102 protein-coding genes, 1 pseudogene and 2 riboswitches (2 of these 105 cut by a window edge) are annotated in these 113830 nt (G+C 70.6%); of the genes and pseudogenes, 49 read left to right on the top strand and 54 right to left on the bottom strand.

From position 1 onward, the window contains the following. Positions 1–612: the 3' portion of a DNA repair protein RadA gene (gene radA, locus GEV27_RS02460; RefSeq protein ID WP_153654553.1), read on the top strand. Its footprint begins 765 nt before the window's first position; the window shows 612 of its 1377 coding nt (coding positions 766–1377); the start codon falls outside the window, past its left edge; it ends in the stop codon at positions 610–612. Between the two features lie 45 nt (positions 613–657). After that, a complete protein-coding gene (gene disA, locus GEV27_RS02455) occupies positions 658–1758 on the top strand; it encodes a DNA integrity scanning diadenylate cyclase DisA (RefSeq protein WP_153654554.1) in 1101 nt (366 codons plus the stop codon). A 28-nt stretch (positions 1759–1786) separates the two neighbouring features. On the opposite strand, the gene GEV27_RS02450 is transcribed toward disA, so the two are convergent. After that, the gene (locus GEV27_RS02450; protein WP_153933386.1) at positions 1787–2527 is read right to left on the bottom strand and encodes a hypothetical protein; all 741 of its coding nucleotides are present in this window, start codon (positions 2525–2527) and stop codon (positions 1787–1789) included. A gap of 46 nt (positions 2528–2573) precedes the next feature. Here GEV27_RS02450 and GEV27_RS02445 point away from each other — a divergent pair, with 46 nt between their 5' ends. Beyond that, positions 2574–3476, top strand: a complete 903-nt coding sequence (locus GEV27_RS02445; protein WP_153933385.1) for an A/G-specific adenine glycosylase — start codon at positions 2574–2576, stop codon at positions 3474–3476. 89 nt (positions 3477–3565) lie between these two features. On the opposite strand, the gene GEV27_RS02440 is transcribed toward GEV27_RS02445, so the two are convergent. Further along, positions 3566–6076, bottom strand: a complete 2511-nt coding sequence (locus tag GEV27_RS02440; RefSeq protein WP_153654557.1) for an ATP-dependent Clp protease ATP-binding subunit — start codon at positions 6074–6076, stop codon at positions 3566–3568. Between the two features lie 216 nt (positions 6077–6292). Here GEV27_RS02440 and nhaA point away from each other — a divergent pair, with 216 nt between their 5' ends. Beyond that, positions 6293–8119, top strand: a complete 1827-nt coding sequence (gene nhaA, locus GEV27_RS02435; protein WP_153654558.1) for a Na+/H+ antiporter NhaA — start codon at positions 6293–6295, stop codon at positions 8117–8119. Positions 8120–8126: 7 nt separating this feature from the next. Here the strand turns inward: nhaA and lysS are convergent, their stop codons facing one another. The 6 genes from lysS to GEV27_RS02405 form a co-directional block, all read right to left on the bottom strand. After that, positions 8127–9620 (bottom strand): lysine--tRNA ligase, encoded by a 1494-nt coding sequence (lysS, locus tag GEV27_RS02430; RefSeq protein ID WP_153933933.1) that lies wholly within the window; start codon positions 9618–9620, stop codon positions 8127–8129. A 62-nt stretch (positions 9621–9682) separates the two neighbouring features. Then, positions 9683–10477 (bottom strand): type III pantothenate kinase, encoded by a 795-nt coding sequence (locus tag GEV27_RS02425; RefSeq protein ID WP_153933384.1) that lies wholly within the window; start codon positions 10475–10477, stop codon positions 9683–9685. 10 nt (positions 10478–10487) lie between these two features. Continuing rightward, positions 10488–10922, bottom strand: coding sequence for an aspartate 1-decarboxylase (gene panD, locus GEV27_RS02420; protein WP_153654559.1), 435 nt, complete (start codon positions 10920–10922; stop codon positions 10488–10490). Between the two features lie 2 nt (positions 10923–10924). Next, positions 10925–11764: a pantoate--beta-alanine ligase gene (panC, locus tag GEV27_RS02415; protein WP_153933383.1), complete on the bottom strand. Its 840-nt coding sequence runs from the start codon at positions 11762–11764 to the stop codon at positions 10925–10927. A 2-nt stretch (positions 11765–11766) separates the two neighbouring features. After that, positions 11767–12669 carry a Rossmann-like and DUF2520 domain-containing protein gene (locus GEV27_RS02410; protein ID WP_228764911.1) on the bottom strand — a complete coding sequence of 301 codons (903 nt, stop codon included), beginning with the start codon at positions 12667–12669 and terminating at the stop codon, positions 11767–11769. A gap of 123 nt (positions 12670–12792) precedes the next feature. After that, positions 12793–14259: a glycosyltransferase family A protein gene (locus tag GEV27_RS02405; RefSeq protein WP_153933382.1), complete on the bottom strand. Its 1467-nt coding sequence runs from the start codon at positions 14257–14259 to the stop codon at positions 12793–12795. Between the two features lie 35 nt (positions 14260–14294). Here GEV27_RS02405 and GEV27_RS02400 point away from each other — a divergent pair, with 35 nt between their 5' ends. The 4 genes from GEV27_RS02400 (at position 14295) to GEV27_RS02385 (ending at position 19634) form a co-directional block, all read left to right on the top strand. Next, positions 14295–15224, top strand: a complete 930-nt coding sequence (locus GEV27_RS02400; protein WP_153933381.1) for an SAM-dependent methyltransferase — start codon at positions 14295–14297, stop codon at positions 15222–15224. Further along, a complete protein-coding gene (locus GEV27_RS02395; RefSeq protein ID WP_153933380.1) occupies positions 15221–16696 on the top strand; it encodes a polysaccharide pyruvyl transferase family protein in 1476 nt (491 codons plus the stop codon). The genes GEV27_RS02400 and GEV27_RS02395 overlap by 4 nt, the downstream gene beginning before the upstream one ends. Continuing rightward, complete coding sequence (locus GEV27_RS02390) at positions 16693–17835, top strand: NADH-quinone oxidoreductase subunit D (protein WP_153654564.1); 1143 nt, start codon at positions 16693–16695, stop codon at positions 17833–17835. Before GEV27_RS02395 ends, GEV27_RS02390 begins: the two co-directional genes overlap by 4 nt. Positions 17836–17972: 137 nt before the next feature. Beyond that, positions 17973–19634 (top strand): DUF885 domain-containing protein, encoded by a 1662-nt coding sequence (locus GEV27_RS02385; RefSeq protein ID WP_153909942.1) that lies wholly within the window; start codon positions 17973–17975, stop codon positions 19632–19634. A 133-nt stretch (positions 19635–19767) separates the two neighbouring features. On the opposite strand, the gene GEV27_RS02380 is transcribed toward GEV27_RS02385, so the two are convergent. The 11 genes from GEV27_RS02380 to dacB all read right to left on the bottom strand — a co-directional run bounded on the left by GEV27_RS02380 (position 19768) and on the right by dacB (position 29488). Next, positions 19768–20277, bottom strand: a complete 510-nt coding sequence (locus tag GEV27_RS02380) for a DUF3180 domain-containing protein (RefSeq protein WP_153654566.1) — start codon at positions 20275–20277, stop codon at positions 19768–19770. Between the two features lie 25 nt (positions 20278–20302). Continuing rightward, on the bottom strand, positions 20303–20866 hold the full coding sequence (gene folK, locus GEV27_RS02375; protein WP_153654567.1) for a 2-amino-4-hydroxy-6-hydroxymethyldihydropteridine diphosphokinase: 564 nt from the start codon (positions 20864–20866) through the stop codon (positions 20303–20305). After that, positions 20863–21240 (bottom strand): dihydroneopterin aldolase, encoded by a 378-nt coding sequence (gene folB, locus GEV27_RS02370; RefSeq protein WP_153654568.1) that lies wholly within the window; start codon positions 21238–21240, stop codon positions 20863–20865. Before folB ends, folK begins: the two co-directional genes overlap by 4 nt. Then, on the bottom strand, positions 21241–21687 hold the full coding sequence (locus tag GEV27_RS02365; protein WP_153654569.1) for a nuclear transport factor 2 family protein: 447 nt from the start codon (positions 21685–21687) through the stop codon (positions 21241–21243). It abuts the gene before it with no gap. Continuing rightward, the gene (gene folP, locus GEV27_RS02360) at positions 21684–22484 is read right to left on the bottom strand and encodes a dihydropteroate synthase (RefSeq protein WP_153911015.1); all 801 of its coding nucleotides are present in this window, start codon (positions 22482–22484) and stop codon (positions 21684–21686) included. Before folP ends, GEV27_RS02365 begins: the two co-directional genes overlap by 4 nt. A 43-nt stretch (positions 22485–22527) precedes the next feature. Then, positions 22528–23094: a GTP cyclohydrolase I FolE gene (folE, locus tag GEV27_RS02355; protein ID WP_153654570.1), complete on the bottom strand. Its 567-nt coding sequence runs from the start codon at positions 23092–23094 to the stop codon at positions 22528–22530. Next, positions 23091–25100: an ATP-dependent zinc metalloprotease FtsH gene (gene ftsH, locus GEV27_RS02350; RefSeq protein ID WP_153654571.1), complete on the bottom strand. Its 2010-nt coding sequence runs from the start codon at positions 25098–25100 to the stop codon at positions 23091–23093. Before ftsH ends, folE begins: the two co-directional genes overlap by 4 nt. A gap of 172 nt (positions 25101–25272) precedes the next feature. After that, the gene (gene hpt / locus GEV27_RS02345; protein WP_153654572.1) at positions 25273–25830 is read right to left on the bottom strand and encodes a hypoxanthine phosphoribosyltransferase; all 558 of its coding nucleotides are present in this window, start codon (positions 25828–25830) and stop codon (positions 25273–25275) included. 4 nt (positions 25831–25834) lie between these two features. Next, positions 25835–26800: a tRNA lysidine(34) synthetase TilS gene (tilS, locus tag GEV27_RS02340; RefSeq protein ID WP_309221985.1), complete on the bottom strand. Its 966-nt coding sequence runs from the start codon at positions 26798–26800 to the stop codon at positions 25835–25837. A 7-nt stretch (positions 26801–26807) separates the two neighbouring features. Next, complete coding sequence (locus GEV27_RS02335) at positions 26808–27854, bottom strand: zinc-dependent metalloprotease (protein WP_153909941.1); 1047 nt, start codon at positions 27852–27854, stop codon at positions 26808–26810. Between the two features lie 215 nt (positions 27855–28069). After that, positions 28070–29488: a D-alanyl-D-alanine carboxypeptidase/D-alanyl-D-alanine-endopeptidase gene (gene dacB / locus GEV27_RS02330; RefSeq protein WP_153909940.1), complete on the bottom strand. Its 1419-nt coding sequence runs from the start codon at positions 29486–29488 to the stop codon at positions 28070–28072. Positions 29489–29565: 77 nt separating this feature from the next. Here dacB and GEV27_RS02325 point away from each other — a divergent pair, with 77 nt between their 5' ends. From GEV27_RS02325 to GEV27_RS02310, 4 genes and pseudogenes are all read left to right on the top strand, one after another. Beyond that, positions 29566–30057 (top strand): inorganic diphosphatase, encoded by a 492-nt coding sequence (locus GEV27_RS02325; protein ID WP_153654576.1) that lies wholly within the window; start codon positions 29566–29568, stop codon positions 30055–30057. 89 nt (positions 30058–30146) lie between these two features. Continuing rightward, a pseudogene (locus tag GEV27_RS18300) lies at positions 30147–30395 on the top strand (hypothetical protein); the annotation flags it as partial. Positions 30396–30423: 28 nt separating this feature from the next. Continuing rightward, complete coding sequence (locus tag GEV27_RS02315) at positions 30424–31446, top strand: endonuclease/exonuclease/phosphatase family protein (RefSeq protein WP_153933379.1); 1023 nt, start codon at positions 30424–30426, stop codon at positions 31444–31446. Positions 31447–31485: 39 nt separating this feature from the next. Next, complete coding sequence (locus GEV27_RS02310) at positions 31486–32643, top strand: PQQ-dependent sugar dehydrogenase (RefSeq protein ID WP_153933378.1); 1158 nt, start codon at positions 31486–31488, stop codon at positions 32641–32643. A gap of 3 nt (positions 32644–32646) precedes the next feature. Here GEV27_RS02310 and GEV27_RS02305 read toward each other — a convergent pair whose 3' ends face one another. After that, positions 32647–33255, bottom strand: a complete 609-nt coding sequence (locus tag GEV27_RS02305) for a TetR/AcrR family transcriptional regulator (RefSeq protein ID WP_243838791.1) — start codon at positions 33253–33255, stop codon at positions 32647–32649. Between the two features lie 66 nt (positions 33256–33321). Here GEV27_RS02305 and GEV27_RS02300 point away from each other — a divergent pair, with 66 nt between their 5' ends. Next, positions 33322–34788 carry an NAD(P)/FAD-dependent oxidoreductase gene (locus tag GEV27_RS02300; RefSeq protein WP_309221984.1) on the top strand — a complete coding sequence of 489 codons (1467 nt, stop codon included), beginning with the start codon at positions 33322–33324 and terminating at the stop codon, positions 34786–34788. Positions 34789–34944: 156 nt separating this feature from the next. Here the strand turns inward: GEV27_RS02300 and GEV27_RS02295 are convergent, their stop codons facing one another. The 3 genes from GEV27_RS02295 to eccCa all read right to left on the bottom strand — a co-directional run bounded on the left by GEV27_RS02295 (position 34945) and on the right by eccCa (position 42747). Next, complete coding sequence (locus GEV27_RS02295) at positions 34945–35817, bottom strand: hypothetical protein (RefSeq protein ID WP_153909937.1); 873 nt, start codon at positions 35815–35817, stop codon at positions 34945–34947. A 215-nt stretch (positions 35818–36032) separates the two neighbouring features. Continuing rightward, the gene (locus GEV27_RS02290) at positions 36033–38573 is read right to left on the bottom strand and encodes an RNA helicase (RefSeq protein ID WP_153909936.1); all 2541 of its coding nucleotides are present in this window, start codon (positions 38571–38573) and stop codon (positions 36033–36035) included. A gap of 208 nt (positions 38574–38781) precedes the next feature. Further along, on the bottom strand, positions 38782–42747 hold the full coding sequence (gene eccCa / locus GEV27_RS02285) for a type VII secretion protein EccCa (protein ID WP_309221983.1): 3966 nt from the start codon (positions 42745–42747) through the stop codon (positions 38782–38784). A 175-nt stretch (positions 42748–42922) separates the two neighbouring features. Between eccCa and GEV27_RS02280 the strand changes: the two genes are divergently transcribed. The 11 genes from GEV27_RS02280 to GEV27_RS02230 all read left to right on the top strand — a co-directional run bounded on the left by GEV27_RS02280 (position 42923) and on the right by GEV27_RS02230 (position 53996). Further along, entirely contained in the window at positions 42923–44311 is a 1389-nt protein-coding gene (locus GEV27_RS02280) for a hypothetical protein (protein WP_153933377.1), read from the top strand. A gap of 117 nt (positions 44312–44428) precedes the next feature. Then, complete coding sequence (locus GEV27_RS02275) at positions 44429–44743, top strand: WXG100 family type VII secretion target (protein ID WP_153654583.1); 315 nt, start codon at positions 44429–44431, stop codon at positions 44741–44743. Positions 44744–44757: 14 nt separating this feature from the next. Then, positions 44758–45060, top strand: coding sequence for a WXG100 family type VII secretion target (locus tag GEV27_RS02270; RefSeq protein ID WP_153654584.1), 303 nt, complete (start codon positions 44758–44760; stop codon positions 45058–45060). A 6-nt stretch (positions 45061–45066) separates the two neighbouring features. Next, positions 45067–45675, top strand: coding sequence for a hypothetical protein (locus GEV27_RS02265; RefSeq protein ID WP_153933376.1), 609 nt, complete (start codon positions 45067–45069; stop codon positions 45673–45675). A 113-nt stretch (positions 45676–45788) separates the two neighbouring features. Next, entirely contained in the window at positions 45789–46949 is a 1161-nt protein-coding gene (locus GEV27_RS02260) for a S8/S53 family peptidase (protein ID WP_194944107.1), read from the top strand. Further along, entirely contained in the window at positions 46936–48327 is a 1392-nt protein-coding gene (locus GEV27_RS02255) for a hypothetical protein (protein WP_153933374.1), read from the top strand. The genes GEV27_RS02260 and GEV27_RS02255 overlap by 14 nt, the downstream gene beginning before the upstream one ends. Next, positions 48324–49679, top strand: coding sequence for a type VII secretion integral membrane protein EccD (gene eccD, locus GEV27_RS02250; protein ID WP_153909930.1), 1356 nt, complete (start codon positions 48324–48326; stop codon positions 49677–49679). The genes GEV27_RS02255 and eccD overlap by 4 nt, the downstream gene beginning before the upstream one ends. 13 nt (positions 49680–49692) lie before the next feature. After that, positions 49693–50430, top strand: coding sequence for a hypothetical protein (locus GEV27_RS02245; RefSeq protein ID WP_153933373.1), 738 nt, complete (start codon positions 49693–49695; stop codon positions 50428–50430). Between the two features lie 3 nt (positions 50431–50433). After that, positions 50434–51795: a type VII secretion protein EccB gene (eccB, locus tag GEV27_RS02240; RefSeq protein ID WP_153654589.1), complete on the top strand. Its 1362-nt coding sequence runs from the start codon at positions 50434–50436 to the stop codon at positions 51793–51795. Then, positions 51792–53003 (top strand): S8 family serine peptidase, encoded by a 1212-nt coding sequence (locus GEV27_RS02235; RefSeq protein WP_153933372.1) that lies wholly within the window; start codon positions 51792–51794, stop codon positions 53001–53003. The genes eccB and GEV27_RS02235 overlap by 4 nt, the downstream gene beginning before the upstream one ends. A 33-nt stretch (positions 53004–53036) precedes the next feature. Further along, positions 53037–53996 (top strand): NADPH:quinone oxidoreductase family protein, encoded by a 960-nt coding sequence (locus GEV27_RS02230; RefSeq protein WP_153933371.1) that lies wholly within the window; start codon positions 53037–53039, stop codon positions 53994–53996. 91 nt (positions 53997–54087) lie between these two features. Here GEV27_RS02230 and GEV27_RS02225 read toward each other — a convergent pair whose 3' ends face one another. Then, positions 54088–55092, bottom strand: a complete 1005-nt coding sequence (locus tag GEV27_RS02225) for an aldo/keto reductase (protein ID WP_153933370.1) — start codon at positions 55090–55092, stop codon at positions 54088–54090. A gap of 101 nt (positions 55093–55193) precedes the next feature. On the opposite strand from GEV27_RS02225, the gene GEV27_RS02220 reads away from it, so the two are divergent. Together GEV27_RS02220 and GEV27_RS02215 are read left to right on the top strand one after the other, a co-directional pair. Continuing rightward, positions 55194–56033: a helix-turn-helix transcriptional regulator gene (locus GEV27_RS02220; protein ID WP_153909926.1), complete on the top strand. Its 840-nt coding sequence runs from the start codon at positions 55194–55196 to the stop codon at positions 56031–56033. Between the two features lie 9 nt (positions 56034–56042). Beyond that, on the top strand, positions 56043–56693 hold the full coding sequence (locus GEV27_RS02215) for a DUF2461 domain-containing protein (RefSeq protein ID WP_309221982.1): 651 nt from the start codon (positions 56043–56045) through the stop codon (positions 56691–56693). A 1-nt stretch (position 56694) separates the two neighbouring features. Here the strand turns inward: GEV27_RS02215 and GEV27_RS02210 are convergent, their stop codons facing one another. Then, positions 56695–57681, bottom strand: coding sequence for an aldo/keto reductase (locus tag GEV27_RS02210; RefSeq protein WP_153933369.1), 987 nt, complete (start codon positions 57679–57681; stop codon positions 56695–56697). Positions 57682–57688: 7 nt separating this feature from the next. After that, positions 57689–58081 carry a MerR family transcriptional regulator gene (locus tag GEV27_RS02205; RefSeq protein ID WP_153933368.1) on the bottom strand — a complete coding sequence of 131 codons (393 nt, stop codon included), beginning with the start codon at positions 58079–58081 and terminating at the stop codon, positions 57689–57691. Positions 58082–58195: 114 nt separating this feature from the next. Here GEV27_RS02205 and GEV27_RS02200 point away from each other — a divergent pair, with 114 nt between their 5' ends. Continuing rightward, positions 58196–60010, top strand: coding sequence for a glycosyltransferase (locus GEV27_RS02200; protein ID WP_153933367.1), 1815 nt, complete (start codon positions 58196–58198; stop codon positions 60008–60010). 9 nt (positions 60011–60019) lie between these two features. Here GEV27_RS02200 and GEV27_RS02195 read toward each other — a convergent pair whose 3' ends face one another. After that, positions 60020–60739 carry a TetR/AcrR family transcriptional regulator gene (locus tag GEV27_RS02195; protein WP_208430983.1) on the bottom strand — a complete coding sequence of 240 codons (720 nt, stop codon included), beginning with the start codon at positions 60737–60739 and terminating at the stop codon, positions 60020–60022. Positions 60740–60831: 92 nt separating this feature from the next. On the opposite strand from GEV27_RS02195, the gene GEV27_RS02190 reads away from it, so the two are divergent. From GEV27_RS02190 to GEV27_RS02180, 3 genes are all read left to right on the top strand, one after another. After that, positions 60832–62277: an MFS transporter gene (locus tag GEV27_RS02190; RefSeq protein WP_153933366.1), complete on the top strand. Its 1446-nt coding sequence runs from the start codon at positions 60832–60834 to the stop codon at positions 62275–62277. A gap of 83 nt (positions 62278–62360) precedes the next feature. Next, positions 62361–63740, top strand: coding sequence for an APC family permease (locus GEV27_RS02185; protein ID WP_153654598.1), 1380 nt, complete (start codon positions 62361–62363; stop codon positions 63738–63740). A gap of 28 nt (positions 63741–63768) precedes the next feature. After that, positions 63769–64221, top strand: coding sequence for a universal stress protein (locus GEV27_RS02180; protein ID WP_153654599.1), 453 nt, complete (start codon positions 63769–63771; stop codon positions 64219–64221). An 87-nt stretch (positions 64222–64308) separates the two neighbouring features. On the opposite strand, the gene GEV27_RS02175 is transcribed toward GEV27_RS02180, so the two are convergent. Further along, positions 64309–65346, bottom strand: a complete 1038-nt coding sequence (locus tag GEV27_RS02175; RefSeq protein WP_153933365.1) for an NADP-dependent oxidoreductase — start codon at positions 65344–65346, stop codon at positions 64309–64311. Between the two features lie 57 nt (positions 65347–65403). Between GEV27_RS02175 and GEV27_RS02170 the strand changes: the two genes are divergently transcribed. The 3 genes from GEV27_RS02170 to ligD are packed head-to-tail and all read left to right on the top strand — an operon-like array spanning position 65404 to position 68032. Further along, entirely contained in the window at positions 65404–66240 is an 837-nt protein-coding gene (locus GEV27_RS02170) for a hypothetical protein (RefSeq protein ID WP_153933364.1), read from the top strand. 20 nt (positions 66241–66260) lie between these two features. Next, entirely contained in the window at positions 66261–67076 is an 816-nt protein-coding gene (locus GEV27_RS02165) for a hypothetical protein (protein ID WP_153933363.1), read from the top strand. Positions 67077–67078: 2 nt separating this feature from the next. Then, positions 67079–68032 (top strand): non-homologous end-joining DNA ligase, encoded by a 954-nt coding sequence (ligD, locus tag GEV27_RS02160; RefSeq protein WP_153933362.1) that lies wholly within the window; start codon positions 67079–67081, stop codon positions 68030–68032. Between the two features lie 30 nt (positions 68033–68062). Here the strand turns inward: ligD and GEV27_RS02155 are convergent, their stop codons facing one another. Beyond that, complete coding sequence (locus GEV27_RS02155; protein ID WP_153909916.1) at positions 68063–68494, bottom strand: organic hydroperoxide resistance protein; 432 nt, start codon at positions 68492–68494, stop codon at positions 68063–68065. 84 nt (positions 68495–68578) lie between these two features. Here GEV27_RS02155 and GEV27_RS02150 point away from each other — a divergent pair, with 84 nt between their 5' ends. The 4 genes from GEV27_RS02150 to GEV27_RS02135 are packed head-to-tail and all read left to right on the top strand — an operon-like array spanning position 68579 to position 71841. Then, positions 68579–69148: a TetR/AcrR family transcriptional regulator gene (locus tag GEV27_RS02150; protein WP_153654605.1), complete on the top strand. Its 570-nt coding sequence runs from the start codon at positions 68579–68581 to the stop codon at positions 69146–69148. 37 nt (positions 69149–69185) lie between these two features. Next, positions 69186–69698 (top strand): mismatch-specific DNA-glycosylase, encoded by a 513-nt coding sequence (locus tag GEV27_RS02145; protein WP_153933361.1) that lies wholly within the window; start codon positions 69186–69188, stop codon positions 69696–69698. A 38-nt stretch (positions 69699–69736) separates the two neighbouring features. Then, positions 69737–70828 carry a nicotinate-nucleotide--dimethylbenzimidazole phosphoribosyltransferase gene (cobT, locus tag GEV27_RS02140; RefSeq protein WP_309221981.1) on the top strand — a complete coding sequence of 364 codons (1092 nt, stop codon included), beginning with the start codon at positions 69737–69739 and terminating at the stop codon, positions 70826–70828. Continuing rightward, a complete protein-coding gene (locus GEV27_RS02135; RefSeq protein ID WP_153933360.1) occupies positions 70828–71841 on the top strand; it encodes an enoyl-CoA hydratase/isomerase family protein in 1014 nt (337 codons plus the stop codon). Before cobT ends, GEV27_RS02135 begins: the two co-directional genes overlap by 1 nt. A gap of 138 nt (positions 71842–71979) precedes the next feature. Here the strand turns inward: GEV27_RS02135 and cobU are convergent, their stop codons facing one another. The 11 genes from cobU to GEV27_RS02080 form a co-directional block, all read right to left on the bottom strand. After that, positions 71980–72510, bottom strand: a complete 531-nt coding sequence (gene cobU, locus GEV27_RS02130; RefSeq protein ID WP_153654608.1) for a bifunctional adenosylcobinamide kinase/adenosylcobinamide-phosphate guanylyltransferase — start codon at positions 72508–72510, stop codon at positions 71980–71982. Positions 72511–72584: 74 nt separating this feature from the next. After that, on the bottom strand, positions 72585–73148 hold the full coding sequence (locus GEV27_RS02125; protein WP_153654609.1) for an antibiotic biosynthesis monooxygenase: 564 nt from the start codon (positions 73146–73148) through the stop codon (positions 72585–72587). An 89-nt stretch (positions 73149–73237) separates the two neighbouring features. Next, positions 73238–73441, bottom strand: a complete 204-nt coding sequence (locus tag GEV27_RS02120; RefSeq protein ID WP_056208020.1) for a cold-shock protein — start codon at positions 73439–73441, stop codon at positions 73238–73240. A gap of 143 nt (positions 73442–73584) precedes the next feature. After that, complete coding sequence (locus GEV27_RS02115) at positions 73585–74415, bottom strand: ECF transporter S component (protein ID WP_153654610.1); 831 nt, start codon at positions 74413–74415, stop codon at positions 73585–73587. Further along, positions 74412–75995, bottom strand: a complete 1584-nt coding sequence (locus tag GEV27_RS02110; RefSeq protein ID WP_153933359.1) for an ABC transporter ATP-binding protein — start codon at positions 75993–75995, stop codon at positions 74412–74414. The genes GEV27_RS02115 and GEV27_RS02110 overlap by 4 nt, the downstream gene beginning before the upstream one ends. Further along, positions 75992–77092: a CbiQ family ECF transporter T component gene (locus tag GEV27_RS02105; protein ID WP_153933358.1), complete on the bottom strand. Its 1101-nt coding sequence runs from the start codon at positions 77090–77092 to the stop codon at positions 75992–75994. The genes GEV27_RS02110 and GEV27_RS02105 overlap by 4 nt, the downstream gene beginning before the upstream one ends. Positions 77093–77100: 8 nt before the next feature. Next, entirely contained in the window at positions 77101–77961 is an 861-nt protein-coding gene (locus GEV27_RS02100) for a hypothetical protein (RefSeq protein ID WP_153933357.1), read from the bottom strand. Beyond that, a complete protein-coding gene (locus tag GEV27_RS02095) occupies positions 77958–79514 on the bottom strand; it encodes a prenyltransferase/squalene oxidase repeat-containing protein (protein WP_194944106.1) in 1557 nt (518 codons plus the stop codon). The genes GEV27_RS02100 and GEV27_RS02095 overlap by 4 nt, the downstream gene beginning before the upstream one ends. Positions 79515–79578: 64 nt before the next feature. After that, positions 79579–79714, bottom strand: a riboswitch (cobalamin riboswitch). A 56-nt stretch (positions 79715–79770) separates the two neighbouring features. Then, on the bottom strand, positions 79771–80382 hold the full coding sequence (locus tag GEV27_RS02090) for a hypothetical protein (protein ID WP_153933355.1): 612 nt from the start codon (positions 80380–80382) through the stop codon (positions 79771–79773). Positions 80383–80386: 4 nt separating this feature from the next. After that, positions 80387–81472 carry a prenyltransferase/squalene oxidase repeat-containing protein gene (locus GEV27_RS18195; protein ID WP_153933354.1) on the bottom strand — a complete coding sequence of 362 codons (1086 nt, stop codon included), beginning with the start codon at positions 81470–81472 and terminating at the stop codon, positions 80387–80389. 63 nt (positions 81473–81535) lie between these two features. Then, positions 81536–81670: riboswitch (cobalamin riboswitch) on the bottom strand. A gap of 62 nt (positions 81671–81732) precedes the next feature. Further along, entirely contained in the window at positions 81733–83073 is a 1341-nt protein-coding gene (locus GEV27_RS02080) for an HNH endonuclease signature motif containing protein (protein ID WP_153933353.1), read from the bottom strand. Between the two features lie 261 nt (positions 83074–83334). Between GEV27_RS02080 and GEV27_RS02075 the strand changes: the two genes are divergently transcribed. The 3 genes from GEV27_RS02075 (at position 83335) to GEV27_RS02065 (ending at position 87099) form a co-directional block, all read left to right on the top strand. Further along, complete coding sequence (locus GEV27_RS02075; protein ID WP_153933352.1) at positions 83335–85239, top strand: acyl-CoA dehydrogenase; 1905 nt, start codon at positions 83335–83337, stop codon at positions 85237–85239. 104 nt (positions 85240–85343) lie between these two features. Further along, positions 85344–86159 carry a hypothetical protein gene (locus GEV27_RS02070; RefSeq protein ID WP_153654619.1) on the top strand — a complete coding sequence of 272 codons (816 nt, stop codon included), beginning with the start codon at positions 85344–85346 and terminating at the stop codon, positions 86157–86159. A 169-nt stretch (positions 86160–86328) separates the two neighbouring features. Then, positions 86329–87099 (top strand): hypothetical protein, encoded by a 771-nt coding sequence (locus GEV27_RS02065; protein ID WP_153933351.1) that lies wholly within the window; start codon positions 86329–86331, stop codon positions 87097–87099. 75 nt (positions 87100–87174) lie between these two features. Here the strand turns inward: GEV27_RS02065 and GEV27_RS02060 are convergent, their stop codons facing one another. After that, on the bottom strand, positions 87175–87675 hold the full coding sequence (locus GEV27_RS02060) for a MarR family winged helix-turn-helix transcriptional regulator (protein ID WP_153933350.1): 501 nt from the start codon (positions 87673–87675) through the stop codon (positions 87175–87177). 73 nt (positions 87676–87748) lie between these two features. Between GEV27_RS02060 and GEV27_RS02055 the strand changes: the two genes are divergently transcribed. From GEV27_RS02055 to icmF, 6 genes are all read left to right on the top strand, one after another. Further along, on the top strand, positions 87749–88078 hold the full coding sequence (locus GEV27_RS02055) for a type VII secretion target (RefSeq protein ID WP_153933349.1): 330 nt from the start codon (positions 87749–87751) through the stop codon (positions 88076–88078). Continuing rightward, entirely contained in the window at positions 88078–88383 is a 306-nt protein-coding gene (locus GEV27_RS02050; protein ID WP_153933348.1) for a hypothetical protein, read from the top strand. Before GEV27_RS02055 ends, GEV27_RS02050 begins: the two co-directional genes overlap by 1 nt. Further along, positions 88380–88823, top strand: a complete 444-nt coding sequence (locus GEV27_RS02045; RefSeq protein WP_153933347.1) for a hypothetical protein — start codon at positions 88380–88382, stop codon at positions 88821–88823. The genes GEV27_RS02050 and GEV27_RS02045 overlap by 4 nt, the downstream gene beginning before the upstream one ends. A gap of 274 nt (positions 88824–89097) precedes the next feature. Next, entirely contained in the window at positions 89098–89298 is a 201-nt protein-coding gene (locus GEV27_RS02040) for a hypothetical protein (protein WP_153933346.1), read from the top strand. Between the two features lie 221 nt (positions 89299–89519). Further along, a complete protein-coding gene (locus GEV27_RS02035) occupies positions 89520–89924 on the top strand; it encodes a hypothetical protein (RefSeq protein WP_153933345.1) in 405 nt (134 codons plus the stop codon). Positions 89925–90019: 95 nt separating this feature from the next. After that, on the top strand, positions 90020–93250 hold the full coding sequence (gene icmF / locus GEV27_RS02030; protein WP_153933344.1) for a fused isobutyryl-CoA mutase/GTPase IcmF: 3231 nt from the start codon (positions 90020–90022) through the stop codon (positions 93248–93250). 2 nt (positions 93251–93252) lie between these two features. Here the strand turns inward: icmF and araA are convergent, their stop codons facing one another. The 8 genes from araA to GEV27_RS01990 all read right to left on the bottom strand — a co-directional run bounded on the left by araA (position 93253) and on the right by GEV27_RS01990 (position 102803). Continuing rightward, entirely contained in the window at positions 93253–94755 is a 1503-nt protein-coding gene (gene araA / locus GEV27_RS02025; protein ID WP_153933343.1) for an L-arabinose isomerase, read from the bottom strand. A 31-nt stretch (positions 94756–94786) separates the two neighbouring features. Further along, on the bottom strand, positions 94787–95461 hold the full coding sequence (locus GEV27_RS02020; protein ID WP_153933342.1) for an L-ribulose-5-phosphate 4-epimerase: 675 nt from the start codon (positions 95459–95461) through the stop codon (positions 94787–94789). Next, a complete protein-coding gene (gene araB / locus GEV27_RS02015) occupies positions 95458–97128 on the bottom strand; it encodes a ribulokinase (protein ID WP_153933341.1) in 1671 nt (556 codons plus the stop codon). The genes GEV27_RS02020 and araB overlap by 4 nt, the downstream gene beginning before the upstream one ends. Beyond that, on the bottom strand, positions 97125–98150 hold the full coding sequence (locus GEV27_RS02010) for a LacI family DNA-binding transcriptional regulator (protein ID WP_208430984.1): 1026 nt from the start codon (positions 98148–98150) through the stop codon (positions 97125–97127). The genes araB and GEV27_RS02010 overlap by 4 nt, the downstream gene beginning before the upstream one ends. Next, positions 98147–99163, bottom strand: a complete 1017-nt coding sequence (yjfF, locus tag GEV27_RS02005; protein WP_153909896.1) for a galactofuranose ABC transporter, permease protein YjfF — start codon at positions 99161–99163, stop codon at positions 98147–98149. The genes GEV27_RS02010 and yjfF overlap by 4 nt, the downstream gene beginning before the upstream one ends. Then, positions 99160–100185, bottom strand: coding sequence for an ABC transporter permease (locus GEV27_RS02000; RefSeq protein WP_153909895.1), 1026 nt, complete (start codon positions 100183–100185; stop codon positions 99160–99162). Before GEV27_RS02000 ends, yjfF begins: the two co-directional genes overlap by 4 nt. Next, the gene (locus GEV27_RS01995; protein WP_228764910.1) at positions 100178–101734 is read right to left on the bottom strand and encodes a sugar ABC transporter ATP-binding protein; all 1557 of its coding nucleotides are present in this window, start codon (positions 101732–101734) and stop codon (positions 100178–100180) included. Before GEV27_RS01995 ends, GEV27_RS02000 begins: the two co-directional genes overlap by 8 nt. A 73-nt stretch (positions 101735–101807) precedes the next feature. Then, positions 101808–102803 (bottom strand): ABC transporter substrate-binding protein, encoded by a 996-nt coding sequence (locus GEV27_RS01990; RefSeq protein WP_153933340.1) that lies wholly within the window; start codon positions 102801–102803, stop codon positions 101808–101810. A 409-nt stretch (positions 102804–103212) separates the two neighbouring features. Between GEV27_RS01990 and GEV27_RS18190 the strand changes: the two genes are divergently transcribed. Genes GEV27_RS18190 through GEV27_RS01975 form a run of 3 tightly spaced genes read left to right on the top strand, consistent with a single transcriptional unit; the run spans position 103213 to position 106519 of the window. After that, on the top strand, positions 103213–105231 hold the full coding sequence (locus tag GEV27_RS18190; protein WP_153933339.1) for an acyltransferase family protein: 2019 nt from the start codon (positions 103213–103215) through the stop codon (positions 105229–105231). Between the two features lie 26 nt (positions 105232–105257). After that, positions 105258–105767 carry a thioesterase family protein gene (locus GEV27_RS01980; RefSeq protein WP_153933338.1) on the top strand — a complete coding sequence of 170 codons (510 nt, stop codon included), beginning with the start codon at positions 105258–105260 and terminating at the stop codon, positions 105765–105767. Then, positions 105764–106519, top strand: coding sequence for a helical backbone metal receptor (locus GEV27_RS01975; protein WP_153933337.1), 756 nt, complete (start codon positions 105764–105766; stop codon positions 106517–106519). Before GEV27_RS01980 ends, GEV27_RS01975 begins: the two co-directional genes overlap by 4 nt. Here GEV27_RS01975 and GEV27_RS01970 read toward each other — a convergent pair. The 5 genes from GEV27_RS01970 to GEV27_RS01950 all read right to left on the bottom strand — a co-directional run. Beyond that, positions 106506–107258: an enoyl-CoA hydratase/isomerase family protein gene (locus GEV27_RS01970; protein WP_153933336.1), complete on the bottom strand. Its 753-nt coding sequence runs from the start codon at positions 107256–107258 to the stop codon at positions 106506–106508. The two genes, GEV27_RS01975 and GEV27_RS01970, sit on opposite strands and share 14 nt — an antisense overlap. Positions 107259–107319: 61 nt before the next feature. Next, a complete protein-coding gene (locus GEV27_RS01965) occupies positions 107320–108678 on the bottom strand; it encodes an NAD(P)/FAD-dependent oxidoreductase (protein WP_153933335.1) in 1359 nt (452 codons plus the stop codon). Positions 108679–108740: 62 nt separating this feature from the next. Then, on the bottom strand, positions 108741–109817 hold the full coding sequence (locus GEV27_RS01960) for a hypothetical protein (RefSeq protein ID WP_153933334.1): 1077 nt from the start codon (positions 109815–109817) through the stop codon (positions 108741–108743). Between the two features lie 49 nt (positions 109818–109866). Beyond that, positions 109867–112452 carry an ATP-dependent chaperone ClpB gene (gene clpB / locus GEV27_RS01955; protein WP_153654636.1) on the bottom strand — a complete coding sequence of 862 codons (2586 nt, stop codon included), beginning with the start codon at positions 112450–112452 and terminating at the stop codon, positions 109867–109869. A 112-nt stretch (positions 112453–112564) separates the two neighbouring features. Continuing rightward, positions 112565–113830 carry the 3' portion of an FAD-dependent oxidoreductase gene (locus GEV27_RS01950; protein WP_153933333.1) on the bottom strand. It continues 294 nt past the right edge of the window, so only the last 1266 of its 1560 coding nucleotides appear in the window; its start codon lies beyond the right edge, outside the window; it ends in the stop codon at positions 112565–112567.

The following is a 113830-nucleotide window of genomic DNA, read 5'->3' as shown; positions in this document are numbered from 1 at the left end:
GGTCCCGTCGACGAGATCGGCTGCTTCGACCTGGTCGACGACGGCATCGTCGAGGTGCCCGATCCCACCGGGCTGTTCGTGTCCCGCCACGACCAGCCCGTCGCGGGCACGTGCGTGACCGTCACGATGGAGGGCCGCCGCCCGCTGCTCGCCGAGGTGCAGGCGCTCAGCGTCACCTCGTCGACGCCGTCCCCGCGACGTACGTCCAGCGGTCTGGACTCCTCCCGGGTCGCGATGATCCTGGCCGTGCTCACCAAGCACTGCGGGGTCAACCTGGGCCAGCACGACGTCTACACCGCGTCCGTGGGCGGCGCGCGGCTGATCGAGCCGTCAGTCGATCTCGCGGTGGCGATGGCGACCTTCTCGGCGGTCCTGGAGATCGTGGCGCCGCCCGATCTCGTGGCGATCGGCGAGGTCGGGCTCGCGGGCGAGGTGCGCAAGGTCAGCAACCTCGCGGCCCGTCTGCGCGAGGCCGAGCGCATCGGCTTCAAGCGCGCGGTCGTCCCTGCCGGCTCCGAGGGACTCGACACGATCTCGTCCACGATGTCGATCCGCGCAGTGCACACGATCCGCGAGGCCATGAGCTGTCTGGATGGGTCCGCGGCCTCCTGACGACCCGTAGACTGTCACCCACACGAGACTGAGAAGGGACGGGCGATGGCGACTGCTGCGGAACGCCTGGCGGCGTCCCTCGACGCCTCCGCACGCATGCGCGCGACCCTGTCCTCCGTGGCCCCCGGCACGGCCCTGCGCGAGGGCCTCGAGCGCATCCTGCGCGGCCGCACCGGCGCGCTGATCGTCGTCGGTCACGACAAGAGCGTCGAGGCGATCTCGACCGGAGGGTTCGCGCTCGACGTGCCCTTCACCGCGACCGGGCTGCGCGAGCTGGCCAAGATGGACGGCGCGATCATCCTCGACAAGGACGCCAGCCGCATCGTGATGGCGGGCGTCCACCTGATGCCCGATCCGTCGATCAGGACCGAGGAGACCGGCACCCGCCACCGCACCGCCGACCGGGTCGCCCGTCAGACCGGCGTGCCCGTCATCTCGGTGTCCGCCTCGATGCACATCATCGCCCTGTACCTGGAGGACCGCCGCCACGTCCTGGAGGACACCGGCGCGGTGCTCGGCCGCGCCAACCAGGCCCTCCAGACGCTGGAGCGCTACCGCAACCGCCTCGACGAGGTCTCCGATGCGTTGTCGGCACTCGAGATCGAGGACCTCGTCACGGTCCGCGACGTCTCGGCCGTGGCCCAGCGCCTCGAGATGGTCAGCCGCATCGCCGGCGAGATCGACACCTACGTCCTCGAGCTCGGCACCGACGGCCGTCTGCTGGCCCTGCAGCTCGAGGAGCTCATCGCCGGCGTGGACGCCGAGCGCGAGCTCATCATCCGCGACTACATGCCGACAGGTCGCCGCGGCCGGCCGCTCGAGGCCGTGCTGGCCGAGCTGGCAGCGATCGAGTCCACCCACCTGGTCGACCTCGGCGCAGTCGCCCGCGCCCTGCGCATCGGCACCGAGGAGACCCTCGACGGGCCGCTCGCTCCCCGGGGCTATCGACTGCTGGCGCGCATCCCGCGCCTGCCGATCTCGGTCGTCGAAGGACTCATCCAGCACTTCGGCTCCCTGCAGAAGCTGCTCGCCGCGAGCATCGAGGACCTGCAGAACGTCGACGGGGTCGGCGACCTGCGGGCCCGTGGCGTCCGCGAGGGGCTGTCCCGCCTCGCCGAGTCCAGCATCCTCGAGCGGTACGTCTAGACCGAGCGGCGCCTACGCGGTCGACGCCTCAGTCGTCGGCGGGCCTCGTCGTGCCCTTGGGCGGCTTCGGGGTGGCCTTCGAGGGGGTCGCTGAGCTCTTCTTGGGCGTCGGGGTGCTCTTGGTGGCCTTCGGCGCAGGCTTCGGGGTGGACCGCGCCTCGAGCGTGAACGTCGTCTTGCCGGGCTCGCCCCCGAGGGTGCCGATCTGCACCGTGTACTTGCCCGGCGTCGCGTAGCCCTCGTTCTGGGTGCACCGCGAGCCCGAACCGCGTCCGGTCCAGGTCACGGAGGTCATGGTCGCCCACCCCGGGGAGAGCGCGACGGGCTTGGTCAACGGTGAGACCTTGCAGACCGTGGAGTCCCACACCGCGGTGCCGTTGGCGGTGATGACCGCGATCGCGTCGGCGTCGGCGGGCTTGAGCGTGCAGGCCGTGGTCGCGGTCGAGCTCACGACCAGCCCGATCTCGACGGGTTCCCCGGCACGCTGGTCGGGGCGCACGGTGGGCGTGATGCGCACGAGCTCGGGATCGCACGGCGCAGTCGCCGTCACCAGGGCCACGTCGACGAGGCCGTTGGTCTTCTTCTCCTGGGTCGGCGCGGCGGTGGGCGACGTCGTGGCCGCCGCCTTCGCCTTCGGCTGCGGCGCGGCCTTGTCCTCGTCGTCTCCCCCCACGAGCTGGAGGACGACCCACACGAGGGCGATCAGCGCCGCCAGCACCATGAGTCGTCGACGCCAATAGACCTCGGCGGGCAACCTGCGCTGGCTCACGGTCCCACGATAGGCGGCCGGGACCCCGTGCGAAGATCGACGCGCCATGACGACATCGAACGCTCCCCTGCCGCTGCCCGACCTGGCCCGGTTCCACGAGGACGTGCTGGCGTGGTTCGACGACACCGCACGCGATCTGCCGTGGCGGCGGGACGCCTCCCCGTGGTCGGTCATGGTCTCGGAGTTCATGCTGCAGCAGACGCCCGTGTCGCGGGTCCTGCCCGTGTACACGGCCTGGATGGAGCGCTGGCCGACCCCTGCGGACCTCGCCGCCGAGCCGACCGGGGAGGCCGTGCGGGCGTGGGGGCGGCTCGGCTACCCGCGTCGCGCGCTGCGCCTGCACGCCGCGGCCACGGCCATCGTGGAGCGGCACGGCGGCGAGGTGCCGCGCACCCGCGACGAGCTGCTCGCGCTGCCGGGGGTCGGCGACTACACCGCCGCCGCGATCGAGTCCTTCGCCTTCGGCGGTCGGGCGGTCGTCCTGGACACCAACGTGCGACGGGTCTTCGCGCGCGTCGTGTCGGGTGACCAGCTCCCCGCGAACGCCGTCACGGCCGCCGAGCGGCAGGTCGCCACCGCCCTGGTGCCGATCCAGGACGCGCACCGCTGGGCCGCCGCGACCATGGAGCTCGGCGCGCTCGTCTGCACCGCGCGCTCACCTCGCTGCGAGCAGTGCCCCGTCGCCGAGATCTGCCGATGGCGTGCAGCCGGCTTCCCCGCGTACGACGGGCCCGCGCGGCGCGCACAGTCCTGGGAGGGCACCGACCGGCAGTGCCGCGGCCGGCTCATGGGGGTGCTGCGCGACGCGCCCGGCCCCGTGCCCCGGACGGTCCTCGACGCCGTGTGGCCCGATGCCGCGCAGCGGGAGCGGTGCCTCGACGGGCTCGTCGCGGACCGGCTGGTCGAGCCGGTCGGCGAGGACGAGCTCGCCCTTCCGGGCCACGCCTGACCGATCTGCGCCGAGCACGAACGAGCCCCCGCAGCCACTGGCTGCGGGGGCTCGTTCGATCGTGCAGGTGCTGCTCGTGCAGGTGGTGCCTACTCGGCTCCGGCCTCGACGGCCGGGGGGACCTCGGGCATCTCCAGCTCGAGCTCAGCCTTGTTGCGGCCCTCGAACGTGAAGACCGCCTCGGGGCCCTCGCCCTCGACACCGACCAGGACGATCTGTCCCGGACGCAGCTCCCCGTAGAGGAGCTTCTCGGCCATGACGTCCTCGATCTCGCGCTGCACCGTGCGGCGCAGCGGACGAGCACCCAGGACCGGATCGAAGCCACGCCTCGACAACAGCTCCTTGGCCTCCATCGTGAGCTCGATGTTCATGTCCTTCTCGGCAAGACGCTTCTCCAGCGACGCGATCATCATGTCGACCATCTGGAAGATCTCTTCCTGCGTCAACGGCGGGAACACGATGATCTCGTCGACACGGTTGAGGAACTCAGGCCGGAAGTGCTGCTTGAGCTCGATCGACACGCGCTCCTTCATCTTCGCGTAGGAGCCCGCGGTGTCGCCGGCCTGGCTGAAGCCCAGGTTGACGCCCTTGGAGATCTCCCGCGCACCGAGGTTGGTGGTCATGATGACGACCGCGTTCTTGAAGTTGACGACACGACCCTGACCGTCGGTCAGGTGGCCCTCCTCGAGAATCTGCAACAGCGAGTTGAAGATGTCGGGGTGGGCCTTCTCGATCTCGTCGAACAGGACCACGGAGAACGGCTTGCGACGCACCTTCTCGGTGAGCTGACCGCCCTCCTCGTAGCCGACGTAGCCCGGAGGCGAGCCGAAGAGGCGCGAGACGGTGTGCTTCTCGCTGTACTCCGACATGTCGAGCTGGATGAGGGAGTCCTCGTCGCCGAACAGGAAGTTGGCCAGCGCCTTGGACAGCCAGGTCTTGCCGACGCCCGAGGGCCCGGCGAAGATGAACGATCCACCGGGGCGCTTGGGGTCCTTCAGACCCGCACGCGTACGACGGATCGCCCGCGAGAGCGCCTTGATGGCCTCGTCCTGGCCGATGACGCGCTCGTGCAGCTCGGCCTCCATGTTGAGCAGTCGGCTCGACTCGGCCTCGCTGAGCTGGCCGACGGGGATGCCGGTGGCTTTGGCAAGGACCTCGGCGATGAGCTGCTCGTCCACGACCGCGACGGTGTCGAGGTCGCCGGACTTCCAGGCCTTCTCGCGCTCGGCCTTCGCGCCGATGAGCTTCTTCTCCTCGTCACGCAGGGAGGCGGCAGCCTCGAAGTCCTGCGCGTCGATCGCGCCCTCCTTGCGGCGGCGGACGTCGGCGATCTTGTCGTCGAACTCCTTGAGCTCCGGCGGCGTCGCCATGCGGCGGATGCGCAGGCGGGCTCCGGCCTCGTCGATCAGGTCGATCGCCTTGTCGGGCAGGAAGCGGTCCGAGACGTAGCGGTCGCCCATCGTCGCCGCGGCCACGAGGGCCTCGTCGGTGATCGAGACGCGGTGGTGCGCCTCGTAGCGGTCACGCAGCCCCTTGAGGATCTCGACCGTGTCACTGACCGAGGGCTCCTCGACCAGGATCGGCTGGAAGCGACGGTTGAGCGCCGCGTCCTTCTCGAAGTGCTTGCGGTACTCGTCGAGCGTCGTGGCACCCACCGTCTGCAGCTCACCACGAGCCAGCATCGGCTTGAGGATGCTGGCCGCGTCGATCGCTCCCTCGGCGGCACCCGCACCCACCAGGGTGTGGATCTCGTCGATGAACAAGATGATGTCGCCGCGCGTGCGGATCTCCTTGAGCACCTTCTTGAGGCGCTCCTCGAAGTCACCGCGGTAGCGCGAGCCGGCCACCAGAGCGCCCAGGTCGAGCGTGTAGATCTGCTTGTCCTTGAGCGTCTCGGGGACGTCGCCACGCACGATGTCCTGGGCGAGGCTCTCCACGACGGCGGTCTTGCCGACACCGGGCTCGCCGACCAGCACCGGGTTGTTCTTGGTGCGGCGCGACAGGGTCTGCATGACGCGCTCGGCCTCGTCGTCGCGACCGATGACCGGGTCGAGCTTGCCCTCGCGGGCGGCCTGGGTCAGGTTGCGGCCGAACTGGTCGAGCACCGCGGACGTGCTGGGAGCGGACTCGCTGGGAGCACCCGCAGCCTCGGCCTCCTTGCCCTGGAAGCCGCTGACCAGCTGGATGACCTGCTGGCGGACGCGGTTGAGGTCGGCACCCAGCTTGACCAGCACCTGGGCTGCGACACCCTCACCCTCGCGGATCAGGCCGAGCAGGATGTGCTCGGTGCCGATGTAGTTGTGGCCGAGCTGCAGCGCCTCACGGAGGCTGAGCTCGAGGACCTTCTTGGCGCGGGGGGTGAACGGAATGTGTCCACTGGGCGCCTGCTGGCCCTGGCCGATGATGTCCTCGACCTGTCCACGCACGGCCTCGAGCGAGATGTCGAGGCTCTCGAGGGCCTTGGCAGCGACGCCTTCGCCCTCGTGGATCAGACCCAGGAGGATGTGCTCCGTGCCGATGTAGTTGTGGCTGAGCATGCGTGCCTCTTCTTGGGCAAGCACGACCACACGACGAGCGCGGTCAGTAAATCTCTCGAACATGGCGTCCCCTCTGATGGACTATCCGTTCAGTTTAGGCCCGAGCGGAAATTCGCACGAACCACGTCCATATGTGTTACCCAACCGTCACCGACCGTAGGACGTTCCCCCGTTCGCCGTGGGCGTAACTGGTCTGTCCAGAACCCCGGGACTGCACGGAATCGTGCGTCATGATGTGAGCCACGGAACAACACCGGCCGGGTGGAGGTTGCCAAGCACGTGAGCGATCCGGAGACGACGACCGAGCCCGCGCTGCGGCGGTGGCGCACGGCTGCTGCGAGCAGGTCCGAGCAGCTCGGCGCCCTGCTGCTGCTCACCGCGACGATCGCCGCGATCGGGTGGGCCAACCTGTCCGGCAGCTATGAGCAGTTCTGGGGCACCGACGTCCGCCTGTCCCTCGGTGACGCCGCGATCCACCTCGACCTCTACCACCTGGTCAACGACGCGCTCATGGCGTTCTTCTTCTTCGCAGTCGGGCTCGAGGTCAAGCAGGAGCTCACGATCGGCGAGCTGACCGACCGGTCGCGTGCGATCGTCCCGGCCACGGCCGCCGCGGCCGGCCTCGTCGTCCCGGCTTTCATCTTCTGGCTCGTCGCCGGCGGCTCGGGCGCCGCGCACGCCTGGGGCGTCGTCATCTCGACCGACACCGCGTTCCTGGTCGGCGCGCTCGCCCTCATCGCGCCGAAGCACCCCGCGCGGCTGCGGGTCTTCCTGCTGACCCTCGCCGTCGTCGACGACATCGGTGCGCTCGGGGCGATCGCGATCTTCTACACCGACGAGGTCCACGTCGGGCCGCTGGCGATCGCGCTCGCGGCTCTCGCGGTCATCGCGATGGTGCGGTTCCTGCCGTCGGGTCGCGGGCCGCTCTACGCCGCGCTCTCGGTGGTCGTGTGGTTCGGCCTCCACGAGGCCGGTGTCCACGCGACGCTCGCGGGAGTCGCGGTCGCGCTGCTCATCCCGGTCGCCGAGCCTCGGCGGCACGACGTCGAGCGGGTGGTCGAGCTGACCCGCGCGTTCCGCCAGTCACCCAATCCGGCGTACGCCGCCGCCGCGAGCCGTCAGCTCCGCGAGTCGATCTCGATCAACGAACGCCTGCAGCGGTCCTTCGGACCCTACGTCGCCTACGTGATCCTGCCGATCTTCGCGCTCGCCAACGCCGGCGTCGTGCTGGACGGACCGACCCTGGAGCGGGCTGCCGGCTCGTCCGTGACCTGGGCCGTGATCGCCGGCCTGGTGGTCGGCAAGCTCCTCGGCATCACGCTCGCCACGGTCGTGGTGCAGCGGACTGGGATGGGCGTCCTGGCCCCCGGCCTGACGATCGGGCGGGTCACCGGAGGGGCTGCGCTGTCCGGCATCGGGTTCACGATCTCCCTGCTGATCATCGGCATCGCGATCGACGACCCCGCCCTGCAGGACGAGGCACGGGTCGGCGTCCTGGTCGCGTCCGTGGTCGCCTTCGCCCTCGGCTGGACCATCCTGGCCGTCCTCGACCGCCGCCGTCCGGTCACACCGCCCGGCTCGACGCTGCTGCGCCCCTTCGACCCTGACCGCGACCACTTCGTCGGGCCGGCCGACGCACCGATCATGCTGGTCGAGTACGGCGACTTCGAGTGCCCGTTCTGCAGCCGCGCCACCGGGATGGTCACCGAGGTGATGAACCACTTCGGCGAGGACATCGTCTGGGTGTGGCGCCACCTGCCGTTGCACCAGCCGCACCCCCACGCCGAGCTCGCTGCCCGGGCGTACGAGGCGGCGGACCTGCAGGACCACCGCCTGGAGATGTCCCGCGCGCTGTGGGCCAACCAGGACAGGCTCGAGCGCCTCGACCTGCTGCGCTACGCCGACGAGATCGGGCTGGACGTCGACCGGTTCGAGGCCGACCTCGCCTCCGAGGCCGTCGCCCGGCGCGTCGCCGAGGACGAGGACGACGCCGACCTCATGGACCTGCACTCGACCCCGACGTTCTTCGTCGGCACTGCGCGGCACCACGGGAACTGGGACGCACCCACGCTCATCGCCGCACTCGAGGCGTCCCGCCGGGCCTGAGGTCCGGCTACTCCGCTCGCGTCGTCGGACCGTGCTTGTCGGTTCCCTCCGACTTCGTCGTCGGGAACAGAATGGCGTCGCGGATGCCGATGCCCTGCAGCAGCATCACCAGGCGGTCGACGCCGAAACCGAGACCACCCGCGGGCGGCATGCCGAACTCGAGCGCCCGCAGGAAGTCCTCGTCGACGTCATTGGCCTCGGGGTTGCCGGCCGCGGCCTGGCGCGCCTGCTCCTCGAGTCGCTCACGCTGGATGACCGGGTCGTTGAGCTCGGAGTAGGCCGGGGCCAGCTCCACGCCGTTGATGATCAGGTCCCACGCCTCGACCAGGCCGGGCTTCGAGCGGTGCTTCTTGGCCAGCGGCCGCACCGACTCGGGATAGTCGCGCACGAACGTCGGCTGGATCAGGGTGTGCTCGACGAGCTTCTCGTAGAGCTCCAGGACGATCTCGCCGGCGTCCCAGCCGTCCTGGAGGGCGACCTCGTGCTCGGCGGCCAGCGAGACCAGCTCGTCGACCGGGGTGTCGATGTCGATCGTGCGCCCCACCGCCTCGCTGACCAGCCCGTGGACGGTCGCGTGGCGCCACTCCGCCTCGAGGTCGATCGTCGAGCCGTCGCGACCCGTCACGACCGTCTTGCCGACGGCGCGGGCAGCGTCGAGGACCAGCTCACGGGTCAGGACCGCCATCGTGTCGTACGAGCCGTAGGCCTCATAGGCCTCGAGCATCAGGAACTCGACGTTGTGGGTGTTGTCGACGCCCTCGTTGCGGAACGTCTTGGCCATCTCGTAGACCTTGTCGATGCCACCGACCAGGGCGCGCTTGAGGTGCAGCTCGAGGGCGATGCGCAGCAGGGCCGGCTCGTCGAACGCGTTGACGTGCGTGCGGAACGGCCGGGCCGCGGCGCCGCCGTTGGTGTGCTGCAGCACAGGCGTCTCGACCTCGACGTAGCCCAGGCGGTCGAGCGTCGCACGGAGCGACTGCATGACCTTGGCCTTGACCCGGACGTTGTCGCGAGCCTCGGGGCGCACGATCAGGTCGACGTACCGCATCCGGCTGCGCGCCTCGTCCGACAGCGGGTTGTGCTCGTTGGGCAGCGGGCGGACCGTCTTGGCTGCGAGCCGCCACGCCGTCGCCATCACGGAGAGCTCGCCGCGCCGGCTCGTGATGACCTCGCCGGTCACCGCCAGGTGGTCGCCGATGTCGACCGTCGACTTGAAGTCCGCGAGCCGGTCCTCCCCCACTCCCGCGAGGGAGATCATGGCCTGCAGCGACGTGCCGTCGCCCTCGCGCAGCACGACGAACACGAGCTTGCCCGTGCCGCGGACGAAGATGACCCGGCCGGCGACCGTCACGGTGTCGCCGGTCTGGGCGTCGGGCCCCAGCAGCTCGGGGTCGTACGCCTCGACGACCTGCTTCAGCGTGTGGGTGCGCTCGACGACGACGGGATAGGGCTCCTCACCGCGGTCGATCAGCTGCTGGCGCTTGTCCAGGCGGACGCGCATCTGCTCGGGAAGATCGTCCTCGATGGCGGGGGGATTCGTCGCGTCGGTCACGAGGGTCGAGTCTAGTGGTTGCGCTCGTGGACCAGGCGCAGGCCGGTGAGGGTCAGGAACGGGTCACGGGCCGTGATCGTGGTGCAGTTGTCGACCACGGCGGCGGGGAACGTGCCCGTCGCGATCACCGCGACGTGGTCGGGGTCGCTGCCCAGGGACTCGATGATCCGGGTGACCATCCCGTCGACGAGGCCGGCCGAGCCGAACACCATCCCGGACTGGATCGCCTCGACGGTGTTCTTGCCGACGACGTCACGGGGCTGGGCCAGCTCGACGCTCCGCAGCTGCGCGCCGCGGCGGGCCAGGGCGTCGAGGGACAGCTCGACCCCCGGGGCGATCGCGCCGCCGATGTAGCGGTTGTCCTCGTCGATCACGTCGAAGATCGTCGCGGTGCCGTTGAGGTCGACCACGATCGCGGGTCCGCCGTACAGCTCGACCGCGGCCAGGGCGTTGACGATGCGGTCGGCCCCCACCTCACGCGGGTTGTCGGTGTGGATCGGGACGCCCGTCCGCACTCCCGGACCGACGATCGAGACCGGCAGGTCCGCGTAGTAGCGCTCCTGCATCGACCTCAGCTCGACGAGGATCGTCGGCACGGTGCAGCACAGGCTGACCGCGTCGATCTCGTCGATGCCCGCGCGAACCGTCAAGCCGGTGATCAGCACCTGCCACTCGTCCGCGGTGCGACGCTCGTCGGACGCGACCTGCCAGTGCCCGATCAGCTCACCCTGCTCGGTGCCCGTGGAGAGGTCGAACGCGCCGATCGAGGTGTGGCTGTTGCTGACGTCCAGGCACAGCAGGATCATGGCCGCCGGCTCACCGGGACGCGACGAGGGGGTTGTCGACGACGTCGCCGCGCACCAGGCCCGTGCCCTCGGGCACCTCGGCGGGGTCGGTGCCCAGCGTCATCACCTTGTTGTCGGCGTCGACGAACACGACGCTCGGCTCGAACGTGCGGGCCTCGGCGTCCTCCAGCTGCGCGTACGCGATGAGGATCACGAGATCGCCCGGGTGGACCAGGTGGGCTGCGGCGCCGTTGATGCCGATCACTCCCGAGCCCCGCTCCCCCGCGATCGTGTACGTCTCGAGGCGCGCACCGTTGTCGACGTCGACGATGTGGACGAGCTCGCCGGGCAGCAGGTCGGCAGCATCCAGGAGGTCCTGGTCGACCGTGACCGAGCCGACGTAGTGCAGATCGGCCTGGGTGACGGTCGCGCGGTGGATCTTGGACTTCATCATGGTGCGGATCATGGTCAGTTCTTTCCGAGAGTGAGGCCGATGTTGTCGAGCAGCCGTGGCTTGCCCACGCGGGCCGCGACGAGCAGCCGCGCCTCCTCGCCGGGCACGGCAGGGCCCAGCTCGGGATCGGTCAGGACGAGGTAGTCCAGGTCGACGTCGGCCGGGTCGATCACCGCGTGGGCAGCGGCCAGCACGGCCTCCGGCCCCCCGGGCGCCGCGGCGGCACCGGCCCGCAGGGCGGCCGACAGAGCGACGGCGGTCTGCCGCTCGTCCGCCGTCAGATAGCGGTTGCGCGAGCTCAGCGCGAGTCCGTCGGCCTCGCGCACGGTCGGGCAGCCGACAACCTCGACGCCGAGGGCGAGCTCGCGCGCCATCTGCCGGATCAGGGTGAGCTGTTGATAGTCCTTCTCGCCGAACACCGCGACGTCCGGACGGACCAGCCCGAGGAGCTTGGCCACCACCGTCAGCACTCCGCGGAAGTGGGTCGGCCGGGCACCACCCTCCAGGATCGAACCGAGCGGTCCGGGGTCGACCGTCACGGTGTCGACCAGCCCGGACGGGTACATGACCCCGACGGTGGGCGCGAACACCACGTCGACCCCCGCCTCGGCGCAGCGCTCGAGATCGGCGTCGAACGTCCGGGGATAGTCCTCGAAGTCCTCCCCCGGCGCGAACTGCGTGGGGTTGACGAAGATCGAGGCCACGAGGGTCTCGCCGAGCGGGCGGGCGTGCTTGAGGAGCTGGACGTGGCCGTCGTGGAGCGCGCCCATCGTGGGCACGAAGGAGACCGTGTCGCCGCCGCGGGCCGCAGCGAGCTCGGCGCGGGTGCGGGCGACGACCGGGGACGGCGCCATGGTCAGATCCCGGCCGCGATGTGCGCCATCGCGTCCCAGTCGGCCTCGTCGAGGACCTGGCGGATCGTGCCCGCGGTCGCGGGGGCCAGGCGGTGGTCGGCCTCGGCGCGACGGGCGGTGGCGCGGGCGAGCTCGAGATACGCATCGACGGTCGCATCGTCCACGTGCGCGGCCGCGAGGGCGTCGACGTGGGCCCGGATCGTGGTGATGTCGCCGCGCACGACCGGGCCGGTCAGCGCCGCGTCACCGTAGGCCAGGACGTTGTCGAGCGCCGCGGTCAGCAGCGGCCGCAGGACCGCGGCCGGGTCCTCGGCGCCCGCGCCGCGAAGCAGGTCCATCGACTGCGCCACGAGGGTCACGAGGTGGTTGGCGCCGTGCGCGAGGGCCGCGTGGTAGAGCGCGCGGTCGCTCTCGGCGACCCACATCGGGACGCCGCCGAGGTCCGCGACCAGCTGCTCGGCGAACGGTCGCTCGGCAGAGGCGGCGGTGAGGCCGAAGACCGGCGCGCCGTCGAAGTCGACCGAGGTGCCGGAGAACGTCATCGCGGGGTGGAACGCGATCGGCCGGGCACCCAGACGGGTCAGCGCAGCCAGCGCGTCGAGTCCGTGCCGGCCGCTGGTGTGCAGGACGTACTGGCCTGGGTGCACCGCACCGGACGCGGCGAGCTCCTCGGTGACCGCGATGAGCGCGTCGTCGGGGACCGCGAGGACGAGCACGTCACTGGCTGCTGCGACCTCGGCGGGACTCAGCACCGCGACACCGGGCAGCAGCGTGCTGGTGCGCAGCAGGGAGGCCTCCGAGCGGGCGCTGACCCCGGCGAGCGGGTAGCCGGCAGCGCGGAAGCGGGAGGCGAGGACCGAGCCGACGCGACCTGCGCCGACGATGCCCATGGTGGGACGCAGCATGTGTGGTGCCTTTCGTTCCAGTCCCTGACGGGTACCAGACAAATTGACATCTTGAGTCTAGCCCCGGGTGGCGACCTGCCTAGGGGTACGACCTGTGCCGAACCTCACAGGGGCCCCCGCGACTCAGGACCGGGGGATGCGCGCGGTGACCGTCCCCGACCGCGATCGGTCCCGCAACGTGACGGTGAGCGTGCCGGGCGCCCGCCGACCCGCGCCGTGCAGGGTGACGACCCAGGCCGATCCCGCGTAGCGACGCTGGGCGCCCTGACGGGAGGTGACGACGTACGGCTGACCGCCGTGCACGACGTCCACGAGGTCCCCATCGGTCTTGACGGTCAGCGTCGGCTGCTCGAGCTCGACGTTGCCGAACCAGGCCGCGACGTCGAGGACGAGATCGGCGCCCTCGTGGCGGACCTCGCGCACGATCGCCTTGGCCACGGTCTGCTCGTCGGTCAGGACGTAGGCCTCGGGCGGGACGTCGTCGACCCCCCAGCCGGGCAGGTAGACGGTGAGGCCCGCGGGCTCCTGGCCGGAGGGGTGCATCTCGGGCTGCATGCCCTCGGCCTGCACGAAGCGCCACACCGCGTCGCGGTCACGGACCGCCAGGAGGGTGTTCAGCACCCGGTGCTGGGCCGGGACCTCTGCGGCGTACCGGTCGGCCGGCGCCGCCTCGACGACGCGCGGGACGCGCTCGAACAACGCATCGAGGTACGCGTCGTCGGCTCGCTCGAGCTTGAGCGTGGAGTTGGGGACGTTGTAGCGCAGGTACTGCAGCGCGCGCTCGGCGCGGACGTCCGGCAGGTCCTCGAGCAGCTCCAGCACCGCATCGATCGCATCGAACCGCGCGTGGACCGCCTGCGCCGTGACCTGCCCCTGCGAGATGGACGAGTCCATTCGTCGCCAGCTGTAGGCCACGACCGAGGTGATGTCGATGCCGTCGGCGTCGCGATATGCGCGGGCCGTGACGATCTGGTCACCCGCGAGCAGCACCTCGGGGAACTCGAGCGCCTGGGCGTCCCAGAACGAGCGACGGAAGATCTTGGCGCACGCGATCGCGTTGACCAGCACGTCCGGGCGCTCGGACAGGGACGTGTGCGTCGCGGGCCTTGCGTGCAGCGCCCGGATCCACGGTGCGGGCGGCTTGATCCCGGTGCGCTCGAGGCGCTGGTACGGCATGACGGCCAGGTCGGACCCGCTGCGCGACAAGCCGTCCATCGCGGCGCGGATACCGCCACGGGTCACGGTGTCGTCGGCGTCGACGAAGGTCAGGTAGGTGCCCGTCGCGGCGGCGACTGCGGCCCGCCGAGCGGCACCGACTCCCGCGTTGGGCTGCGACAGCACCGTGAGGCGGCGATCCGCCCGCGCGTGCCGGCGGGCGATCGCCAGGCTGCCGTCGGTGGACCCGTCGTCGATCACGACGACGTCGATGCGCCGGTAGTCCTGCCGCCGGATCGACCGCAGGGCCTCGTCCAGGTGCTCGGCACCGTTGTAGACCGGCACCACGACGCTGAGGACCGGCAGGTCGCGCTGCCGCCACCGGTCGAGCGGGGTCGCGACGACCCGCCGCAGGGCTCGCCTGACTCGATGCACCCGCCGAGCATAGCGAGGGGCCTAGTCTGGCCCGCATGTCGAATCGGCCCCTGCCCTGGCGCCTCGCCTGGCAGCAGGCCCTCTACGGTCCCGACGGCTTCTTTCGTCGGTCCCGGCCTGCGGACCACTTCCGCACGAGCGTCCACGTCGGGATGTTCGCCGAGGCCGTGGCCGAGCTCGCCCGGAGCACGTCCGCAGCCAGCGTGGTCGACATGGGCGCAGGCGGCGGCGAGCTGCTGGCCGCGCTCCGTGACCACCTGCCCGGGGTGCACCTCGCCGGCGTCGAGCTGGCCCCGCGACCAGCCGAGCTGCCCGAGGACATCGACTGGATGCCGGTGTTGCCCGAGCGCGTCGACGGCCTGCTGATCGCCAACGAGTGGCTCGACAACGTGCCGTGCGACGTGGTCGAGCTGGACCCCGCGGGCGTCGTCCGCGAGGTGCTGGTGGACGCCGCGACCGGCGAGGAGACGCTCGGCCCGGAGCACCGCAGCCCGTGGCTCGACCAGTGGTGGCCGCTGACCGAGCCCGGTCAGCGCGCCGAGGTCGGCACCACCCGGGACCTGGCATGGGCCGATGCGGTCCGCCGGGTCGACGGCACCGCGGTGGCGATCGACTACGGCCACCGCGCCGGCGACCGTCCCCCGTTCGGCTCCCTGCGCTCGTACCGCGACGGTCGCAAGGTCGAGGTCCGGCCCGACGGCTCGTGCGACGTCACGGCCGACGTCGCGGTCGACGCGGTCGCCGACGCCACCGGGGGGACGCTCCTGCGCCAGCGCGACGCCCTCGCCCGGCTCGGGATCGACGGCTCCCGCCCGCCGATCGGGCTCGCGCACACCGATCCCGCGGCGTACCTGCGGGCGCTGGGCCGCGCGGGCGAGGCCGGCGAGCTCGGCGCGCGGGGCGGGCTCGGCGATTTCTGGTGGATCGTCAGCGACAGCCGGGGCCATGGAAGACTGGACGCATGACCCGGCTGCTGATCCGATCAGGCAAGGATCCGTTCACCCCGGTGGCCGCGGAGTCGACCTTGACGCAGGACGTCTTCAACAGCAACAGCGGCAACTACCTCTTCCAGCACTCGGTGTGGAAGGCATTGTCGACCGACACCGCCGAGCTGGTCTCCAACGGCACGCTGTCGGAGCGGGTCGTCCCGCAGCGCGGCGACGCCCAGCGGATCGACGAGGAGTTCGACCACTTCGTCGTCCCCATGGCCAATGCGTTCCGCGCCGACTTCGAACCGCGACTGTCGCGCCTGGCCGATCTGGTCGAGCAGCTCACGATCCCGGTCACGGTCGTCGGCATCGGCGCGCAGGCCGCCCACGGCCAGGGCATCGAGTCGCTCGCGCCCGTCTCCGAGACCGTCAAGCGCTTCGTCGGCGCGGTCCTCGACCGCTCGGCCTCGATCGGCGTGCGCGGCGAGTTCACCAAGTCGTACCTGCTGAGCCTCGGCTTCCCCGAGGCCTCGGTCGACGTGATCGGCTGCCCCTCGCTGTTCCTCCACGGTCCGGACTTCCGCGTGGACAAGCGCGCCGAGGCGATCGGACCGGACAGCCGGTTGGCGCTCAACCTCACCCCCGAGGTGCGCGGCATCGGCGCGTTCGCGACCGCGCAGGCCGAGCGGCACCCGCACCTGACGTACATCGGCCAGGACGCGAACGACCTGCGGCTGCTGCTGTGGGGCACCCCGTTCCCGCACGTCCACGACCCGCTCGTGCCCGTGCACCTGGAGCACCCGATCTACCAGCAGGACCGCATGCGGCTCTTCCTCGACACGTGGACCTGGTACGACTTCATGGCCACGCAGGACTTCGCGTACGGCACCCGGTTCCACGGCAACGTCGCGGCACTGCTCGGCGGCACCCCCGCGCTGCTGCTGGCGCACGACTCCCGCACGCTGGAGCTCGCCGAGCACCACCGGATGCCCTACACGCTGATGCCCGAGCTGTCCGCGGACCTCCGGGCCGAGGACCTCTACGAGTCCACCGACCTGACCGAGTTCAACGCCGCGATGCCCGACCGCTTCGCGCGCTACACGGCCTTCCTCGAGCGCAACGGGCTCGAGCACATCTGGACCCCGGGCCACGGCCGCGGCGACTTCGACGAGCGACTCGCCGCCGCGACGTTCCCCCGCCCCGTCCAGCCGCTCATCGCCTCGGACGGCCACGAGATCGCCTCCCGCCTGAAGTGGCTGCGCGACGGGATGGTCCTGGACATCACGCGGCACCCGCAGGCGTACCACCACCCCTTCGAGCACCCGCCGTGGACCGGCGCGGGCAGCCGGCACGCCCGCATCCAGGCCGAGACCGCTGAGAAGATCGCGGCGCAGAAGGGCCAGATCGACGAGCTGTACGCGCGGCTCGAGCGGCTCGAGCGCAGCTCCCCGCGCGGGCTGACGCGCCGGCTCGTGCAGCGGGTCAAGGGCTGGCTGCGCCGCTCATGAACGAGGTCACCGCGAGTGTCGGGACGGGCTTCGCCACGACCGACATGGTGCTCAACATCGGCCCGCAGCACCCCGCGACCCACGGCGTCCTGCGGCTGCGGCTGACACTCGACGGTGAACGGGTCAAGGCCTGCGAGCCGATCATCGGCTACATGCACCGCGGCACCGAGAAGCTCTTCGAGGTGCGCGACTACCGCCAGATCATCGTGCTGGCCAACCGGCACGACTGGCTGAGCGCCTTCTCCAGCGAGCTGGGCGTCGTGCTCGCGGTCGAGGACATGCTGGGCATGCAGGTCCCCGAGCGGGCCACCTGGATCCGGACGCTGCTGGCTGAGCTCAACCGCGTGCTCAACCACCTGATGTTCCTCGGGTCGTATCCCCTCGAGCTGGGCGCGATCACGCCGATCTTCTACGCGTTCCGCGAGCGCGAGACGATCCAGGAGGTCATGGAGGAGGTCTCCGGCGGGCGGATGCACTACATGTTCAACCGGGTCGGCGGGCTCAAGGAGGACATCCCCGCGGGGTGGACCGGGCGGGCGTCCGCAGCGATCGCGACCGTGCGGTCACGGCTCGGCGAGCTCGAGGACCTGATCTTCGGCAACGAGATCTTCCGGGCCCGCACGGTCGGGGTGGGGGTGCTGTCACCCGCGCTCGTCGAGGCGTACGGGGTATCCGGGCCGATCGCCCGGGCGTCCGGGCTCGACCTGGACCTGCGGCGCGACGAGCCCTATCTCGCGTACGGCGAGCTGCAGGACGTCCTGCGGGTGCCGGTGCGGACCGAGGGCGACTGCCACGCCCGGTTCGCGGTGCTGCTGGAGCAGACCAAGGTCTCCCTCGACCTCGCCGACGCGTGCCTCGCCCGGCTGGCCGAGCTCGAGCCGGGGCCGGTCAACGTACGTCTGCCCAAGATCCTGAAGGCGCCCGAGGGCTCCACGTACGTCTGGACCGAGAACCCGCTCGGGCTCAACGGCTACTACCTCGTGTCGCGGGGCGAGAAGACGCCGTGGCGGCTGAAGCTGCGCACCGCCTCGTTCAACAACGTCGCCGTCCTGCCCGAGATCGTCGGCGGAACCGTCGTCGCCGACCTCGTCGCGATCCTCGGCTCGATGTTCTTCGTCGTCGGCGACGTCGACAAATAACCCCCGCCCCGTTCCCCGGTTGCCGGTTTCCCACGGGACCGTGGGAATTGGTCACTCCCCTCGTGTTGTGACGCTAGGGAAGTGAGCAAACCCCACGGGACCGTGGGAAACCGGCAACGGGGCCGTAGGGTCGGGGGATGACGGACCAGCGCATCCCGACGCCCATGGACGACCTCGCGGAGGAGTGGCTCGAGACGCTTCTGGAGCTCGAGCCGGAGCTGCACGTCCACCTCGGACGCCCGGGCCGCGAGGCGGAGTACGCCGACCGGTCGCCGGACGGGGTCGCGGCCTATGCCGACGCGGCGCGGGCCACCCTCGCCCGGGTACGCACGACAGCCGTCGAGGACGACACCGACGCGATCACGCAGGCCGAGCTCATCCGCACCCTCGAGCTCGACGTCGAGAAGATCGAGGCCGGGTTCTGGCAGCGCGATCTCAACGTCATCGCCTCGCCCAGCCAGGACTTCCGCGACATCTTCGACCTCATGGGCACCGAGACCGAGCAGGACTGGTCACACGTCGCGAAGCGGATGCACAACGTCCCCGCGGCGATGTCGGGCTACCTGGCCTCGCTGCGCATCGGCATCGCCGCGGGCAACGTCCCGGCGATCCGCCAGGTGCGCGAGGTCGCGGCCCAGGCCCGCAAGCAGGTCGGGCCCGACAGCTTCTTCGCCGAGCTGGCCGCCCGCGCGGACGTCCCCTCTTCGCTGAAGGCCGACCTCGAGGCCGGAGCCCGCGCCGCCTCCGAGGCGTACGAGACGATGGTCGAGTTCCTCGAGCGCGATCTCGCACCTGTCGCCCCGGAGCAGGACGCCGTGGGCCGCGAGCACTACGCGCTAGCCTCGCGATCGTTCGTCGGCGCCGAGATCGACCTCGACGAGACGTACGAGTGGGGCATCGACGAGCTGCGCCGCATGGTCGAGGAGCAGGAGAGCATCGCGGCGCAGATCGTCCCGGGCGGCAGCGTCGCGGACGCGATCGCCCACCTCGAGAGCGATCCGGAGCGCAAGCTGCACGGCACCGAGGCGCTGCAGGCCTGGATGCAGGAGACCAGCGACCGCGCGGTCGCCGAGCTCGGACGTACGCACTTCGACATTCCCGAGCCGATGCGCCGACTCGAGTGCATGATCGCGCCCACCCAGGAGGGCGGCATCTACTACACGCCGCCGAGCGAGGACTTCGAGCGCGCGGGCCGCATGTGGTGGAGCGTCCCGGAGGGGATCACCGAGTTCGACACCTGGCGCGAGCTCACGACGGTCTATCACGAGGGCGTCCCCGGCCATCACCTCCAGTGCGGGCTCGCGGCGTACAACAGCGCCCAGCTCAACGGCTGGCGACGGCTCAACTGGAACTCCGGGCACGGCGAGGGCTGGGCGCTGTACGCCGAGCGGCTCATGGCCGACCTGGGCTACCTCGACGACCCGGCCGACCGGCTGGGCATGCTCGACGGCCAACGGATGAGGGCCGCCCGCGTGGTCCTCGACATCGGCGTGCACCTGCAGAAGCCCAAGCCCGACGGCAGCGGCACCTGGACCGGCGAGGACGCCTTCGCGTTCATGGCCCAGCACGTCAACATGAACGACTCGTTCGTCCGCTTCGAGGTCAACCGCTATCTCGGCTGGGCCGGGCAGGCGCCGTCGTACAAGGTCGGCCAGCGGATGTGGGAGCAGCTGCGCGACGAGTGGGTCGACAAGCACGGCGCCGATCCTCGCTCCGGCGGGCTCAAGGAGTTCCACCGCCAGGCTCTCGCGGTCGGCAGCATCGGCCTCGGCACCCTGCGCTCGGCCCTCCTCGCCTGACACCCCAACGCTGAGGGGAGGCTCCCGTTCGCCGAGGGGAGAGTTGCGTCCGCCGACGGGAGAGTTGCGTCCGCTGAGCAGCGGACCGGAGCCGCGCCTCAGCGGACCGGAGCCTCCCCTCAGCGTTGGGGGGTCAGGCGGGGGTCGGGTCGGGGCGGTCCTTGCCGCCCTTGCCGCCCTTGCCGTCCTCGTCCTCGTCGTCGTCCGGCAGGCGACAGGCCCGCTCGAGCAGCAGCGCCGTGACCATGAGCAGCAGGCTCGCGACGGCAGCGGCGAGGCCGCGGACGAACCGCTCCTTGCCGAGCACCGAGTCCAGGCTGTCGAGGTACGCCAGCGCGTAGCCGCCGTAGAAGCCCGCGACGAGCGCCCCGACGATTGCACAGGACTTGGCGAGCGACAGCATCTTGATGCCGTGGTCGGCCGTCATCCGCTCGTGCTTCTTGTGCAGGGTCTGCCACGTGCTCCACGCGAACATGCCGACCACGACCGCACCGGCGAGCAGCAGCAGCGGGGCGATCCAGCCGAGCCGGGGCGGCGTGCCGTCGAGGCGGACGATCAGCGGCGGGGTCAGCCGCCCGCCCACCAGCCCGAGGCCGAGCAGCGCGACGATCAGGACCGCGGGAACCGGTCGGGACATCCTCATGGCTGCACGATCACCAGCTGCCGGATCAGAGGATGATCTCGAGATCCTCGCGCTTGACCACACCGCTGGTGTCGACGTCCGCGATGAGATCGGCGACGAAGCCCTTGCCCGGGATCTCGCCCTCGGGGTCGACCTCGAGCCACGGCACGAGCACGAAGCCCCGCTCGTGGGCGCGCGGGTGCGGCAGCACGAGGTGCTCGTCATTGGCCACGCGGTCGCCGACCACGATGAGGTCGACGTCGAGGGTGCGCGGTGCGCCGGGCTCGGAGCGCTCACGGCCGAACGCCTCCTCGATCGCGAGCGCGCGGTCCAGCAGCGTGTGGACCGTCAGGGTCGTGTCGATGAGCACCACGGCGTTGAGGAACTTGCCCGATCCGTCCGGAGCACCGACCGGATCGGTCTCGTAGACCGACGAGATCGCGACGACCGTGACCTCGGGGGTGTCCTCCAGTGCCGAGACACCGCTCTGCAGACGCTCGAGCCGACCACCCAGGTTGGAGCCGATCGCCAGGACCGCCTGCCGGATGGGTCGCATGCCACCGGTCATCGTGTCGGCGTCGAGGACGTACGGGGTGGGTGCTTCGGTCACAGTTTGCTCCGCTCTATCGTGACGGCGACGTCGTGGAACGTCACCGCGATGGGCGCCTCGGGTTTGTGCACCGTCACGCTAGCCCATCGGACCGGCTCTTCGGCCAGGCACAAGTCCACCATACGGAGCGCGACCGTCTCGATGAGGTCCACGGGATCGTTCACGATGGCATCGTGTATCTGCTGCGCCAGGACCCCGTAGTGCACGGTCTTGGTCAGGTCGTGCTCGCGCGCGGCCGGGCCGAGGTCGAGACCCAGGCTGACGTCGACGACGAAGGTCTGGCCGTCGCGCCGCTCCTGCTCGAACACGCCGTGGTGCCCGTGTGCGGCGATGCCGCGCAGGTCGATCCGGTCGAGCCCGTCGGGGATGGCCATCTAGTCGTCCTCCCTGCCCAGCTCGGCGATCGGGGAGGCGTGGCGCGACCAGAGCTTCCAGTCGCCCGCCGTCCTGCTTCCCGAGGGGTCACGCACCAAGATACTGGTGCACAGTGCCTTGCCTCCCGCGAAGGCGTCCGGCGACGACATGCCCTCGCCGGAGAGGATGTTCTCGGTGCAGACGATGACCGCCGTGGTCGGCTCCGCGGCCTCCAGCGGGAACGTCGTCACGTCGACGTCGGTCAGGAAGAACTGGATGTAGCTGACGTTGGCCATCAGCACGGTCCAGGACCTCAGCACCGCACCGGTGCCCCGCAGCGGGAGCGCGCCGGGGTGGACGCACGACACGTCCGGGTGGTCGACCCACAGCGACGCCATGAGATCGGCGTCGCCGGTCTCGACCGCGTCGTAGAACGCGCGGTGGACGGCCAGGGCGCTCTCGCTCATCGCACGCCCTCCTGCCGCAGCCGCGCCGCGACGCGGACGGCGTCGGCGGAGGGAGCCGGATCGTGCACCCGGATGCACCAGGCGCCAGCCGCGGCGGCCAGGGCGGTCACGGCCGCGGTCGCGGCGTCCCGTCCGTCGACCGGCCGCAGCGCGCCGTCGCGGGACAACAGCTCGCCGAGGAAGCGCTTGCGGCTCGCGGCGACCAGCAGCGGGAACCCCATCTCCACGAACGCGTCGAGGTGCGCAAGGACGATCCAGTTGTGCTCGCCGGTCTTGGAGAAGCCCAGTCCCGGGTCGACCACGATGCGGGCGGGGTCGACCCCGGCCGCGATCGCGGCGTCGACCTGCTGGCCGAGCTCGGCGCGGACGTCGGCGACGACGTCGTCGTAGCTGGTGTGCTGCTGCATCACGTCGGAGTGCTCCCGCCAGTGCATCAGCACGATCGGCGCGTCCGTCTCGGCTGCGACCGCACGCATCCGGGGATCGGCGCGGCCGCCCGAGACGTCGTTGATCAGCGCCGCCCCTGCCTCCAGGGAGCGCTGGGCCACCGCGGCGCGCATCGTGTCGACCGACACGACCACCCCCTCGGCGACGAGTCCCTCGATGACCGGCAGGACCCGGCGCAGCTCCTCGTCCTCGTCGATGCGCAGCGCCCCGGGGCGGGTCGACTCCCCGCCGACGTCGACCAGGTCGGCTCCCTGCTCGACCAGGTCGAGGCCGTGCCGGATCGCGGTGTCGGCGTCGAGCCACTTCCCGCCGTCGGAGAACGAGTCGGGGGTGACGTTGACGACGCCCATCACGAGGCAGCGGTCCTCGGGCAGGCCGGTGAGCACGGGCGGCCTAGCGCGCCGTGATGAGGCCCATGGCCTCGGCGCGCGTCGTGGCGTCGCGCAGCTGGCCGCGGACGGCGCTGGTGACGGTCTTGGCCCCACCCTTGCGGACGCCACGCATCGCCATGCACAGGTGCTCGGCCTCGATCACGACGATCACGCCGCGGGGCTTCAGCACCGACACGAGCGAGTCGGCGATCTGCGTCGTGAGCCGCTCCTGCACCTGCGGGCGACGCGCGAACACGTCGACGAGGCGGGCGAGCTTGGACAGGCCCGTCACGTTGCCGGCCTCCGCGGGGATGTAGCCCACGTGGGCGACCCCGAAGAACGGCACGAGGTGGTGCTCGCACATCGACCACATCTCGATGTCCTTGACCAGCACGAGCTCGTCGTGGCCGACCTCGAAGACCGCGGTGAGGACGTCCTCTGGGTCCTGGTCGAGCCCGGCGAGCAGCTCGACGTACGACTTGGCGACCCGCTTGGGCGTGTCACGCAGACCCTCGCGATCGGGATCCTCCCCGACCGCGAAGAGCAGCTCGCGGACCGCTGCCTCTGCGCGCGGGATGTCGACCGTCATGTCAGCTCGGGGCCGTCGATGGGGGCAGGCCCGGCCGGGGGCGGCGCGTCGACGCCGCTGTCGGGACCGACCACGATCGGGGTGTTCCCCTCGCCGCTGTACGACTTGCCCGGCAGCGTCGCGACCGGCGGCCGGGTGTCGGGCACCCGGGTCTCGGAGCCGGTCCAGGCCGGACGCACGGGGCGACGGACCAAGGGCTCGAAGATCCGCGCGACCTGCTCCTTGTCGAGGGTCTCCTTCTCCAGCAGCTCGGTCACGAGAGTGTCGAGGACGTGCCGGTTCTCGTGCAGGATGTCGAAGGCCTCCTGGTGGGCGAAGGTGATCAGCTTGTTGATCTCCTCGTCCACGACCGCCGCGACGGCCTCGGAGTAGTTGCGCGCGTGGCCGATGTCGCGGCCCAGGAACGGCTGGCCCTCGTTCTCGCCGAGGCGGACCGCACCGAGGCGCTCGGTCATGCCGTACTGCGTGACCATCGCGCGGGCCAGGTTGGTGGCCTTCTCGATGTCATTGCCTGCGCCCGTCGTCGGGTCGTGGAACACGAGCTCCTCCGCGGCGCGACCACCCATCATGTACGCGAGCTTGTCGAGCAGCTCGGCGCGCGTCTGGGAGTACTTGTCCTCATCGGGCAGCACCATCGTGTAGCCCAGCGCACGCCCGCGCGGCAGGATCGTGATCTTGTGGACCGGATCGCTCTGCGGGAGCGCGGCGGCGACGAGTGCGTGCCCGCCCTCGTGGTACGCCGTGATGCGTCGCTCGTTCTCGTTCATCAGGCGGCTGCGCTTCTGCGGGCCGGAGATGACGCGGTCGATGGCCTCGTCGAGGGCGGCGTTGTCGATCGTCTTGGCGCCGTTGCGCGCCGTGAGCAGCGCGGCCTCGTTGAGGACGTTGGCCAGGTCGGCACCCGAGAAGCCGGGGGTGCGCCGGGCGACGGCCTCGAGGTCGACACCGGGCGCGATCGGCTTGCCGCGCGAGTGCACCTTGAGGATCTGGGTGCGACCAGCGAGATCGGGCGCCTCGACGCCGATCTGCCGGTCGAAGCGACCCGGACGCAGCAGCGCGGGGTCGAGGACGTCGGGGCGGTTGGTCGCGGCGATGAGGATGACCCCGCCACGGACGTCGAAGCCGTCCATCTCGACGAGCAGCTGGTTGAGGGTCTGCTCGCGCTCGTCGTGGCCGCCGCCCATACCAGTGCCTCGGTGGCGTCCGACGGCGTCGATCTCGTCGATGAAGATGATCGCCGGGGCGTTCTCCTTGGCCTGCTCGAACAGGTCGCGGACGCGGCTGGCGCCGACGCCGACGAACATCTCGACGAAGTCGGAGCCCGAGATCGAGTAGAAGGGCACGCCCGCCTCGCCTGCGACGGCGCGCGCGAGGAGGGTCTTGCCGGTGCCGGGAGGACCGTAGAGCAGGACGCCCTTGGGGATCTTGGCGCCGACGGCCTGGAACTTGGCCGGCTCCTGGAGGAACTCCTTGATCTCGGCGAGCTCCTCGATCGCCTCGTCAGCGCCCGCGACGTCGGAGAACGTGGTCTTGGGGGTGTCCTTGCTCATGAGCTTGGCCTTGGACTTGGCGAACTGCATGACGCGTCCGCCGCCGCCCGCGGCGTTGTTCATCAGGAAGAAGATCAGGCCGAAGATGAGGATGAAGGGCAAGATGCCGATCAGCAGGGAGACGAAGGGGTTGGTCTTGGGCACCTCGACGTCGAACGTCTTGAGCTTCTTGTCCTTGACCTCCTGCTCGGCCTGCTGCACGAGCCGCGCACCCTGGTCGCCGAGGAACTTCGCCTTGACCTTCTTGTCGTCGTTGAGGGTCGCCTGGATCTGCTGGTCCCCCTCGACGAAGGTGACGTCCTTGACCTTGCCGCCCTCGAGGTAGTTCACCATCGTGGCGGTGTCGACCTTCTTGTAGCCGTCTGCGGACGACGAGACGGACACGACGCTGATCACGATGATCGTGATGAGGATGATCCAGAGCCAGGGGCCCTTGAAGAGGCGCTTGAAGTTCATGTACGGCGTGGAGCGGGTCCACTCCTCCTCATGTGCTGGTCGGTAGTCGAACGGTACACGGGGCACCGTCCTTCAGTTGAACGTACTCAAACCCCTCGGACGTTCCCCATTTCAGTTCGCTCGCAGCGAAATCTCCGGTACAGCAGCGCCTGGGAGGGTGGCGCGGGTGCCGCTAGGAGTACACGTGCGGCGCGAGGGTGCCGATGCAGCGCAGGTTGCGGTAGCGCTCGTCGTAGTCCAGCCCGTAGCCGACGACGAACGCATTGGGGATGTCGAAGCCGACGTACTTGACCTCGACGTCCATCTGCTGGGCCTCGGGCTTGCGCAGGAGCGTCGCGATCTCGACGGACGCCGGACCGCGCGACCGCAGGTTGGTGATGAGCCACGACAGGGTCAGGCCGGTGTCGATGATGTCCTCGACGATCAGGACGTGACGACCGTTGAGGTCGGTGTCGAGATCCTTGAGGATGCGCACGACGCCCGAGGACTTGGTGCCGGAGCCGTACGACGACACCGCCATCCAGTCCATCTCGACGTGCCGGTCCAGGCTGCGCGCGAGATCGGCCATGACCATGACCGCGCCCTTGAGGACGCCGACCAGCAGCAGGTCCTTGCCCTCGTAGTCAGCCTGGATCTGGGTCGCCATCTGCTTCAGACGCTCGACGATCTGCTCCTCGGTGAAGAGGGTCTGCTCGAGGTCGAGGTCGCTTTCCACATGCTTGAGATCCACAGGTTCACTGTCCCACAGGCGTCGTGGAGAACGTGAGGGAAGGGCCCGTCCGGCAGGCGCTGACCCCGCCGGGCAGCTCGATCCGCTGCTGTCCCCGCCAGCTGGTGACCAAGCGGTCGAGGCCGGCCAGGTGCACGGCACCCAGGGCGGACGGGTCGGCGCCGGCGGCCAGCGCGGCGCGGCGCAGGACGCGCGAGCGGAGCGCGGGCGGCAGGGAGCCCAGGGTGCGTACGTCGTGGGGCTCGCCGACCTGCGCCGCGAGGTCGTCGAGCAGGTCGTTGTCGGCCCGCACCTGATCGGCCGTACGCGCGAGGGCCCCCGCGACGCCCCCGTCGAGGACGTCCTCCAGCACCGGCATGACCTCGGTGCGGATCCGCGACCTGCGGTAGGCGGGGTCGCTGTTGTGCGGGTCGACCCACCACGTGAGCCCCGAGGCGCGGCAGATCTGCTCGGTGTCGGCGCGGCGGAGGGTCAGGAACGGCCGGCGCCACGGCCCGTCGCGCTCGGCCATCCCGGCGATCGAGCGGGGCCCCGAGCCGCGACCGAGGCCCAGGAGCACGGTCTCGGCCTGGTCGTCCAGGGTGTGGGCCAGCAGGATCGCGTCGGCGTCCGTGCGTCCGGCGGCGTCGGCCAGTGCCGCGAGTCGCGCTGCACGGGCCGCCGCCTCGGGCCCGCCGTCGGTGCCGACCTCGACCGTGACCACCTCGGCGTCCACTCCAAGGGTCGCCAGCTGATCGGCGGCCACGGCGGCCACCTCGCGGGAGGCCGCCTGGAGCCCGTGGTCCACGACCACGGCGTGCAGGCTCCAGCTCTCGCGCGACGCGACGAATGCCGTCACGGCCGCCAGTGCGAGCGAGTCCGCGCCGCCCGAGACCCCCACGACCAGCCGGGACCCCGCCCCCAGGTCGGCCAGCACCCGGCGGACCTGGTTGCGTCCGGCCGCGACGACCGGGTCGAGCGCCCCTCCCACGACCGGCTCAGCCGTGGACGCGCTTGACCCACGACGCGGGGTCGAGGATCTCGGACTTGTCGGGCAGGTTGGCCGGCTCGGCCCACACGGCGTTGAACCCGCTGAGGCCGACCTTCTCGTAGACCTCCCGGACGAAGACCGCTCCGTCGCGGTACTGGCGCATCTTGGCGTCGAGGCCCAGCAGGCGACGCATGAGCCGGTCGAGGCTGCCGACGCCCTTGCGCCGCTCGTTGAACTTGCGGCGGATCTCCTCGACGCTCGGGATGACCTCGGGGCCGACCCCGTCCATCACGACGTCGGCGTGGCCCTCGAGCAGGGACATGATGCCCGTGAGCTTGTCCACGACCTGCTTCTGCTTCTCGTTCTGGAACAGGTCGGTGAGCGAGGCGTCGGAGTCGCCCCGCGCGATCTTGACCACCTCGCCGAAGCCGTCGGTGAGGGCCTTGGACAGCGCATTCGAGTCCAGGTCGGTCGCCTCGACGAACTCGTCCATCAGCGACTTCATGTGCCCGCGCATCCAGTCCACCGCGGTGAACTGCACGCGGTGGGTCTCCTCGTGCAGGCACACCCAGAGCCGGAAGTCGTGCGGGTCCACACCGAGCTGGCGCTCGGCCTGGACGATGTTGGGAGCGACCAGGAGGAGTCGTCCGCCCTCCCCGTGGGGCCCGTCCCAGAACGGGTCGAACTGGCCGAGGACCTTCGAGGACATGAATGACATGAGGGCCCCGAGCTCGGCGCCGGTGACCTTCTCGCCGATCGAGCGGGTGAGCCCGTTCGAGGTCTTGTTCTTCTCGGCGAGCTTGGCCATGAGCGGTTCCATCATGACCCGGAAGGTGTCGATGTTGGCCTCCATCCAGCGCGCCCGGTCCACGACGAGCACGGGGGCGGTCGCGGAGGTCGCGTGCAGATCGCTGAACTCGCGCACGGGCCCCTCCGACCGCGCAGCGCCCGCGCGGAGCTCCTCCACGGCCTCGGCGACCTCGGCGGCCGACACCTCCGGCCCGGGCTTCGAGAGCTTCTTGGCCGTGCTGAGCGCGAGATTCCAGTCGATCATGCCCATTACGGTACGCGGAGACCGAGCGAGCGCAGCGAGTGAGCGTCGGAGCGCGCCAGCGAAGCGTGAGCCCCCCGCGGCGAAGCCGCCAGCGCGAGGCGCGGCGAGCGGATGGGCTTGAGCGACCCCGGACCCCCGACCCCGGCTGATGTCGCCTCGCTCCGCTCACGCTCGGCCGCAAGCGGCCTCGCTGGCGACCTCGGCCGCAAGCGGCCTCACTGGCGACCGCAGCGGCAGGACGCGATCGCGGCGGCGACCTTGTCCACGGCGGCCTGAGCGGCGAAGGGCTGGTCCCGGTCGGTGCGGTCGGCCATCACCGCGAAGATCACCGGGCGCCCGTCGGCGTCGAGCGCATAGCCCGCCAACGAGTGGACGCCGGTCAGCGTCCCGGTCTTGGCGCGGACGGTGCCGAGGGCGGTGGGCAGCTGGGCGAAGCGGTTGACCAGGGTGCCCGTGAAGCCGCTGACCGGCAGGTCCGCGAGCAGCCCCGACGTCCGCGACGACGTCCCTGCCGCGCGGAGGGTCTCGGCGAGGGTCATCGGGGCGATGCGGTTGCTCCGCGACAGACCGCTGCCGTCGGTGAGCCGCAGCCCGGACACGTCGACGTCCGCGGCCTCGAGCGCCTCCCGCACGGCCCGGGCGCCGCCGTCGAACGTCGCGGGCTCGCCCGTCGCCACGGCCACCTGCCGCAGGACGACCTCGGCGGCCTGGTTGTCGCTCGTCCTGATCAGGGTCTCGACGATCTGCCCGATCGTCGCGCTCCTGACGGTCGCTATCTGGCGGGCCCCCTCGGGCACGGTCGCCGGCGCCGGGTTGCCCGCGACCTCGATGCCGCGCTTGCGCAGCAACGACGCGAACGTCCGCGCGGCGGCCCGGGCCGGGTCGTCGGCGCGCAGACCGTTCTCGACGCCCTGGTCGGCCCACAACGAGCTGACCGGCGTCACGAGGTTCTCCGCGACGTACGACGGTCGCCACGCAGGACTCGCCGCGGGTCCGGTGAACAGCGACGCGTCGTAGTCGAGGCTGACCCGCGAGACACCGGCCTCGTCGAGCGCAGCCGCGGCCCGGCGGGCCAGGGTCGTGAGATCGCCGCGCTGGACCCGGTCGCCGTCCGCGGCGGGTCTCGTCGCGAGATAGGGGTCCCCGCCGCCCACCAGCACGAGCCGGTCGCCCGAGCGGACGACCCGGGTCGTGAACCGGGTGCCGGGCTCGATCGTGGCGAGCGCCGCGTACCCCGTGAGCACCTTGGTGGTCGACGCGGGCACGAACGTCCCCGAGCCCGAGCTCGCCAGGACGCTGCCGTCGTCCGGCGAGAGGGTCGCAAGGCCGACGTGGGGGCCCAGCACCTTCGCCTTCAGCGTCGGGGCGACCGCGGCGGCGAGCTTGGCCGGGTCGACCGGTCCCGGGTCCTTCGTCGATCCGGACCTCCCCGGGATTCCAGGGGTCGTGTCGATCGCCAGCGACCGCGGCGCGATGACATTGGACGGTCCGCAGTCCCCGTCGCAGATGAACCGGTTGAGGTCACCGCGCTCCCACAGGGCCGTTCCGCCGAGCACGACGGCGGCGATCACGACCAGGGGCAGCGCGAGGGACAGGAGCGTTCTGGTGACCCTGATGTCTTGTCGTCGCGCCACGTGCGACAGACTATTGGAGAAACCCGTGACGCGATGCCGCTGGCGCGCGCACCCGATTACAACCGCCGGAGGCACCAGTGATTTTCGACGTCACCGTGGAGATCCCCAAGGGTAGCCGCAACAAGTACGAGGTCGATCACGCGTCGCACCGCATCCGGCTCGACCGGACGCTGTTCACCGCCACGCAGTATCCCGCCGACTACGGCTTCATCGACGACACCCTCGGCCTGGACAGCGATCCGCTGGACGCCCTCGTGCTGCTCTCGGAGCCCACGTTCCCCGGCTGCGTGATCTCGTGCCGCACGATCGGCATGTTCCGCATGACCGACGAGGCCGGCGGCGACGACAAGGTCCTGTGCGTCCCGGCGAAGGACCCGCGCCAGCAGCACCTGCGCGACATCCACCACGTCCCGGAGTTCGACCGCCTCGAGATCGAGCACTTCTTCACGGTCTACAAGGACCTCGAGCCCGGCAAGTCCGTCGAGGGTTCCACGTGGACCGGTCGCGTCGAGGCCGAGGCCGAGATCCAGGCCAGCTACGACCGCTTCAAGGCCAATGGCGGATACTGATCCGACACGCGGCACGAACACCGTGAGGTGAGGCGGCACCGACCTACGATCTCACGGTGCTGTCCCCCTTCCGGTTCGTCGTCGCCGCCATGGGGACCGCGCTCCTCCTCGGAGGTCTGCTGACCGCGCCGGCCTCCGGTGCCGGCGGCCCCCGGGTCGGCGCCCCGTACGTCACCGGGTCGACCCCGCACTCGTTGACGATCAGCTGGCCCGCGACGCCCGGCGCACGCCGCTACAAGGTCTCGTACGCGAGGAGCGCGTCCAAGGCGCGCAGGACGTCGGCGCCGGTGAAGTTGTCCAAGAAGCGCCGGACATCGGTCCGGATCGCGGGACTGCGACGGGCCACGCGCTACTGCGTCACGGTCCGTGCCGTCACCCGGCACGGCACAGGGCCCCCGCTCCGCGGCGCACTGCCACTTCACGATGCGCCGGGCCGTGCGGTGGGACCGACCCACGGTGTCGGTCGCTACCTTCAACGTCTGCGCGGCCGCCCTCAACTGCCGGCGCTGGAGGGGTCGCGAGCGGCCGATCGTCCGCCGCATCCTCGCCGCGGACGCCGACGTCGTCGCGGTGCAGGAGTCGACCCGCCGGTCCGACGACCTGGCCCGGCTGCTCGCACCGCACGGCTATGCCCGCTACAGCGACGACCCGGGGCGCGACGACGAGACGCTCTACTACCGCACGGCGAGGCTGCGCATGGACACCCGGCCGGTCACCCGGACGTCGTGCGCCCAGGACCCGTACGTCGGCGGCGCGGACACCTCCCTCTGGGAGGGGCCGCGCCACTTCGACGAGGCGACCGGCCAGTGGTACGTCCTGCGGGACGGCGGATGGCTCACCGAGGTCGAGCTGTGCCGGCCCCGCACCAAGGACGTCGCGTGGCGCGGGTCGTTCGACTCCCACACCGGGGCCACCGCTGCGTGGGCCTCGCTTCGCCTCGCGACCAACAACAAGGCGTACGTCTTCGTGTCGGCCCACCTCACGCACGCCAACACCCCTGCCGCGGTGCGGCTGCGCCGTGCGGAGACCCGCCAGCTCATCGACAAGACCAGGAAGGTCGCGCACGGTCGCACGATCGTGTTCATGGGCGACTTCAACTCCTACCGCGGCATGAACGACAGCCCGCGCAGGGAGATGGCCCGACAGGGCTGGTTCGACGCGTACGACCGCTCGGCGACCTACACCCGGCCGTTCCTCAGCAGCCTCAACGGCTGGGACACCCGCGCCCGGTCGCTGCGGACGTGGGGCGGGCACATCGACCGCATCTTCATCCGCGCCTCGGTCGGGTCGAGCGCCTGGAAGATCGTGGCCCGCACCAAGCACCGCCGCTACGTCGGCACCAAGGCGTCCGACCACAACCCGATCCGAACGACGCTCTACCTTCCCTGAGACCTTCCCTGCGCCGCCGGCGCAGCGCAGACTGGAGCGATGATGCGTTGGTCCCGGTTCGTCCCCGCCGTCATCTTGTGCCTCCCTCTGCTCGCCGGGGTTCCCGCGCAGGCCGCGGCCAAGCCCGATCTCGCGGTCACGGTCGTCGCGGACGGGCTGCGGCTGCCGTGGGACTTGGCGTTCCTGCCCGACCGCTCGATGCTCTACACCGAGCGGGACACCAAGACACTCACCCTGCGGCGCCCGGACGGCACGAGCCGCCGGATCTTCACCGCGCCCCGCCACATGTGGTCCTCCGGCGAGACCGGGCTGATGTCGGTCGAGGTCGCCGCGGACTTCGCGACGTCCCGGGCGTTCATCACCTGCCACGGCTACCGCAACGCCGGTGGACGCCCCCAGGTGCGGGTCGTCCGTTGGCGGCTCGACAACGCCTCGACGTCCGCGACGTACGTGCGCACGCTCGTCGCGGGCCTGCCGTCCTCGACCGGTCGGCACGGCGGGTGCGCCCTCGCCAAGGGCAGCCGCAACCAGCTCTACATCGGCACGGGCGACGCCGCGACCGGCCCCAACCCCCAGTCGCTGCGCTCGGGCGGCGGCAAGGTCCTGCGGGTCGACGCCACGTCGGGCAAGGCGGTGTCGACGAACCCGTACGCCCGCAGCAGCAACCCCATGACCCGGCGCATCTTCACGCTCGGCCACCGCAACGTGCAGGGACTGGCCCGGCGCGCGGACGGGACGATGTGGTCGGTCGAGCAGGGCAGCTATCGCGACGACGAGGTCAATCGCCTGGTCAAGAAGGGCAACTACGGGTGGAACCCGGTGCGCCGCTCGGCGGGCGATCCGGCGTACAACGAGGGTGCCGACTCCCCCATGACCGACCACTCGCTCCGCGGCGCGCAGCGCTCGGCGGCGTGGCGCTCGGGCAACCCGACGATCGCGACCAGCGGTGCGGCGTTCGTCGGCTCCTCGTGGGGCGACTGGAACGGCGCCCTGGCGGTGGCGACGCTCAAGGGTGAGTCGCTGCGTGTGCTGCGGTTCAGCTCGGCGGGGAGCCTGCGCGAGACCTGGAAGCCGTCGGTGCTGGACGGACGCTACGGGCGGCTCCGCGGGGCCGTGCGCGGGCCGGACGGCGCGCTCTACCTGACGACGTCCAACGGCACGAACGACAAGATCCTGCGGGTCACGGCCCGTAGGTGAGGCTCAGCCCGTCGTGCCCTTGAGCAGCGTGCGCATCGTGTCGGCGAAGACACCGACGTCGATCGTGTGGTCCAGGGACCGCAGCGTCCCGAGCCCGATGCCAAGGCTCAGCAGGGTCGTGGCGGTCTGGTCGGCGTCCACGACGTCGCCGAGTCCGGCCTCGGTCGTGACCTGGCGGACGAGATCGGCGATCGCCGCACGGATCGTGCGATGCCGCTTGACCAGCTCGGTCGCGACGTAGGGGCTCTGGCGGGCGATCGCCCCGAACTCGACCTCGAGCGCGGTCCACCGCGGCTGTCCGAGCCCCTCCCGCGCCCAGGCGGCGAACGCCTCGATGCGGCCGTCGAGATCGGTGTCACGGCTGAACGCGTCGACCACTCCGGCGAGCTGCTCCTCGTGGATGCTGTCGAGCACCGCCATGCACAGCTCCTCCTTGCCGGAGAAGTTGGAGTAGACCGCTCCCTTGGAGAAGCCCGCGCGCACCGCGACCTTGTCGAGCGACGTCGCCCCGTAGCCGTCGGCGAGGAACATCTCGCGGGCGACCGCGATCAGGCTCTGCCGCGTCTGCGCCTGACGCTCCGCACGGGTCGTCCGGGCTCCTTCGACGGTCACTGCTCCTCCTCGTTCGTGGTCCACGACACTCTTGCGCCACACTCAGATACCGATAGTATCTGAAACGTGATCAAAAAGGACATCGTCATCATCGGTACCGGATTCTCCGGCATGGGCATGGCCATGAAGCTGCGGGCCTCCGGCCGTGAGGACTTCGTCGTGCTGGAGAAGGCCCAGGACGTCGGCGGCACCTGGCGCGACAACACGTACCCCGGGTGCGAGTGCGACATCCCCAGTCACATGTACTCCTTCTCGTACGAGCTCAACACCGGCTGGAGCAAGAGCTTCTCGGGCCAGCCGGAGATCTGGTCGTACATGCGCAAGGTCGCCGACGAGCAGGGCATCCGCCCGTACATCGACTTCGGGGTCGAGGTCACCGGCGCGTCCTGGGACGAGGAGCGGCGGGTGTGGACCGTGCGCACCGCGTCCGGCGAGGACTACGAGGCGCGTGTCGTCGTCGCGGGCGTCGGCGGGCTGCACATCCCGAACATCCCCGAGATCACCGGGGCGGACACGTTCGAGGGGCCGCGGTTCCACTCCGCGCAGTGGGACCACTCGGTCGACCTCAAGGGCAAGAAGGTCGTGGTCATCGGCACGGGTGCCAGCGCGATCCAGTTCATCCCGATCATTGCGCAGGAGGTCGACCAGCTGACGGTCTTCCAGCGCACTCCCCCGTGGGTCCTGCCCAAGAACGACAAGCCCACGCCCGAGTGGCGCAAGAAGCTGTTCGCCACGGTGCCCGGTGCCCAGCGGGCGTACCGCAACGCGCTCTACTGGGGTCTCGAGGCGCGCGCGATCGCGTTCAACGGCCACCTCAACGTGCTGCCCGTCGCGGAGAAGATCGTCACGCGCTACCTGGAGAAGAAGATCCCCGACCCCGAGCTGCGGGCCAAGCTGACCCCTGACTACCGCCTCGGTTGCAAGCGCGTGCTGCAGTCCAACACGTACTACCCGACGTTCCTGCGCGACAACGTCGAGCTCAGCACCGACGGGGTCACCGAGATCCTCAGCGACGGCGTCGTCGACGGCAACGGCGTCAAGCACGAGGCGGACGTGATCATCTACGGCACCGGCTTCCACGTCATCGACGCGTTCGACTACCTCGACATCAAGGGCAAGGGCGGCGTCGACCTGGCCTCGCAGTTCCGCGAGGAGGGCGTCGAGACGTACATGGGCATGATGGTCAACGGCTTCCCCAACCTCGCGTTCATGCTCGGCCCCAACACCGCGCTCGGCCACAACTCGGTCGTCTTCATGATCGAGCAGCAGACGAAGTTCGTGATCCGGCTGCTCGACGAGATGGACCGGTTGGGTGCTGCCGCGGCGGAGCCGACCAAGGAGGCCCAGGACGAGTTCAACGACGAGATCCAGCGCCTCGTCCAGAAGGGCATCTGGACCCAGGGCGGCTGCACCAGCTGGTATCTCGACAGCCAGGGCAAGAACCGCACGATCTGGCCCAAGTTCACCTTCCAGTACTGGTGGGAGACCCGCAAGGTCAACGTCCCCGACTTCGCCTGGGAACGCGCCGCCTAGCTGCACCGCGTCCCCCGGGGCGCGGTGCATACGCCACCGTTTGCCCGGGGCGCGGTGCGTACGCCACTGTTTGGAGCCGAATTCCGCCTCAGACGGTGGCGCATCCACCGCGCCCGGGTCAGAAGGTGGCGGAACCACCGCGCCACCCGGCCAGACCTAGAACGGCGGGTCCGGGATGTCGTGACCCTCTCGGTGGAAGGAACAACCCTCTGCGTCCAGGGCTCGTTCGGCGGCGCGGACGTACGGGCCCATCACCTTCACCCCGTCGGCCACGACGATGTGCGGGACGGCCCACTCGAGCAGGACCGCGTTGACCAGCAGCACGCCGACCGCGTTGCCGGTCTCGGTGTACACGGCAGCATCGCCCACCGAGCGACATGCGACCACCCTGCACATCGGACCGTCCGCCGGCGCGAGCCGAGCGGCCCGCGCCCATCCCGCCTCGTCGGCGTCGCCGAAGGACAACCAGCACCCGCGGTGCACCAGGGCAACCATGGCGTCGTCCGCGTGCGCGACCGGCAGGCGGACGACGCGTTCATCAAGCTCGTGCGGCATGTCGTGGGCGGCCAGCGTGGCGGCGAGCACCGGAAGGTCGGCGAGGTCGCTGACCGAGAGCTCGACGTACGAGCCGTAGTGGACGTGCCTGACGTCCAGGTTGGTGCACCCCGGGTCGTCCAGGCTCTCCGCGCCGAGCGGCGACGGGCCGAACGGCGTGTCGAGCACGTCGACCCACATGCCGGCGCTCTCCAGGGCGGTGACCACGACGTCTCGCTGCGCCTGGGGGAAGGTCAGCGGCGAGTGGGTCATGCTCCACCCGTCGCCTCGACAGTCCGGGCATCCGTCGTACGGAGTGCCGGCGACGGGCGAGTCGAGGAAGCAGCCGCAGCGTCGGATGCTGCTGCTGACGGCGCCTTCCTCGACGACGCCGGCAGCGATGAGCACCACCAGCGCCTCCGTCGCCAACGTGCGGGCGAACAGCGTCACGTGGGTCGCGCTCGACGGGGCAAGGGTGAGAATCTCCGGTTCCATGCCTTCTCAAGGCCGGAACGACCCCCGTCCCGGATCACCCGGGTCGAACGGTGCCAACGCCACCGTTTCGGGGTGGCGCGGTGCACACGCCACCGTTTCAGCATGGCGCGGTGCGTACGCCACCGTGTCGCATCGAATCCGGCCTCAGACGGTGGCAGATCCACCGCGCCTCCGCCAGACGGTGGCAGATCCACCGCCCTCCGGGGACCCGCGGGCTAGCGGGGGCCGACGTCGGTGACGGTGACGACGGCCTCGCCGGCCTCGTCGGACGCCGCCAGGTCGACGGTCGCGCTGATGCCCCAGTCGCGGTCGCCCTCGGGGTCGTCGAACGTCTGCCGGACGGTCCAGGTCTCCGGCCCCTCCTCGATCATGAACAGCTCGGGGCCGCGTGACCCCGGACCGGTGCCGATGTTCGTCGCGAACCCCGACTCGGCCGGGTACTCCTCGCGGTAGGCGGCCATCGCCTCCTGCCAGGCCTCGGCGTCCCACTCGCTGTCCGGCTCGAGCGCCGCGAGCTCGGTCCAGCGGCCGAACGCCGCGAGCTCGACCCGGCGGAACATCGCGTTGCGCACCAGCACCCGGAAGGCGCGGGTGTTGCCGGTGACCGGCCGCGGGGTCTCGCTCGCCATGGCCTGGGGACGCACCTCCAGCGGGTCGACACCGGGCGCGATCAGCGACTCCCACTCGTCCAGCAGCGACGAGTCGGTCTGCCGCACGAGCTCGCCGAGCCACTCGGTGAGGTCCTCGAGCTCCTCGTTGCGCGCCTTCTCCGGCACCGTGCGTCCCAGCGTCTTGTAGACGTCGGACAGATAGCGCAGCACGAGCCCCTCGGACCGGGCGAGCTGGTAGTCACCGATCAGCTCGGAGAACGTCATCGCGCGCTCCCACATCTCGCGGACGACCGACTTGGGCCGCAGCTCGTGGTCGGCGACCCAGGGGTGACCGATCCGGTACGCCTCGTAGGCCGCGGTCAGCAGCTCCTCCAGCGGCTTCGGGTGCGTGATCTCCTCGAGCAGCTCCATCCGCTCGTCGTACTCGATGCCGTCCATCTTCATCTCGTTGATGGCCTCGCCCCGGGCGCGGTGGCGCTGCGCGTTGATGATGGGGCGCGGGTCGTCCAGCGTCGCCTCGACGACCGACACGACGTCTAGCGCGTACGTCGGTGACTCGCGGTCGAGCAGGTCCAGGGCCGCGACCGCGAACGGCGACAGCGGCTGGTTGAGAGCGAAGTTGGCCTGCAGGTCGATCGTGAGCTGGAGGGTGCGACCCTCCTCGTCGGGCGGGTCGATCCGCTCGACGACGCCGCCGGTCAGGAGCGCGTCGATGATGTCATCGACCTGCGCGAGCATCCGGTCCTGCGCCTCCTCGGTCTCACCGCTCTCGCGCAGCAGCCGCTCGAGCGAGGCGCGGGCGTCGCCGGGACGCGAGATGACGTCGAGCACCATCGCGTGGCTGACCTTCATGCGCGAGACGAGCGGCTCGGGGGTGCCGGTCGACAGCTTCTCGAACGTGCCCTGCCCCCACGACACGAAGCCCTCGGCGGGCTTCTTGCGGTTGATGCGCTTGAGCTTCTTGGGGTCGTCGCCGGCCTTGCGGACGAGCCGGGCGTTCTCGATCTCGTGCTCAGGCGCCTCGACCACGACGTGCCCGATCGTGTCGTAGCCCGCCCGCCCCGCGCGGCCGGCGATCTGCTGGAACTCGCGGACCTGCAGCTGACGCTGGCGCGTGCCGTCGTACTTGGACAGCCCGCTGAACAGCACGGTGCGGATCGGCACGTTGATGCCGACGCCCAGCGTGTCGGTGCCGCAGACCACCTTGAGCAGGCCCTGCTGCGTGAGGGTCTCGACCAGCCGGCGGTAACGCGGCAGCATGCCGGCGTGGTGGACGCCGATGCCCATGCGGATCAGGCGCGAAAGCGTCTTGCCGAACGCCGAGGAGAACCGGAAGTCACCCAACGCGTCCGCGATCACGTCGCGCTCGGCACGGGTCGCGACCTTGATGCTCGTGAGCGCCTGCGCCCGCTCCAGGGCCGACACCTGCGTGAAGTGCACGACGTACACCGGGGTCTGGCCGGTCTCGATGAGCTGCTCGAGGGTCTCCTGGACGGGGGTCGAGACGTACTCGCTGACGAGCGGCACCGGGCGTTCGGCCGAGCGGACGACGGTCGTCTCCCGTCCGGTCCGCCGGGTCAGATCGGCCTCCAGCTTGGTGGTGTCGCCGAGCGTGGCCGACATCAGCAGGAACTGCGCGTGCGGCAGCTCGATGAGCGGCACCTGCCACGCCCACCCGCGCTCGGGATCGGCGTAGAAGTGGAACTCGTCCATCACGACCAGGCCGATGTCGGCCTCGGCGCCCTCGCGCAGGGCCATGTTGGCCAGGATCTCGGCGGTGGCCGCGATGATCGGGGCGTCGGCATTGACCGCGGCGTCACCGGTCACCATGCCCACGTTCTCGGCGCCGAAGATCTCGCAGAGGTCGAAGAACTTCTCGCTCACGAGCGCCTTGATCGGCGCGGTGTAGACGCTGCACTCGCCACGCGCGAGGGCCGCGGCCATCGCGCCGGTCGCCACCAGGCTCTTGCCCGATCCGGTGGGGGTCGCCAGCACGACGTTCGCGCCGGCGACGCACTCGAGGATCGCCTCGTCCTGGGCGGGGTACAGCGTCAGGCCGCGGTCGTCGACCCATTTCGTGATCGCCTCGTAGACGGCGTCCTCGTCATCGGTCACGCCTTTCGGGAGCAGGTCGATGAGGCGCATGGGTCCATTGTCCCCTGCGGCCCCCACGACCCCGCGCTCAGTCGATGATCGTCCGGTTGTCGACCTCGATGTCGTGCGCCCAACGTCGCGACGTCGCCGAGTGGTGCAAACCTGCCCGCGAGTGGCGCAGGATGGAGTTTTTGGACGGCGCGTCGCCGCCATCTTGCGCCACTCGCGGGATCGGGCGGGCTCGCGGGATCGGGGCGGGCTAGGTCGTGGGTGGGGCCCAGGCGGTCTGGATGATCTCCACGCCGCGGTCGCGCGTGATGAGCTGTGCGCGTCCGGCCTGCGCCGGCCGGGGCCGGGCGTTGCCGATCAGCGGCCCCTCGTCGGGGCTGCCCGAGAGCAGGATGCCGGGCTGGGCGAGCTCGCGCAGCGTCTGCAGCACGGGATCGAACGACGCCCGCGACGCGCCGCCCGAGCGCCGGGCCACGACCATGTGCAGACCGACGTCGCGGCCCTGCGCCAGGTACGGCACGAGGGGCGCGAGCGGTGAGGCGTTCTGCGGCGACACCAGGTCGTAGTCGTCGACCAGGACGTACGCGTCGGGGCCGCTCCACCACGAGCGGCTGCGCAGCTGGTCCGGGGTCACGTCCGGTCCGGGCAGGCGGCTCTTCAGCACCTCTGCCAGGCCACCGATCACCGCCTCGATCTGCGCGGCGCTCGACACGTACTCCATCTGGAACTCGTCGGGCAGCTCGCCGAGCATCGCGCGGCGGTAGTCGACCACGATGATCTGCGCCTGGGCGGGCGTGCGGCTGCGCATGACCTCTCGGGCGTACGCACGCAGCAGCGAGCTCTTGCCCGAGCGGCCGTCGCCGTAGACCAGCAGGTGCGGCTCGGCCTCGACGTCGAGCCCGACCGGCGCGAGGTCGCGCTCGTCGATGCCCAGCAGCACCCGGGGGTCGTCGGGCTGTCCCGCGAGCTCGCGCACGCGGTCCAGCTCGATCCGGGACGGCAGCAGGCGCAGCTTGGGACCGCCCTGCCCCGGCCACGACGCCTTGACCCGGGCGACCAGGTCGTCGACGGCGGGGCCGACGGTCGCGCCGTCCGCCTTGCCGTCGAGGCGCGGCAGCGCCGACAGGAAGTGCAGCTTGGAGGGGACGAGTCCGCGCCCCGGTCGCTCGGCGGGGACGAGCTGGGCGACCTTGCGGTCGATCTCGGAGTCGGTCGGGTCGCCGAGCCGCAGCTCGAGCCGGGTGCCGAACAGATCACGCATCGCCGCACGGAAGTCACCCCAGCGCGACGCACCGGCGAGGACGTGTATGCCGTACGTCAGGCCGCGCTGGGCCAGCGTCTGCATCTCCATCTCGAGGGAGTCGAAGTCGGCTCGCAGCGTGCTCCAGCCGTCGATCACGAGGTAGACGTCGCCGTAGCCGTCGTCGACCGAGCCCTCGCGCCGCCGGGCGCGGTAGGTCTCGACCGAGTCGATGCCCTGCTGGCGCAGGTACGCCTCGCGGCGGTCGGCGATGCCGTTGACCTCGGCGAAGATGCGGCGCACCACATCCGGCTCGGCACGCGTGCCGACGCCCGAGACGTGCGGCAGGTCGGTCATCGCCGAGAACGTGCCGCCGCCGAAGTCCAGGACGTAGATCTGGGAGTCCCGCGGGCTGGACGTCAGCGCGATGCTCGCGACGACGGTGCGCAGCACCGTGCTCTTGCCGCTGCGGGGGCCGCCGACGACCGCGAGGTGGCCACCGGCACCGGACAGGTCGACCGTCAGCACTTCGCGCCGCTGCTCGCGCGGGCGATCGAGCGTGCCCATGGGCACGCGGAGGCCGCCGTAGACGCTCCAGCGCGAGGACAGCAGCCCGGCGTCGTCGGTCTCGGCGAGGTCGGGCATGAGCACGTCGAGCGTGTCGGGCACGTCGAGCGGCGGCAGCCAGACCTGGTGCGCCTGCGGCCCCTGACCGACCATCGTGTCGACCGCGATGTCGAGCACGGACGCGGTGCTCTCTGCCGCGGGCGCGACAGGCATCTCGGCCTCGGCCTCGGCCGGCTCGTCGTCGAGCGGGGCCAGGACGTGGGTCGTGGTGAACGGGAGGATGCTGCGCGCCTGGGCACCGTCCGCCATCGCCGCGGCGGCGCGACGCGGGGGCGGCCCCGAGACGTACGCGGCCTTGAACCGCGTCATGCTCGACTGGTCGGCCTTGAGATAACCGAGGCCGGGCACCGACGGCAGCTCGTACGCGTCGGGCGAGCCGAGCACGGCTCGCGACTCGGCCGCCGAGAACGTGCGCAGGCCGATCCGGTACGACAGGTGGCTCTCGAGCCCGCGGAGCCGGCCCTCCTCCAGCCGCTGCGAGGCGAGCAGCAGGTGCAGGCCCAGCGAGCGGCCGAGTCGACCGATCGCCACGAACAGGTCGATGAAGTCGGGCTTGGCCGACAGCATCTCGGAGAACTCGTCGACCACGATGAACAGGCTGGGCATCGGCTCGAGGTCCTCGCCGGCCGCCCTTGCCTTCTCGTAGTCGCGGGCCGACGCGTAGTTGCCGGCCCGTCGGAGCAGCTCCTGGCGGCGCACCATCTCACCGGACAGGGCGTCCTGCATGCGGTCGACGAGCGGCAGCTCGTCCTCGAGGTTGGTGATGACGGCCGAGACGTGGGGCAGGTCCGACAGGCCCGCGAACGTCGCGCCGCCCTTGAAGTCGACCAGCACCATGTTGAGGGTCTCGGAGGAGTGGGTCAGCGCAAGGCCGAGGACGAGGGTGCGCAGCAGCTCGGACTTGCCCGAGCCGGTCGCACCGATCACCAGGCCGTGCGGGCCCATGCCCTGCTGGGCGGACTCCTTGATGTCCAGGTAGATCGGGGCCCCGTTGGCGCCGATGCCGATCGGCACGCGCAGCTGGTCGCGCGCCGGCCGCTCTCGCCATGCGTCCGCGACGTTGAGGTTGCGGACGTCGCCGAGCCCCAGCAGGTCGGTGAGATCGGGGGTGCCGGCCATCGCGTCCTCGCGCACCGGTCCCTCGACCGCGCCCAGCGGCGCGAGCCGGCGGGCGAACGCCTCGGCGGACGGCAGGTCGAGATGATCGGCCGACGCACGTACGGGCTCCTCGTGCCGGCGCCACGCCGTCACGGCGGCGCTGTCGCCCCGGTCCTCGAACTGCAGTCGCAGCCGGGTCGGGTCGTCCAGCTCTCCCCAGCGCTCAGGCAGCTCGAGCACCGTGACGCCGTGGACGCCCTCGTCCGGGACGAGGTGGTTGCCCGGGGGCAGCTCGACACCGTCCACCACGAGCAGGACGTGCGGACCCTCGACCGGCTGGTCCGCGCCGAACCGCGGGCGGTCGATCAGCTCGCGGGGCAGCATCGCGGCCAGGTCGTCGATCGATCCCGAGACCATGCGGCTGGGTCCGACCGCGTCGTTCTCACGACCGCTCTGCGCCTGCGGAAGCCACTTCACCCAGTCCCAGTGCCGCGCGGCGTCGCCGTCGGTGAGCACGGCCACGACGAGCTGGTCGGGGGCGTGGAACGCTGTGGCCTCGCAGATCATCGAGCGGGCCAGGCCCCGCACGTATCCCTCGGGACCGATGAGCTCGATGCGGCTGAACGCACCCAGGTCGATCGCTGCCGGGAGGCTCGGCTGGGCCCGGTGCACCGCGAGCAGACGGTGCAGCGCGGACGCGCAGACCGGGTCGACCTGGTCGATGGGCGCGGTCTCCGGCGGCACCAGCTCGACTGCCAAGGGCTGCGTCGACGTGCCGTAACGGACGTGCAGGCGGTGCGGGTCCTCGGCGCCTCTCTCCCACACCCGGCTGCCCTCCTCGGCGAACGTCGCGAGGACGGACGGCGAGGGGTGGAGCCAGACGAGCCCGTCACGCTGCTCCTCGGCGACCCGGCGGACGTTGCCGCGGACCGTCGAGAGGTACTGCAGATACTCGCGCCGGGCGCCGACCACCTTGGTCTTGCGCTGCTTGAGCTGTCGTTCGACGTTGACGGCCACGAAGCCGAGCGTGGCGACCAGGAACATGCCGGCGGCGATGAACCCGCGCGCACCGGCGCCGCTCGAGGCGACGAAGACGATCGAGCCGACGCTCGCGAGCATCGGCAACGCCATCATCAGGGCACCGCCGATGCCCTCGTGCGGCTGGAGCTCAGGTGGGGGCTGGAGATCGAAGCGGCCCTCGGGCACGGACGGTCGCTCGATGCGCTCCCCGCGGCGCAGCGTGGTGGACACGTGGACCTCCGTCGGACGAAGAAGAAGGGGTCGGCGTGCCTGCACCCCCGTTGCCGGGCCAATCCTAGGGGGAACTCGGGCCACGCGGCACCACGTACGTGCGATGGGGCTGACAGCCTGTGACGACAACGCCCCCGGGATCGGGCACCATGTACCCCAGGCGAAAAGGGGGGACATGACCGACAGCATCGTGCACGCCACCGTCCGGCTGACGATCCTCGGCGACGGCGGACGTGTCGACGTGGCAGTTCCGCTCTGGACCGAGATCTCCTCCCTGGCCCACATGTACGCCGAGCGCACCGACGGCGGCCCGGCCCTCCTGCACAGCGCGGCCGGCCGTGGGCTCGCCCCTCAGGACACCGTCCACGGCGTCGGTCTGACCCACGGTGACGTGCTGGTGGCGATCGCCGGCACGGGCGTGCCGGGCCGGCGGGTCCGCGACACCCCGGAGGAGACGCCCGGTGACGGGCCGGCACCGCGCGCGGAGGGCCGCCGCGCCGTCATGATGCCGCTGGCGACCGGCGCCGCCGGCATCTTCGCCGCCGTCGCGGGCACGGTGGAAGGCGGCATCGCTGCCGACGCCGCCACGGCCGCGCTCCTGGTCATCGCCCTGCTGGCCGTGCTGCTGGCCCGCGGCGAGCGTCGCGTCGACCGGGCCTGGCTCTCGGTCGTCCCTCTGCTGGTCGCGGCAGGTGCGGCCACCGTGACGATGGCGACGCTCGACGACGGCGACGCCGGTCACGTCCTGCTGGTGGCCGCAGTATCAGGACTCGTGGCAGCGGCCAGCGCCGCCGTCGTCCGCTCCGGGTCTCCCCGGATCGCCGACGACTGGCTCCTCGGCTGGATGTTCACCGGGTGCGTCGTGGCCGGTTGTGCAGCGGCTTGCCTGCTGATGGAGTGGTCGACGACGACCTTCTGGGTCCTGGTCCTCACCCTGGCGACGGTGTCGACCCGCCTCGTACCGGCTCGGGTCGTGGAGGTGCCCGATCACGTCCTGCTCGACTTCGCCCGCCTCGCCGTCACCGCGTGGACCGCGCGTGAGCAGCCGCGGCGGTCGTTCCGAGGCGTCATCCGCCGCGACGACGTCGAGTCCGTCGCGCGACGGGCACTGCGCCTCGTGGACGCGGCCAGCGTGTTCGGCGCGGTCGCCGTCGTCGTGGCCACGGTCGCCCTCCTGCTGGGCGACCACGGCACGTCCCGCCGCATCGGCATCATCTTGTTGTGCGTCGGCGTGGGTGGCAGCTTCACGTTGGGCGGCCGGGCACTCCGCATCCGCACCGCACGCCGGGCCCAGCGCAGCGCGGGGACGATCGTGCTGGTGCTCATCACCGTCTACGCGTTCGATCAGCTCGGTGACTCGATCAGGCCGTTCGTCACCGCCGCGATCGTGGCCCTCGGGATGCTCCTGGTCGTCGTCGCCCGCGCGGTCTCCCGCGGCTGGTCCTCGGTGAGGTGGTCACGCACCGCCGAGACCGCCGAGACGTTCGCCGGGATCCTCGTCTACGGTTCGCTGCCGCTCGCCACGGGGCTGTTCGACTGGATGCGCATCCTCACCTCGCCGTGAGAACCGCTCGTCATCACAAAGAACTAGAAAATCCGCCGTTCCAGTAGTCAATCAAGACCACCTGTCATAGTCTGACCGCACACATCGTCTCGGCGCGAGAGCGCAAGGGGGAACCTCATGACTGACCTCAGCCGCGAAGAAATGGCGCTGACCAAGGCTGCCGGGCTGGTGCGCGACGCGCACGGCGAGCTCAACACCGAGGTCGGCAACATGCCGACCCGTCTGCAGACCAAGGGATCGTGGGAGGGCGGAGGATCCGAGAGCTTCACCGGCCTCATCAACGCCTGGACCCGCGAGACCAACCACATCCTGAAGGCGCTCGAGGTCTTCGACGCCAACCTGACGGGCGCCGACAAGGCGTACACGACCACCGATCAGGCGCAGCAGGACAAGTACACGCAGATCGCCAACCGCATGACCACGCAGGGTTGAGAGAGGACTTCACCATGACCGGAAACACAGGACGTCTTGCCGTCTCCTTCGGCGGGCTCGGCAACCTCGCGGGCGAGGTCGCTGCGGGCGTGGCCAAGCTCGAGGCTCGCCTCAACCAGCTCGACCAGGACCTGACGCCCCTCAAGGGCGACTGGACCGGTGAGGCTGCTGCCTCCTACCAGCAGGCCAAGGCCAAGTGGGACCAGGCCATCCAGGACCTCAAGCTGACGCTGTCCCAGTCGGGCCAGGCCGTCAACGACTCCGGTGAGGACTACCGCCGCACCGAGACCCAGAACGCCTCGTCGTTCGGCGGCTGATCACGCATGGACCCTGACGCACGTCTTGGAACCGCCCCCGCCACTGGCGGGGGCGGTTCCGGCGCTCACATCGAGCTGACGATCGAAGAGGTCGAGAAGATCGGCCGCGCCACCGCGGCACTCAACGAGAGGGCGCAGGCTGCCCGCACCGAGCTCGCGGACGCCGCGGGGGGTGGCGGCTTCAGCTCGTACCCGTCCGCGCAGGCGCTCTTCGACCAGCACCAGGCGGTGGTCGAGGTCTTCGACAAGACCCTCGCGGCGATGACGACCGATCTCGACGACTTCGGCAGCACGATCGTGCAGGCCGCGCACAACCACGACCAGACCGACAACGACGTTCTCGCCACAATGGCGATGATCGCGGCAAAGGTCGACGCCGCAACGCTGCAGAATGCGCACGAGCAGGCCCGTAACGAGGCCGGCCACCGGCTGCAGGAGCCCGATACCGATCTCGACACCACCCCGGAGATCGACGCCTTCGACGAGGAGAACCCCAGTGTCAAGGAGCCGTCCCTCGACGGCCTCCGCTCGAAGGAAGCTCCGAGCATCCCAACCTTCGGCGAAGATCAGGGCGAGGACGCTCTTTTCGACGCCTCCGGAGGAGCTCCCAAGTGACAATCCGCGGCCGCGGGGGCGCCGCTGTCGCCGCCGCACTGGTCCTCCTCACCCTTGCCACACCACCCGCCTCGGCGAAGCCGCTCGAGCCATGGTGGTTCACCAGTCTCAGCGTGGCAGCGAACCACGAGCAGTCGACCGGCAAGGGTGTGAAGATCGCGGTCATCGACGGTGCGCTGAACCGCGACATCCCCGAGCTGGACGGCGCCAAGGTCAAGCTGCGTGCAGCTCTTGCGCCCGGCCTGAAGTCCAAGCTCGTCAAGCCCAGGTCCTTCTCCCGTGAGTTCTACGCGAGCCATGGCACCGCCATGACCACGCTGATCGTCGGCCAGGGCAAGGGCAACGCGCCCGGCGGCGCCGGCATCACCGGCATGGCGCCGGACGCCGAGGTGTATTTCTACCAGATGGATCCCGACCCGACCGACCAGGAAACGCAATTTCCCGGCGAGCTGTTCGAGCAGGCGATCAAGGACAAGGTCGACATCATCAGCTACTCCTACACCAACAGCACGGGCCTCACAGCAGACATCGAAGCGGCCCAGGCCGCAGGCATCGTCGTGGTCGCCGGGGCGGGCAACCCGAGCTCCTCCGTGACCGAACCGGCCAGCCTGCCCGGTGTCGTGGCCGTCGGGGTGCTGGACAAGAAGATCCGGCCGTGGAAGAAGCAGCCCGGGGGCAACATCACGATCATCGCCCCCGGCGTCGACATCGCCTCCGGAGCCATGAAGGGCACCGCGACCCAGGCACGCTGGGTCTCCGGTGTGGAGCGCACCGGCACCTCGGACGCCACACCCTTGGTTGCGGGCGCCCTGGCGCTGGTGAAGTCCAAGTACCCCCACGCCACCGGCAACCAGCTCATCCAGCAGCTCATCCACAGCGCCGGCGGACGCGACTACGGCTACAGCATGGAGGGCGGCTTCGGCGTCATCAGCCTCGAGAAGCTGCTGGCTCGCGACCCGGCCGGCTGGCCCGACGAGAACCCCTTGCTCAAGGGGCCCAGCTACGCCTACGACACGTACCCGCTGTCGGCGTGGAAGGACCCCAACCCCCCCACCCCGAAGCCGACACCCGCCGACACCAATGACAAGCCCGCCGCGGATCAGTCCGCCCAGCCGGCGGCCGAGGACGAGTCGTCGTCACCTCTGCCATGGATCATCGGAGCGGCCGTCCTCGTCGCCCTGCTCGTCGTTGCCGCCGCCATGGCCCGGCGTCGCCGCGGCGTCTCGTCCGCACTCACCACCAAGACAGGGGGAACGTCTGATGGGACCCAATGAGGCAAAGCTGCAGGAGATAGCGGCTACCGCACCCCACAACGCCAGCAGCAAGAAGCGCGCATGGAAGAGCTCCTACGCGAAGGTCACCGAGATCATCGAGGAGCTGGATGCCCAGGCCTCGCGCACTCGCAAGGCCTGGACCGGTGCCGACGCGGACGCGGCTGCGGCCGCCTTCGAGAAGAAGCGTCAGCAGCTCGAGGAGTACCGCGACCAGATGGAGAAGTCGGCCCTCGCGATGGAGGAGGCCCGGCACGGTCTCGCGCTCGCGGAGAAAAACCTCGGCGCGCTCCCCCCTGTGGGCAGCCCGCCGGGTTCGGCCCCTGCCCCGCTGGATGCCGGCGCGGACGATGATGCCATCAAGGAGCACAAGGCCGACGTCAAGAAACATGATGCTGCCGTCTCGGCACACGACGCGGCACTCAAGGAGCGCGAGCGCAAGGCGGGAGAGGCGCTCGACTCATTCGATGCCTCGATGAAGGTCGCCCAAGCCCTCCTGAGCAAGGCTGCCCCCATCGGCCCGGACCCGGTGGACGACGAGACGCCCCATCCCACCCGTGGTGGCCCCGGCTCCGGCGGCTCTGGTGGGTCCGGCTCCGGCAATCCCGTGGTCGGAGGCAGCACCGCGGTGGGCTCGATGCTGTCGGCCAGTGGCCGCAGCGGCAGCAGCTCGTGGGTCACCGGCGGCATGCAACACCCAGGAGCGCCCCTGACCCCCGGCGACCCCGGCCCCGGCGGCGTCGCCGGCGAGCCCGGCGCCGGTGGTGTCGGCTCAGGCGGTGTCGGCGCAGGCGGGGGCAGCAGCGCCGGCGGCGGGACTGCGGGCGGAGCTGCCGCCAGCGCAGGAACGATCGGCGGAGGCGGCGCAGGAGCCGCGGCGAGCGCGGCCGGGGCCCTCGGCGCGGGGCGAGGCCTGCTCAACCGTCTGACCGGTGGCGCGAGCGCCGCCGGGAGCGCGGCACCCGGACGTACTGCCGGCATGCAGAACGGCTCGACGCTGGGCGCCCGCAGCGCAGGTGCGGCCGGTGCCGCTTCGTCGAGCGGGGCCCAGTCGGGTGGAGCGCAGTCCTCGGCAGGACGTCCCGGCGGCGCCCAGTCGTCCGCGGGTCGCGCCGGCGGAGCGCAGTCCTCCGCGGGCAGGCCCGGCGGCGCTCAGTCCGGCGCAGGACGTTCCGGCGCCGGCTCGCCGGCCGGTGCCCGTGGGACCGGCTCCGGCTCGCGTGGGGCGGCCGGTGCGCGCGGCGCAGCCGGCGCAGGCGCGGGGGCCGGCCGCTCGGGGCAGCGGCCCGGCGACAACAATGACCAGCTCGTCGACCACATGGCGTTCGACGACGACCAGTGGCTCGACGACGACGAGACGACTCCAGGAGTCATTGCATGACCTCCAGCACTGCCGTCCACTCGCTGGGTGGACTGGTTCGGGTGACGATCGCCTCGGGCGACCGTCGGACCGATCTCGCCCTGCCGTCGTCCGTCACCGTCGCCGAGCTGCTGCCTGAGCTCGCACGGTCGATGGGCGTGCTGGAGCCGGGGTCGGCCCACACGGGCTTCCGTCTGCTGGCGGCAGACGGCACCCAGCTCTCGACGTCGGCCGGCCTGGCGTTCCAGAACGTGTACGACGGCGCCGTCCTGACGCTGGCTCCCGGCATCGACGAGACCCCTCGCGTGTACGACGACGTCGTCGAGGCGATGTCCGACGTCATCGAGGAGACCACCCGCCCTTGGGAGCCCACGGCCGCCCGTAACACCGCCCTCATCGCGTCGGGATCGCTGCTGGCGCTCGGCGCCCTGTCGATCGGCGTCGAGCGCACGAGCATCCTGGCCGGCGCGCTCGCCGGTGCGATCGCGCTGGTGCTGCTGACCGCGTCCATCGTGGTGTCGCGCCTGGAGCACGAGAACGAGATCGCGCTGATGCTGGGCTGGTCGGCAGTCGTCTACGCCGCAGTCGGGGCGTTCACCGCCGTCTCCTCCGACGAGATCCTCGGCGCGCCACTGGCGTCCGCGGGAGGCGCCGGCGCCGTGACGGCCATCTTGGCCATGGCCGGGCTGGAGAGCCGGCGACTGCTCATGCTGCCCGGCGTCATCTTGGGAGTCATCGCCGCAGCCGCCAGTGGGCTCGTGATCGCGACCGACCTCGAGCCGGCCAAGATCTACCTCGTGGCGCTGGCGCTGGCAGTCATCGCCTCGGGCGTCCAGCCCGCGCTGGCGCTCACCTCGGCCGGTGCGTCCTCGCCCCAGCCCGAGGACCCTGCGTCCCTCCCCGACGACCCCTCCGAGGTCGACATCGAGAAGGTCCGCACGGGCGCGCGCGTCGGCCACGACGTCCTGCTGGCCACGACCGTCACCAGCGGCCTGCTGCTGATCGCGGTCGCTCCGCTCGCGGTGACCCTGGGTCTGACCGGCATGCTGACCACCGTCGCAGCCGCAGTCGCCCTGCTCGTACGCACCCGGCAGTTCCGCTCCGGGACAGAGGTCGGCGCGGGTCTGCTCACCGCTGCGGCCGGGATCCTGTCCATCGCGATCAGCGTGCTGGTGCTGGAGCCCGACTGGCGTCCCGGCCTCATCGTGGTCCTGATCGTGGTCGCCGCCGGCACCCTCGTCTCGACACTCGTCACCTCCACGCGTACGGTCTCGCGAGGACGGATGGCCGAAGTTCTCGAGCTCATCGCTCTCGTCGCGATCGTCCCCCTGCTCGTCATCGCCATCGGAATCGTCTCGGCCGTCCGGTCCTGATCCAAGGAGAACCATGAACACCGCTCGCAAGATCGCCGCCTCCGGCACCATCGGCCTCGGACTGGCCATGGTCTCGGTCGCCCTCCCCGGCATCGCGAACGCCGCCGACACCGAGGAGGTCGGAGCCAGCGTCCCCGCTGGGGCGCCCACGACGGCTGAGATCTCCGCCCGGGCACAGGCGCTCGGCCTGGACATCCCGGCGGATCAGCTCGCTGGCCTCGACATGGACGACCTCGAGGCGCTCGCCCGCGACCTCGACGACGACGAGACCACCGCACCGACCCCCACGCCGGAGCCGACGACGCCCGATCCGACGACCCCGGATCCGACGATCCCCACGCCGACGATCCCCACGCCGACACCTGGGGATCCGACGACCGCCCCGACGACCCCGGCCCCGACCTCGCCGACGCGTCCCACCCCGGGTGACTCGATCGATCCCGGCGGCGAGACCGGTGACGTCGAGAGCGGCGACGACAGCACCCCCGGTGACGACACCGGCGACAGCGATCCGGGCTCGGGCAGCTCGGAGTCCCAGGGCGGCAACACCGGCTCCAGCGTCGACCCCGTGCTCGGCACCGGCGTCGCACCGCAGAGCGCCACCGCGCCCACCGACGCCCCGGAGGCAGGCGCTCTGCCCGACGCCGGCTCCCCCGGTCAGCTTCCTGTCCTGGTCCTCGGACTCGGCCTGATCGTGGTCGGCGGGGTGCTGGTCAAGCGCCCGTACGCTGCCCGTCACCGCGTCGTCTGACGCATGGCGAGCAAGCGCGACCTGGTCGAGGCGCACGACTTCAACCGGCGCCGTCTGGTCACCGCTTTCCTGAGCGGTGCTCCGGGCGGGCGTGAGGTGGAGCCGGTTCGTTACGGCCGCACGATCATCGGTGGACTCGTCCTCGCGGGCATCCTCGTCGCCGGAGCCGCCGTCACCGGCGTCCTCAAGCCGACCGTCAGTGACGACTGGCGAGACAACGGGCTGGTGATCGGCAAGGAGAGCGGCTCGCGCTTCCTCATGTACAACGACGAGCTGTTCCCGGTCGCGAACATCGCGTCGGCCCGTCTGGCGCTGCGGGACGAGCCCAAGATCAGCTATGTCCCCGACGACATCCTGGTCAAGGAGCCCAAGCGCAACGCGATCGGCATCCTCAACGCGCCCGACTACCTGCCCCCGGCCAACCGGCTCGTCCAGGACGGGTGGACCGCGTGCACCAACACCGACGGCGGCCTGCGCACCGTCGTCGACACGACACCCGGCGCGAAGCGTTCGTCAGGCTCCGCCCTCGTCGTGCGCTCCCGTGACGACGCGAAGTACTGGATCGTGGCGGACGGCTACCGCTACCCCGTGCCACCGGACGGCGAGACGGGTCGAGCGATCCTTCGTGCGCTGGCCCTCGACCGCACGACCGCGTTCCCGGCTCCCAACAGCTGGCTCGAGCTGCTGCCGGTCGCGAGCCCCATCCAGGCGTTCTCGGTGCCCGGGACCGGTCAGCCGTTCCGGCAGGGCCGTCAGGCGATCGAGGGCCTCGACACGATCGGCACCCCGGTCGACGTCGACGGGCGCAAGTACGTGCTCGCCGAGGGCGGTCTCGTCCCGCTCACCGACTTCGCGTACCAGATCTACCTCGTCAGCCCCAACGGCCAGTCCGAGCCGCGCAACCTCGACCCGGCCGACTTCGGCAGCCTCAACACGCTGCCCAACGAGACGCCGTACCCTCGCGACTGGCCGGACGACGTGCCATCCTCCTACACCGAGTCGACCCCGTGCCTGATCCTCGAGCGGGGTGAGGACGCCACGACGACGAGCGGCGCCTATCTGGCCTCGTCCACCGACCCGTCGGTGCTGCCGAACGGATCGGCCGTGACGACCGATGTCCAGCAGGGCCGTGGCGCCCTGGTCTACGGCACGACGCGCCCGCAGGGCGGCCCGGTCGACACCGAGTTCCTGATCGACTCGCTCGCGACCCGGTACGCGATCGAGCCCAAGAACTCCGTCGACGAGGCGCAGAAGCGCCTCGGCTACGGCGGCGTCACCCCGGTGCCCGTCCCGCGTGCGTGGACCGAGCTGTTCCGTGACGGACCGTCCCTCGACGTCGAGCGCGCCGGGGCACCCGTCGGATGAGGCGCGCCCTGCCGATGGCGCTGCTCGTCCTGGCCGGGTCCGTCGCCCTCCCGGCCGTCGCAGTGTCGCCCGCCGCGGCCCAGACGACCGATGACGGCAAGTGCACGGTCGGCAAGACCAAGTGGGTGACCGACGCAGCAGCCAACGCCAATCTCGTCCAGACCGGCTTCACCGAGTCGTGGAAGCTCGCGACCGGCAAGGGGACGGTCGTCGCGGTGGTGGACTCGGGGATCAACGCCGACAACCCCCACTTCGACGGCGTCATCGTGGGCCAGAAGTCGTTCGTGGGAGGTTCGGGCACCGACGACCAGCAGGGCCACGGCACCGCGGTGGCCGGCATCATCCGCGCCCGTCAGCTGAAGAAGAAGTCGGTGCTCACCGGTGCTGCGCCGGACGCCAAGCTGCTGTCGGTGCGGGTCAACCTCCTCAACGACGAGATCTCCACGGCGAACGTCGCACGGGGCATCCGCTGGGCCGCCGAGCAGGACGAGGTCGACGTCATCAACGTCTCGATCAGCACCGGTCCGGGCGACCCGGACCTGAAGGAGCTGGAGTCCGCCGTCGCCTTCGCGGTGCGCAAGGACATCGTCGTGGTGGCCGCAGCCGGCAACAAGCCCGGAGACCCCCAGGTCCCCTACACGCAGGTCCAGTACCCGGCGGGGTTCGACGGGGTGCTCGGCGTCGCCGCCGCACGACCCGAGGGCGGCGTCGACAACTGGTCGATCCGCGGCCGGCACGTCGACGTCTCTGCCCCGGGAGCCAACGTCCCCACGACGTTCCACGCGAACGGCGACTGCCTGGTGGGGTTGGATCATCCCTACACCAGCTACTCGACGCCGTACGTGAGCGCGCTGGCCGCGCAGCTGCGTGAGCGCTTCCCCAAGGACTCGGCCGCGCAGATCATCAACCGCATCACCTCGACGGCCGACCGTCCCCGCATGGCCACGCGCAACGATCGCGAGGGCTGGGGACGCATCCAGCCCGTCGCGGCACTGACGAGCTCCAGCGCGGCGCCTCCGAGCAAGCGGACCTCGACGGTCCCGCAGACCACCGGCACGGGCATCCGGCCCAGTGCGGTCGTCGCGGACCCGATGGCCGGACCGCGGAACCGCCTGCTGTGGTGGGGGCTCGGCGCCACCGCCCTGCTCGCGGTCGCGCTCGTGGCTCGGCCGCTGAGCGAACGTCGACGCACCCGCTCGAATCGCTAAGCATCCGCTTAGTCCTGCGGTAGGGTCGCGATCATGAAGGCGATCCAGATCACCACTCTCGACGGGCCCACCGCGGTCGAGCTCCTCGACGTCCCCGATCCGGTCCCGGCCGACGGCCAGGTCCTCATCCGCGTGCACGCCGCCGGCGTCGCGTTCCCCGAGGTGCTCCAGACCCGGGGGCTCTACCAGGTCAAGCCGGATCTGCCCTTCACCCCCGGCGCCGAGATCGCCGGCGAGGTGCTGAGCGCCCCCGAGGGCTCCGGCCTCGTCGCGGGAGACCGCGTCGCCGCCCTGTGCCTCCTCGGTGGCTTCGCCGAGCAGGCCGTGGCGCCGGTCTCGGAGACCTTCAAGCTGCCCGACTCCGTCTCGTACGAGCAGGGTGCCTCGTTCATCTTCAACTACGGCACCGCCTACTTCGCGCTGATCGAGCGTGGGCACCTGCAGCCCGGCGAGTCCGTGCTGGTGCACGGCGCAGCGGGCGGTGTGGGCACCGCCGCGATCCAGGTCGCCAAGGCGTTCGGCGCGGGTCGCGTCGTCGCCGTGACGTCGACCGCCGAGAAGGGTGCGGTGGCGCTCGAGGCGGGCGCCGATGAGTTCGTCCTCGCCGACGGGTTCAAGGATGCGACCGTTGCCCGCGGCAAGGTCGACGTCGTCGTCGACCCGGTGGGCGGCGACCGGTTCACCGACTCCCTGCGCTGCCTGGCCGAGAACGGCCGGCTGCTGGTCATCGGCTTCACCGCCGGCGAGATCCCGACGGTCAAGGTCAACCGACTGCTGCTCAACAACGTCTCGGTCGTCGGTGTCGGCTGGGGCGCGTCCGTCCTCGCCCGGCCCGGCGCCATCGCGGCCGAGTGGGACGCGATGGAGCCGCACCTCGCGAGCGGCGCGCTGCGTCCCGTCGTCGGTCCGACCTTCCCCCTCGCCGAGGCCACCCAGGCGCTCCTGACCCTCGACGAGCGCCGCGCCACCGGCAAGGTCCTCCTCACGCCCTGACCCCAGCCGACCGCGTGCGGGGACGCACGATGAGGGTTTGCGGCAGCTGTGACTACCGCAAACCCTCATCGCCGGTCCCCCGGAGGGAGGGTCAGCGCTCGCTGTCGAGCATGGCCATCTGCTCGGCGGCGTAGCGGGTACCGGCGACCTCGCCGGCAGGCATCGCTGCTTCGATCGCCGAGAGCTGATCGGGCGTCAGCTCCACCCCGACCGCGCCGAGCGACTCCGCGAGCCGTTCGCGCGTACGGGCCCCGACGAGCGGGACGATGTCGTCGCCGCGGGACGCGACCCAGGCGATCGCTGCCTGCGCGACGCTCACTCCGCTGTCCGCCGCGACGGCGCGCAGCGCCTCGACGAGGGCGAGGTTGCGGTCCAGGTTGTCCCCCTGGAACCGGGGCGAGTGCGCACGGAAGTCGTTGGCCTGGACGTTGTCGCGCGAGTAGTGGCCGCTGATGAGCCCGCGCGACAGCACGCCGTACGCCGTGATGCCGATGCCCAGCTCGCGGCAGGTGTCGAGGATGTCGCCCTCGACACCGCGCGAGACCAGCGAGTACTCGATCTGCAGGTCACTGATCGGGTGCACCGCATGGGCGCGGCGGATCGTCTCGGCGCCTACCTCGGAGAGGCCGATGTGCCGCACGAAGCCTGCCTCCACCATCTCGGCGATCGCGCCCACGGTGTCCTCGATCGGCACGTCGGGGTCGAGCCGCGCCGGCCGGTAGACGTCGACGTGGTCGGTGCCGAGCCGCTCCAGCGAGTAGGCGAGGAACGTCTTGACCGCCCCGGGACGGGCGTCGAAGCCGTACCAACCGCCGTCGGGCCCGCGCAGCGCCCCGAACTTCACGCTGATGTCGACGCTGTCGCGGTCCACGCCCGTCAGGGCGTCGCGCAGCAGCATCTCGTTGTGCCCCATCGCGTAGAAGTCGCCGGTGTCGAGCAGCCTGATGCCGGCGTCGATCGCCGCGCGGATCGTGGCGATGCTCTCGTCGCGATCCGCCGGTCCGTACAGGGCTGACATGCCCATGAGCCCCAGCCCCATCGCGGGGGTCGTGCCGAGCGTGCCGAGAGTCTTGGTCGCAAGTGCCTGTGTGGTCATGTCCCCACCGTGCGCCGCGATCACCAGGCATGGAAGAGGAGCGGTCAACCACGGACTGGCGGTCCCTGTTTAGGACTGGCATCCGGGGCGATGATGGGGGAATGGAACGTGAAGCACTGGCCGACTTCCTGGTCCGCCGCCGGGACGCCCTGCAGCCCGGCGACGTCGGCCTCACGGCGGGCCCGCGGCGCCGGGCCCCGGGCCTGCGGCGCGAGGAGGTCGCCCAGCTGACCGGCATGTCGGTCGACTACTACGCGCGGCTCGAGCAGGGCCGCAGCCCACAGCCCTCGACGCAGATGCTGCGCGCGCTGGCCCGCACCCTGCGCCTCAGCCGGGACGAGAGCGACCACCTGCACCGCCTCGCGGGCCACCCCGCCCCGGATCGCGTGAGCGTCTCCTCCCACGTCCGCCCGGTGCTGCTGCACGTGCTCGACCAGTTGGAGGACTGCGTCGCGTTCGTCTGCTCCGACACCGACGTCGTCCTGGCCCAGAACCGGTTGTCGCTGCTGCTGCAGGGCGATCATCGCGGCCGGACGGGCGTCGAGGCCAGCTCGACGTACCGCTGGTTCACCCAGCCCGGCGCGCAGGACCAGGCACTGCCCGAGGACCGGGCCGAGCACAGCCGGGTACGGGTCGCCGACCTGCGGGCCACCTGGTCGCGGCGGCGCCACGACACCGACGTCACCGAGCTGGTCGACGCACTGCTGGCAGAGAGTCCCGAGTTCGCCGAGATCTGGGCACGCCACGAGGTGGGCGTCAGGCACATGCGGACCAAGCGCTTCAACCACCCGCAGGTGGGCGTGCTCGAGGTCGACTGCGAGACCATGGCGACCGGGGAGGACGGCCAGCGGCTCGTCATCCTGGGCGCCGCCCCCGGCACCGAGGCCCACGGCAAGCTGCGCCTGCTGGCCGTCCTCGGCCAGCAGAGCGTCGACGCGTAGTCTCGCTGGGTGGCCCCGTCGACACAGCACCAGTTCACCGGATTCCCCGAGGCAGCGCTCGACTTCTACGACGACCTCGAGATGGAGAACACCAAGGCCTTCTGGGAGGCGCACAAGGAGGTCTACGCGACCGCCGTCGCCGCGCCGATGAAGGCGCTGGTCGCCGCGCTGGCGGACGAGTTCGGCGAGGCGCGCATCTACCGGCCGTACCGTGACGTCCGGTTCGCGAAGGACAAGACGCCCTACAAGACCCACCAGGGCGCGTTCGTCGCGAAGGGGCCCTCGACCGGCTACTACGTGCAGGTCGGCGCCCCGGGCGTACGCGTCGGGTCCGGCTTCTACGAGGCGTCTCCGACCCGGCTGGCGAGCATCCGCGAGGCGATCGTCGACGACCGGCGCGGCCGGGAGCTCGAGGAGATCCTGGCCGCGCTCAGATCGTCGGGGTGGGAGGTCGGCGGCAACCGGCTCAAGACCGCCCCCCGCGGCTACGACGTCGAGCACCCGCGCATCGACCTGCTGCGCCACAAGTCGATGAACGTCGGCAAGTCGTACGGCTTCGAGCCGGTCATCCACACCCCCGAGCTCGTCGACCGGGTCCGTGCCGACTGGCGTGAGGTCACACCGCTCGTCGAGTGGTTCCTCAGGTACGCCCGGGGCTGAGTCAGATGGTCAGCCCCTTGAGGGCTGCCTCGGGGTAGCGCTCACCTGCCGTGACCCCGACCGGCGCCGCCTCGTCCAGCGTCGCCAGGTCGTCGGCCGTGAGCTCGATGTCCGCGGCGGCGACGTTCTCCTCCAGGTAGGTCCGACGCTTCGTGCCGGGGATCGCGACGACCCCGTCCTGGTGCAGCACCCAGGCCAGCGCGAGCTGGCCGGGGGTGACGCCCTTGCCCTCGGCGAGGGACCGCACCCGGTCGACCACCGACAGGTTGGCCGCGAGGTTCTCGTCGGCGAAGCGCGGGCTCGTGCGACGGAAGTCGTCGGCGTCGAGATCGTCCGCAGACGCGATCTTGCCGGTCAGGAGACCGCGGCCGAGGGGTGAGTACGCCACGAAGGCGATGCCCAGCTCGCGGGTCGTGTCGAGCACGCCGTTGACCTCGGGCGAGCGCTCGAACAGCGAGTACTCGGTCTGCACCGCCGTCAGCGGGTGCGTCGCGTGCGCGCGCCTGATCGTCTCGGGCGACGCCTCGGAGATGCCGAGGTAGCGGACCTTGCCCTCCTGGACGAACTCGCTCAACGCGCCGAACGTCTCCTCGATCGGCGTGTCGGGGTCGACGCGGTGGATGTAGTACAGGTCGATCGTCTCGCGGTCCAGGTTGCGCAGCGAGCGCTCGAGCGCCTTGCGCAGGTACGCCGGTGAGCCGTTCGGCCCGACCCGCTCGCCGTGGTCGCCGATCTCGACGCCCGTCTTGGTCGCGAGCGCGTACTCGCCGCTCCGGCTGCCGATCGTACGAGCGATCAGCTGCTCGTTGAGGAAGGGACCGTACATCTCGGCGGTGTCGATCAGGCTCACCCCGAGATCGAGAGCGCGGTTCAGCGTCGCCGCCGACTCCTCGTCGTCCCGGGCGCCGTAGAACGCGGACATGCCCATCGCGCCGAGCCCCTCGACGCTGGCCTCGAGCCCCTGGCTCCCCCATGCGGTGGTCTTCATCTGGCCGTCACTTCCCTTCGGTCACTGCTGATGTGTAGTAGTCGATCTTGCGATTGATCGCCTCGAGGTGCGTCTGGACCTCGGCCAGCTGCTCCAGGACGTGCACCCGGTGGGCCTTGAGGATCGCGAGCCGGTCTCCTTCGCTGCCGTCCACGCGATAGAGCTCGACGAACCGCTTGATGTCGCGGATCGGCATGCCCGTGCGGCGCAGCATCACGAGGGTCGCGAGCCAGCGGAGGTTGTCCTCGCTGTAGCGACGCTGACCGGACGGCGAGCGCCCGGGACGGTGGAGGGTCAGACCCTCCTTCTCGTAGTAGCGCAGCGTGTCGATGCTGAGACCGCTCATCTCGGCGGCTGCGCTGATCGTGAGTCCCTCCGGAGGCACCTCGGTGACGGTCATGGATCCAGCATGGCCCTTGGAGCGCACTCCAGGTCAAGGCCGCCGCTTGCACAACCCGTTCAGGGGTATGTCCATCGCACGCACGTGTCGTGCGCCGGACACGGGAGGTGCGAGATGTCGGCCAAGGTTGCCGTGGTGGTGCCGATCCACGACCAGGAGGCCTGGCTGCCGGCGGCGCTGGAGAGCCTGCGCCACCAGCGCCTCACCGACTGGGAGTGCGTCATCGTGGCCGACGGCTCGCCCGGCGACACCGCAGCAGCGGCTGCCGCGATCCTGGACGATGCGCGGGTGACGCTCGTCGAGGACGCCGCCAACCGCGGCCTCGGTGCGGTGCTCAACCGTGGCCTCGACCTCACCTCCGCACCGCTGGTCGCCTACCTGCCCGCCGATGACGTCATGCACGCCGAGCACCTCGCGGCGCTCGTCGAGGCGCTGGAGGCCGATCCCGCAGCGCCCTTGGCCGTGACCGGGCTGCGGCACGACACGGATCGTACGACCACCGGACGCATCGAGGGCGAGCCGCTGCAGCTGGTCCAGGTCATGCACCGGCGCACCGCCGACCGCTGGGTCGAGCGGGACGAGCTGACCACCGACGACCTGGACCGCATGCTCTGGGACCGGCTGCTCACGGCGGGACCCGCCGCCACGACCGGCCGGGTCACGGCCACGTGGTCGTCGCACCCCGGTCAGCGTCACCGGCTCATGCGGGAGCCGTGGGGCGGCATCAACCCGTACCGGTCGCGGTACGGCGTGACCGCGCCCCTGCGGTTCCACAGCACCGCGGGTCACCTGCACGACGAGGTCGAGCACTACCGCACGTTCCGCGAGCGCCCGCCGACCCCGCGCGCCCCGGACGGCCTGCGCATCCTGCTGGTTGGTGAGCTCGCGCACAACCCCGACCGCGTCCTCACGCTCGCCGAGCGGGGACATGAGCTGCACGGGCTGTGGACCGACCGGCCACTGTGGTTCAACACGGTCGGGCCGCTGCCGTTCGGGCACGTCAGCGAGGTGCCGCGCGAGGGCTGGCGCGACGCCGTCCGCGAGCTGGCTCCCGACGTGATCTACGGACTGCTCAACTGGCAGGCCGTGCCCTTCGTGCACGAGGTGCTCAGCGCGGACCTCGGCATCCCGTTCGTGTGGCACTTCAAGGAGGGGCCCTGGTTCAGTCGGGAGCACGGGCACTGGCCGATGCTTGTCGACCTGCACACCCGCACCGACGGCGTCATCTACTCCAGCCCTGAGCTGCGGGACTGGTTCCACGCCACGGTTCCGGCCAGTCGGACCCGGCCCAGCTGCATCGTCGACGGAGACCTGCCCAAGGCCGAGTGGCTGATGGGCGAGCAGTCCCCGCGACTGTCGGAGCGGGACGGTCAGGTGCACACCGTCATCGCGGGACGCCCCATGGGCCCGCCCTCGGAGGTCGTCGAGGAGCTCGCGCGTCACGACGTGCACCTGCACGTCTACAGCGAGAAGGGCCACGCCCAGATGCGCGAGTGGGTGACCGAGGTGCGCCGCGTCGCCCCGCGCCACCTGCACCTGCACCCGCAGGTCGACCAGGAGGACTGGGTCGCGGAGTTCTCGCAGTACGACGCCGGCTGGCTCCACGACGTCCGCAGCACCAACGGCGGGGACCTGCACGCAGCGACCTGGGGCGACCTGAACTATCCCGCACGCATCGGGACGTACGCCGCGGCGGGCGTCCCGATGATCCAGCGCGACAGCCACGGCTCGATCGTCGCGAGCGAGCAGCTGATCCGCGATCTCGACCTGGGCTTCACCTGGCGGGAGCCGTCCGACCTCTTGCAGAGCCTCCAGGACGCCGAGCGACTCGACCGGCTCCGCAAGAGCGTGTGGTCGCAGCGTGACCGGTTCACGTTCGACGCGCACACCGACCAGATCGTGAGCTTCCTGCGGGCCCGCTCGTCCTGACCCGCGGGGTCAGCCCTCGGCCTCGAGCCGCAGGCCCGCCAGCAGCAGGTCGAGCCCGGCCCGGAACTGGTCCTTGTCGTCGTGGTGGGCGAACTCGTCGGCGATCTGGTGCACGAACGGATACTGCTCGGGGTCGAGCCCGCGCCACAGATCGGCGAACCGGGCCAGGTACTCCTCGCGCCCGACCTCGCCGTCGACGACCTCGCGCGGCGGCTCCTGCCCCAGGTCGGCCGCGGTGCCCACGGTGTACCCCACGATGGCCGAGACGGCGTGGAACCGCTGGCGCGGCGTGAGGTCGAGCCGCAGGGTCACCTGACCGAGACGTTCGTACAGCCGCATGGTGTTGGGCTGCAGCAGGGAGTTGCGCATGAAGTAGGCCGCGAGCCACGGCCTGACCACGATCGCGTCGAACATCCGCACGGCCATCGTCCGCAGCTCGTCGATCGGGTCGTCGGCGTCCGGACGCGCCTCGAGCTCGGCCAGCAGCGGACCGACCGCGTGGTCGGTCGCGAGGTCGAGCAGCTCGTCCTTGCCCGAGACGTACCAGTAGATGCTGCCGACGCCGCCACCCAGACGTCCGGCGAGCGCGCGGAAGGTGAGCGCCGGCACCCCGGCCTCGTCGAGGAGGGACACCGCCTCGTTGAGGACTGCCTCCATCGAGTGCGAGGCGCGGCGCCGGGGGCCACTCGGGCGCTGGGGACGGGAGCGGGGGGTGACCATGCCGCTCATTCAACCAGACCCTTGCCATTGACCGAACGTCGTTCTATTGTATCGAACATCGTTCGTTACTCGAACGTCGTTCGATTCGAAAGGGCGACCACATGTCGACCACGTCTTCACCCACCCGCACGTACTCCTCCCTGCGATCCGCCTGGATCCCGCTGACCGCCTTGTGCCTGGCCTTCTTCGTGGAGATGGTCGACAACACCCTGTTGACCATCGCGCTGCCCACGATCGGGCGCGATCTCGGCGGTGGCACGACCGCCCTGCAGTGGGTCACCGGCGCGTACTCCCTGACGTTCGGCGGCCTGCTGCTGACGGCCGGGTCGATGGCCGACCGCCTCGGGCGCCGCCGCGTGCTGCTGGTCGGGCTCGCGGCGTTCGGCCTGATCAGCCTGTGCGTCGTGGCCGTCTCCACGACCGGCGAGCTCATCGCGCTGCGGGCAGTCCTCGGCCTCGCCGCCGCCGCGATGGCGCCGATCACCAACTCCCTGGTGTTCCGCCTGTTCGACGACCAGGCCCTCCGCATGCGCGCGATGACGCTGATGATCGTGGTCGGCATGTCCGGCTTCATCCTCGGACCGGTGCTCGGCGGCACGGCCCTGGCTCACGTCAGGTGGGAGTGGCTGCTCGTCGTCAACGCCCCGCTCGCACTGATCGCCGCGATCGGCGTACGCCTCGGTGTCTCGCCGGACCGGCGGGACGACCTCACCGACGATGCGCTCGACCTGCCCGGCGCTGCGCTGAGCATCGCTGCGATCGGCCTGGCCTGCTACTGCCTCACCAGCGGCGTCGAGCACGGCTGGCTCTCGGCCGTGACCCTCTCCTCGATCATCGGCGCGGTCGCCGCAGCCATCGCCTTCGTCAGGCACGAGAGCCGCACACCCGCCCCCATGCTCGACCTCACGCTGTTCCGCAACGGCACCCTGCGGGGCGCCGCCCTGGCACAGATCGGCACGTCGATCGCGATGGCCAGCGTGATGTTCGGGCTGATCCTGCACTTCCAGTACGCATACGGCTGGAGCCCGATGCGCGCCGGTCTCGCCAACCTGCCCATCATCGTGACGATGATCGCGGCCACCCCGGTGTCGGAGTGGCTCGCGCGCAGGTTCGGCCACCGGATCGCGTGCCTCCTGTGCTCGGCCCTCATGGCCGGCTCGCTCGCAGGTCTCGCGTGGGGCGTCGACCACGGCTACGCGCCCATCGCGGTCGCGATGGTCGTCATGACGATCGGGATGCGCACCGTGATGACGATCTGTGCGGTCGCGCTGGTCGAGGCCATGCCCGCGAACCGGACCTCGATCGGCACCGCGCTCAACGACACCGCGCAGGAGGTCGGTGCGAGCGTCGGCACCGCGGTGGTCGGCACCCTCATCGCGGTGCTGGTCACCTCCCGGCTGCCCGCCGGCACGTGGAGCAGCGAGCTCGTCGCGTCGTTCTTCCACGGAGAGCGCATCACGTACGCCGTGCTGGCCGCGGTGGTCGGGCTCCTCGCAGCCGCCGGTGCGCTCACGCTGACCGACTCGCGCAGCACGGACGAGCACTGAGCGGGGCGACACCTCGGTGCGCCTACCGCTTGCACGCACGGCCCGTCGGCGCAACCATGGGGCGAACTACTTCGGGGGCTCTCATGACGGACCAGTCGGCAGCACCACAGACTCAGGACGAGCCCGAGGGTGAGCTGCAGCGCTCGATCACCGGCCGCCTCCTGTTCTTCTACGTCCTCGGCGACGTCCTCGGCTCGGGGATCTACGCGCTGATCGGGGTCATGGCGTTCACGGTCGGCGGCGCGTTCTGGATCTCGTTCGCGGTGGGCGTCACGATCGCGCTGCTGACCGGATTCGCGTACGCCGAGCTGATCACGAAGTATCCGCAGGCCGCGGGCGCGGCGCTCTACGCGCACAAGGCGTTCGGCAATCGTGCGGTGACGTTCCTCGTCGCCTTCTGCCTGCTCGCGGCCACGATCGCGGCCGCCGGCACCCTGGCCCGTGTCTTCGGCGGCATCTACTTCAAGGAGTTCGTGGACGGCATCCCCGTGGCCGTCGTCGCGATCGCGTTCATCGTGGTGCTGTCGCTGCTGAACTTCCGCGGCATCACCGAGTCGGTGTGGGCCAACATGGTCATGACCCTGATCGAGACCACCGGGCTGCTGATCATCCTGGTCATCGGCGGGACGGTCCTGGCCGAGGGCGACGCCGATCTCGCCACCCCGTTCGAGCTCAACGACGGCAACCCGGGTCTCGTGGTGCTGAGTGGCGTCGCCCTCGCCTTCTTCGCGATGACGGGCTTCGAGAACGCGGCCAACATCGCCGAGGAGACCCGCGAGCCCAGCAAGGTGTTCCCGCGGGCCCTCCTCGGCGGCATGGCCCTCGCAGGCGTCCTCTACATCGTCATCGCCTTCATCGCCGCGATGGTCACGCCGCTCGCGGACCTGACCGCCGACGAGGGAGAGAGCGGCAGCCTGTTGACGGTCGTGCAGGCCGGCCCGCTGGCGATCCCCGAGCTGGTGTTCTCGGCGATTGCGCTGGTCGCGGTCACCAACACCACCTTGGTCTCGCTCGTCGCCCAGTCGCGCATCATGTACGGGATGGCGCGCCAGGGCGTGCTGCCGCGGGTCTTCGCTCGTACGCACTCGAGCCGCCACACCCCCTGGGTCGCGATCATCTTCACCTCCGCGCTGGTGTGCCTGCTGCTCGTGACCGCCGACGTCGACCGGCTCGCGACCGTCACGGTCCTGTTCCTGATCGTCGTCTACGCGATGGTGTGCGTCTCGGCGCTCAAGCTCCGAGGCTCCGACGTCGACCACGACCACTACACCGCGCCCACCGCGCTGCTCTGGATCGGCGCGGCCGCCAACGCCGGGATCCTCGTCCACACCGTGATCGACGACCCCGGATCGCTCATCTGGTGCGGCGGCATCCTCGCGGTCGGAGTCGTCCTGTACTTCCTCAACAACGCCGTGATGAAGCGATCGAGCCCTCACGTCGACGACCCCGTGTCACCCAGCTGAGCGTCAACCGCCCGATCAAGGAGACAGCATGCACGTCATCATCGCCACCGACGGTTCCCAGCAGTCGCTGCGCGCGACCCGCTACCTGCGCAGCTTCGCCGATTCCGAGGCCATCACGTCGGTCGGCATCGTCGCCGTGCTCAGCCCGCTGGCCGCGGTGCCCTTTGCGGGCGACGCCACGTCGGAGAAGAACGAGGCCGCGGAGGTCTCGTTCCGCGACGCTGCGAAGCAGGCCACCAGGGAGGCCGCGGCCCTCCTGGAGGGTTGGGGGCCCAAGGTCACGACCCACGTCCGAAGCGGCAACCCGGCGACCGAGATCGTCCGGGCAGCCAAAGCGAAGAAGGCCGGGCTGATCGTCATCGCGAGCCAGAGCAGCCGCGCGGAGGCCGTGCTGATGGGGTCGGTGGCCCACAAGGTGCTCAACCACGCGACCTGCCCGGTGCTGGTCGTACGACCCGGGGCCAAGAACAAGCGCAAGTAGCGCCGGCCGCACCCAACCCAGATGTGCGGAGTCCTGCACCGTTCTGAGACAAAAAACCGTGCAGAAGTCCGCAGATCGGGGCTGGGGTCAGCGGGTGGGGTCGTCGCTCACCTGGACCAGCAGCTTGCCGAAGTTCTTGCCCGTCAGCAGGCCGAAGAACGCCTCGGGCGCGTTCTCGAGCCCCTCGACGACGTCCTCCCGGTGGCGCAGCGAGCCGTCCGCGAGCCAGCCCGCCGCGTCCTTCTGGAACTCCTTGTAGTGAGTCTTGACGAACTCGGTCTGGATGAAGCCCCGGATCGTCAGGCTCTTGGTCAAGATCGCCTGCATGAGCCGGGGCATGCGATCGGGACCGGCCGGCGCCTCGGTCTCGTTGTAGTGCGCGACGAGCCCACAGACCGGCACGCGGGCGTACGTGTTGAGGCGCGGCAGCACCGCGTCCCAGACGTGGCCGCCGACGTTCTCGAAGTAGACGTCGATGCCGTCCGGCACCGCGGCCTTGAGATCGTCCTTGAACGTGGGCGAACGGTGGTCGAGGGCGACGTCGAAGCCCAGCTCCTCGAGCCAGGCGACCTTCTCGGGACCGCCGGCGATGCCGACGGCGCGCGCGCCCTTGATGCGCGCGATCTGGCCCACGGCCGAGCCGACCGGGCCGGCGGCGGCCGCGACGACGACGGTCTCACCGGGCTGCGGCCTGCCGATCTCGAGCAGTCCCGCGTACGCCGTGAAGCCCGGCATGCCCAGAACGCCGACTGCCGTCGAGATCGGGGCGCGCTGCGGGTCGAGCTTGCGGACCTGACGCGCGGTCTGCACGCCGTACGCCTGCCAGCCCAGGTGCGACAGCACGATGTCACCCTCGGCGAGCGAGGGGTCACGTGACTGCACGACCTGCGCGACGGTGCCGCCCTGCATCACGGCGCCGACCTCGACCGGGGCGGCGTACGACTTGGCGTCGCTCATCCGCCCGCGCATGTAGGGATCGAGGGACAGGTAGATCGTGCGGAGGAGCACCTCGCCCTCCGCCGGCTCCGGCATCGGCACGGTCTCGAGGCGGAAGTTCTCGGCGGTCGGCTCCCCGTGGGGGCGTGAGGCGAGCAGGATGCGGGTGTTCTGCGTGGTGTCGGTCATCCCCGCCGACACTACCCGCGCACCCCGCCCCGCACTGATCTGCACGACACTGGGTCCATGACGCAGAGCAGGCCCTTCTGGCGGGCGATCGAGGCCATCCACGATGTCGTCTACTTCGCCCCCGGCGCGAAGGAGCGGTTCGAGGCGGTCGGCCTCCGGGGCTACTGGATGGGCTATGTCGCGTCCCGGTCAGCGGCTCTCGGGACACCGTCACCCACAACCGTCGTCGCGCTGTTCCACGGCTTCGCGCCGGCCGTGATCGAGCGCGCGCTCCCCGACGCGTGGTCCCTGGCCTCGCGCGACGACGTCCTCGCGACCCGGTACGCCCTGGCGCGCGAGGGCCTCGCGCCGGCCCTCGAGGGGTCCGACGTGGCGGCGATCGTCCGCGCACTCACGCTGCTGCTCGAGGGAGTCGACTTCGCGGGCAAGCCGCTGGCCGCCGCGCACGCGGACCTGCCCGCGCCCGACGACGAGGTGGGCCGCCTGTGGCACGCCGCGACCGTGGTGCGGGAGTATCGCGGCGACTGCCACGTCGCCGTCCTCACCGCCGCGGGGCTCGACGGCTGCGCGGCCAATGCCCTCGCAGTGGCGGCGGGGCTGGTGCCCGACGCGCAGCGGACGTCCCGCGGTTGGTCCGAGCAGGAGTGGGACTCGGCAGTCGGACGTCTCGGCGCGCGAGGATGGGTCGACGCGACGGGCACGATCACCGACACCGGTCGCGCGGCGCGGGCCCAGATCGAGGACACGACCGCCCGGGTCTGCGCCGCGGGGCTCGACCGGGAGGCGACCGCCCGGGCCATCACGGTCGAGGGCGCGCTTGTCGACATCGCACGCCGCATCGAGCAGATCGGCGCCCTGCCCTATCCCAACCCGACCGGCGTGCCGCGACCCTGAGCCTGGGCCACACTGGTGCGGTGATCCTCCGCAGAAGCTTCTGGCACGCCGTCGAGACGATCCACCACGTCGTCTACTTCGCGCCCGACGCGAAGGCGACCTTCGAGCAGGTCGGCCTCAAGGGCACCTGGATGGGCTACTTCGCCTCTCGGTCGGTCGCCCTCGGCACACCGGGGCCGGAGGTCGTCATCGCGGCGTTCCACGGCTTCGCGCCGCGCATGGTGCACCGGGCGCTGCCGAGCGCCTGGGCGATGGCGTCCCGCGACGACATCCTCGAGGCCCGCTACGAGCTCGCCCGCCGCACGATCAAGCCCGGCTTCGAGGGCGTGGACGTGCCCGCGCTCGCCACAGGCCTGCAGTCGGCGCTTCCCGGCCTGCAGCTCGCGGGGCGACCGCTGGCTGCGGGACACGTCGGTCTGCCCGTCCCCGAGGACGATCTCGGGGCGCTGTGGCATGGGGCCTCCGCACTGCGGGAGCTCCGCGGCGACTCGCACGTCGCGGTGCTGACCGCCGCGGGGATCGACGGGGTCGAGGCCAACGTGCTCGCGGTCGCCGCCGGGCTGGCCATGACCGGACAGCAGCAGCTGCGCGGCTGGACCGACGAGGAGTGGGAGGCAGCAGCCGCACGGCTGCGAGATCGCGGCTGGATCGACGCCGCCTACGCGATCACCGAGGACGGCATCGCGGCGCGTACGCAGATCGAGTCCGACACGGACCGGGCCACGCAGGCCGCCGTCAGCGCCGAGGCGACCCGGCACCTTGCCTCCGTCGCGGATCTGGCCGTGCAGGCGTCCAAGCAGATCGTCGCCGCCGGGATCGACCCGACCGGGCACTGACCATGGCGTCCCCGGCGGTGGAGATCGAGGTGGGCCCGCGGGTCGTCCGCGTCTCCAACCCCGACCGGGTCTACTTCCCCGACCACGGCTGGACCAAGCTCGACCTGGTCGACTACTACCTCGCGGTCGGCGAGCCCATCGTCAACGCGCTCCGCGAGCGGCCGTGCATGCTCCACCGGTTCCCCAAGGGCCTCGCCGGCGACAAGGTGCACCAGAAGAAGGTGCCGAGCGGCGCTCCCCCGTGGCTCGAGACCGTCAGCATCCACTTCCCCCGCTTCGACCGCGACGTCGACGAGGTCTGCGTGACCGAGCTGGCGACGGTCATCTGGGCCGTGCAGATGTCGACCGTGGAGTTCCACCCGTGGAACAGCCGACGGGCGGACGTCGAGAAGCCCGACGAGTGGCGCATCGACCTCGACCCGGGGCCCGAGTGCGACTTCGCGACGGTCGAGCGCGTCGCGCAGGTGACGCACGAGGTGCTGGACGAGCTGGGGGCCACCGGCTTCCCGAAGACGTCCGGCGGGTCGGGGCTGCACGTGTACGTCCGGATCGCGCCCGAGCACGGGTTCACCGACGTACGCCGGGCTGCGCTCGCGTTCGCCCGCGAGGTCGAGCGGCGCTCCCCCGACGTCACGACGGCGTGGTGGCGCAAGGACCGCGATCCCCGCAAGCTGTTCGTGGACTACAACCAGAACGCGCGGGACCACACGATCGCAGCCGCGTACTCGGTCCGCGGCTTCCCCGACGGGCGGGTCTCGACTCCGGTCATGTGGTCCGAGATCGGTGACCTCGATCCCCACGACTTCACGATCGCGACCGTCCCGCCGCGCCTGGAGCGCCTCGGCGACCTGCACGCGGACATCGACGACGCGGTGTTCGACATCCGACCGCTGCTCGAGTGGGCCGACCGCGACGAGCGCGACGATCCGGCGAGCGTCATCCCGGACGAGGCGTGAGCCGTCGGCCCGGGACGACGTCGTGCCGGGTCAGGCGACCTCGACCTCGAGGGTGACGTCGACGTTGCCGCGGGTCGCGTTCGAGTAGGGGCACACCTGGTGCGCGACCTCGACGGCCTTCTCGGCGTCCTCCTGCGAGACGCCACCGCCGAGCTCGACGTGCAGCGTGATCGCGAGGCCGAATCCACCGGCGTCGTTCGGGCCGATGCCGACCTCGGCGGTGACGGCCGAGTCCTCGATCTGGACGCCGTGCTGCTTGCTCGACGCCTTCAGTGCGGAGTGGAAGCACGCGGCGTAGCCGGCAGCGAACAGCTGCTCGGGGTTGGTCGCCCCGCCGGCCCCGCCCATCTCCTTGGGGGTGCGGACGTCGGCGTCGATCAGTCCGTCGTTTGAGCGGACGTGGCCGTTGCGCCCGTCGCCCTCGGAGGTGGCGACGGCGGTGTAGAGGATCTGCGAAGGCATGAAGTCTCCCAAGAATTGGAGTAGACGAACTAGTACGTCTACTATAGAACCACGTCCCCACCCTTCCGCAAGAGCAGGTGCCACATGAGCGTCATCGAGATGAAGCCGGTCCGCGAGCGCATCCTCGACGCCGCGACCGAGCGCTACTACGCCGAGGGCATCCGCGCGGTCAGCGCGGACAAGCTGATCGCCGCCGCCCACGTGTCGAAGGTGACGTTCTACCGCCACTTCCCGAGCAAGGACGATCTCGTCGCGGCCTATCTCGCGGCCCGCGCGGCCGAGGAGGAGGACGCGATCACCACGCGGCGCCGGGCGTCCCCGGACGATCCGGGCGCGGTGCTGCGCTGGTACGCCGACCTGGTCGGGGAGGTCGGCTGCGCCCCTGGGTTCCGCGGCTGCCCGTTCATCAACGCCGCGGCCGAGCTGCCCGAGGCCGATCACCCCGGCCGCCGGGTCATCGCCGACCACCGCGCCTGGCTCGTCGCGCAGATCCGCGAGCTCCTCGACCAGCTGGACGTCAGCGACAGCGCGACCAAGGCCGAGCAGCTCATGATGCTCCGCGACGGCGCGATGGTGTCGGGCTACGTCGGCCGGCAGCCCGAGCAGGTCGCGGCCGCCCTCACGGCGGGTGCCCGCGCGATCATCGGTCGCTGAGCCGCGTCAGCGCCGCCCTCCGGGGTAAGGACCGGCCATGGACGTGCTGGACGACATCTGGACGCCGGGCATCGACCTCGCGATCTGCGGCACGGCCGTCGGCCCGTGCGCATTCGACCGCGGTCACCACTACGCCCAGCGCGGCAACGCGTTCTGGCGGCTGCTGCACGACAGCGGGCTGACACCCGAGCTGTTCACCCCTGCGGACGAGTCACGCCTCCCGGCGCTCGGGATCGGGCTCGTGGACCTCGTCCGCGATCTCGCCCCTCCGGACCCGTTCGACGTCGACACCTTCATGGCGACGCTGCGTGAGGCGCGTCCGGCCTGGATCGCGTTCAACGGACGGGTCGGCGCCGATGCCGTCGCGCGTACGCTCGGCGAGCCCCGGCCGGCGCTCGGACGCCAGCGCTGGACCATCGCGGACGCACGGGTGTTCGTGCTGCCGAGCAGCAGTGGTGCCAACCAGCGCAAGGACCACGGTGGACGACCGGACCGGCTCTCCTGGTGGTCCGAGCTCGCGTCGCTGGTCGCGGCGGACCGCGCGGCCTGAGGGCTCGGCGCGATCATGGGGTCGTATCGTGTCATCCCGTGCCCCCGCTGAGACGTCCGTCCACCCCGCCCGCAGTCGACGGCCTGGCCGCCGACCCGCTCCTTCACGAGCCGGTCACCCCGCCGTCCGCAGACGTGCGCGCGCAGGCCACGGCCCGTCTCGCCGCTCTCGCGACGCCCCCGGGCGCGCTGGGCCTGCTCGGCGATCTCGCGGTGTGGATCGCGACCGTCCAGGGCCAGGTGCCCCCGGCCCCCGTCGACCGAGTCCGTGCGGTCATCTTCGCCGGCGACCACGGCGTCGCCGACCACGGCGTCTCCGCGTTCCCCAAGGCGATCACGCCCGCGATGGTCCGCACGTTCCTGCTCGGCAAGGCGGGGGTGTCGGTCCTCGCGGCGCAGCACGGGGTGAGCGTGCGCGTGCTCGACCTTGGCGTCGAGGACGACCTCGACGGCGTCCCCGACGAGGTGACCGCCTTCAAGATCCGCCGTGGCAGCGGTGCGATCCACCTCGAGGACGCGCTGACCGAGGACGAGACCCTCCGCGCGATCGCTGCCGGCGAGACCGTCGCGGCCGAGGAGATCGCCGCCGGTGCGCAGCTGCTCATCGGTGGCGACATGGGCATCGGCAACACGACCCCCGCGTCCGCCCTCATCGCCGCGTCGCTGGGCCTCCCCGCGCACGAGGTCACGGGCCGTGGCACCGGGATCGACGAGGCCGGCCTGGTCCACAAGACCCAGGTCGTCCAGCAGGCGCTGGACCGCGCCGGTGACCGGGTCGCCGACCCGCTCGAGACCTTGACCGCGCTCGGCAGCGCCGACTTGGCGGCCGCCGCGGGGTTCATGGCTGCCGCAGCCCGCGCGGGCGTACCTGTCCTGCTCGACGGCGTCATCTCGGTCGCCGCCGCGATCATGGCCGAGCGGCTCGCACCCGGCGCCGCCTCCTGGTTCGCCGCGGGCCACCGCTCGACCGAGCCCGCGCAGTCGTTCGCGCTGGACAAGCTCGGGCTCGTGCCCGTCCTCGACCTCGGGATGCGGCTCGGCGAGGGCAGCGGGGCCGTCGCGGCCGTGCCGATCGTACGCTCCGCGGCCCTCCTGCTGTCCGAGGTCGCGCTGCTCTCGGATCTCACCTGATGTCCGGGTCGGAGCCCCTGGTCGTCGTCGAGCGCCGCGGCCGCCTCGGCGTGCTGGTGCTCAACCGGCCCCGGGCGATCAACGCGCTGGTCCCCGAGATGGTCCATCTCATGCAGCGTGCCCTCGACGACTGGGCCACCGACGACGACATCGCCACGATCCTGGTGACGGGGCGCGGCGACCGTGGGTTGTGCGCGGGCGGCGACCTCCAGGGCATGTACCGCTCGGCGCGCGAGGGGACCAAGGAGTCCGTCGACTTCTGGCGCGACGAGTACGTCCTCGACCACACGATCGCGACGTACCCGAAGCCGGTCGTGGCCCTCATGGACGGCCTCGTGCTCGGCGGCGGCGTGGGCATCTCGGCGCACGCCCGGCATCGGATCGTGACGGAGCGGTCGTCGGTCGGCATGCCCGAGACCCGCATCGGCTTCGTCCCCGACGTGGGCGGGCCGTGGCTTCTCGCCCGCGCGCCCGGCGACCTGGGCACGCACCTCGCGCTGACCGCCGCGAACGCGGACGGAGCGGATGCGATCGCCCTCGGCCTGGCCGACGTCCTGATGCCCAGCGACCGGCTGGCCGAGCTCGAGCTCGCGCTGGAGACCCAGGATCCCGAGGCGGTCCTCGACGGGCTCGCGATCCGGCCGCCGGCGTCCTCGCTCGCTGCCCAGCGGCCCTGGATCGACGAGGCGTACGCGGGGGACGACGTGCTCACGATCGTCGCGCGGCTCCGCAGCTCCGACGTCGACGCCGCCCGTGCCGCGGCCGACGACATCGAGGCCCGCTCGCCCACCGCGGTCGTGCTGACCCTGGCGGCCCTGCGCCGCGCCGCGACACTCCCGGATCTGCGCACCGCGCTCGACCAGGACCTCGCGGTCTCCACGTATCTCCTGAGCGTCCCCGACATGGCCGAGGGCATCCGCGCCCAGGTCATCGACAAGGACCGCTCGCCCCGCTGGGACCCCCCGACCCTCGCCGCCGTCGACCCCGCCCCCTTCACCCACCTCTTCACCTGACCCCGCCCCGCCCGTTCCCCGCTGCCGGTTGCCCGCTGCCGGTTTCCCACGGGACCGTGGGGTTTCGTCACTTCCCTAGCGTCACGACGCGAGGGAAGTGATCAATTCCCACGGGACCGTGGGAAACCGGCAACCGGGTCAGAGGCGGAGGACGCGGCCGGAGATGACGAGGAGGACGTCGTCGCACTCCTCGGCGATGCCTTGGTTGACGACGCCGAGGAGGTCGCGGAAGAGCCGGCCCGACCGCTGCTCGGGGACCACGCCCATGCCGACCTCGTTGGTCACCACGACGACCGTGCCCTCGTGCTCCGCGATCGCCCGGGCGGTCTCGTCGACCCGGTCGAGCAGCACGGGCTCCCACTCGTCGCGCAGCTGGTCCCAGCCGTCGAGCTCGTCGAGCAGCGCGGTCAGCCACGTGCCGAGACAGTCGATCAGCACGTCGCCCTCGGCGTCGCGCACCGCCGCGGCGAGATCTTGCGTCTCGACCGTCGCCCAGTGCTCGGGGCGCCGGGCCCGGTGGCTCTCCACGCGCGCAGCCCAGTCAGGATCGACGGCTTCGTCCGGCGGCGGGCCGGGCGCGACGTACGTGACGTGGGTCGAGGCGATCAGCAACGACTCGGCGTGGAAGGACTTTCCTGAGCGCACTCCGCCCGTGACCAGAACCTTCATGTCACCTCGCTAGGGGTCGAAGCGAGCCTAACCGCCGCCGGCCCGATCAGCCACCGCCGAGCGGACGCGCGACGTCACGCCCGGCCGCGATGCAGCCACGGGGCGAGCAGACCGGTCACCCACGGCAGCAGCACGTACGTCATCAGGGGCGTCATGACGCACACCGTCAGCAGCACCCGGGCGGCGAGCCACCAGTCGCTGAGGTAGACGCGACCCAACTCGTTGGCGACCAGGCTCAGGGGGAAGAACACCAGGAAGATTGCCACCATCTGCTTCCAGCGCGGCGGCGGCTGGGCCGCAGTCCGCAGGTCGGCCGCGTCGACGCTGGTCGGCTCGTCGAACCAGCCCTCGATCCCGGTGCGGTGCTCCCGCGACGCCTCGGCGACGAAGCCCTGGCCCGAGTCGAGCCACCACCGGCGTTGCGCCGAGCTCTCCCACGCCTCGAGGGACTCCGGCGAGTCGAACCGGTAGAGCATGTGCCACTGCGTCGAGTCCACCCCCGGGCGCACCCACCCCGACCCAAGGAAGCCGTCGAAGCGTTCGGCCAGCTCGGTGCCCGCCCGGAGCCAGGCGTGCATCTGGTCCTCCTGCGACGGATCCACGTGTCGCGCGATCGAGACGGTGACGGGTCCGGGCATGGGCCTCATCCTAGGAGTGCCGGGGAATGCAAAGACCCCCGGAGCCAGGCTCCGGGGGTCTTGCGGTGATCTAGTTCAGATCAGTGGGATCAGAGGGGACGGATGTTCGTCGCCTGCAGGCCCTTCTGGCCCTGCTCCACGTCGAACTCGACCTTCTGGTTCTCGTCGAGCGAGCGGTAGCCGCTCGTCGCGATGGCCGAGAAGTGCGCGAACACGTCCTCGCTGCCGTCGTCGGGGGCGATGAAGCCGAAGCCCTTGTCAGCGTTGAACCACTTCACAGTTCCTGTAGCCATTGTCTTGCTCCTTCTTGCGAATTGCCGTCCGCGCCTTTCGCGAACAGCCGTCGCGACACACATCCAACCGAGAAGAAATCAAGACCACTAACATGGAACATCATTCGTTCGTACAGCCCAACGTCGTGCAACTGATGTCTACCCTAGCGTGTTTTCGTCCCGATGTGGGAATCGGCCACCGAATCGACGTAGCGGGCGCGTCGCGATGCCCGCCGAAGCGTTGCAAGGACGGCAGGTCCGAGCACCACGAGAGCAATCGTGTTGGTGATCGCCCGCCCCGTGTCCCAGCCCGCGGTCGAGGTCAGGAGCGTGTAGATCCCGAAGCGGTGCAGGTTGTCCAGCAGGGGCGCGCCGGGTACGAACGAGAGACCGCCCTCGTGGCCGGGCACCTCGACGCCGAGCAGGAACGGCCATGACGACATGTTCATGAGCAGCCCGAAGAGGTAGGAGACCACGATCCCGTAGACGATCAGCACGGCGATCTCCGCACGACCGGTGAATCTGCGCGGCAACAGCCCCGCTCCCATCCCGATCCACGCCGAGGCGAGCATCTGGAACGGCATCCACGGCCCCACCCCCGAGGTGAGCAGCGCCGAGGCGAACAGCGACGTGCAGCCGAGCACGAATCCGAAACCGGCACCGAACACGCGCCCGGCAAGGATCAGCAGGAAGAAGACCAGCTCGATGCCCGCCGTCCCGGCCCCGAGCGCCCGCATCGCCGCATTGATCGCGGTGAGCACCCCGAGCATCGCCAACGCCTTCGAGTCCATCCCGCCCTCGGTCAGTTCCGCGACCACGACGCCCACGATCAGGGGCAGCAGCAGGAGGAAGAAGAACGGCGGGTCGACGCGGGTCGCGTCCGGGTCGGGCTGCAGCAGCAGCGGCCACACGAACATCATGAGGCCGGCGACGGACGCGACCGTGATGACCGCGACCGACCGGGGACGCACGCGGATCGCAGCGCCGGCCCTCATGCCAGCGCCTCCGCGACCTGCTCGACGGTCAGCCAGTCCGGGCCGAGGATCTTGGACACCTGCGGGGCGAACGCGGGCGACTCGGCCAGCACCTTGGTCGTACGCCCGGTGGACACGACCTCGCCCTCGGCCATGACGACGCACCTGTCGGCGACATGGGCGATGAACTCGATGTCGTGGCTCGCCACCAGCACGGCTCGACCCTCAGAGGTGATGGAAGCGAGGATCTCGGCGAGCGCGGCCTTCGCGAGGTAGTCCAGGCCCCGCGTCGGCTCGTCGAGGGCCACGACGGCGGGGCTCGCGGTCAGCACGATCGCCAGGACCAGCGAGAGCCGCTGCCCCTCGGAGAGATCGCGGGGGTGGACGTCGCCGCGGATGCCGGGGGCCAGCCGGTCGAGGATCCCCCGGCAGGTCCCGGACGCCGCCTCTGCCTGGCTGTCGGCAGCCGCACACTCCTGGTCGACGGACTCGAGGTAGAGCAGATCGGTCGCAGTCTGGGGCACCAGGCCGACGAGCGCGCGCGCCTGGCTGCTGGACAGCTCGCCGGGGTCCTGCCCGTGCACCGAGACCGAGCCGGAGCGCCGCTTGCCGGTGCCCTGCACCGCCCAGAGCAGGCTCGACTTGCCCGATCCGTTGCGTCCCATCAGCGCCACGACCTCACCTGCCGGCACCTCGAGGTCGACGTCGCGGACCGCGACCAACGAGCCGTACGTGACCGAGATCCCGGTGGCCGTCAGCAGCGGCGGCGCCGACTCGTCCGACGGGGTCCGCGGCGGCGTCAGCTCGCCGAGCGAGCCACGCATCCGGCGAGCCTCACGCACCGACAGCGGCAGCGGCGACCAGCGGGCCAGCCGGCCCAGCTCGACGACCGGAGGCGCGACGACGGAGTCGACGAGCATCTCGGCGGGCGGGCCGTCCCGGACGAGGCCGTCCTCGACCAGGACGAGCCGGTCCGCGAACGGGATGACCCGCTCCATCCGGTGCTCCGCGACCACGACCGTGAGCCCGAGGTCGTCGACCAGGCGCGCGAGAGTCGCCAGGACGTCCTCCGCTGCCGTCGGGTCGAGCGCCGACGTGGGCTCGTCCAGCACCAGCACCCGCGGGTGCATCGTCAGGACGGCGCCGATCGCGACGCGCTGCTGCTGACCGCCCGAGAGCGTCCGCAGCGGCCGCGATCGCAGCGCGGCGATGCCCAGCAGGTCGAGCGTCTCCTCGACCCGGCGACGCATCGTCTGCGGGTCCAGCCCGAGCTGCTCCATGCCGTACGCGAGCTCGTCCTCGACGATGTCGCTCACGAAGCCCGCGAGCGGGTCCTGACCGACGTAGCCGATGACGTCCGCGAGCTCTCGCGGTGCGCGGCCGCGGATCGACCTCCCGTCGACCAGCACGTCGCCGGCCAGCTCCCCGCCCGTGAAGTGCGGCACGAGGCCGTTGAACGTCCCGAGCAGCGTCGACTTGCCCGAGCCGGTCCGTCCGGCGACGAGCACCAGCTCGCCCTCGGGGAGGGTCAGGTCGACGTCGCGCAGGGTCGCCGCAGCCGCCCCGTCGTGGCGGAACGAGAGTCCGCGCAGCTCGATCATCGCCGCACCTCCGCCATCGGGTCGAGCACCGGAGGGGGCGTCAGGAAGGCCGGCACGACGCCGATCATGACAGCGAGCAGGGCGCCGGCCGACAGCGCGGGCAGCTCGGAGACCGACGACAGGATGACCGTTGGCTCCCGATCGGCCAGGACGCTCACCAGCACGGCGGGCAGCAGCCCTGACGCGACCGCGACGAGCTCTCCTGCTCGCCACCGGTCCGGCCGGTAGCGGGTCCGCTCGACGCGCCGCCCCGCCGCGACGAATCCGAGCGTGGCCAAGGCGATCCCCGCCAACAGCATCGGCCACGACAGCAGCCGGGGTGCCGTCGCATCGAGGAATCCGTACGTGCCGACGCACAGACCGATCAGACCGGCCAGCATCAGCGCGCCCGTCCAGGCCCGTTCCCGGCTGGTCGCCTGGCCCGACCGGCCATAGCCCCGCGCGTCCATGCCCGCAGCCAGCGTCATCGACCGCTCCAACGCGTCCTCCAGCACCGGCACGATGATGCGCCGCAGTGACGACACCCCCTTGCCCGGGTCACCGCGCAGCCGACGTGCACGGCGTACGCGCTGCACGCTCTCGGCCAGCTGCGGGAACACCGACAGCGCGACCACGACCGCGGTGCCGACCTCGTAGAGCGCAGGGGGCAACGACTTCAGCAGCCGCTTGGGGTTCGCGAGGGCGTTGGCCGCTCCCACGCAGATGACGATCGCGGCCAGTCGCATGCCGTCGTACAGGCCCCCCAGCAGGGAGTCCCGCGTGACCGCGCCGAGCAGGGTGATCCCCGCGGCGGCGTCCGGGAGCGGGATCTCCGGCAGCCGGAACAGCACCGGCCCGCCCCCGCTTCCCCCGACCAGGATCCGGAACAGCACGCGGATCACGACGATCGCGAGACCGAGGTAGAGGTAGATCCGAAACGACATCGCCCACGGGGCCTCCGTGCGACGCGCCACCACGACGAGGCAGACGACCAGCACGATCAGCAGGATCAGCACCGGATTGGCCATCTGCGACACGGCAGCCGCCAGCCCCAGGGACCAGAGCCACCAGGCCCCCGGGTGCAGGTCACGCGGCAGCACGGTCGACCGCTCGATCATCGTCGCCTTTATGACAGCCCGCCCGCCACCTTGCGCCGCCAGAGCACGAGCCCCGTGCCGCCGAGCAGCGCCACCGCGAGGATGCCGGCGACCCAGCCGAGCGAGCCCGAACCCTCTTCGGCCTCGGACGCCGTCCTGGCCGCGGGCTCGTCGCTGACCACGTCGGCCTGCGCTGACGGAGCAGCCGTGGGCGTGGCGGACGACTTCTCGCTGGGCTTCTCGGTGGGCTTCGAAGCCGGCTTCTTGGTGGGCTTCGGAGCTGCCGTGGTCGACGCGGACGGAGATGCCGCCGGCGCGCCGGCACCCGGGGTGGCCGAAGGCTTGGAGCTCGACCCGCCGCTGCCCGATCCCGACGTCGATCCGCCGGGCGATCCGGTGCTGCCACCACCGGACACCGGCGGCTTCGCCGGCGTGGACGGCGCGCGCCCCAGCGGCTTCACACCGGGGTACGTCTTGCCGTCGCCGTTCTGGAACACGAAGGCGACCCATCCCCCGGCCGGGACGGACAGCGAGCCGACCCCCTGGCTGGCGTAGGTCCAGCTGCCCGACGTGCCGTCGGACCAGAACAGACCCCAGTACGCAGTGGCGGGCGGCATGTTCACGCAGCCCGCGTCCGACGGCGCACCGTCGACCTTGCACACTGCTCCCGGCTGGCGCTGGACATACGTCAACGCGTGCCCCGCATCGCCGAAGTTGCTCGCGGCAGTGCCTCCGCCGTTCGCATCGCACGAGACGCTGGAACCGACGACGACGGTCACCCCGGCACCCTGCGGGCAGGCTGCCGCCGCGGCGGGGCCGGTCGCGACGACCAGCCCGCCGGTGGCTCCCGTCAGCACGGCGACGAGCAGCGTGGCGAGACCGCGCCTCATCTCGTGACCTTGAAGGTCCTGGACCCTGTGCGGTTCGAGAAGGCGCCCGTGACCTTGATCGCCTTCTTGCCCGCGGACGAGCCCACCGTGAACGTGTGGCTGAAGGTGCCCTTGGAGGAGGCCTTGCCCTTCTTGACGTCCTTGCCGCGGTACCGGATCGTGACCGGCTCGGCGGCTGCGAGACCCGAGACCGTGACCCTCTGGCCCTTGCCCTTCTTCACGGAGGCGGACCTCACCGACACCGGCAGCTTCTTGGCACCGAGGACCTGGACGGTGCCCGCGCCCGACCGCGACGCCCGGGCGCCGGTCACGGCGATCGTCCGCTTGCCCGTGCTCGTGGGCGTCGGGACCTGCACCGTGGCCGAACCGGCGTCGCCGGCCGTGCCGGTCACCCGTGCGCCGGGAATCGTGACCGTGACCTTCTCGCCCGCAGCGAGACCCTTGACCGTCACCGCGATCTTCTTGCCCCCGCTGACGAATCCGGTCGGCGCGGAGACCGTCAGCTTGGTCGCTGCGAGCTGGGCGTCGACCCCCACCGCGGCCTGAGCGGTGGCGCGGATCCACTGGTCCCGCGACTCCACGGTGATGCCGGCCGTCTTCCCGGCCGCGAGGGCGGCGTCGTCGAATGCGATCGCACCGAGCTCATTCGCGAGGAGGGTGTCCTCGCCGACCGCGTCGGTCACCTGGCGCGAGACGATCCAGGACGCAGCGCTGCCCGCAGCGCCCGGCTCGCCCAAGGTCTTGAGCGTCGCTGCCGCAAGTCCCGTGCTGTTGGTGTTGGCCGCGCCGTCGTTCAGGAACGACCCGTCCGGACGCTGCTGGTCGAGCAGCCAGTCGACACCCTCATCGATGTCGTCCTGGAGGCCGGGCTCTCCGGCATCCTGCGCCTCGTCGAGCGCCTGCAGCGCCAGGGCTGTCGCGTCGATCGTGCCCGCCCCAGTCGCGCACGCCTCGTCCTTCATGTCCGTACGGAACGAGCCGTCGTCGCACTGCTGCTTGAGCAGGTAGCCCACGGTGTCGTCCGCCAGGTCACTGTCCGCAGTCGACAGCGCACGAACCACCCATGCCTGTGTGATCGTGTTGGAGTAGTCGTCGCCCAAGTCCTTGGCCCGCCCGGCCGACGCGCCGGTCGTCACGACGCGCTGCTCGGCCTCGGCAATGAGGTTGTGCCCTCCGAACGCAGTGGCATCGCGGCCCGCGAGCTGGACCGTGACGGCCAGCTTGCCGGTCGCCCCCGCGTACTTGCTGTCCTCGTACTGCGTGTATCGAGTCGGGTCCTGCGCGAACGCGTCGAGGATCGTCGCCGTCGTGCCGGGCCGGGTGTCGAGAGCCTCCAGGGCGAGGGCGACGTCGAGGGTCAGGCCGTAGTCGTCGAAGTCCCACTGGGCGTTGTGGACGACTCCGTCGGTGAGCTGGTCGGCGAGCCAGCGTGCGGCGGAGTAGGCGTACGAGTTGGGCGCAGCCTGGGCGGACGGAGCCGCCACGACTGTTCCGACGGCGAGCGTCGGGGCGATGGCGGCCGCCGCAAGACGGCGCAGGGTCGTGATCTTCATGATTTCCTTCCGGCTGCAACACGGAAGGACTCGAAGGCCCGTCACGTGTGTTCCTCGACAGCGTGGATCGGTCATGCCCTCAAGCAGGTGCTCCGGCTCGCCACACGAGGTGGCCTACGGTTGCGGGTCAGCGCCGGACTTGGACCGGCTTCCCCTGACATGCGGGCGTATTGAGTTGTGCCAAGTGGCAGGAGGAATCTAACACCCGCCAGCGCCAGCACCTATCGGCGCTCCGGGCCCGCTCTCATCCTGGTTGTCACGTGACCCGGCGGCGCCGGAGCACCAGCCCCATCGCGCCGACCAGCAGCAGCCCGAGCCCACCTGCGACCCAGCCGAGCGAGGCGGATCCGTCCTCGTCCTCGGCGGCAGCTGGACCCGTCTCGGCGGGAGCCGACCCGGCCCCTTGCCCCGTCGCGTTGGTCGGCGCGACGTGGGGAGGGGTCCTTCGATCGGAGTCCTGCAGCTCGAACGCGACCCATCCGCCGTCAGGCACCTTGAGGGAGCCGACGCCCTGGCTCGCGTACGACCACTCGCCGCTCGCCCCGTCGGACCAGAACAGGCCCCAGTAGGCGTCGCCAGGCGGAGTGCTGACACACCCCGCACCGGCCGGCACGCCGTCGACCTGGCACACGAAGCCGGGCTGGCGCTGGACGGGTGTGAGCACGTGGCCCACGTCCCTGAAGCTGTCCGCCGCCGTCGCTCCACCGTCCGGATCGCACGACACGGTGGATCCGACGACCACCGTCACCCCCGAGCCCGCGGTGCACGCGCCGGTCGCGGCGGTCGCGGCCCAGCCGGGCTGGACGGCGACTGCTGCCGGCACCCCGAGGAGGACTGCGACGATCGCGCGGCCGGGACGCGAGATCACCGGGTCACCGTGACCCCGATGCGTCATCGGGGTCCGACGGCAGCGCGGCGAGCCCCAGGACGGCCTGGACGCTCGCACGCACGTAGCGGTCGCGATCGGCCTGGGCGATGCGCTTGCCGGTGGCGAGGGCGAGATCCGCATCGCTGAGTGCGATGGCGCCCTTCTCCGGCCCGCCCTCGACCTGCCGACCCGCCACCCACGACGCTGCGCGGGCCGCAGGGCCCTGGTGACCGCTCACCTGGAGTGCCGCCGCACCCTGCCCCGTGCTGTTGGTGTTCGGACCGCCCTCGTCGGACAACGATCCGTCGTCGGCCTGGGTGCGGACGAGCCAGTCGGCGGCCTCGTCGATCTCGTCCTCGAGACCCGCGCTGCCCTGTTCGGCCGCGACCTTCAGCGACTGGATCGCGAACGCCGTCCCGTCGACGCTCCCCGGCCCACTCGTGCACGGCTCGGCCGCCATGTCTGCACGGAATGAGCCGTCATCGCACTGCTGCTTGAGCAGGAAGTCGACCGCAGCGTCGGCGTCGCCGCTCCCGGCCGTCGTCAACGCGCGGACCGCCCAGCCCTGGTTGAGGACGCTGGTCGACTGCATCTTCCCGTCGGGCATGTCCTTGACCCGACCTGCCTCGGCACCCTTCGGAACCACGAGAGCCTCGAGCTCGTCGATGAGGTCACGCGACCCCAGGGCGTGGGGATCGTCTCCGTGCGCCTGGACGTGTGCGGCCAGCTTGGCGAGCGCTCCGGCGTACCGGGTGCCGCCCGGCGGGTCGGTGTAGTCATCGGCGTGCTCGATCGTGGACTGATAGACCTTCTCCGCGGCAGCGTCGTCACCGAGCTCCTCGAGCGCCGAGTAGAGGTCGAGGTTGAGGCCGTAGTCGACGAAGGCAGACGCCTCGCCGGTCTCCACGTCGGCGAAGTGGCTCGTGAAGAGTCCGTCATCGGCCGGTTGTGCGGCGAGCCAGGACACCGCTGCCGTCTGGTGCTCGTTGGGCCCGGCATCGGGTGGCGCGGATGTCTCGTCGGACGAGCAGGCGACCAGGACGGGGACGAGGGCCAGCGTCGCGATGCCGCGCAGGATGGTGCTTTTCACAAGGGTTCCCTCCCGCTGCTACGGACAGGGCGTGAGCCCGTCCGCGTGTGTTCCTCGACAGCGTGGATCGGTCGTCCCCACGGCAGGTGCTCCGGCTTGCCACTGGACGTGGCCTACGGTTGCGGGTCAGCGCCGGACTTGGACCGGCTTCCCCTGGCCATGGGTGCATGGAGTTGTGCCGAACGGCAGGAGGAAATTTAACACTCGCCGACCCCTCGACCTATCCGGCACCGGACAGAGCTCTCCCGCTGACGGGCGTCTCACGGTCGCCAGCGGTGGTTGCGCTGCCACGTGCCGGCGGCGGGGTGGCGCAGCTCGATGTGCCCGTCGGCGGTGTCGCGGATGAGCCAGCCGTCCTGGTGGACGAGGCGGTGATGATGGGCGCAGAGCAGGACGCCGTCGTCGAGGGTCGTGGTGGCGCCGGTGGCCCAGGGTTGGCGCCAGTGGTGCCCTTCGCAGTCCTCGGGTGGTCGATCGCAACCGGGGAAGACGCACCCGTGGTCGCGAGCGGCGAGGGCCTGCTTCTGCGCCCGCGTGAACAGCCGTTGCTCGTGGCCGTGGTCCAACGGCAGGGAACGCCCGCCGAAGACCTGCGGGACGAGACCCAGGTGGCAGGCCATGAGCCGCGCCTGCGAGGCGGAGATACGGGTGCCGGTCGACAGGGTGGCCGCCTTGACGCCGCGCACGAGGGTGTCGAGGTCGAGGCGGACCATCAAGGTGGCGCCGAGCCCCGAGCGGCCGGGCAGCAAGTGTCCGGGCAGCCGGGAGCAGACCTCGGCGAACCCCATGCCGAGGCGGGTGCGGTGGTCGAGGTCGCGGTCGTAGATCGACGCCGTCGACCCGCCGTCCGGTCCACCGTCTGGCTGGGCTCCCGGGTGGTCGCGCAGGTGGTCGCGCCTGGGCGCAGAGACAGCCTTGATCGCGGTGGTGAGCATGTCGGCCTGGGCGTCGGGCAGGGTGAATCCGCCGGTGGTGGTGCCGTCGCCGTTGGGACGGGCCCAGAACTGCGACTTCGACCAGGCCCGCTTTTCCTGAGCCTCCAGCGAGTCGTTCTCGGCCGCGTCGACCTCTGCCTCGGGCCTGAACTGGTCGGTGATCCGCTTGGAGCGCGAGCGCAGGTCCGGCAGCGAGTAGCGGGCGGCGTCGCCGATCAGCGTGTCCTCGCAGGCCTGCTTCTGCTCGGCGGTGGTGTCGTCGGGCAGCTCCTTGATGGCGCCGGCGATGACCTCGGCCTGCTTCGCGCCGATCCGCCCACCGGCCAGGGCCTGCTCGGTCGCGGGTGCTCCCTCCAGCGCCTTGGCTTGGTGAACCATCGCCTCACCCGCGCGCCGGTCACCACCGAACGATCGGGCCAGCATCGCCCCGGTGGACGTCGCGCCGACCTGCTTGGCCAGGCCCGACGCCTCCAGAGCCCGGGTCGCGGCCAGCTGCTGGGCGCGCACTCGTGCCTCGATCCGGAGCAGCCGCTCGGCCAGCTCTCGCACCACACCCGGCTCGAGCCCCGTCCACGCCTCGACCCGCATCCGGTCCAGCGCGTCCTCGATCGCTGCGACCCCACCCTGAAGCGGGTGAGGGAGCTGATCGACGAGCTGCGCAGACATGGGACGTCCTTGGAGAAGCGGTCGTCGCACGCTTTCGCCCGTGTCGAGACGGCGCCCTCCAGCATCAGGCGCCGCGGGCCAGTCACAGTCAGTCCCAGTCGGCTCGAGGGCTGTTGCGATGTTCCCCCTCGATGACCACCACCTTACTCCGATCGAGCGACATAGTCGAACATCTGTTCGAATGGTGAGACGTGTGTCGCGCGTCCCCGCTGCTGCCGATGACCTGCTGCCGGCGAACGACCCCGCTAGTACGGTTGCCGCATGACGCTCAGCGACAACCTTCGTATCGCCCTCGACGGCAAGTGGCGCCACGTGCGGGAGCAGTCCCGCAAGGAGCTGGCCGAGATGGACCTGGCGTACGACCACGACCTGACCCTCGACGAGGCCCGGGCGCGGGTCCTGGAGCAGATGAAGAAGCTGGTGCCCACGGGCATCCCGGCTGCGGGCTTCCGCGTGTCCAGCGGGGGCACGGGCGATCCCGGCATGGCGGTCACCGGCATCGAGATGCTGGCGCAGTTCGACCTGTCGCTGATGGTCAAGGCCGGCGTGCAGTGGGGCCTGTTCGGCGGGGCGATCGAGAACCTCGGCACCGAGCGGCACCACCAGGCGTACATCCCCGGCCTGATCAACCTCGACATCCTCGGCTGCTTCGCGATGACCGAGACCGGTCACGGCAGCGACGTCCAGAGCCTCGAGACCACCGCGACGTACGACCCGGCGACGCAGGAGTTCGTCATCCACTCCCCCACGCCGTCCTCCCGCAAGGACTACATCGGCGGCGCGGCGGCACATGCCCAGTACGCCGCGGTGTTCGCCCAGCTCATCACCAAGGGCGAGGGCTACGGCGTGCACTGCTTCGTCGTCCAGCTGCGTGACGATGAGGGCAACGACCTGCCCGGCATCACCACCTCGGACGACAAGCACAAGGGTGGCCTCGGAGCGGTCGACAACGGGCGCATCGAGTTCGACCACGTGCGCATCCCGCGCGAGAACTTGCTCAACAAGTACGGCCAGGTCGACGAGGGCGGCACGTACTCCTCGCCCATCGAGAGCTCCAACGCCCGGTTCTTCACGATGCTGGGCACGCTGATCCGCGGTCGTATCAGCGTCGGCGGGTCGGCCAGCGCCGCGACCGAGGTCGCGCTCAGCATCGCGGGCCGGTACGCGCTCAAGCGCCGCCAGTTCGGTCCGGACGCGGAGCACGAGGTCCTCCTGATGGACTACCGCATGCACCAGCGACGCCTGCTCCCACTGATCGCCAAGTCCTATGCGATGCGCTTCGCGCAGAACCAGCTCGTCGCTCGGATGGACCGCATCCAGAGCTCGGAGGATCCGCCACCGCCGCACCAGCAGCGCGAGCTGGAGGGCCGGGCCGCAGGCTTGAAGGCCGCCCAGACCTGGCACGCGACGAAGGCCATCCAGGAGGCCCGGGAGGCCTGCGGCGGAGCGGGCTACCTCGCCGAGAACCGGCTCACGACGCTCAAGGGCGACACCGACGTCTTCACGACGTTCGAGGGTGACAACCACGTGCTGTTCCAGCTCGTGGCCAAGGAGCTGCTGACGTCGTACGCACAGGAGGTCGGCGGTCTCGACCCCGTCGGCCTGGTCCGCTTCGCGGCCGGCACCGTCGCCGATGTCGTCAAGGAGCGCACCGCGGCCTCCCAGCTCATCCAGCGGCTCATCGACGCCCGACCCGGCAGCAGCGACGACGACCACGACCTGCTCGACCGTGGCACCCAGCTCAATCTCTTCGAGGACCGCGAGCAGCACGTCCTGGAGACGGCCGCCCGGCGCCTGCGCCGCGCGGGCAAGGACCCGGTCGAGGCGTTCGAGGTGTTCAACGCAGCTCAGGACCACGTCATCCGCGCAGGCCGCGTCCACATCGAGCGCATCGTGCTCGAGGCGTTCACCGCGGGCATCGCCCGCTGCGAGGATCCTGACGCCCAGGAGCTGCTCCGCGACGTCTGCTCGCTGTACGCCCTGACCGCGATCGAGGAGGATCTCGCGTGGTTCATGGGTCACAACCGACTGTCCGACACCCGGGCCAAGACCGTGACCCACCTCGCCAACGAGCTGCTGGAGAAGCTGCGGCCGCACACCCTGACGCTCATCGAGGGCTTCGGTGTGCCGGAGTCGACGCTGAACGCCGCGATGCTGGTCGACTGAGACCGGCCGGGCGGCCGCAACTCGCCTCCAGATATCCCGTACGTCCGTCCAAGTCGCGTGCGAAGATGAGTCGACCTTTCACCATCACTTCCGGGGAGACACACATGCGTCTGAACACCCTTGCCAAGACGGGCGCCGCACTGACGGCTTCCGCCCTGGTCATCACCCTCAGCTCGGGTCCGGCCAACGCCGCCGACGACAGCGCGAGCACCGGATACGCCCCCGCGTCGGCGCCCACGGCGTCCGTGAGCGCCGACGGCTTCCTGCCCGGCACGGGCGCGAAGTCCGCCGCGGGCAACAAGGCTGCCGCTGGCGTGACGATCAACAAGATCGGCGTCCGCTCGGGCGTGCTCTACCGCAAGGGCGACAACAGCGTGTTCCTGTCCGCCTTGGACGGCGACCCCGGAGGCGCCGCCGCCAAGACCGAGTTCACGCTCCGGGTCGGCAAGAAGGACCACAAGGTCCTCCTGCGCGGCACCAATGACGGCTACGCCTACTTCAACACCAAGAGCGGCTGGGGCTCCGGCAAGGCCTGGATCCGCAGCACCACGGTGACCTACACCAATGGCACCAAGTCCACCAGCGGCACCGACAGCAACAAGTTCTACCTGCGTCGCGCCACCCGGACGACGGCCAACAAGCCCTTCAAGGTCACGGCCTACAGCCCCGGCACCAAGATCAAGTTCCGGGCCAGCACGTTCAAGGTGTTCAAGCCCTCCTCGGGCAAGTACACCTCGCTCGGCTCGATCCGCCTGCAGTACAAGAAGAGCAACGGCAAGTGGAAGACGGTCAAGAAGATCAAGCTCAACAAGAAGGGCAGCGGCTCCTGGACGACCCGCGCCCGGACGCGCACCTACCGCCTGTACGTCCCGACGACGGCCAACGTCATCGGCGGCCAGACCGGTTCGATCCGGGGCTGATCCAGCCCACGCACGGAGGCCCTCGACCCGTCCGGGTCGGGGGTCTTCGTCGTCCGCAGGCCGCGATCCCGGCGCCGAGACGACCTCCCGAACCCCTGCCGCACTTGGATCCGTGTGGAAGGATGGCTCGGTCTCTCAAGACCCATCTGCAATCCAGGGGAGCTTCACCATGCGTTCATCCATCACCGCCCGGGCAGGCGCCGCCCTCACGGCCTCCGCACTCGCGCTGACCATCGGCGTCGGCTCGGCGTCCGCCGCCGACTCGACGACCACCAGCTCGTCGACCGCTGCGCGCCAGGCAGAGCCGGCCAAGGCCCTCTCCCAGTTCCGCCTCAAGTCCGGCGTGATCACCCAGTCCGCGAAGTCCGGCGTCTGGGGCGACGTCACGTTCTCCGGGGCGGGCAGCTACAAGTCCGCCACCACGGAGGTCCGCATCAACGGCGTCCGCAAGGGCAAGGTCAAGCTCTACGAGGGTCGCTACAAGAAGTCGGGCAGCAAGGTCACCGGCGGTGGCGTCGACCTCCCCCGCGGCTGGGGCGCCGGATCGGTCGTCCTCGGCCCGACGACGTTCACGTACGCCGACGGCACCACCTCGGTCGACTCCAAGAAGAGCAACCGGTTCTACATCCGTCGCAACGTCAAGACGCTGAACGGCAGCAACACCGCGCTGGTCATCAAGCGCAACAACAACAAGGTCACCTTCAAGGTCCAGCGGTTGAGCATCATCAACCCCGGCGCCGGCAAGTACGTCTCGGCGGGCTCGGTCAAGCTGCAGTACAAGTCCGGCAGCAAGTGGAAGACCAAGAAGACGATCAAGCTCAACAGCAAGGGCAACGGCTCCTACAAGCGCAGCACGTCCACCAAGCAGCGCTACCGCCTGTACGTGTCCAAGACCTCGACGCGCGTCGAGTTCCGCACCAAGACCAGCGGCCGCATCTAGTCGCCGCAGGCCCTGCCGAAGGCCCTCGATCCCGCTGGGGTCGAGGGCCTTCGCACGTCCCAGCGGGACGACGGGTCAGAAGTCGCCGGCCGCCGAGCGTACGGCCTTGAGCAGCTCGAAGGCCTGGTCCTGCTGCTCGTCATCCAGCCCGACCACGGCGAAGTCGATCGCCATGACCGCGTCGGTCGCCTGGCCCAGCACGTGCTTGCCCTGGTCGGTGAGCTCGGCAAATGTACGACGCCGGTCCGTCTGGTCCGCGACGCGCCGCACGAGGCCCTGCGTCTCCAGGCGGTCCATCGCATTGGTCACCGAGGTCGGGTGCACCATGAGCCGCTCACCGATCTTGCTGAGCGGCAGACGCCCGGCCGCGCTGAACGAGATGAGCTGCAGGACCTCATAGCGCGCGAACGTGATGCCGAACGGCTTGAGGGCGGCATCGAGCTCGGAGCTGATGAGCTGCTGCACCCGCATGATCGACGTCGCCAGGCGCATCGACCGGGACTCACCGATGTGCTCGACCCACAGCTCGGACGCCCGCTCGATGGGGTCGAACGGCAGGCGGGGCGCGGCGGGCATGGGCTACATCGTAGGGGACCATCCGGAGCAGTCATCGCCTGCCATCCAAGGGCAATTGGGCTAGCCTCACCGCGTGGCCGGGGGGTTTGAGGTGTGGATCGAGACGCTGCGGACGTCAGCGACCGAGTGGGATGACCAGGCCGAGGAGCTCCGCACCGCACGACGATCGCTCAACGGCGGATCGTCCTCGGTCGCCGACCTCGGCTCACGGGTCAGCCCAGCGGCCGAGGCTTTTTTCGAAGCCTGGATCACTGATCTCTCCGGTCGCGTCGAGAACGCATCCAGCCACTCGACCGCTCTGACGGACGCAGCCACGACCTACCAGGTGAGGGACAACGCGCAGACCGCTCGCCTTGCCAACCTGTTGCGGTGGAGTGACCGCGGCCTGACCCCGGAGGGTTGATGGCCACCGTCGTCATCCCGGCACCACCGCCAGCGGTTTCCGCCCTTGACCCCGATCCGAACGCCTCCGCCGTCTCGTCGGCACTGCGGCGTGCCGGTCGCACCACGACGACTAAGGACTCACACTCGAACGTCTTCCAGGAACACTCGGACGCGTGGGAGAACATGCGCCAGGTCCTTAATGGCGGTGAGGTGACGACCCGTCGTGAGCCCGAGTACGAGGACCTTCCCGTCTTCGCCGAGCCGGGCACGATTCCGCAGCAGTCCGGGTGGAGAACGCCTGGAGAACAGGTCGATACCCCATGAGACCTACCGTCATCACCGTCGTCGCCTGCCTCTTGGCGCTCGGCGCGTGCGGCAACCAGGAGGACGACATGAATCAGAAAAAGGCCGAGACGGCCGCCACCGAAGCGCGCCAGCACATCGACGCCCTCGCCGCGCGGGTCGGCAGCAACCCCGAGACGCAGCAGGACACCCTCACCTCGTGCGTCCCCGGGGACGACTCCTCAGGCAAGATGCCGTCGTACTCCGTGCGCGTCACGGTCGACGGCGACTCAGTGGTCCGGCTCAGGGGCGAGATCGCCGACGACCTCGCGGCCGAAGGATGGACGGTCAAGCCCCGCCCGTCCGGCTCAGGGGTGGGCGAGACCGTCGCGTTCCAGAAGGGCGCCACCACGATGGGCGCCAGCATCTTCGTCGACAGGGGCTATGCCTCGGTCGGCGGATCCGGCGGGTGCGTGAAGTGAGGCACGGGGCCCCGCTCGATGGGGTCGAACGGCAGGCGGGGGCGGGCGGGCGTGGGCTACATCGTTGGGGGACTCTCAGGAGCAGTCATCGCCTCATCGGAACTGCGTCGGGCCGGTCTCAGCTCCCAGCGGGAGACGCTGATCGACGAACGGGGAGCCTTGATCGACCGGAAGACCGACTTCCCCCGGGCTGGGTCCCCGAGCAGATCGGATGGAAGACACCCGGCGACCGGGTCGACATCGGATGAGACGGATCATCGCGACGCTCATAGCCATGGGCCTGCTGGCACCGGCCGCCTGCAGCAACAAGGAGGACGACATGGTGGACATCAAGAAGGCCGAGAGCGTGGCCGCGAAGGCGCGCGCGGACATCGACTCCCTCGCGGCCATGGTCGGCTCGGACGCCGAGGTCGAGGACGACACCCTCACCGACTGCGTCCCGGGTGACCGGGAGCCGGGCAAGATGCTCAGCTAAGGCGTCCGGGTCCAGGTCACCAACGACGCGCTGGACCGGCTCGGGACCGAGGTCGCCGATCGTCTTGAAGGCGAGGGCTGGACCGTCAAGCGGGAGATCTCGAGCAACCGCGTCAGGTTCCAGCGCGGGTCCTCCACCATCGGCGCCACGATCTTTCCCGACAAGGGCTTTGCCATCGTCAGTGGCTCCGGCGGCTGCGTCCGGTAGCGCGTGGACATCCCATGAGGCGCTGGTCGGCCGTGGTCCTGATGTGCCTGCTCACCATGACGGCGTGCGGCGACGAGGAGGAGAAGGACATGGACGGACGCAGCATCGACAACGTGGCGCAGGAGGCCCGCGCGTTCATCGACGAGCTTGCGGCGGCGGTCGGCACAGATCCTGCGGTGCAGCAGGACACGATCACGGACTGCGTGCCCGGGCAGCCGGACTCGGGCAAGGACCTCATCTACAACGTTCGCGTGAGTGTCGGGCCCGGCGCACTGCAGCGCGTCCTCGACGACGTCGCACCGATTTCGAGGCCAAGGGGTGGGACGTCCGCCGGCGGGGCGACAGCGAGGTGGTCTTCCGCAAGGACAACGTCACGATGGGCGCGACGATCTTCGCGGACCAGGGCTTGGCGGCTGTGAGCGGATCCGGCGGGTGCGTGGAGTGAGCACAGGGCTGGCCCGAGTTAGTTGGATGTCCTAGTATCGGACTTCCACAGAACTTTTGGGAGATCGCCATGCCTGACCTTCACGTCCCCACCCATCCGGTGCGGTTCGTCACGGCCTCCGCGCTGTTCGACGGCCACGACGCCTCGATCAACATCATGCGCCGCATCTTCCAGTCGCAGGGCGCCGAGGTCATCCACCTCGGTCACAACCGCTCGGTCAAGGAGGTCGTGGACGCCGCGATCGAGGAGGACGTGCAGGGCATCGCGGTCTCGTCCTACCAGGGCGGGCACGTCGAGTACTTCGAGTACCTCGTGGAGTCGCTGCGCGAGCAGGGCGCGGGCCACATCCATGTCGTCGGCGGCGGCGGCGGCGTCATCGTCCCCGAGGAGATCTCCCGGCTTCGGAAGTCCGGCGTCACGATCTTCTCGCCCGAGGACGGCCAGCGCCTCGGTCTCGTCGGCATGATCAACTCGGTCGTCAAGGACTGCGACTTCGACCTGACCGAGCTCGGTGGGCTCGATCTCGACGCGCTGCTCGCCGGAGAGCGCCCCGCCATCGCCCGTGCGATCACGCTGGCCGAGGCCGGATCCCTCGACGAGGCACAGCGCGAGCGCATCTCGGCCGCTGCCGCCTCGCACTCCTCCCCCGTCCTCGGCATCACCGGCACCGGCGGATCGGGCAAGTCATCGCTGACCGACGAGCTGGTCCGCCGCTTCCGCGTCGACCAGCAGGACAAGCTCCGCGTCGCGGTGATCGCGGTCGACCCGACCCGCCGCCGTGGCGGCGGCGCCCTGCTCGGCGACCGCATCCGGATGAACTCGCTCGACGGCGAGCACGCCTACTTCCGCTCCCTCGCGACCCGCGGCGCGCACGAGCTGCCCGACTCGCTCAACGACGTCATCGACGTCGTGAAGGCGGCAGGCTTCGACCTCGTGATCGTCGAGACCCCGGGCATCGGCCAGGGCGACGCCGCGATCGTGCCGTTCGTGGACTCCTCCCTGTACGTCATGACGCCCGAGTTCGGTGCCGCGTCGCAGCTCGAGAAGATCGACATGCTCGACTTCGCGAACACCGTCGCAATCAACAAGTTCGAGCGCCGCGGGGCCAAGGACGCCCTGCGCGACGTGGGACGCCAGATGGTCCGCAACCGCGAGGCGTTCGGCAAGAGGCCCGAGGACATGCCGGTCTTCGGCACGTCGGCCGCGACGTTCAACGACGACGGCGTCACGGCCCTCTACCAGCACCTGCGCGACGAGCTCGGCGCTGCCGGGCTGCCCGTCGCCGAGGGCATCCTGCCCGCGGTCGACGTGAAGTTCTCCAGCGGTATCCAGCAGGTCGTGCCGACCGACCGGGTGCGCTACCTGTCCGAGATCACCGAGACGGTCCGCGGCTTCCACGCCGAGACGGAGCGGCTCGCCGACGCCGCCGACCGGGCCCAGCGACTGGAGATCACCGCAGCCGAGCTCGCCGACGCGCAGCTGGACGCCAGCAGCGTCGAGGAGCTGCTCACCGCCGCCAAGAAGGCCGTCCCGCACGAGATCTCCGACCAGATCGAGGCCTGGCCGACCGTCGTGGAGTCGTACTCCGGCGACGAGCAGGTCGTGAAGGTCCGCGACAGGGAGATCCACACGCAGCTGACCCGCGAGTCGCTGTCGGGCAACAAGATCCCCCGCGTCTCGCTGCCGAAGATGAAGAATCACGGCGAGCTCGTGCGCTTCTGGCGCCGCGAGAACCTGCCGGGCTACTTCCCTTACACAGCCGGCGTCTTCCCGTTCAAGCGCGACGGCGAGGACCCGGCCCGCATGTTCGCCGGTGAGGGCGACCCGTTCCGCACCAACCGCCGGTTCAAGCTGCTGTCCGAGGACGGCGACGCGACCCGGCTCTCCACCGCATTCGACTCGGTGACGCTCTACGGCCGCGATCCCGACCCGCGCCCGGACGTCTACGGCAAGGTCGGCACGTCAGGCGTCTCGGTCGCGACCCTCGAGGACATGAAGGCGCTGTACGACGGCTTCGACCTGGTGTCGCCGTCCACCTCGGTGTCGATGACGATCAACGGACCCGCGCCGACCGTGCTGGCGTTCTTCCTCAACACGGTCATCGACCAGCAGATCGAGAAGTTCCGCGACAAGGAGGGCCGCGAGCCCTCCGAGGACGAGCTGGCCGAGCTGCGCTCGTACGCGCTGCAGAACGTGCGCGGCACCGTGCAGGCCGACATCCTCAAGGAGGACCAGGGCCAGAACACGTGCCTGTTCTCCACCGAGTTCAGCCTGCGGATGATGGGCGACATCCAGCAGTACTTCATCGACGAGGGCGTCCGGAACTTCTACTCGGTCTCGATCTCGGGCTATCACATCGCCGAGGCCGGGGCGAACCCCATCAGCCAGCTCGCGTTCACCCTCGCGAACGGCTTCACGTACGTCGAGTCGTACCTCGCGCGGGGCATGGACATCGACGACTTCGCGCCGAACCTGTCGTTCTTCTTCTCCAACGGCATGGATCCCGAGTACTCGGTGCTCGGCCGCGTCGCCCGCCGCATCTGGGCGATCGCCATGAAGGAGAAGTACGGCGCGAACGACCGCTCGCAGAAGCTGAAGTACCACGTGCAGACGTCGGGCCGCTCGCTGCACGCGCAGGAGATGGACTTCAACGACATCCGCACGACGCTGCAGGCGCTCATCGCGATCTACGACAACGCCAACAGCCTGCACACCAATGCGTACGACGAGGCGGTCACGACCCCGTCGCAGGAGTCGGTGCGCCGGGCGCTCGCGATCCAGCTCATCATCAACCGCGAGTGGGGCCTGGCGATGAACGAGAACCCGCTCCAGGGCTCGTACATCATCGACGAGCTCACCGAGCTGGTCGAGAACGCAGTGCTCGCGGAGTTCGACGCGATCAACGAGCGCGGCGGCGTGCTCGGCGCGATGGAGACCGGCTACCAGCGAGGCCGCATCCAGGACGAGTCGATGCTCTACGAGCACCGCAAGCACGACGGCTCGCTGCCGATCATCGGCGTCAACACGTTCCGGCGTCCGGCGTCCGAGGGCGAGGAGGAGCACACCGTCGAGCTCGCCCGGGCGACCGAGACCGAGAAGGAGTCACAGCTCGCCCGCGTCCGGTCGTTCCACGAGGCCCACACCACCGAGGCGGCCGAGGCGCTCGAGCGGCTGCGGCTCGCGGCCATCAACCACGAGAACGTGTTCGCGGTGCTGATGGACGCGGCGCGCGTGTGCTCGCTGCAGCAGGTCACCGAGGCGTTCTTCGAGGTCGGTGGCCAGTACCGGCGCAACGTCTGACGTCAGAAGCCGGCGGCCAGGCGGTAGTAGGCCTGGTTCCAGCGCAGCTCGCGCAGGAACGAGCGCGGAGTCGTGCTCGCGTCGATGTGCACGAGCTCGGTGCGGACGATCTCGGCGAGGTCCTCGAACTCCTCGATGCCCACGGCGGTGGTCAGCACCGTGTGGTGCGGGCCGCCGGCCATGATCCATGCCTCCGCGGCCGTCGCCAGCGAGGGGTGCGCCTGCCACATCGCGCAGGCCACCGGCAGCCGGGGCAGCGGTTCGTCCGGCTCGACCAGGGTCACGTCGTTGGCCGTGATCCTGAACCGGTCACCCAGGTCCGACAGGCCGACGACGATGCCCTCACCCGGGTCGGCGACGAACCGCAGGCGGACCGGTTCCTCGCGGTTGCCCATGCTGAGCGGGTGCACCTCGACGGTCGGCCGCGCTGACGTGATGGTCGGGCACACCTCGAGCATGTGGGCGCCGAGCGACTTCTCGTTGCCGGGCTCGAGGTGGTACGTGTAGTCCTCCATGAACGAGGTGCCTCCCGGCCGCCCCTGCGCCATCGCCTTGGTCGCGCGGACCAGCACCGCGGTCTTCCAGTCGCCCTCGCCGCCGAAGCCGTAGCCGTCGGCCATGAGCCTCTGCACCGCGAGACCAGGCAGCTGACGGAGTCCGCCGAGATCTTCGAAGTTCGTGGTGAACGCGCCGAAGCCGCCGTGCTCGAGAAAGTCCCGCAGCCCGGCCTCGAGCCGCGCGGCGTACCGCAGGCTCTCGTGGCGGTCGCCGCCGGCCCGCAGCTGCGGCACGACGTCGTAGAGCTCCTCGTACTCGGCAACGAGCGGTGCGATCCGCTCGTCCGCGACCGCGTCGACGACCGCCACGAGGTCGTTGACGCCGTACGTGTTGACCGAGACCCCGAGCTTGCGCTCCGCCTCGACCTTGTCGCCCTCGGTGACGGCCACGTCGCGCATGTTGTCGCCGAAGCGGGCCACCCGCAGCGTGCGGAGCTCGGCAGCGCCGGCCGCGGCCCTCGCCCACGCGCCCACCCGCCGGCCGACATCGGGATTGCTGACGTGTCCCGCGACCGTCTTGCGCGCCACGCCCAGCCGGGTCTGGATGAAGCCGAACTCCCGGTCGCCGTGCGCGGCCTGGTTGAGGTTCATGAAGTCCATGTCGATCGTCGACCACGGGATGTCGCGCTGCGCCTGGGTGTGCAGGTGCAGGAACGGCTTCTGCAGCGCGTCGAGTCCCTGGATCCACATCTTGGCCGGCGAGAACGTGTGCATCCACCCGATCAGCCCGATGCACCGGTCGTCGGCGTTCGCGGCGAGGATCGTCCTGCGGATCGCGTCGGACGAGGTCAGGATCGGTTGCCAGAGCACCGGGACCGACAGCTCCGGCGAGGCACAGAGCTCCCGGACGACCTGCGCCGACTGGTCGGCGACCTGACGCAGGGTCTCCTCGCCGTACAGCCCTTGGCTGCCGGTCAGGAACCAGATCTCGTGGTCGGCTGTGGTCATGGACGTCCTCTTCGGTGGGGACGCATCGGCCTCACTGGCCGTACGCGTTCTGGTAGCGGTCGTGCAGACGGGCGACCTGCTCGGGCGTGAGCGCGCTCGGGGTGCCAAGCTGCCGGGCGATGTGGGTCGTGCGGGCGACGTCCTCGCACATCACGGCGGCCTTGACGGCCGAGCGCGCGTCGGCACCGATCGCGAAGACGCCGTGGTTTCGCATCAACACCGCGGGCGAGAGGCTTCCTCGCAGGGTCTCGACGATGCCGCGGCCGATCGAGTCGTCTCCGATCAGGGCGAACGGTCCCACGGGGATCTCGCCGCCGAACTCGTCGGCCATCATCGTCAGGGCGCACGGGATGGGCTCGGCCCGCGCGGCCCAGGCCGTCGCGTACGTCGAGTGGGTGTGCACGACGCCGCCGACGTGCGGCAGGTGCCGGTAGACGTACGCCTGGGCGGCCGTGTCGGACGACGGGGCGAGATCACCCTCGAGCACCCGTCCGTCGAGATCGGTGACGACCATGTTGTCGGGGGTCAGGTCCTCGTACGCGACCCCGCTCGGCTTGATCACCATCGCATCGACGCCCGGGACCCGGGCCGAGACGTTGCCCGCGGTCCACACCACGAGCTGGTAGCGGGTCAGCTCACCGTGCAGGCGGCAGACCTCCTCGCGCAGGTGGCGGATCGTCTGGGTGACCTGGCTCGTGACGGTCATGGCGCCCCCTCCACCAGCGCCTCGCGACGCAGCGCCTGCAGACGGTGCATGACGTCGTTGCCGCCGCGACCGAAGTGGTCGTGCAGGGCGGTGTACTCCGCGAACAGCCGGTCGTAGACCTCCGAGCGCCGCTCGTCGGGCTGGACGACAGCCCGACGAACGGAGCCCATGGCCTTCGCGGCGGCGCGTATGTCCGCGTACGCGCCGGCCGCGACGGCGGCATGGAGGGCAGCACCCAGCGCAGGGCCCTGCTCGGACCCGATGACCGAGAGCGGCATGCGGGTCACGTCGGAGTAGATCTGCATCAGCAGGGGATTCTTGGACAGCCCACCCGCGACGACCAGCTCGACGACCGGGACACCCGCGTCCTCGAACGCCGCCAGGATCGTGCGCGTCCCGAAGGCGGTCGCCTCGATCAGCGCGCGGTAGACGTCCTCGGGCCGGGTCGCGAGCGTCTGCCCGAGGAGCAGGCCGGTGAGCTCGTGGTCGACCAGGACCGAGCGGTTGCCGCTGTGCCAGTCGAGGGCCACCAGGCCGTGCGCGCCGACGCTCTGGCGAGCGGCCAGCTCGGTCAGGTGCTCGTGCACCCCGAGGCCGCGCTCGCGGGCGGTGTCACGGACCCCGGCCGGGACGCCGTGCTCGACGAACCAGCCGAAGATGTCCCCCACGCCGCTCTGCCCGGCCTCATAGCCCCAGCTGCCGGCGACGATGCCCCCGTCCACGACACCGCACATGCCCGGGACGTCGCGCAGGACGCTCCCGCTCATGACGTGGCATGTCGAGGTGCCCATGATCGCGACCATCTGACCGGCGTCGACGGCCTGGGCGGCCGGTGCGGTCACGTGCGCGTCGACGTTGCCGACGGCCACCGCGATCCCTGCCGGCAGCCCGGTCCACTCGGCCGCCTGCGGCGTCAGCGACCCCGCGCGGTGCCCGAGCTGGCCGATCGTCCCGGCCAGCTTGGCGTCCACGAAGTCGGCGAAGGCGGGGTTCAGCGCGGCGGTGAAGTCCTCCCCCGGGTAGGCCCCGTCCTGCAGCATCCCCTTGTAGCCCGCGGCGCAGGCGTTGCGGACGTGCACCCCGCTCAGCTGCCACACGATCCAGTCGGCGGCCTCGACCCAGCACTCCATCGTCGCGTAGAGCTCGGGGTCCTCCTCGAGCACCTGCAGACCCTTGGCGAACTCCCACTCCGAGGAGATCAGCCCTCCGTACCGCGCGAGCCAGGCCTCGCCGCGCTCGCGTGCCAGCCTCGTGATCCGGTCGGCCTGGTCCTGCGCCGCGTGGTGCTTCCACAGCTTGACGTACGCGTGCGGCCGGTCGGCCAGCCCGGGGACGTCGCACAGCGGGGTGCCGTCGGCGAGCGCGGGCACCATCGTGCAGGCGGTGAAGTCGGTCGCGATGCCGATCACCTGCGACGGGTCGATGCCGGACGCTCGCACGGCGTCCGGCACCGCGCGGCGCAGGACGTCCAGGTAGTCCGACGGCACCTGCAGCGCCCAGTCGGGCGGCAGGGGGCGGTCGGGCGTGGTCGGCAGCGCCTCGGTGATCACGCCGTGCCGATAGGGATGGACCGCGCTGCCGAGCTCGCGGCCGTCGGCGACCGCGACGACCAGGGCGCGGCCCGACAGCGTGCCGAAGTCGACCCCGATCACGTACTGATCGCTCATGTCGGTCTCCCCGCGTCGTGGGGCGCGGTGCTGGAGCGCACGATCAGCTCGGGCTCGATGAGCCGCGGCAGATCGTCCTCCTGCCCAGCGATCGCGGCGTGGAGCACCGCGATGGCCCGGCGGCCGACCTCGTGGAAGTTCTGTCGGACGGTCGTGAGCGGCGGGTTGAGGAACTCGCTCTCGGGGGAGTCGTCGAAACCGACGATGCTCACGTCGCCGGGCACCGACAGGCCGCCTTCGTGGAGCGCCCGCATCAGGCCGATCGTCATCTGGTCGTTCGCGACGAAGATCGCGCCGGGCGCACCCTCCTCGACGATCCGGCGTCCCGCCTCGTAGCCGCTGCGCGCCGTCCAGTCGCCGAGGTGGAGCGGCCCCGGCTCGAGACCCGCATCGCGGTGGGCGTCCTCCCACCCCTGCCGGCGCGCCTCGGCCTCTGTCCACTCCAGGGGACCGCGGACGTGGACCACGCTCGGGTGCCCGAGGCCCAGGAGGTGCGACGTCGCCTCGTACGCACCCTGGTGCTGGTCGACCCCGACCGCGAACCGGGCCCGGGTCAGGTCTCCCTCGACCACGACGAGCGGCACACCGGGGTCCTGGTGGCGGATCACGTCGAGCGCCTCGTACTGCGCCGCGATCATGACGATGCCCTCGACCGACTGCCGCATGAGGTGGTCGATCGCGTCGGTCAGCGACTCGGCCGTCACGGTCGACAGGCTCACCGACCCGGCGAAGTAGCCGGCCTGGCGTGCCGCGTCCTCGACGGTCCGATGGATGCTGCTCGGCCCGTACAGGCCGGACTCCGTGCTGATGATGCCGATGGTGGACGAGCGCCGGGTGACCAGCGCTCGGGCGGCGGTGTTGGGGCGGTAGCCGAGCTGCTTGATCGCGGCCTCGACGCGCTGGCGGGTCGACTCCTTGATGTTGGGCATCTGGTTGATGACCCGCGACACCGTCTGGTGCGAGACCCCGGCGAGCTTGGCGACGTCGGCCATGACCGGCGCCTGGTTCGGGACTGTCGTCATGCCTGCCTCCGGGTGAACAGCCGCTGGATGACGACGAAGACCAGCAGGAGCACACCGATCGTGATCTTGGTCCACCAGGAGCTGAGGTTGCCGTCGAACGAGATGAAGGTCTGGATCGTCCCGAGGACCAGGACACCGAGGGCCGATCCCAGGACCAGCCCGGACCCGCCGGCCAGCAGCGTACCGCCGATCACGACGGCAGCGATGGCGTCGAGCTCCATCCCGACCGCGTGGAGGCTGTAGCCGGACAGCATGTAGACCGAGAAGAGCAGACCCGCGAGAGAGGAGCAGAAGCCGCTGATCACGTACACACCCACCTTGGTCCGGGCGACCGCGAGCCCCATCAGCAGCGCCGACTGCTCGCTGCCGCCGACCGCGTAGATCGTGCGACCGAAGCGCGTCATGTGCAGGCCCCACGCCGCGATCGCGAGGACGACCAGGGCGACCACCACGGCAGGGGTGATGAAGTAGCCGCCCGGCAGCTCGATCGTGCCCATCGCGAACGACGTGAACGTCGGGTCCTTGATCGGGATCGACTCGATGCTGATCAGGTAGCAGAGGCCGCGGGCCAGGAACATGCCCGCGAGCGTCACGATGAACGGCTGGATCTCGAAGTAGTGGATCACCAGCCCCATGAGGAGGCCGAGGACCGAGCCGGTCAGCAGCACCGCGACGACCACGAGGGCCGCGGGCCAGCCGGCGCGCAGGGTCGAGGCGGCCACCATCGTCGAGAGCGCCACCACCGACCCCACCGACAGGTCGATCCCGCCGGTCAGGATCACACAGGTCATCCCCACGGCCAGGACGATCAGGAAGGCGTTGTCGACGAGCAGGTTGAGGATCACCTGCGGCGAGGTGAAGCCCTCGTAGCGGATGCCCCCGGCTCCGAGCATGCCCACGAAGAGCGCCGCGGTCGCCAGCACGGGATAGAAGCGCCGCGGTGGCGCGAGCTGCCGCAGCCGGTCGCTCGCGGACCCGCGCAGGTCCTGCGCGGTGGGGGTGTGCGCGGTCATGCCTGGCTCCCTCTCGTCAGCAGCGGGGCGGGACGTCGCACCCGGAGCACCGCCCGGGCCTTGGGCGACTGCAGCAGGCAGACGAGGATGACCACGACCGCCTTGAACAGGTAGTTGGTCTCGGACGGGATCCCGATCGTCGGGATCGTCGTGGCGAGGGTCTGGATGAACATCGCGCCGATGAACGTCCCGGTCAGCGAGAACCGGCCGCCGGCCAGCGAGGTGCCCCCGATCACCACCGCGAGGATCGCGTCGAGCTCGATGAACAGGCCCGCGTTGTTGGCGTCGGCCGCACTCGTGTTGGAGGCGATCATCAGCCCGGCCACGGCCGAGCAGAACGCGATGAAGACGTAGACGGTCCAGGTGATGGTCCGCGAGCGGACGCCGGCCAGGCGGCTCGCCTCGGGATTGACCCCGACCGCCTCGATCAGCATCCCCAGCGCCGTGCGACGGGTCAGCACCGCGGTGACCAGCACGATGGCGAGCGCGATGAGGATCGCGACCGGCAGCCCCAGGAAGAAGCCCGCGCCGACCCGCTCGAACAGGCTGTTGTTGACCGTGATGATCTGCCCGTCCGTGATCAGCATCGCGAGACCTCGGCCCGCCGTCATCAGGACCAGCGTCGCGATGATCGGCTGGATCCCGAGCACCGCCACGAGGAAGCCGTTCCAGAGGCCGAGCAGGAGGCAGACCCCGACGGCCAGGGTCATCGCCATGATCGCGCGGCCCGCCGAGGACTCGTCCGGCGCGCCGGCGAGGTACGTGCACGACACGGCTCCCGAGATCGCGACGATCGCACCCACCGACAGGTCGATGCCGCGGGTCGCGATGACCAGCGTCATGCCGAGCGCGATCAGCAGCGTCGGCGCACCGTTGCGCAGGATGTCGATGAGGCTCCCGTAGAGGTGTCCGTCCTGCACGCGGATCGAGAAGAACGACGGGGTCGCCACGAGGTTGACCAGCAGCAGCACGCCGAGGGCGAGCACCGGCCAGAACAGGGGGTGGCGGATCGCGCTACGCATCGGCCCGCACCTCCCCCGCGATGACCTCCAGGACGTCGGACACGGACACGTCGTCGTTGACCCGCTCGTCGATCTTGTGCCGGTCCCGCATGACGACGACCCGGTCGCTCAGCCGCAGCACCTCCTCGAGCTCGGCGGAGATGAAGACCACCGCCACCCCCTCTCCGGCGAGATCGGTGACGAGCTGCTGGATCTGCGCCTTCGCGCCGATGTCGATTCCGCGCGTGGGCTCGTCGAGGATCAGGAGCTGGGGCTCGGTGATGAGCCAGCGGGCGAGCAGCACCTTTTGCTGGTTGCCGCCACTGAGGTTGCGCATGAGCGCCTGCGGATCGGCCGGCCGGATGTCGAGGGCCTCGATGTACGAGCGCACCAGCCGCTCCTTGGTCGCTGCCTTGAGCGGCCGCAGCCAGCCCTTCGAGGCCTGCAGCGCGAGGATCATGTTGTCCGCGATCGACAGGTCCCCGACGACGCCCTCGGCGCGGCGGTCCTCGCTCGAGAACGCGATGCCGTGGTCGATCGCGTTGCGGGGGGCGCGGAGCCGCACGCGTCGTCCCTTGACGGTGACGGTGCCGGTGTCGGCGGCATCGGCGCCGAACAGCAGCCGCGCCAGCTCGGTGCGTCCAGAACCCAGGAGACCGGCCACCCCGATCACCTCCCCCTCGAACACCGAGAGGTCGACCGCCTCGACGCTGCCCTTGCGCCCCAGCCGGACGACCTGGAGGAGGGGCTCGCCGGCCTCGACCACGGTCTTCTCCTCGGCCTGGCGCTCGATCCGCTCGAGGGTCTCGAGCTCGCGTCCGAGCATCGCGCGGACGAGGTCGAGACGGCTCGTGGTCGCGGTCACGTACTCCCCCACGAGCTGTCCGTTGCGCAGGACCGTCATGCGGTCGGAGATCTCGAAGACCTGGTCGAGGAAGTGCGAGATGAACACGATCGCAGTTCCCTCGTCCCGCAGGGTCCGGATCACCCCGAAGAGCTTGTCGACCTCGTCGGCGTCCAGGCTCGAGGTGGGCTCGTCCAGGATCAGCAGCTCGGCCTCGATGTCCACGGCCCGGGCGATCGCGACGAGCTGCTGGACCGCGATGGGGTGCTCGCCCAGGCGCGAGCGGGGGTCGAGGTCCAGGCCGAGCCGCGCCAGGACGGAGCCGGCGCGGCGGTTCATCGCGCGGGTGTCGATGCGCCCGAACGAGCGCGGCTCGCGCCCGAGGAGCATGTTCTCGGCGACCGTGAGGTTCGTGCAGAGGTTGACCTCCTGGTAGACCGTGCTGATCCCGGCGGCCTGCGACTCCGCCGGGCTCGTGAACGTACGTGGCTCGCCGCCCACGAGGATCGTGCCGGAGTCGAGGGCGTACACCCCCGTCAACGCCTTCACGAGGGTCGACTTCCCGGCACCGTTCTCGCCCATGAGCGCGTGCACCTCACCGGCCCGCAGGGTCAGCCCCACCGACTGCAGAGCCTTGACGCCGGGGAAGCTCACGGACACACCCGTCATCTCCACCACGGGCGGTGCGACGCTTCGGCGCGGCGCCTCGGCTGCCATCTGGATCATCTCGGTTCCTCGGTTCGTCGGGGGGTGAGGCCCTGCGCACGGGACGGCACAGGGCCTCACCTGTCACGGGCCGTCAGTACTGGCGGTCGGCCAGGACCTGCTTGGCCTGCTCCTGGTCGAAGGCGGTCTCCTTCGTGACGACCCGCTCGGGGACGTCCTCGCCTGCGGTGACCTTCTTGGCCAGCTCCATCAGCTGCGGGCCGAGCAGGGGGTTGCACTCGACGATGTAGTTGATCTTGCCCTCGGACAGCGCGGTCATCCCGTCCTTGACGGCGTCCACCGTGACGATCTTGATGTCGACGCCCGGCTTCATGCCGGCCGCCTCGATCGCCTCGATCGCCCCGAGCCCCTCGTCGTCGTTGTGGGCGTAGACCAGGTCGATGTCCTTTTGTGACTTCAAGAACGCCTCCATGACCTTCTTGCCGCCGTCACGCGTGAAGTCACCGGTCTGCGACGCGATGATCTTGATCGACGGATCGGCCGAGATCTTGTCCTCGAACCCCTCCTTGCGATCGATCGCGGGAGCGGCGCCCGTCGTGCCGGTGATCTCGACGACGTTGATCGAGCCGTTCTTGTCGACGTCGTTGGTGTCGGCGTTGTCGACGACCCACTGACCCGCCTTCTGTCCCTCGACCACGAAGTCCGAGCCGAGGAACGTCTTGTACAGCGACGTGTCGTCGGAGTCGACCGCCCGGTCGGTCAGGATCACCGGGATCTTGGCGCGCTTGGCCTCCTGGAGCACGGTGTCCCACCCGGTCTCCACGACAGGGCTGAAGGCGATCACGTCGACCTTCTGCTGGATGTAGGAGCGGATCGCCTTGATCTGGTTCTCCTGCTTCTGCTGCGCGTCGGAGAACTTGAGGTCGACGCCGGCCTCCTTGGCCGCCGCCTGCACGGACTTGGTGTTGGCGGTGCGCCAACCGCTCTCCGCGCCCACCTGGGCGAAGCCCATCGTGATGTCGCCGGATCCGCCGCTGCCGCCGGACCCGCTGGATCCACCACTGTCGCTGCTGCTGCTTCCGCAGGCAGCCAGTCCGCCGGCGATCACCACGCCCGCGGTCACGGTCATCAGTTGTTTGAACACTGTTCCTCCATGTGGGATGGGGACCCGACGTCGCCTGACACCGGACCGGTCGAGGACGGTTGCGGGCGGACATCCGCGTACGTCCCCGGGCTTCACCTCGGCTGAGGATCCGCCTTCCTGCCGACCAATGAGCTCCGTGTGTGACGTGGACCACAGAGGCCGTTGGAGAAATTGTTAACGCTAACATTCCTTGTCGTCAAGGCCTTGGCGCAAACTTCGGCGCCGAGCAGGGAGCGAACCGCACGGGCGACACCCGGTCCTCCCCGGAGCCCTGAACCAGGGAACCGGTCCCCTGGTTCCCACGCCCACGTCTCCAGGCCCACGGCGTCTCGCTGTGTGAAGGTGGAGACAGGGGGCAGCCGTGACAGGGACCGATGAGCGACGAACGTCGCGCGTGAGACGCGACGACATCCAGGGGCTGCGTGCCGTGGCCGTCCTGGTCGTCGTGGCGTATCACGCTGGGGCGCCGTTCGTGCCCGGTGGCTTCGTCGGTGTCGATCTGTTCTTCGTGCTCTCGGGCTTCCTCATCACCCAGCTGCTGCTGCGCGAGATCACGATCACCGGCACCGTGAGCCTGCGGCAGTTCTGGGCCCGCAGGGCCCGGCGCATCCTGCCCGTCTCCGCGCTCGTGCTGGTGGCGACGATGCTCGCGGTCCGCGTGTTCATGAGTCCCCTCGACCGCCCGGCAATCGGTCGCGACGTCGTGTGGTCTGCGCTGTTCTCCGGCAACTGGCGGTTCGCGCTGCAGCAGACCGACTACCTGGCAGCCGAGCGTGACCCCTCACCTGTCCTGCACTACTGGAGTCTTGGGGTCGAGGAGCAGTTCTACCTCGTCTGGCCGCTTCTCCTGCTCGCGCTCGCCGCCGGTTGGCGGCTGGCGGGACGAGCGGGATCCGTACGAGCCCGGCTCCTCGTGCTCGCGTTCGTGACGGTGATCGCGGTCTCGTTCACGTACTGCATCCACCTCAGCACGACGGACCAGCCGTTCGCGTACTTCGGCACCCCGGCGCGCGCGTGGCAGCTCGCGGCCGGAGCGCTCGTGGCCGTCGCGGTGCCGGTCATCAGCAGCTGGCGGCCCGGCACCCGTACCGGTCTGGGCGTCGTCGGCCTGGCACTGCTGGGTGCGAGCGTCGCGATCCTCGACGAGTCGGGCGTCGCCGGCCTCACCTACCCGTCCTGGCTGACTGTCGCCCCGACCCTCGCCGGCATGCTGCTGGTCACGGCCGGCACCGGCTCGGCGGGCCCACTGGGGCGGGCCCTCGCGATTCGTCCCCTGCCGTGGATCGGGGACCGCTCATTCTCCTTGTACCTGTGGCACTGGCCCGTGCTCGTCATCGGGATGGCGGCCCTCGACTCGCGTTCCCCGACCACCCGGGCGGCTCTGGTCGCCGTCGCGGTGGGTCTCAGTATCGCGAGCTTCCACGTCGTGGAGACCCCGATGCGTCACGCGCGGCTGCTGGTCCGTCGTCCGGTGCTCAGCATCGCCGTGGGAGCGTGCCTCGTGGTGGCCGTTCTCCCCGTCGTGTCGTACACGTCTCAGACCGGCTCGATCGATCGACTGACGGTGACAAGGACGGACGGCACGACCGCCCGCGGCGCGGCGGCCCAGGAGACCGTCAGGCCTCCCCTGGCAGACGCAGCCGACGACCAAGGACCGTTCAAGCAGCACGGCTGCCACGTGGGCTTCGCGCAGGTGGTCGTTCCGTCGTGGGACGCCTGCACCTTCGGGCGCCGCGGGTCCGACCGCGAGGTCGTGGTGCTCGGCGACTCCATCGCCGGTGCGATCGCCCCCGCAGTGCTCACGGCGGGCGAGCGCCGGGGGTGGGCCGTGACGGTCTGGGCCAAGAGCAGCTGCCCGATGGCCGACGTCACCCGGTTCGACCCCGCTCGCGGCGGGACGTACGAGGAGTGCGACGCCTTCCGCGAGGCCGCCCTACGAGCGATCGAGAAGCGCCGACCCGACGTGGTCGTGATCGCGATGAGCCGGCTCACGACCGAGTGGCTGGAGGCCGACGGGAGGCGGCTGGGCAAGCGGGCGTCCGTCGACCACGCGATCGACGGCATGGTGCGCACGGTCGAGCGTCTTCACGCCACCGGCATCGGCGTGGTGCTGTCGGACTCCCCCAACCGCGCACCGTTCTTCCCCACGTCGTGCCTGGCCGAGACGCGCGACGCCCGCCAGTGCACCTTCCACCGCAACGGGAAGACCTCGATCATGGCGGAGACCTCTCGGGCGATGGGTGACGACGCGGTCCTGGTGAGGGCCAACGCGACGGCGTGCCCCCAGGACATCTGCTATCCCGTCGTCGACAACGTGGTGGTCTATCGGGACAAGGTGCACTTCACCCAGACCTTCGCCAGGACCCTCGCCGATCGGTTCGCCGCCGGCGTGGCCCGGGCCACGCGCCGCTGAGCGCCGCTGCCCCGTATCGTCGAGCCGTGAGCCTCTCCCTCCCCACGTACGACCAGGTCCTCGAGCTCCCGGCGCAGGTCGATCGTGTGGTGCCCCAGGAGTTCATCGACGTCAACGGGCACATGAACATCGGCCGTTATCTCGAGATCGGCGGCAGCGCGCTGTGGCTGCGCTGCCAGGAGGACCTCGCGATGACCGACGACTACATCAGCAGCCGCGCGATGTCCACGTTCACCGCGGAGCACCACCTGACGTACTACGCCGAGATCCTCGAGGGCGAGGAGGTCTCGGCCCACGTACGCCTGGTGGAGCGCTCCGACAAGGTGCTGCACACCGTGACCCTGATCGCCAACCGCACGCGCGGGCAGCTGGCCTGCGTCCTGGAGGCGACCCTCGTCCACATGGACATGTCGACACGGCGCCCCACGCCGTTCCCGGACGACGTGGCCGAGCTCATCGACGCCGGACTGAAGTCCGACGACCTGCCCTGGCTGCCACCTCTGTGCGGCGCGATGGGCGTGCGGCGCAGGTCATGAACGACGATCTCGGTCATGCCGTCGAGGTCGAGCGGCCCGCCCGCCGGGTCGTGTCGCTCGTGCCGTCCCTGACCGAGGCCGTCGCCGCCACTCGTCCCGAGACGCTGGTGGGAGCAACGGACTGGTGCACCCACCCGCCCGGCCTCGACGTCGCACGGGTGCGCGGGACCAAGAACCCCGACCGCGCGGCGATCGCGCACCTGCACCCGGATCTCGTCATCGCCAACCGCGAGGAGAACCGCGAGCTCGACGTTGACCGCCTGCGCCGGGCCGGCATCCCGGTGTGGGTCACCGAGATCGAGACCGTGGGCCAGTCCTTCTCCTCGATGCGCCGGCTCTTCGTCGACGGCCTCGGCTGGGACGTGCCGGACTGGCTGGACGAGGCCGAGCGGGTCTGGGCCGAGCCGGCGCGCCTCGCACCGGCCCGCGTCGCGGTGCCCATCTGGCGTGATCCGTGGATGGTCGTGGGCTCCCGGACGTTCACCGGCGACCTCCTGGGGCGGCTGGGCCTCGTCAACGCGTTCGGCCACCACCAGGACCGCTATCCGCACGTCGAGCTGGACGTGATCGACGCCGACGGGACCGATCTCGTGCTCCTGCCCGACGAGCCCTACGTCTTCACGCCCGTCGACGGGCCCGAGGCCTTCACGCACACGCCGACGGCGCTCGTGCCCGGGCGCGCCCTCACGTGGTACGGACCGTCGTTGGTGACCGCGAGGTCCGAGCTCGAGGCGCTGCTCAGCGCGACGTGAAGGCCCTCACGAGCCGCTGCGCCTCGTCGGTCGTGACCGCGGCCGCGATCGTCGCGGACTCGTCCGCACCCGTCTGCGGCCCCGTGAGGTCCCAGGCGCCGCGGATCAGGCGCTTGGCCTGGCCCAGTGCGGCGGGCGCGCTGTCCGCCCAGGTGCGGGCCATGTCCTCGACCGCGGGCTCGAGCTCGTCGTCGGCCACGACCGTCGTGACGAGTCCCCAGTCGCGGGCCTCGGGCGCCGTGAGCACCCGGCCGGTCAGGGCGAACTCCAGCGCACGCTGCTGGCCGATCGCGCGGGGCACGAGATAGGAGACCCCGCAGTCCGGCGTCATGCCGATGCCCGGGTAGGCCATGACGAACTTGGTCGACTCCGCGGCGATGATCACGTCTGCGCTGAGCATGACGCCGAGACCTGCACCGGCCACGGCACCGCGCACGCCGGCGACGACCGGCTTGGGCGTGTCGGCCAGCGCCCGCAGCGCCGCCTCGAGCACCGTCGCCAGCTCGAGCAGGTAGACCGAGGGATCGTCTGCGGCGAGGAACGAGCGGACGTCACCGCCGGCGCAGAACCGCTTGCCCTGAGCCGTCAGCGTGATCGCGCGGACGTCGTCGCCGGCCAGGCCGTCGACCGCCGCGGCCATGTCGCGGGCGGCCGGCAGGTCGAATGCGTTGGCCTGGTCGGGTCGGGTGAGGACGATGTGCGCGACGCCGTCGGCGATGTCGAGGTTCACTGCGGCCATGGGTCCTGCCTTCGTGCTGGGAGTCGTGGGCGATCCCAGCCTAGGGGCGGTCGCGGCCGAGCTACTTGTCGGCCGTGGCCTTCTTCGCCGCCTTCTTGCCCGCGCCGAGGCGCGGGGCGTGCGACTCGAGCGTCGACGGAGTCTTGGCGACGACCGGCGGGGTCTCGCCGACGATCGCGTTGTGGCTGCCCCAGACGAGGTACTTGGCCGTCAGGTTGGTCAGCGTCGCGAAGCGGTTGCGGTTGCCCAGCAGCGTCGCGATGTGCAGCGCGACCCAGATGATCCACGCGGGGAAACCGGTCAGCCGCGGCATGAACTTGATCTCGGCGACTGCGGACGAGCGACCGATGGTGGCCATCGTGCCCTTGTCCTTGTACTTGAACGGCTTGGGCAGGCTCTTGCCCGCGACCCCTGCTGCGATGACCTTGGCGACGTGCTTGCCACCCTGGATGGCCGGCTGCGCCAGCTGCGGCAGCGGCTCCTCGGGGCTGACCGAGACGTCGCCGATCGCGTAGACGCCGTCCATGCCCTTGACGCGCAGGTGCTCGTCGGTCTCGATGCGACCGCCGCGCCCCTGCGGGACGTTCCACTCCTTGACGGCCGAGTGCGCCGTGATGCCCGAGGCCCAGACCACGATGCCGGCCTCGAGGAACTCCTGCTGGCCGTCGTGCTCGACGAGCACGCCGTCCGGGCGGACCTCCTTGACGGCCGTCTCCAGCCGCAGGTCGACGCCGCGCTTCTCGAGCGACTTGCGCGCATAGTCGCGCAGCTTGGGGTGGAACGGTCCGAGGACGTGCGGGAGCATCTCGATCAGCGTAATGTGCACGCGGTCGGTGTCGAGCTCGGGGTAGGTCGTGGGCATGTCGTTGTTGCGCAGCTCGGCGAACGCTCCGGCGGTCTCGACGCCGGTGGCACCGCCGCCGACGACGATGATGCGCAGGTCACGGTCCTGGCCGTTGATCGCGGCGTCCTCGAGACCTGCGAACATCCGGTCGCGGACCGCGAGCGCCTGCGAGCGGCGGTAGAGGGGCATCGAGTACTCCTCGGCGCCGGGCACGCCGAAGAAGTTGGCGGTCACGCCGACGGCGATGACGAGCTGGTCGTACTTGACGTCGAGCCCACCGTCGAGGTGCAGCGTCTTGGCCTCGTGGTCCATCGACATGACGGTGCCCTTGAGGAAGCGCACGTTGGACTGCTTGGCGCGGATCGCGCGCAGGAACCAGGTGATGTCGCCGGGGTTGAGGCTCGCGGTCGCGACCTGGTAGAGCAGCGGGTTGAACGTGTTGTAGTTGTGACGATCGATCAGCGTCACGTCGACGTCGGCACGCTTGAGCTTGCGGACGGCTGCGATGCCTCCGAACCCGCCTCCCACGACGACGACGTGGGGACGTTTCTGGACGGTCGCAACGCTCTCTGACATGCCTTCAGTCTAGTCCTCGCACCTGAAAAGCCTTACAGCGCCCGCGGGGGGTGTGACCACGGTCATGGGCGGGCGAACCACTGCGTGGCCTCCGGCCGCCGTAGCTGGATGAGGGCCACGACCGCCGCCACCGTCCAGGGCAGCCCGATCGGGAATCCGATGATCGAGATGATGATCGTCACGACCGTCATGACGAACAAGAACACCCCGCCCGAGCGCTTGGTGACCAGCACCCGGATCGCCGCGAAGAGGCCCGCCGCCGAGGCGACGAGCGAGATCGAGCTGAAGGCGAGGATAAAGCGGACGGCGGTGTCGAACTCGCTCTCACGGAGGTCGATCATGTCGGCACCGACGCCACCCTGCTCGATCCAGCTGTCGTAGTCGGTGCCCACGACGGCGAATCCGAGGAGCAGGATCGCCGCCGGCAGGGCCGCCATGAGCGAGCCGACGAACGTGGTCCACACCGCGATGCCGACCGGCCGGGGCAGCTTGTCGGGTGCCGGCTGCGGGGTCCAGTAGGGCTGGGCGCCCGGGTACGGCGACTGCGGGGCTCCCGCGTACGGCTGGTGGGCGTACGGGTGGACCGGCGGCTGGGTGGGCTGGGCCGCCGGGTGCTCGACCGGGGCCTGCTGCTGCGTCGAGAACGGATCGGACCGCTGCGGCACGGCGGAGGGCTCCTCCGGGGGGAGGTCGCCCGCCAGCTGACGGAACCAGGTCCTGGACTCCCCCGTCCACAGCCGCACCGTGAAGGCGACGGCCATCGCCCCGATCACGGCGTCGAAGAACGAGCCGCCGGTCGCGCCCAGGAAGAAGGAGACGCCGACCAGACCCATGACGACGGTCAGGCCGATGCGGCTGACGCGATCGCCCCGCGCGGTGTGGATCGCGAACACGACCCCGGCGGCCGCCAGCACCGCGAGCACGGTCAGGAAGACCTTGTAGCCGGACTCCGCGGAGGCCTGGGACATGCCCGCGTCGCGGAGCGCCTCGAGATAGGGCGAGACCTTCTCGGCGGCGTTGTCACCGTTCCAGCTCGAGACGAGCGAGATCGTGCGGATGCTCTGGATCGCGGCCAGGCCACCGAGGTAGGCGCACGCCGCCGTGAGCAGCGGAGGACGTCTCGGTGAGGTCACAGTCATGGCCCCATCCCATCATGCCGGGACAAGCACTCACCGAGACGTCCCGCGGTCAGGCCCGGCGCACCGTGAGCTCGTCCGCCTCGGGCTCGCGGTCGACGACGACGGTGTCGCCGTCGCGCACCTCGCCGGCGAGCAGGGAGCGCGCCAGCCGGTCGCCGATCGCCTGCTGCACGAGTCGGCGCAGCGGCCGGGCACCGTACGCCGGGTCCCACCCGGTGAGCGCGAGCCACTCGCGCGCCGCCTCGGTGACCTCCAGCTGGATGCGACGCGGCGCGAGGCGCTTCGCGAGTGCCGAGATCTGCAGGTCGACGATGTGCGCGAGCTCCTCGGTGCCGAGCGCGTCGAACATCACGATCTCGTCGAGCCGGTTGAGGAACTCGGGCTTGAACGAGACCTTGACGACGTCCATGACGGCGTTGCGCTTGGCCTCCTCGTCCAGCGATGCGTCCTGCAGGAACGACGAGCCGAGGTTGGAGGTGAGGATCAAGATGACGTTGCGGAAGTCGACCGTACGTCCCTGGCCGTCGGTCAGCCGGCCGTCGTCGAGCACCTGCAGCAAGATGTCGAAGACCTCCGGGTGGGCCTTCTCCACCTCGTCGAGGAGCACGACCGAGTACGGACGGCGGCGCACCGCCTCGGTCAGCTGACCGCCCTCGTCGTATCCCACGTAGCCGGGGGGAGCACCGACCAGGCGGCTGACCGAGTGCTTCTCGGAGTACTCGCTCATGTCGATGCGGATGATCGCCCGCTCGTCGTCGAACAAGAACTCCGCCAGCGTCTTGGCCAGCTCGGTCTTGCCCACGCCGGTGGGTCCGAGGAACAGGAACGAGCCCGTCGGGCGGTCCGGGTCCGAGATGCCGGCGCGCGAGCGCCGCACCGCGTCGGACACCGCCTTGACCGCGGCGCGCTGGCCGATGAGCCGCTTGCCGAGCTCGTCCTCCATGCGCAGCAGCTTGCCGGTCTCGCCCTCGAGCAGGCGCCCCGTCGGGATGCCCGTCCAGGACGCGACCACCTCGGCGATGTCGTCCGCGCCGACCTCCTCGTGGAGCATGGAGGGCTCGGCGCTCGACTCGGCCTCCTGCGCCTCGGCGAGCTGGCGCTCCATCGCGGGGATCTCGGAGTAGAGCAGCCGGCTGGCCTGGTCCAGATCGCCCTCGCGCTGGGCGCGCTCGGCCGCGACGCGCACCTCGTCGATGCGCTCCTTGATGTCGCCGACAGCGTTGAGGCTCTGCTTCTCGGCCTCCCAGCGCTGCTCCAGGGCACGCAGGGACTCCTGCTTGTCGGCCAGCTCGATGCGCAGCTTCTCCAGCCGCTCGCGGCTCGCGTCGTCGGTCTCCTTCGCGAGGTGCAGCTCCTCCATGTGGAGGCGGTCGACCGAGCGACGCAGCTCGTCGATCTCGACGGGGCTCGAGTCGATCTCCATGCGCAGGCGGCTGCCGGCCTCGTCGATGAGGTCGATGGCCTTGTCGGGGAGCTGACGACCGGGGATGTAGCGGTCCGAGAGCGTGGCGGCCGCGACGAGCGCCGCATCCGAGATCGCCACCTTGTGGTGCGCCTCGTAGCGCTCCTTGAGACCGCGCAGGATCGCGATCGTGTCCTCGGGGGAGGGCTCGCCGACGAACACCTGCTGGAAGCGGCGCTCCAGGGCCGGGTCCTTCTCGATGCGCTCGCGGTACTCGTCGAGGGTCGTTGCGCCGATCATCCGCAGCTCACCGCGGGCCAGCATGGGCTTGAGCATGTTGCCCGCGTCCATCGCGCTGTCCCCGCCCGCGCCGGCACCCACGACGGTGTGGAGCTCGTCGATGAAGGTGATGACCTGGCCCTCGGACTCCTTGATCTCGGTGAGGACGGCCTTGAGCCGCTCCTCGAACTCACCGCGGTACTTCGCGCCCGCGACCATCGCCGCGAGGTCGAGCGAGATCAGGCGGCGGCCCTTCAGCGACTCCGGGACGTCCCCCGCGACGATGCGCTGGGCCAGGCCCTCGACCACCGCGGTCTTGCCGACGCCCGGCTCGCCGATGAGGACGGGGTTGTTCTTGGTACGACGGCTCAGCACCTGCACGACACGGCGGATCTCGCTGTCGCGGCCGATGACCGGGTCGAGCTTGCCCTCCGCGGCGACGGCCGTCAGGTCGACGCCGTACTTCTCCAGGGACTGGTAGGTGTCCTCGGCGTTCGCGCTGGTGACGCGGGTCGAGCCGCGGACCGCCGAGAAGGCGGCCTGCAGGGCCTCTGCGGTGGCGCCGGCCTCGAGCAGGATGTTCTGGGCGGCCGAGCCGACCGTGGCGATGCCGACGACGAGGTGCTCGGTCGAGACGAACTCGTCACCGAGCTGGTCGGCGAGCTCCTGGGCGCGCTGCAGCACCTCGTGGCTCGTCCGGCTGAGGGTGGGGTTCTGGACGCTGGCACCCGATGCGCTCGGCAGCGCCTCGAGGGATGCCTTGAGGTCCGCGGCGACGGACTGGACGTCGACGCCGGCCGCCTGGATCAGTGGACCGGCCGTGCCGCCCTCCTGGGTGAGCAGGGCCTGCAGGAGGTGGGCCGGCTCGACGGCGGGGTTGCCGGCGGCGGCAGCGGACGAGATCGCGCTGCCCAGCGCCTGCTGGCTGCGGGTGGTGAACTTCGCAAGATCCATGGGTGGTGCTCCTGACGTGAAGAAGGGGGGTCACTCAGGACAACATCGTCAAAGTTGAGTCCATTCCTGTCAACTTTAGATCGTCCCCTCCGTCGGCTCACCACCGCGTGGGTCAGTAGCCGGTGAAGTAGTCCGTCCTCACCCGCCTGCACCGCTTCGCCAGGCCCGGGCGCACCGCGTTGACCATGGCCGGCGGACCCGAGACGTACGCGATGCGGTCGGCCAGGTCGGGCACGGCGGCCGCGATGAGGTCGACCGACAGGAACGGCGCCTCGACGTACGACCAGCCGTCGGGCAGCGACGCGGGCCGCTGGGGGCAGACCAGCACGACGCGGGCCCCTGCGAGCTCGTCCACGAAGGGGACCTCGCCCGGCGTCGACGCCCCGTAGACGAGCACCGCGTCGCGTGACGGCTCGTGCGCGAGCTGGCTCAGGAACGGCGTGATGCCGATCCCGCCGGCCACGAGCAGCACGGGCACGGAGGGATCGGCCGGCAGCACGAAGTCGCCGCCGACACCCGTGCCGTGGACACGCTCGCCCGGCTCCAGGTCGAGCAGCGCCCGCTTGAAGCTCGAGCTGGGCTCCGGCACCCGGAGCGCGACGGACACGAGCCCCGAGGCGTCGGGGGGCGAGGAGATGCTGAACGTCCGGCGGCTCCCCCGACTGTCGGTGCGGGCATGCGGGACGGTCAGCTCGACGTACTGTCCCGGCACGAACCGGACGGGTCGCCGCGCGCGGAACACCAGCTCGTGCGTCTCGGGCGTCAGCCGGCGCGTCTCCTCGAGCTCCAGCACCAGGCCGCGTCGCCGGGCGAGGGCGAACGCCACGAGGTTGCCGATCAGCAGCGACAGCTCCGGCGTGATCGCGAAGACCCCCAGCGACGGCGGGTTGTCGGTGAGGAAGCCGATCCACATCGGGTAGGCGAACGCGACCGCTGTGACCGCCGCGACCGCGAGCTGCTGGCGCCGCCGCGGCGGCAGGGTGAGCGGCTCGCTCAGCATGAACCCCGCCAGGAAGACGATCGGGTAGGAGTAGAACGTCGTCTTCAGGACGTCGACGAACGACTGGTCCGGACCCGCGACGTCGAGCAGCCGCGCGACGATCAGGACGGTGGCGATCACCACGAACACCGCCGCGACGTCCAGCCGGCGCGTCCGCCACAGCACGAGCAGGGCGAGGACCAGGACGAACGGGAACAAGCGCTCGGTCGCGGCGGTCTGCCAGATCGCGTTGATCCGCTCCTCCCGGCCGACGATCTCCTGGCCGACCACGACCAGGAACGCTCCGGCCGCGGCCGGGTTGAACACGTGCCTGCCGCGCCACGCGAGGACGTACTTGGAGGCGTTGGCGAGCACGGCAGCGAGCGCGAGCCACACCAG

This window comes from Aeromicrobium sp. S22 (genome assembly GCF_009661045.1).
Lineage (GTDB): Bacteria > Actinomycetota > Actinomycetes > Propionibacteriales > Nocardioidaceae > Aeromicrobium > Aeromicrobium yanjiei.
Note: the sequence above shows the minus strand (reverse complement) of the source record. Positions and strands in the feature narration are given on the sequence as shown.

What these genes read in the sequence shown, in the direction of transcription:
- GEV27_RS02210 (WP_153933369.1), bottom strand. Translation starts at nt 57,681, where the DNA reads ATGAAGACCACCGCATGGGGGAGCCAGGGGCTCGAGGCCAGCGTCGAG.
- GEV27_RS02410 (WP_228764911.1), bottom strand. Translation starts at nt 12,669, where the DNA reads ATGCTGCGTCCCACCATGGGCATCGTCGGCGCAGGTCGCGTCGGCTCG.
- icmF (WP_153933344.1), top strand. Translation starts at nt 90,020, where the DNA reads ATGCCTGACCTTCACGTCCCCACCCATCCGGTGCGGTTCGTCACGGCC.
- yjfF (WP_153909896.1), bottom strand. Translation starts at nt 99,163, where the DNA reads ATGACCGCGCACACCCCCACCGCGCAGGACCTGCGCGGGTCCGCGAGC.
- GEV27_RS02185 (WP_153654598.1), top strand. Translation starts at nt 62,361, where the DNA reads ATGACGGACCAGTCGGCAGCACCACAGACTCAGGACGAGCCCGAGGGT.
- GEV27_RS01960 (WP_153933334.1), bottom strand. Translation starts at nt 109,817, where the DNA reads ATGACTGTGACCTCACCGAGACGTCCTCCGCTGCTCACGGCGGCGTGC.
- GEV27_RS02075 (WP_153933352.1), top strand. Translation starts at nt 83,335, where the DNA reads ATGACGCTCAGCGACAACCTTCGTATCGCCCTCGACGGCAAGTGGCGC.
- GEV27_RS02225 (WP_153933370.1), bottom strand. Translation starts at nt 55,092, where the DNA reads ATGACCACACAGGCACTTGCGACCAAGACTCTCGGCACGCTCGGCACG.
- araB (WP_153933341.1), bottom strand. Translation starts at nt 97,128, where the DNA reads ATGAGCGATCAGTACGTGATCGGGGTCGACTTCGGCACGCTGTCGGGC.
- GEV27_RS02080 (WP_153933353.1), bottom strand. Translation starts at nt 83,073, where the DNA reads ATGTCTGCGCAGCTCGTCGATCAGCTCCCTCACCCGCTTCAGGGTGGG.
- GEV27_RS02280 (WP_153933377.1), top strand. Translation starts at nt 42,923, where the DNA reads ATGACCGACAGCATCGTGCACGCCACCGTCCGGCTGACGATCCTCGGC.
- GEV27_RS02050 (WP_153933348.1), top strand. Translation starts at nt 88,078, where the DNA reads ATGGCCACCGTCGTCATCCCGGCACCACCGCCAGCGGTTTCCGCCCTT.
- GEV27_RS02105 (WP_153933358.1), bottom strand. Translation starts at nt 77,092, where the DNA reads ATGATCGAGCGGTCGACCGTGCTGCCGCGTGACCTGCACCCGGGGGCC.
- GEV27_RS02125 (WP_153654609.1), bottom strand. Translation starts at nt 73,148, where the DNA reads ATGCCCGGACCCGTCACCGTCTCGATCGCGCGACACGTGGATCCGTCG.
- GEV27_RS02245 (WP_153933373.1), top strand. Translation starts at nt 49,693, where the DNA reads ATGAACACCGCTCGCAAGATCGCCGCCTCCGGCACCATCGGCCTCGGA.
- GEV27_RS01975 (WP_153933337.1), top strand. Translation starts at nt 105,764, where the DNA reads ATGAACGACGATCTCGGTCATGCCGTCGAGGTCGAGCGGCCCGCCCGC.
- GEV27_RS02100 (WP_153933357.1), bottom strand. Translation starts at nt 77,961, where the DNA reads ATGAGGCGCGGTCTCGCCACGCTGCTCGTCGCCGTGCTGACGGGAGCC.
- GEV27_RS02000 (WP_153909895.1), bottom strand. Translation starts at nt 100,185, where the DNA reads ATGCGTAGCGCGATCCGCCACCCCCTGTTCTGGCCGGTGCTCGCCCTC.
- GEV27_RS02070 (WP_153654619.1), top strand. Translation starts at nt 85,344, where the DNA reads ATGCGTCTGAACACCCTTGCCAAGACGGGCGCCGCACTGACGGCTTCC.
- panC (WP_153933383.1), bottom strand. Translation starts at nt 11,764, where the DNA reads ATGGCGCCGTCCCCGGTCGTCGCCCGCACCCGCGCCGAGCTCGCTGCG.
- GEV27_RS02155 (WP_153909916.1), bottom strand. Translation starts at nt 68,494, where the DNA reads ATGCCTTCGCAGATCCTCTACACCGCCGTCGCCACCTCCGAGGGCGAC.
- GEV27_RS02235 (WP_153933372.1), top strand. Translation starts at nt 51,792, where the DNA reads ATGAGGCGCGCCCTGCCGATGGCGCTGCTCGTCCTGGCCGGGTCCGTC.
- folE (WP_153654570.1), bottom strand. Translation starts at nt 23,094, where the DNA reads ATGACGGTCGACATCCCGCGCGCAGAGGCAGCGGTCCGCGAGCTGCTC.
- GEV27_RS02270 (WP_153654584.1), top strand. Translation starts at nt 44,758, where the DNA reads ATGACCGGAAACACAGGACGTCTTGCCGTCTCCTTCGGCGGGCTCGGC.
- GEV27_RS02390 (WP_153654564.1), top strand. Translation starts at nt 16,693, where the DNA reads ATGAACGAGGTCACCGCGAGTGTCGGGACGGGCTTCGCCACGACCGAC.
- GEV27_RS02295 (WP_153909937.1), bottom strand. Translation starts at nt 35,817, where the DNA reads ATGGAACCGGAGATTCTCACCCTTGCCCCGTCGAGCGCGACCCACGTG.
- GEV27_RS02425 (WP_153933384.1), bottom strand. Translation starts at nt 10,477, where the DNA reads ATGATCCTGCTGTGCCTGGACGTCAGCAACAGCCACACCTCGATCGGC.
- GEV27_RS01965 (WP_153933335.1), bottom strand. Translation starts at nt 108,678, where the DNA reads ATGTCAGAGAGCGTTGCGACCGTCCAGAAACGTCCCCACGTCGTCGTC.
- ligD (WP_153933362.1), top strand. Translation starts at nt 67,079, where the DNA reads ATGGCGTCCCCGGCGGTGGAGATCGAGGTGGGCCCGCGGGTCGTCCGC.
- GEV27_RS02445 (WP_153933385.1), top strand. Translation starts at nt 2,574, where the DNA reads ATGACGACATCGAACGCTCCCCTGCCGCTGCCCGACCTGGCCCGGTTC.
- GEV27_RS02400 (WP_153933381.1), top strand. Translation starts at nt 14,295, where the DNA reads ATGTCGAATCGGCCCCTGCCCTGGCGCCTCGCCTGGCAGCAGGCCCTC.
- GEV27_RS02200 (WP_153933367.1), top strand. Translation starts at nt 58,196, where the DNA reads ATGTCGGCCAAGGTTGCCGTGGTGGTGCCGATCCACGACCAGGAGGCC.
- GEV27_RS02175 (WP_153933365.1), bottom strand. Translation starts at nt 65,346, where the DNA reads ATGACCGACACCACGCAGAACACCCGCATCCTGCTCGCCTCACGCCCC.
- GEV27_RS02110 (WP_153933359.1), bottom strand. Translation starts at nt 75,995, where the DNA reads ATGATCGAGCTGCGCGGACTCTCGTTCCGCCACGACGGGGCGGCTGCG.
- GEV27_RS01990 (WP_153933340.1), bottom strand. Translation starts at nt 102,803, where the DNA reads ATGACCGTGACCGCGGGCGTGGTGATCGCCGGCGGACTGGCTGCCTGC.
- araA (WP_153933343.1), bottom strand. Translation starts at nt 94,755, where the DNA reads ATGACCACAGCCGACCACGAGATCTGGTTCCTGACCGGCAGCCAAGGG.
- GEV27_RS02310 (WP_153933378.1), top strand. Translation starts at nt 31,486, where the DNA reads ATGATGCGTTGGTCCCGGTTCGTCCCCGCCGTCATCTTGTGCCTCCCT.
- cobU (WP_153654608.1), bottom strand. Translation starts at nt 72,510, where the DNA reads ATGAAGGTTCTGGTCACGGGCGGAGTGCGCTCAGGAAAGTCCTTCCAC.
- GEV27_RS02220 (WP_153909926.1), top strand. Translation starts at nt 55,194, where the DNA reads ATGGAACGTGAAGCACTGGCCGACTTCCTGGTCCGCCGCCGGGACGCC.
- GEV27_RS02170 (WP_153933364.1), top strand. Translation starts at nt 65,404, where the DNA reads ATGACGCAGAGCAGGCCCTTCTGGCGGGCGATCGAGGCCATCCACGAT.
- GEV27_RS02065 (WP_153933351.1), top strand. Translation starts at nt 86,329, where the DNA reads ATGCGTTCATCCATCACCGCCCGGGCAGGCGCCGCCCTCACGGCCTCC.
- GEV27_RS02275 (WP_153654583.1), top strand. Translation starts at nt 44,429, where the DNA reads ATGACTGACCTCAGCCGCGAAGAAATGGCGCTGACCAAGGCTGCCGGG.
- GEV27_RS02190 (WP_153933366.1), top strand. Translation starts at nt 60,832, where the DNA reads ATGTCGACCACGTCTTCACCCACCCGCACGTACTCCTCCCTGCGATCC.
- GEV27_RS02115 (WP_153654610.1), bottom strand. Translation starts at nt 74,415, where the DNA reads ATGAGGGCCGGCGCTGCGATCCGCGTGCGTCCCCGGTCGGTCGCGGTC.
- GEV27_RS02060 (WP_153933350.1), bottom strand. Translation starts at nt 87,675, where the DNA reads ATGCCCGCCGCGCCCCGCCTGCCGTTCGACCCCATCGAGCGGGCGTCC.
- GEV27_RS02395 (WP_153933380.1), top strand. Translation starts at nt 15,221, where the DNA reads ATGACCCGGCTGCTGATCCGATCAGGCAAGGATCCGTTCACCCCGGTG.
- GEV27_RS02180 (WP_153654599.1), top strand. Translation starts at nt 63,769, where the DNA reads ATGCACGTCATCATCGCCACCGACGGTTCCCAGCAGTCGCTGCGCGCG.
- GEV27_RS02010 (WP_208430984.1), bottom strand. Translation starts at nt 98,150, where the DNA reads ATGACGACAGTCCCGAACCAGGCGCCGGTCATGGCCGACGTCGCCAAG.
- lysS (WP_153933933.1), bottom strand. Translation starts at nt 9,620, where the DNA reads ATGCGCGTCCGCCTGGACAAGCGCCAGCAGCTGATCGACCGCGGTGAG.
- GEV27_RS02335 (WP_153909941.1), bottom strand. Translation starts at nt 27,854, where the DNA reads ATGATCGACTGGAATCTCGCGCTCAGCACGGCCAAGAAGCTCTCGAAG.
- GEV27_RS02205 (WP_153933368.1), bottom strand. Translation starts at nt 58,081, where the DNA reads ATGACCGTCACCGAGGTGCCTCCGGAGGGACTCACGATCAGCGCAGCC.
- folB (WP_153654568.1), bottom strand. Translation starts at nt 21,240, where the DNA reads ATGGCCATCCCCGACGGGCTCGACCGGATCGACCTGCGCGGCATCGCC.
- GEV27_RS02150 (WP_153654605.1), top strand. Translation starts at nt 68,579, where the DNA reads ATGAGCGTCATCGAGATGAAGCCGGTCCGCGAGCGCATCCTCGACGCC.
- GEV27_RS02135 (WP_153933360.1), top strand. Translation starts at nt 70,828, where the DNA reads ATGTCCGGGTCGGAGCCCCTGGTCGTCGTCGAGCGCCGCGGCCGCCTC.
- GEV27_RS02120 (WP_056208020.1), bottom strand. Translation starts at nt 73,441, where the DNA reads ATGGCTACAGGAACTGTGAAGTGGTTCAACGCTGACAAGGGCTTCGGC.
- eccB (WP_153654589.1), top strand. Translation starts at nt 50,434, where the DNA reads ATGGCGAGCAAGCGCGACCTGGTCGAGGCGCACGACTTCAACCGGCGC.
- disA (WP_153654554.1), top strand. Translation starts at nt 658, where the DNA reads ATGGCGACTGCTGCGGAACGCCTGGCGGCGTCCCTCGACGCCTCCGCA.
- ftsH (WP_153654571.1), bottom strand. Translation starts at nt 25,100, where the DNA reads ATGAACTTCAAGCGCCTCTTCAAGGGCCCCTGGCTCTGGATCATCCTC.
- GEV27_RS02020 (WP_153933342.1), bottom strand. Translation starts at nt 95,461, where the DNA reads ATGACCGTCACGAGCCAGGTCACCCAGACGATCCGCCACCTGCGCGAG.
- GEV27_RS02230 (WP_153933371.1), top strand. Translation starts at nt 53,037, where the DNA reads ATGAAGGCGATCCAGATCACCACTCTCGACGGGCCCACCGCGGTCGAG.
- eccD (WP_153909930.1), top strand. Translation starts at nt 48,324, where the DNA reads ATGACCTCCAGCACTGCCGTCCACTCGCTGGGTGGACTGGTTCGGGTG.
- GEV27_RS02255 (WP_153933374.1), top strand. Translation starts at nt 46,936, where the DNA reads ATGGGACCCAATGAGGCAAAGCTGCAGGAGATAGCGGCTACCGCACCC.
- GEV27_RS02195 (WP_208430983.1), bottom strand. Translation starts at nt 60,739, where the DNA reads ATGAGCGGCATGGTCACCCCCCGCTCCCGTCCCCAGCGCCCGAGTGGC.
- GEV27_RS02440 (WP_153654557.1), bottom strand. Translation starts at nt 6,076, where the DNA reads ATGTTCGAGAGATTTACTGACCGCGCTCGTCGTGTGGTCGTGCTTGCC.
- GEV27_RS02040 (WP_153933346.1), top strand. Translation starts at nt 89,098, where the DNA reads ATGGGCCTGCTGGCACCGGCCGCCTGCAGCAACAAGGAGGACGACATG.
- clpB (WP_153654636.1), bottom strand. Translation starts at nt 112,452, where the DNA reads ATGGATCTTGCGAAGTTCACCACCCGCAGCCAGCAGGCGCTGGGCAGC.
- GEV27_RS02095 (WP_194944106.1), bottom strand. Translation starts at nt 79,514, where the DNA reads ATGAAGATCACGACCCTGCGCCGTCTTGCGGCGGCCGCCATCGCCCCG.
- GEV27_RS01995 (WP_228764910.1), bottom strand. Translation starts at nt 101,734, where the DNA reads ATGATCCAGATGGCAGCCGAGGCGCCGCGCCGAAGCGTCGCACCGCCC.
- GEV27_RS02045 (WP_153933347.1), top strand. Translation starts at nt 88,380, where the DNA reads ATGAGACCTACCGTCATCACCGTCGTCGCCTGCCTCTTGGCGCTCGGC.
- GEV27_RS02265 (WP_153933376.1), top strand. Translation starts at nt 45,067, where the DNA reads ATGGACCCTGACGCACGTCTTGGAACCGCCCCCGCCACTGGCGGGGGC.
- panD (WP_153654559.1), bottom strand. Translation starts at nt 10,922, where the DNA reads ATGATCCGCACCATGATGAAGTCCAAGATCCACCGCGCGACCGTCACC.
- GEV27_RS02145 (WP_153933361.1), top strand. Translation starts at nt 69,186, where the DNA reads ATGGACGTGCTGGACGACATCTGGACGCCGGGCATCGACCTCGCGATC.
- GEV27_RS02385 (WP_153909942.1), top strand. Translation starts at nt 17,973, where the DNA reads ATGACGGACCAGCGCATCCCGACGCCCATGGACGACCTCGCGGAGGAG.
- GEV27_RS02365 (WP_153654569.1), bottom strand. Translation starts at nt 21,687, where the DNA reads ATGAGCGAGAGCGCCCTGGCCGTCCACCGCGCGTTCTACGACGCGGTC.
- GEV27_RS02380 (WP_153654566.1), bottom strand. Translation starts at nt 20,277, where the DNA reads ATGAGGATGTCCCGACCGGTTCCCGCGGTCCTGATCGTCGCGCTGCTC.
- GEV27_RS02035 (WP_153933345.1), top strand. Translation starts at nt 89,520, where the DNA reads ATGAGGCGCTGGTCGGCCGTGGTCCTGATGTGCCTGCTCACCATGACG.
- GEV27_RS02290 (WP_153909936.1), bottom strand. Translation starts at nt 38,573, where the DNA reads ATGCGCCTCATCGACCTGCTCCCGAAAGGCGTGACCGATGACGAGGAC.
- folP (WP_153911015.1), bottom strand. Translation starts at nt 22,484, where the DNA reads ATGGGCGTCGTCAACGTCACCCCCGACTCGTTCTCCGACGGCGGGAAG.
- GEV27_RS01970 (WP_153933336.1), bottom strand. Translation starts at nt 107,258, where the DNA reads ATGGCCGCAGTGAACCTCGACATCGCCGACGGCGTCGCGCACATCGTC.